Below are 113,783 nucleotides of genomic sequence, written 5' to 3'. Positions count from 1 at the left end.
GACAGCCAAAGCTGTTGAGCGTGAACGTGAGCTCCTGGTCGAGAACGCCGAACTCAAGAAGAAGCTGTCAGACGAACGCGAGACCCGTCGCGTCCAGGTGAAGGGTGCCAAGGCCCGAGTCACTGTCGCATCCTCGAGCGTCCCGTCGTATCGACCTGAGCTGTTTCCCGATCTGAGTGCCGCAGCGACTTTCGCCATCCAGAGCGAGTGGGTCGAATGGGTACCAGCCTCGGAGAAGCCAGCACATCCGCTCCCGGAGTACCTACTCGGCGAGCGATTCGCCCAGACACTAGACGATCTCGACCCCGCGTTCCAGAGCAAGTCATTGCGCGCCGTGGTGTCTGTGCTCACGGGGCTAGCCATCGAGAAACGCCAGGTGCATCCCCTGCGCGTCAGCTCGTCGTCACCAGCGATAACCCGCGACGACGGTTCGACTTGCTACCGCGCATACATCGAGGAGAACGTCCCGTCGGCTCGACGCCTTCACTATTGGAAGCTCCCGGACGGAACCATTGAGCTGAGTCGGATCGTCGTGCACGACGACTACCAGCCATGATCCGCCATGTCCATCTGCGCTGATATGGCGAACAAACTGTCAGCGGCGCTCGAAAACTGGACTGTAGCGGCGCCAAGCTCTCGTCGCGCTTGCCCAAAAGGGGCGAGACCGGCTCGCCTCCGACCGGGGGCGGCGTGAGCGGTTGGGCTGCCGGTTCCAGCAGACTATAGTCCGAGGCATTCGAGAGGGGCGGTGCATGGCACACAGGGTTCCGCTAAAACCGCCGACGATAGCGGGATTTGACTACGTGCGCCTGCTGGGGTCTGGGGCGATGTCAGATGTCTATCTCTACCATCAGCAGTTGCCGCGCCGTGTCGTCGCGGTGAAGGCGATCACGCCAGACCTCAGCGCCTCGGATCAGGGCGTTGTAGAGGCGCTCGTTCGTGAGGCGAACGCAATAGCACCGCTGTCATCCCACCCATCGATTGTAACGATATATCAGGCCGGTGTGTCACGTGATGGGCGCGGGCTCATCGTCATGGAGTACTGTCCCACTTCGCTGGGGTTACGGACGCGTCAGGGGCCCTGCTCGCAGGAAGAGACGCTCCGGATCGGCGTTCAGCTGTCCGGGGCGATCGAAACAGCCCATCGCGCTGGCATCCTGCACCTGGACATCAAACCTGCGAACGTACTAACTACGGCTTATGGACGCCCAGCTCTGACCGATTTCGGCACGGCGGTTCCCGCGGGCGGTGGGTTGCGAGGCTTCAGCATTCCTTGGGCCGCGCCTGAACTTTTCGACGAGAAGCCTCGTCTCAGCCCGCTGTCAGATGTGTTCTCCTTCGCTGCCACGCTCTATACGCTGCTCGCCGGACGGACTCCGTTCGAGGTGCCTCGGGAACGGAACAGCGCTAGCGACCTGATCGAACGGATCACGAGCTCCCGGTTGACCCCGATGGATCGAGACGACCTGCATCCGGGCCTCCTCTCCGCCCTTGAGCGGGCCATGTCCCTCGACCCCAGTGAACGACCGTCTCACGCTGTTGAGCTCGGTCGCGCTCTTCAACGCATCCAGATCGAGCTCGGCTTGCAAGTAACGTCGCTTGACCTGCTGGATTCGGCAGAGTGGGACGCGTCTGGGACAGCGCCGCCTGGGAGCGCAGACCCCTACGAAACCAGGCCGCGACGAGTGTTCGGCGGCGACGCATCCGCGCCTCGCGAAGTTGCGACGGACTTCGACGGCGAGACGATCATTGTCCGCCGCGTCGTTCCATCACCTCGCGATCTCGGACTCACGATCCGGCCGTTGAGCGCGGGTGACTCCCCGTATGAGGTCGTCGTTGATGAGTTGGCAACGAGGCGGCCGTTCGCGCGGCAGGTCGACTACACGACGCTCTTCGCCCACGGCGGGGGTTTCGCCCAACGTCCGGACTCACATGTGGCGAGAAACGATTCCAACCGGAAAGGTGACGAGAGTGTCTAGCGGGAAATGGCTGATTTTGGGTGAGATCCTAGTTGCTTTGGGCGGTGCCTTCGTCGTCGCTGCGCTCACGATTGCTTTGCAAAGCGGCGACGCGGGCCAATTCTGGACCTGGCCGGGTATCACCGGCCTCACGATCGGCTTCGGGGGTGCCATCTGTGTCGTGGTCGGCCTGGTCCGTCGCGACGATTCACGTGGCCGGGAACTCACACAGCGCCAGAAGTCGGGCACCCAGTCGACCAATCTGCAGGCGGGGCGCGACATCCGCACAGGAGACAGATGATCCGGCGCAAGGATCAGCAGCAACACGGCGGAGATGCATCGACCAACTATCAAGCGGGGCGAGACATCACCATCAACGGCGCAACCCTGGCCGAGGTACGGCAGATCGCCATCGATGTGTATTTTGCGAATGCCACCGAACTTCGAGGCGTGGCGGAGGCTATCGCCCGAAGCCGCGCAGAAAGCATTACGAATGCCTATCTAGGAAAGCTTCACGCAGAATCCCCATCCCACCTGGAAGAACTTACCAGGCCCGACATCCAGCTAGTGCTTTCTGAGGCACAGAAGAGTTTTGTGCGGTCAGGCGAAGAGAACCTTGAGCGGGTCCTGGTTGATCTGCTGCTGCACCGCACTACGGAAGCGCAATGGACTTTACAGTCCCTGGCCCTCGATGCTGCGATTGAATGCGTTGCCAAACTCTCTGAACCGCAGCGTCGCGTCGTCGCGCTGATCTTTTCGCTCCGCTACGCCCGGCCGGCTAGGGTCACATCACTGGACGAGTTCTACGCCTACCTCGAGCGCTACGTCGAGCCCCTCGTAAGCGATCTCCCGACTCGATCCACTCATTATCAGCACATTGTGTTCGTCGGCGTGGGAAGCGTTTCCGGCCATGAGACTCCACTTGGCAGCCTCATTCGCAGTGGTGCCGAAGGGCTGTTTACCCGCGGCTTTGCCCAAGACGCTGCACTACCCGCGGTCTTTGACCTCGCACACGCCGCGAACATGCTGATGCCATGTTTGCGGCGCCCCGATGACGCATTCCAGGTTGATGCACTCGCGTTTGCTGACGTGGAACGCATTGCACGTGCGCGAGGCCTGGCCAATGAGGTTCCTGTTCTTCAGCAGCTGGCACTGCAGGGATGGATGGAGGACCTCGAAGTCGAACGCGAAGCCATTGAACGCGTGCCTGGACTCGCGGCGCTGCAGCGCGCATGGCGAGACACGGAACTTTCTAGCCTCGTGCTAACCACTGCGGGCATCGCCATCGGTCATGCATACTGGGCGCAAGCAACGGGAGGCACGACTCCACTGTCCGAATGGCTTGGCTAGCTTAGAGCGCGCGTCAGTAGGAGGACATCAATGCCCCAGGCCCGACTTACCGTTCACACGACCTGTTCAGGCGGAGATTGGGTGTGGACGACCTGCTATTGCTATTGGCCCGAGGCAGCCTCATGGTGTCCGCTGCCATCCGCGGGCCACTGCGGCGGGGAGGAGCTTCTACAATGGCACCACTAGTACTTCCGCACGGGCATGCTCGGCAACTCGCTCTATGACCGGCCCGGCTCAAGCTCAGCATGATGAATACCGCCCCGGAAGGATTAGCAGCCGATGTCCGACGTGCCGCGCGAGGAGCGCCACGACCCGGAACCGGAGATGGAACCCGACCGGTTCGATCCGGTGATCATGGCTCGTGCGATCAGCGAGCAGCAGGGCAACACGATCCGGGCGCTCGCGGATCGGTAGGACCTCAACCGCTACCGGGCGGCATCTTCGTGAGTAGAGGCCCCCTATTGACGCGCGCTCTTTGGTAATCGGCAAGGTTGGAGCACGGATGCTCGCCTCGTTGGACGAACCCGAATCGCGAACCTCGTTCCGGCATCTTCCGCATGGATCAGGATCAGCGCAGGCCAACCTAACCGCGTAGCCTGACCCTTTTGTGGCGGCCGGACCCGTAAGTTCGGCAGGCCCGAGCTACGCCGCACCACCAGCGAGCGTCGCCCAGATTAGCCCTCCAGTGCATAGGACCAGTCCGATCGTTGCCCCTACGAGCGCCCACGATGCGACTCGAACACGCTCCGACATTTGCTGGTCCAGCCGGGCACGCTGCTCGACTACCCAAATGTTGAGCAGATCGATGGGCCCCCAAACCACATTCGGGCCTCCGACCTCGCTCAGAACCTTCGCGATTCTCTGCAAGTCTGCGGCGGTTGGCGTCGGAACATGGTGAGAGGCTTCTACACGCGTCGTCTTGTGCATCTTCACAGCGTCGCACAGCCGACTCGTAGCCGCTCGAAAGTGAAGTCACCCGAGGGGCTTAGCCGAGAGTGGCGGCGGATCGCTTGTTAGTAGTCACGCGGTAGACCGTCGCAACGCTGACGCCCAGCGTTTTGGCGATGTCAGGGACGCTCTCGCCTGAGTCGCGCAGCGCCTGCGCTTGCCGATGCTTCTTGTCGTTGACCTGTCTCGGCCTCCCACCGACTCGCCCTTGAGCACGTGCCGATGCCAGGCCGGCCATCGTTCGCTCCCGGATGAAGCACCGTTCCATTTCAGCGAAGATCGCCAAGACGCTAAGCATGGCCTTGCCCATCGTCGTGGTGGTATCGAGTCCATCGCTGATACTCCGAATGTGCACACCTCGCGCCGTCAGGTCGTGGATCAGCGAGATGACGTGCGCGGTCGAGCGCCCAATCCGGTCGAGCTTCCACACGATGATCGTGTCACCCGCCTGAACGTCAGCGAGCATTGCATCGAGCCCAGGACGACTCAGTTTCGCGCCACTCACACCTCGGTCAACGTACCGATTGCGCTTGAGCACCTTCTCCCGGTCGAGGGCGTCATGCTGGAGTTGTTCATCCTGTCGGCCCGTGGAGACACGAACGTAGCCAACGAGAGTTCCGTTTGATGTAATTGGCTTCACATCTAATTCTACTCGCATCAACTCGTGCGTTTTTGAGTCGCAAGAATCGTGCGAGTTTTAAGACACGACGACACGGGCATCTGGCTGGGGCTTACGATCACCTGCTGACTCTCAAGAAGCATTCGTTTTTGAGAACTCCGAAATCGGATTCCTGCTCAGTCGCCGAGCCAGTTGACACCGAAGTCCGCAGCAGTCAGGTCAAGCGTCAGAGCGTTTCCCGCCGACTCGTCCATGTCCAGCGACAGCACCCGCGCACCGCCAGGGATCTGCTCATCCCCGGATCGGTGATAGTGGCCGTGCGCCAACAGCTTGGGACGAACGCCTTCGTAGGCGATGCTGAGACGACGGCGCCCTTCGGCCACGTAGTGCAGGGCCGGAGCCGGCCAGGCCCCTACCACGCTCACCCTTGGCGCCAGCGTGTCCCTGAGCACCGCCGCATCGAGATCGGGCATGTCGTGGGCAAGCATGATCTCGGCGTGACCAGCAGCAGCGATCTCATTGGCCTTCTCCTCTGGGAGCTGCTCGTTCGGCCACCAGTCCACTCCGCGCTCACGGAACTGATAGTCGATGCTCGGCGCGCCACCTGCAGAGACAAACGATCGCCCGGCATGGTGCCAGCGATAGCCCCGAGGTAGAACATGAATGTGATCGGATTGGAAACCGTGGGCGTTGCGCGGTACGAGGTACTGAGGCTCCGCTCCTCCGTCGACCCTGAATAGCGCGTCCAAGTAGTCCCAGTCTTCATGATTGCCGGGCGTGATCCACAGATGGATGTCGTTGAACGCGCAATGACGTTCGATCTCCATGATGTAGCCGAGCTGGGCTGCGCCAATGAAGATGCCGAAGTCTCCGAGCTGATGCACCGTCCGTACGCCTGCCCTCGCGAATTGTCGAAGCTTGCGCCGGGTCCATCCCCCGTTGCCATGCCAGTCGCCTGCCAACCCGATCGTCGTGTCGCCTCGATCAATCTGCATCGCAGTCCCTCTACGCCTTTGCCTGAGGGTTGAACACTCGCGGCGCATACCGATAGTGGAGAGACGACTCTGGAACGCCAACCAGCGCCGCCGCCTGCGCCCAAGTCATGCGAGAGTTGCGTGGAGGCATGACCAGCATGCTCAGTTCCCTGACGACGAACTCCTCGACGATGCCCCGCAACGCGTAGGCCACTTCGAATCGGTGACCAGGGTCGATAGCGCCGTACCCATTGATGATGCCACGCACGATCTCCGTGGCGACGGACATGCCCGGCTCGCGCCCGGCGTACGCGTACTGAGTGAGTGCTTCCTTGGTGAGATCGGCCGCGACCTGCGCGATGGACCTCTGCTTGTTGTTCTGCATGGTTCGAGCATCGAGACCGAAATGTCGCTCAATTTGGCTGTCCGGAATCCCGGATGGGACGTCTACAAAGCCCCAGTTCTCGTTATGCCAGAGCGTGTCATCATCGTCACTCTCCATCGCCCAAACCTCCCCGTCGTGGGGTGACCACCTGAATCTCACCAGGCTTCCCTGACAACGGACGAAACTCAATGGCCAGTCCGCTCTCCGCCCAGAGTTGCGCCGCATACTCGAACTGCCACGGATCGAGGCGCACACCGTTGCGTCTACCGTAGCTCTCGTCAGTCTTGGGCTTCACCTCAGCGCGCTGCGCTATTTCGGCCAGCTCTTCAAGGAAAGCCTTACGCATCAGAGCGCCGCGATTATCGAACATGGTCGGCATCCGGCGTGAATAGTTATGTCTTGGCTTCACGCGATCACTCCATCGCCAAGACTCGGCGTTCACCAGGTGTGCGATCAGATCAGCTTCGTCTGCGCCACCGAGATAGGCAACCACGGCCTCGAGGTATAGCGGCGTAAGACCGGTGAGGAAGTCGGGCTCCAGCGTGAGCATGTCGGACAGCGCTGCGAGCTGCTCGTCGGCGCTCGCCTCGTCGTCATCTAGCCACACGACTCGCTCTCGGTTTGCCCGGAGGAGTTCGATCTTCAGGGAGCGGCGCTTACCTCCATGACGATCGTCCGTGACGGGCAGAGTCCGAAAGTCCACGTCGAGAGATCGATTGAGCTGTGCGACCTGATGACGTGACCACCACGAGAGCCAAACGACTTCGGTGTCATCGCGCTGATTGAGCTGGGCGAGCTGATCGACCACTCCTCGATGGATGTGCACCCGAGGTCCGCTCAAGCCTCCAATGCGCTCGATCACGTCATCGTCCCACCCAGGCTCTGGACTTGGGGATGCTTCGGAGCGCAGGCGATTCACCGTTCCGTCGATATCAACAACGACCAGATTGGGCTTGACGGGCATTCGTGATCCTTCCGTACGAGTCGCTAGTACGAGAGTTTCGCAGGCACCGAGAAGATGTCAAAGCTTTGACTGAATACTCGTATCGCGTATATGTCGCAATCTCTTGTGATGCCGCCTTCTATCTTCGAAATAGAGAACTTCGAACTGGATGAGGCAAAGGGGCAAGATGTGGGACTGGGCAGATTTGTAGGAAGAATCGCCAAGCGCGAAATGGTCCGTGCAGGCGAACGGGCTATCGACAAGTACGTCATCGGGAACGCTCGACCGAGGAAATCATTACGCAGCGCCCAGCCGCATGAGCGTATAGATGATATTCGGCCCGATGTCCACCCGATTGGTGTCTGGCTACGGGCGGTCGTGGTTGCTCTAGGGGGTTTTGGCGTCTGGATTCTTCAGGACATCGCTATGTCCGCATCACCCGGATGGATCATCGCGGTGGTCGTTTCCCTTCTGGCGTTCCATCGCGCGGTGTTCAAGTGGAGACTCATCGGTCGCCGGGCCGCCTACACGCACGGGTTCTTCTACCCAACGAATCAACTCTTCCGAGATGCGATCGGCTGGTTTGGGCCGTCTCGTGTCACGGTCATCGCTCTAGTTGGGCTGGTGCTGCTCGAACTGCTGACTCAGCTGGCCGGCCCTTCGTCGTTCTTCGCCGTCCTCGCGTTTGCCGCCTTTGTGATTGCTCTCGTCGGCGCTGTGGTGTCGGCAATCATGCTCGGGAACGCTTACGCCAAAGATGAGCGGGATCAGTACGAGCTGCTGTGGGCGTATCAGGTGAAGCGGATCGAGGACCTCCCCCGTGATGGCGAGAGCAGCCTTCCGCTGAAGGTTGCGCATCTGGCCGAGACTTTCACCGGTTCCGACCTAGCAAATCTCCAGCAGTACGCCGCGTCGCTGGGATACACGATCACGGACTACGACCTCGTCGGCCGCGTGCGTACTGCGCAACTCACCCCGGTCAGCCCAATCGAGATGAAGATCTACGAGGATGCGGCCAGGAACCTTGGCAAGCCTGCGCACGACTTCACATTCAGGATCATCTGGGTGGAGAATGATGAGCCTGACCGTAACGTATATCCACAACGCATCGAGACCCTGATCATCGATCGAGCGCCCATTGCTGGCCTCACTCCCGAAAAGCGTGAGGCCTTCCTGCTCGCACTCCGTGACTCTCTTCCCAAGGGGTCGAACGGCTGGAAGATCATCGACAAGCAGGACGATCCGGTCAAGGTGCTTCAGTATGGCAAGCCGATCGCGTTGCCTACCTTGGTGCCGATGCGCGACCTGCTGATGAACATCGACCGTAGGGAGTGGAACCGAATCAACATTGGCCTCGATCATCGAGGAGACCCGCAAGGCATTGACCTCAAGGATGGTCCTCACTCGCTCGTCGTCGGCCCGACTGGATCCGGCAAGACCATCGTGTTGCGAATGATCGCAGTTCAAGCGCTGGCGAGGGGCCATGAAGTCATCGTCATCGACCCTCTGAAGGCTGCCGTTGACTTCGCGCGGCTCCGAGATCGGCTCAAGCAGTGTGCAATCACCGAGATTGATGCCGGGAAACAAATCAAGCGCGTCTACGACGAATTTGTCCGTCGTAAGCACGTACTCATCCAGCACGAGCGGGGGTTCTGGGCTGACCTGGATCCAGAAGTGCGCGAGGGTGAGCAGATCCGCCCGCTCACGGTCATCATCGATGAGTTCACCAGTCTCGTGTTGCCCATCGTCCTGGACAAGAACATCGCAAAGACTATCGAGCCGGAAGAGGTTGAGCAGACGGAGCTGATCAACGGGGCGAAAGCAACCCTGCAGTTCTATGTGGCCAAGATCGCGCGCGAGGCCCGGTTCGTGGGGATTCACCTGGCCGTTGCCACACAGCGACCCGATGCCAAGATCATCGACGGCGAGTTCCGGTCTCAGCTCACATCGGGCGTGCTAGCGGTGAAGCCGAAGTCGCCGCCAGAGGGCGCAACGTTGCGCATGGTGTTCCCGAGCGCCGACTCCAGCGCGGCCGCCGGCATCGTGAACGCTCTTGATAACGGCAGCAGGGGTCTAGCGCTCATCGGAGCCGAGGGTGGCGAGGTCCAGGGCATCAAGATCGGCTATGCGCCGGAAGATGACATCCCCGCGCTACTCAATGAGCTCAACATTCCTCCGGGACAGCCGGGATTCCCGGCCTCAGCTCAGGGAACGGAGAACATCGCCATGCCGGAGCTCCAAGCGAGTCTCCCATCTGAAGACGCCAGCAAGGACGTGAGCGACATCTTCGACTCCGACAGATGGAAGAAGGACTGAGCTCGCGGCGGCGACCTGAGAGCCCGAAGTAGATCGACGCGATCTCGTGTCGCGCGAGACAGCGCTTTCTCTCCACGGCGCGTTGAATGCCTCGGGTGCGTACTGACGATCGAATCGAGCGCATATCAAGTCGCAGAAAGCCGACAAGGCGCGTGATCAACTAGACGTAAGAGTTCGAGATAGTCCGCTCGACTACTCCAGAGCTGTCACGGAGCGAACCGCGACTCGACTGCAGCGGTGAGAAGGTCGGCTTCTAGCCTGGCTCGCCTTCTCCGGCTCCGTGACCATCGCCCGACCTAATCCAGCGGGCGATTTGCCGGACTGGTCCCATCAACGCCACATATTCGACCTTTGGTGGCGGGGCCAGTCCGGCATTCCATTCAAAGTCGCGCTCGCGTTCATGATCAAGAAATTCCGCGGAGCACCTAGTCAAATACTAGAAAGAGCTTTTCGAACAAGGGATTGAAATGAAGAGCATCAAAGCACCGGGAATAGCGCTCATAGTTGTCGCGCTCATTACCGTCTGCGCTCCGGCCCACGCTGCGACTCCACGTTTTCCCGACATCCCCGGCGCTCCATCTTGGTACAACACCGCTCCGAGCGCGCCGTACGCAAAGTCTGGAAGCACCTCAACGGATCAACACTCCGCTCAGGATCAGAAGCAGTGGTACGCCTCGGCATGGTGGTACTCCCCCGATGGCAGCGCGCCAGATCCTGCCGAGGGAGACATCACCGTTGAGACGATGAAGCGCGAAAGCTGGGAGCCCGGTAGCACCGACCCAAACCTCGTCACTCTCTCGCTCAACGCAGCCTTCCCGAAGCTGATCGACTCAATCGGCACCAAGTTGACAACGGGCGTAGAGATTCCTCCCGACGCACCGGGCGCTGGGCCCACGCTGACCTTCCCAGGCGACGGCATCATCGTCGCTCAACGTCCTGCTCGCGATTGCCTCGTCACCAACAACATCAAGGATCAGGATCGTTTCAGGGCTGGTATCGCAATGCTCGGAGCGAATCTCCACAAGTACCTCGTAACTCTGACGGTCCAGTTCGGCGCCCGCTCGTGGCAGGACGCATGCGCGAACGCTGTTGCGGCGAAGCCCGCAGAGGAGAAGCCGCCGTCGAAGTCGGTGAAGGACAAGAAGCCCGACGAGATCAAGAAGTCAGCCGCGCCTGGCCCAGCGGCACCCGAGGAGTCAGGCGGTGTGCAGGACGTGCAGGGGCAGGCGCTCGGCGCAATCGCGCTCGTGATCGCGATACTTGTGACCGCACTCGTCGGCATGTTCGTGTGGGGTCGATTCCGGTCCAAGCACAAACCCAAGTACGAGAACGACGGCACACCTATCCGGGCGATTCAGCAATTCTCGGACGAACACACGGCCAAGTCGTCAGATCGTAGCCGTCACGGAGACAGGTGGTGAGGACAGCCATGGCAGAATTCAATCTTTTCCCGAAAATCACGCCAAGCGAGGCATTCGGAAGAGTCCTAGTTGCGAGTCTCCCCGTCGGGGCGATGATCGCCCTAGGAGCGATGCTGATTGAGGGCTCACTGCTTACGTGGTTCTCAACCATGATCGTCATGACCGCGCAGGCGCTTCTCGGCAGTCCATTTCGTGGAGTCCAGATCATGAGGCGCGTTCAGGAGCTTGAAGCAAACCCTTCGCGTTTCGGGGAGTTGCTTGATGCTCTGTCAGCGTTCCTCGCGTCGTATCCAATCCTGCGCTTGATGAACGCGAACTTCCTATTCCTCCTTGCCCGCGCGGTCCTTTTCGGCATCGTCATTGCGACTTTCGAGCAGGGCGTCTCGGGCGTTTTGTTTGGGCCCTCCGGCTTGTTTGGGTCCTCCGGCTTGTCGCCACTCATCACCGGGCTCGTGACCCTGCCACTCGTCTTGTTCCCCACCTACCTCACGCTCAACTATCTACGTGAGAAGCGCACTTCCAGCGCATCACCGGAGGTAGCCGTCCTCTGGGCCGCAATCGAGAAAGCCCGCGGGGCGAGTCTGACTCCAGGGAAACGGGCTGCGCTGGCTGCTTTCGTCTCAGTATCAGGTGCCGTAATCATCCGTGCCACCGCAATCGCGATCTTCCCGTTTATCTTCGCGAGCCTGCCCGGAAAGATCTTCCTCGTCCTGATCGCACTGTGGTTCGTCGTCAATCCTGAGATGCCGCTCTCACTACTGCGAATGCTCGTCACTGCTGCCTCCAGGGCCGAGGCACATCCGAATGATCCTCCGGCCCCCAACGAGAGGGAAGCAAGATGAAGAGTCACTCCGTGCGTCTGGCCACAGCGGTGTTGATCGCCCTCGCCCTGTTACCGCTCGCAGCCTGCACCGATAGTGGCGCTCTGGGAGCAATCCCCAGCGATTCCCCAGGCGCCACTATCGACACGCCATCGCCGACACCCAGCTCCGACACTTGGTTCTCCAATCCGGTCGCCGAGAAGCCGGACTGGGGCGGTATGTACCTGGGCGACCTCAAGATCAACGGCGACCAGTACAGCTATCTAGATGTCGCCGGGGACAAGCCGCGCTACAGGAACGTGGCTGAGGTGCCTTTGGAAGTCGGCAGCCCCGAACCTCGGATCGATCCCGCGAAGCCACTCGTCGTGGAGTTCCAGTCGAAGTGCAGGTCGGAGTGGCTTGAACCCCCGAAGAAGCAGAACGGCAAGGCTGATCGCCCCGCTGTGCCGGAGCTCTTGATGTTCATCGCCAAGTCCGAAGACGCCGTCGACGGAGTCCCGGTGTTCTGCACGACGGACAACCTGAACTACGAAGGCATGGCCAACAGCTGGGCATGGTTCATCGACACGAACTATGGCGATGGCAACTACTTCATCGTCACCACTGTCAAAGGCTCGCGCTGGCGGCAAGTGGTGCCGCTGACGATCTCAACCGGCATCCTGAACAGGCAAGGGGCTGGGCTCGGGAAGAACGGCATCTGGGACGATCCCCGCGCCAACGCTCTTCCAGGGGAGCAAGGAGTGATCGACGCATGGCCGCTCGTCACGAAGTCTGCACCGACAGCCAAAGCTCACTGGTGGGTTGCACCCCAAGAGGAGAACTTCTTCTCGGCGTCAGACATCAAGATCACCGGATCTGGTACGAACAGCGATCCGATCACGGGATCCTTCGCCGTGACGCTATCAGGCGAGCACAGGTCTGCAAGGACGAATACGTGGGTACTCGGCCGTGACAAGGATGCGACTCATGGTCCCGAGCTGAGCTGCGCGTCGGAATCGAACGGCAAGGGATCGAGTCCCGAAACCCATTTCAAGTGCGATATCAGGCCCTTCGTGGATGCCCGCGGAAAGACCGACGCCTACTACCTGATCCTCACAAGCCAACCGGGTGGCGTGCGTCAGGTGATCAAACTTCCGATGAAGTAGCCATCCGAATGTGCGAACGACCGAGGGGGTTGAGTCTTCTCGGGCGTTTGTCGGATCTGAACCTCAGCGCGCCGCCTCGTAGGCTGCGAGGACATCAGCAGGGATGCGGCCCCGGTCGCTCACCTTGTGCCCGTTTTCCTTTGCCCACTCGCGAACCCCCGTGAGGTTCGCGTTCCCACGGCGGGAACGCGGCGTACGGCTCTGAGGCGCGCCGTTCTTCGGGACCCTTCTTGCCACCTCCAGCCATGGGGCGAACACCGCGCGGAGCTTTTCGGCGTTCGCGTCGTTGAGATCGATCTCGTAGTTGCTTCCATCGAGGCCGAAGGTGATCGAGCTAGTCGCCTGCCCACCGTCGATGTCATCAAAGAGTTCCTCGATCGTGCGCTTACCCATGTTGCTCCGATTCTCCAGTACGGCGTTCAGTGCTCCGATTCATCGTAAGTGAAGTTGATACGAACACCGATATACCGACATGATCGGATCGTGATCAATGGTGACCCGACCTCTTGTCGAAGCCGAGCCTCGTTTCCCCGAGCGGCTGCCCTCGCTGGGGCGATGCTTGCGATAATGACTCTGGCAGCCTGCGCTCCTAGCACCGACAATGCAGGTCCTGAGCCCCAGCCGAGGTCGAGCAACACCCCTTTCGGGAGCCCTGCACCAAAGTCGGCAGATCCCGTTGCCAGCGCCAAGGTCGGTGACACTGTCAACGAAGCAGATGCTGCAAAGATCAACGAGTCCTTCCGGAGAGGTAATGATCCCAAGGCATATCATCTTCCATCGGGTGAATGGGTCGTCGTCAAGGGAACCGAACCTCTTCCTCCCAAGGTAACTGAGGCAGTAACGAACGTCATTACTCCGCTGGGTGCAGGAATCGTACAGTCCTCGGAAGTGAATGTGCCGGCTAAGAACGCATACAGAGCGGGAATTGCAGCTCAAGAAGCAGCGACCGGTAAAAGTATCATCGTTGTACTTCACGGCATGAGCTATATAGGTAATGGAGATGCACCGCGCTGGATGGTTGGAGTTCCGTCTCCGGAGAGGTACGAGGGAGAGTCCAAGGAAGAGGCCATTGCCGTTGCACAGAAGTGGGTGGACAGTAGCCCCACCACTCGTGTCATGCTCGTCGTGGACGCTTTGGGGTAACTAGCATCAAGCTCTGTCGAAGCGCTCGGCGAATGCTCAACCACAGGGTCCCTCGTCATGCGCACCGAATCGCATCAGCGTCGCTCCGACGCCCTACCTATGGACAGTCTCGACGAGCTGGGTCTTGGACCTGTCGAGGCGGCCAGACCAGGCAGTTATTTTCTCAACGATCTCTGTGTGATTTTTAGCCGTGTTCGCATCCGTGCAGTCGGAGACCTGCAACTTGGCAGTGCATTTGAGCGCTAGCCACATGCTCTGCTGACCGCTTCGCATTTCCGTCAGCAGGGTCGCGATCTTAGGATCGTCCGTTGCCATCATCGCGGTCAGATAGTAGGACTCGAGAGATGCCTGCTCCTGGCGAGCGGCAGCCCAGAAGGAGTCGGAATCGGCACCTCCGCTGATGGGCGCGGCGCTGGGCGCACCTGTGCCCGCCCAAGCTGAGATCGACCACGCAGTTTCATTGAAGGCGGCCAGTGCCCCGAGGTATGCCCCGTACGTCTCGGCTCGGTGTGTCGCGGTGGCTTGGTCATGGCTCAGCGAGTTTCCGATGAGAACACCAGCCACACCCGTGAACGCTGCGACAAGGGCGGCACCCGCCGCGATCCATGCAGCGATCAGAGTGGCTCGATCTCGCTTGGGCGCAGCCTCACGGGCGCTCCCAATTTTGACTGTCATCCGCTTCTGCTTCAGGCCCACACACGAAAGCTAGCAAGCGCACACCAGCCGCGAGAGAGGGCACGCTCAAGAAAAGATCACTCGTCTCGCGCGCCAGTAAGACTTGAGAAGCCCGCTGGGACGAGCTGAGCGACTTTGACGCTCGCGACGTAGCGAGATCGCTTCTCTCGATATCAGGCGCTCAGAACGCGTTCAAACGCTAGACGCTATTCGCGTACATCCGTCCGGGAATGTCATTTCGGGCCTCGTACGCTTCTAGTAGATCGCGAGAAGAGATCCGATCCGGGCAATAGGGAGGTGCGAAATGGGTGGATCCAAGGCCGAGGGCGGCGCTGCGAAGGGCGTCGGAAAGGGCACCAAGGCGTAAGCATCACGCAAAGCCCCTCCTTTTGGATGATTCACCCATTAGGAGGGGCTTTCGTTTCGCGCGCGTACGTGCTCACAAGATTGCTCTTTTCGCCGTATCAGATAGAAGCGAGAGCGAGAACGTCTCGCTCCGAGGCGAAAGGATCAACATGATGGTCAGAAAGGCAATCGCGGTTGCGGCGAGCTTGCTCGTTATTGTCTCAACACTTTTTGGAGGGACCGCGGGAGCTGTCGCTGGGGAATGGACAGACAGGAACCACGAACACATTCCGGGCACTCCTGAGGGCGTAAGCCTGTGGGCAGAGAACTGCTACGTCCAAGACGTCGAGCCCCAACCTGGCCATTGGAACGGCGAGATCACACACCCTGGTCGCTTCTATGGCTGCAACTTTGCCATTGAGGTTACTTCACAGTACGAACGGGAGCACGGCCCTTACGTTGTTCCCATGAGCCTCCTGGTGGCTACGTCGACCTTCCGGGAACTCGGCGCACCCTACGCCGGTGTCGACCCACCCGAGTGCGAACCGGGTGAGACACCCCATTACGTTGGCATCGCGAGCGCCGGGGAAGCTGGTGCATACGGCGCGGACACGGGGGGCTTCCACGTCAACTTCTTCGACGCGGCCTGCATGGCAACTAACCAGTACCCTCCGGATCCAGAGCCGCCTATCAAGCCGAAGCCCCAGCCCGAGCCGAAGCCAACCACTCCCCCCGCAGTGGTCGCTGAGGTCCCTGTACCCGAGACCTTGCCTTCTGCTCCCATCCCCTCCGAATCACCGATTGCAACGCGTGCCGTACCCGAGCTTGTTCGGACCGGCGTCGGTCCTGACATCGCGATCGTCGGAACTTCAGTCGCCCCGACGATCAAGGCCCCTCTGGCCATGCGTCGTCATGAGTATCGGTGGACCGAACCAGTCGCTCAGCCAACGTCCGAGGTGCCTCCTACGCTGGCGCTCCCCGCTCCTCGAGCTATGCCGTTCTCCGAGGAACTGGAGCCCGCGACCTTCGAGGATCTCTGGGTGATCGACGACCCGGCGAACGGCTACGCCGCGAACGGCCCGCGCTACTTCCTAGCGCACACGCACACGCAGGGCGGCGCAATCGGTAACGCAGTCAACGAGGCCGGCCTCTCCCGTGGTGCTGCCGTGGAGATTGCCAACGTTCGCTACAACGTGACCGCCGTGTCCACCATTGCCAAGCCGGACATCGGCTCGCTTCCAATCTGGCAGTCCAACGACCCTGATGATGCGTTCCTGATCGTGTGCCTCTGGAACAACGGTTCGCTGGCGACACACAACCTCGTCATCGAGATGCATCGAGCCTGATCACTACGCAAGAGAAACGCCCACCCGGCCGTCGAACCCGGGTGGGCGTTTCCTGTTCCGCTCGTTGGCCCATGCAGTTCGACTCTGCATGCCGAGCGGAAGACTCCGTCGTCGCGCCTAATCCATGACCTCCGACGACGGAGCCAATCTCAGAGGCTCTGCCAACCCGGAACGCTGTTGCGCAATCCCTCATCGTCGGTGAGCTGCGTGAGGCATTCGTAGTTGTAGCTCTCGCAAGTCACGGGCAGTCTCACGGTGTCGCTGACCGCGAGCACCGAACCATCCCGGAGCTGCCTTGCAAGGACGTAGTGCGTGCGCCCCGCACTCAATGCATAGGACACCGCAAAGTCGTTCAGCGGCACGACGCCGAGAAGGTTGCGGCCACGATCGTCGCAGCCTGCTCCGAATGTATCGACGAGGTCGGCCGCACAGAACGTGTTCTCAAGCGAGCCAAACCGATCCGGGTATGTACCGTCGCTGGCAACGCCCATCTGCTGGATCTGAGCGAGCTGCACGAGATCATTGGCTACGGCGGCTTGAGCGACGTTTGGGAAGATCGTGGCAGCTGTGATCACTGGAGCTGTTGCGATAATGACGCGAGTTACAAACCCAAAGCTGAACATTTCTGAATACCTTTCGACGGTGACCGGCTATTCGTTCGCTCGATCTAATACGAGAATAAATCGTCTACTCGTGAATGTACAGCTCAACGTACGCGCTCGAAATTCCGCGCCAACTCATCCATCGAAGCCCCTTTCGTTGGCGGCTATTTCGTCGAAGCAGTATCGAGGCCATCCAAGTCGAGGATGCGATATGTCGCATCGATGACTCGGCCGTTGTTGGTTGGGACAAGGGCAAACCACTCGTCGTTTGGGTTCGCACGGATCTTGCTATAGACCGTCGACGGCGAAAGGCCAAGTCGCTGCGCCGCATCAGCAATCGAAAGGCCATGCTTGGCTCGCCGTGGCTTTGCCGCACTCATGAACTTCGCTCGCGCAGCGTCTGGATTCTTGCCCAGAGCGTCGCCGATCTCTGACCATTTGCCACGCTCATCCACCGGAAGCTCCCGGAGCTCATGCACCAGGTCTGCGATCTGCTTCTGTGCGATCCGAATGATGTGGTCGAGTACAGCGAGGCGTCGGAGTGAGAAGGCGCGTGCAAGCTGATCACCAGAGCCAGTCTCTGCAGATGCCACAAGCGCAGAGAGCTTCATCAGCTCAGCACCGAGATCCAAGGGCATCCCCTTCACGTCTTTTCCCAAAGCAGTCTCCTTCCAAGAGAACGTCTACTTTGATTGTGAACGGCCAGAGCACAACAAGAACTGCCGCATCACGCGAGAGCAGTATTGCCAACGCATCCCATCAGCCAAGTCGGTCTCACCCGAACGATCAATCGTCATCCGATGGATGACTGAATGAGGAGGGATAGGTCTTGCCACAAGACCTATCCCGACCCGCTCCCGAGCTACAGCCCGGCCACCAACTGACCCCAGCCCGTCCCTCAACTAGGCAGGCGCTCTGCATCCCCAAAGGCTCAGCCCCGTAAGGCGCCCTGCTGCGCAGTGCCCCTTACTCATATCGGTTCATGCCGTCGCCCGAATGCACATCGGAGTCATGCCGAACAGAAGGACCATCGACGCAGCGACTCATACCCATCCGACGTATTGCCATAACGGCAGAGGCACCGCCCGATCTGATGCCCTACTTTCAGTAGGGCTACATCAGCACGGACTCATAGGCAAGAATCCGCATGGAAGTCATGCCAAGCATCCGAATACCGATTCTAGTGTCCGCATCGTTCGAGGAGCATACTTCCGTCAAGAGCTATGGCCTGCCAGATTGGTCTCTTTTCGTATAGCTACGCGCATCTATCAGTAAATCCTCCTCAGCCCCGTATTTACTGATAGATAGCGATATACGAAAAGAGACCATCATGTCAGATACCTCTTCCGAATTAGCCCTCTCCGAGTTGGACTCTATCCTCGGTCCCGTGCTGGCATATTCCAGCGGCTCAGCCGAACGCCGTGTCCTAGCCCTGCTGACCAAAGGCATCGACCGAGAGGTGCCTCTGCCGTCAGAGGCAATACGCCTATGGATCCTGAGCCGCTGCGTCGATGGGTACATGTTCGGCAGTGTCTCCGATGCAATCGGGGGACGGCATGATCCCAATGAGCATCAGGGCCACTCTCGCAGCAGGCGCTCTCGGGACATCGCCTATGAGATGCGGAGCCTTGCCAACTCAGAGGGCTGGGGTCAGTTGGTGGCAAGCGCTCGGGAGCGGGTCATCAGCTCTTCTGGAGATGGGCGCGACGTTCGCGCTGACTCGGTCGATCTGGCTCGTCGGATTTTGGCTGGCGTGCTGATGGAACTGCCTGGCGATCCTGTTCAGGTCAGGACCAACGTTGGGGCTCGGGCGGCGTTCGCTCTCATCGGGATGGCCATGCTGGACGACGAACGTGGGTGGGACTCGGTGATCATGTCGTTTGCCAGGGTGGGGGCTGAACTCGGAGTGGAGCGGCGAGCTGCATCGAGCTGGGTCAAGGTGCTGGAAGATCGGGGCCTGGTGACACGACCTCGAGCACAAGCCTTCGTCGCTTCCCGATTCCGAGTGCGGAAGCCGAGCGGCAAGAGACTGAAGCGCGCCCAGGAGTGGGACGGCATCGCAGTGGCGTTTGGTGATGACGCCGTGGAACCTGTCGCATTGGTGCTGCGCTCTGTGACGCATCCTGCTTGGACATACAGCGACAAGCTCGGGCTAATGCACTGGGCTTTGCTGCTGGCAACGACTGCGAACGTGGACCCAGCGGTCTTCGGGATCAAACCCAAGGTGCAGAAGCGACTACACGCCGAGCTGAAATCGGAGTACGAAATGGTGCCGGGTGTGGTGGTCCCTTACCTCGGTGAGATCCTTGACCGGTTAGCTGACGACTTCGCGTACGGGACCAAGGACAAGGCGACCGGCGAGCGGATCACTGCGCGGGTCGCAAAGGAACGAGCGATGACGGCATACGCCGAACAGGCGGCGATGAACAAGGCGGCGGCAGAAGCAGCAACCGAGATGAAGAAGGAGGGATACGCGACGGTGACGAAGCTGCTAGAACAGTTCCCGATCCCCCGGACGCCGTTCGAGGGCAAGATCTCCACAAGGGATGGCCGGCAGCGAGAGTCATTGGCCTGGGGCGAAGCACTGCACCGGCTCATTTTGGATGGGAGTCCGAGTGCCGAGTGGCGGCAGATGGTCGCTCGTCCGTTGACGGGACGCCTGGTGAAGGCGAGGTACCCCCGGCCGTTCGCGGAAGCTGTGGTCTCCTACATCATGAGCACCGAAGCAGCGGTCACCCTTGATACGTGGCTGTCCCAGGCGTCCGCTGACGACGATCCTTCCATGCCTTCACGGCAACGGCGGCCAGCCGCACAAAGCGACTGAATAGCAGAGCGCGTGGAGCGGCTTATGCTGTGTGCCCTCCGCGAGTTCCAGCGCTTTTGACTGTACCTACTCGCTCTCCTCGTCCTCTTCAGGATCATCATCGACCTCACCGGATGGACCGCGCTCGGACTCAGATGGTGCCGGGAAATCGGCAGCCGTGAATAGGTCGGACTCCATGACCTCGTCCAGGAATGCACGGCTCTCGGCCTCGGCATCGACAGTCCATTCGAGAACCCACAGAAGACGCAGAAGCTGTTCTCCCGTAGGGTCGGGCCAGCTCTCAGGGCGGATGTTGTCCAGGTCGCTACCCGCCTTGCCCGCGCGATGCTCCATGCGATAGGAGAGCCAGGATCTAACGACCTGCAAACCAGAGATGGAGTAGTTCCAGACGTCCTCAGGCACATCCCCGTACTCGCCGTCGCCAATGATGAGCGTGCCTGTAGAGGCGTCGTACGAGAATGCCTCCGGATAACGGGTCGCCGGGATCGCTTTCCTGAAACTAGATGAGCCAGGTGACGTCTGCGCGAGATCCAACTCATGCAGATCGACCGTGTGCAAATCAAGAAGTCGCTGTCCGTGTGCAGCAACCTTCGCGAACAGATCAATGTCCCGCGTGATCGGAAGACGAGCACCCGGCACCGTCAACGCATCCCAAAATCGGGCGGTGTATGCACGGCACGACAGAAGGCCATATGCGTATGCGAACAGTTCCTCTGCGCCGACGGGCCGCTTGTAGGAGCCCGTGAGCACAGCGAGCAAGCCCTGCGTGACGTTGGCATCTATACATTCGGCGTCACGCCAAAGCGGGATGACATGACGCCCACCGAACGACCCCCTGAAGTGATGCAGATCTGGCACGTCTCTCGCCGCGACCACGGCTGGTCCCTCGCCAAGGACCTCAGTGAGCATGCTTGTTAGGTATCGCTGATTGTCGCTGTGAGCATTCCATAGTGACGGCCGCAAGTAGTCGCCAACCCGTGAATCCGCGATTACATACTGGCGATCGAACGAACGGAAGGCATAAGGACGCACTACTACAGGGGCGCCGGGCTCAAGGTCCGCGATGTCAGTAAGCGCTTTGCCCGTGAACAGGTCGGGGTAACCGGTGGGAGCGCCCTTCCTGGAACTCCGTGGCGGCTGGACCTTTCGGTCTCTGGTCTCCTTGAACATCTCCGCGCGCTGCTTGGTGCGTGCTGCTTTGTCAACGGCGGCCTTACCCGTGGCCTTATCCAAGGGCAAGTCCGCAACAAGCGTGCTCCAGCGCTTCTTCAAGACCTCACGTGTTTCGCCGATCGGCCAGCTGCGCTTGACTTGCGCGCCGCTGGACTGCCAGGGAAAGAGATCGGTCAGTGCAGGCCAGGAGAGATACTCCTGGTCAGCCGCAGGAAGCAGCGGATCCTGCCATCCCGTCATCCCATCGTGCCATGCAAGGTTTGGGTCAGAGTAGCCTGCCAGCTTTGCCAATTGAGCCAGCTTGTCTTCTGCCTCAAGGTCCGCCAGCGAGGTGTAGTGAACAGTCGCCGGCGTGTCGGGCCTCGGGTCTCCGTAACGCACGCCCGTCAGGATTGCCACCGGCGTCTCGATAGCAAAGACATTCTCGGTTCGCCTACCACCCTTGTTGTCCCCGCCAAGATCGATAATCCAGATCTCGTCCAGCAGACTGCGCATGTGCTGGCGCATACCTGCGAACCCTGGTCCTCGTAGGTATGACGATGCCGTGATGAAGCTCACGATGCCTGGCTGTGCAGGATTGCCGGTGACCTCGTCCTGGTGCTCTTGCTCGAAAACCTTCCAGAGAGCCCAGCGCCAGAAGTAGACGTAGGCGTTGTACAGGTTCTTCAGATCGCCACCGCGTCCAGCTTGGATAACGGGCTCCGTGAAGTCTTTAATGATGCCGGGCTCGCCGGTATCCTGCACCATTCGCCGTGTAAGGGGGTCCCGAACCTTTTGGCCTTTGATAGCTGGGCGACGCATCGTTACCCATCCACCGAGTGATGCACCAGCTTCGGCCTTCTTGCCTCGAAGATATGGCGGATTGCCGATGCACACGACAACCCGCGTGTCAGCCTTTAGCGTGCGTGCAGCGGCGCGCTCGCGTTCGATTTCCTCGTATCCGAACATGGGGAGCGTGGCATTGCCGGCGTCCTCGTGTGAAGCAAGAGTATCCGCTAGAAGGATCTGCAATGGCTGGTCGTCGGTGGTCTCGACGCCGTGCTCGGCCAAGAAGCGGGACAGGCGAAGGTGGGCGACAGAGTAAGGGCCAATCAGATACTCGATGCCGTAGAGATTTGCAGCCACTCGGCGGAGCTTCTCTGGTATAGAGCCAGCGAGATGCTTTGGTACGGCGGCTGCGACGGCTTCCATCACGCCCAGCGGATAAGTCCCAGTGCCGACCGCCGGATCGAGCGTGACGACGTCCTCATCAGCAAGCCCGCTCGGCTTACCCAACTTGGTGGCGAGCAACTCCTGAACGATGGCGACTTGGGCATGAACGACCGGTGCTGGCGTGTAGTAGGCGCCGACCTTCTTGCGGAGCGCAGGATCGTATGCGGCGAGGAACTCCTCATAGAAGTACAGCCAGGGGTTGCCGTCGTCTCGCTTGACGATGGCTCCCGGCACTACCTGCGCGATGACTCGGAGCAGCATGTCCGTGGAGGTTTCGACCTCCTTGCGAGCTTTCGGGTTGTCGAGAAGCCCGAGCACCTCGCTGAGTAGACCGTGACCATCGGCCAGTGTGGTTTCAGCCCGCTCGAACGTTAGAGGGTCGGCGCCCTCGAAGCGCGCGATCAGCAATGCATACGTGAACGTCTGAGCATAGGCATCGGCTACGACGTCGTTGCTGGCACCGGGGAAAAGGTACTTCCGCATCTGCGCGGCGAGCTTCGTCAGAGCTGAATCCGGCCGTTTCAAAGCCTCGAGCGCTTCCGTGCGTAGCAGGTTGCAAAGTGGGGCGAGGAGTTCTGCAATCTGGCGCGAGGTCTTGGGGACGATCGGGTCCCACGCGAGAAAGTTTGCGACAAGCGCCTCGAATCTCGCCGCATCCTCTTTGCTTACTGCCGCAGCTCCTTGCGTGACAGGATCGCCAATGAACCTTACGAGTTTGCCTACCTGGACGCCGGTGCGCTGAAGGGTCCATTCGCGCCCGTTGGTGTAGATGAGGTTGGGCAAACTTTGGAACTTCTTCCACTGAGCTTTGTCGGCTTTCCCTTTCAGCTTTCGAGGATCTCCGGTTTTGGACGGTGCCTTCAACTCAACGTGACCTGTCGGTACAACCGTTGCGAGCGTAGGACCGATGCTGACCACTGCATCGACGCGGCTACCGCCGTCCTCTTCCTGGTCCGCTGCTCGTGGCGCCTCCGTGTTGACGACGCCGCTCTTTCCGTATATCTGCGCAAGCGATTGAAAGAGCGCGGAGATCGGTGCCTTGAGCTGGTCCTCTGGCCAAACGCTCGGTGAGCCAGGAAGGCCGAGTTTGGCGTGGACGTCGTCCGCGAATATCTGAAGTGCGCGATAGATCGCGTCCGTCGTACCTGCCGCCATGCCCTCTCCCTTGCCCTTAGGGCCCATGCTATTGGCAGGGACGTGCGTCGGCGTATTCCGAGTGACGGGCGAGGCGTCGGTGTCGATCACCTACTTGTAATCGGCCAGACGCCTGCCGGCCTAGAGAGGTCCGACCTCGCACACCCAACACACTCACAGCTGGCCTCGTCGGCTCCAGGCGACAAGCCACTTGAGGCAGCAGGAATCCGGTCGACCTCCGAACTCAGTAAGCATTCGACAAGGTCCATTTGTCCGATGCGCCGATCGATCCGCCGTCACTGTTCTGAGGACTACATAGGCTGATGGCATGCAGACGCAGATCCAGCACGATCGCCTTGGAGATTTGGTCTGCCCCGAGTGCCTGATCTTGCTTCGGCCTGAGCGGGACGGGTTCGTGTGCCCAGAGCACGGTCTGATCATCCCGGCACCTGACGTTGAGATGCCGCCCGAGTTCGAGGGGCCAGACTTCCACCAGCGGTGATGTCCCCGGCCGCACCTACGCTCGTTGGAGTGGGAACCAGTCAGCGTGAGGCCGAGGCTTCCGTGGATCTGCTCCTACTGAAGATCGCACGGGAGCAGCCGCTACAGACGCTCACTGAAAAAGAGCTCCAGCTCGACATCGCACCGCTGACGATCTACCCGAAGCCGGTGCGGGCAAAGGCATGGATCAGGTTCGGGGCAATCCCAATGCACGTGGACTGCTGGATCCATCGCTCGACGTCCGACGCTGCGGGGATCACGTTCACGATCCGCGACAAGACCTTCAGGTGTTGGGTATGGGGCAATGCCGTGACGGCGTCCTCCAAAAAGGCATAGCCAAAGCCGCCAGACGAAGCGCTACAGAGTCCCAGTCGATCTCATCCTGGGGTGCGCTGTCATGCCGGGTGCCGCAGAGCCGGTGCTCCAGGGCGGCGATCCTTGACGAGTCGCCAGCACCAGTAGCATTCCGGATCCCCGCAGTGCCACTCGACCTTGAGGCGCCGCGCAAGGTTCGTTCGCGCCTCGTACGCGTGCCAGCTGCAAAGTCCGATCAGGATGAACGGCTCGGCGAGGAGATGGAAGGGTACTTCGTTCACAGCGGCGCATTCCAAGGCGGCGCAGATCGTGTCGCCGTTGGTCCACTCGCGCCATTGCTCCGGGAGACCATTGTTCTCCTCGAACTCAGCGAAGCCGCGTGGCAGAACCCACGGATCAGGCTCGGTCATGAGTAGCCGCCCTCTTGCCCTGAGAGCGAGAACCGGATGCATTCGATGTCTGCAGGCGTAATCCCTCTACCCTTATCGGCAGGCGGCGTGATCAACAGGAGTTGTCGCCCCTCCTCTTTGCATCGCGCCCAGAGTTGGCGTCGGTCGCCGGTGCGCACAGAATCGTCGATCCAGATGATGTCCGCGCCGGGGTGATCAGTCATGTCGTCGAGGATCCGGTCGAGCTTCCAGGTAGGAGGCTGATAGCCGCTGATCTTGATCATCGGTGGCGCGACCTTGCGGAGACCTTGCAGCGCTCCAAGTTGCGCGGTGAGCCGGTCCAAGTAGAGCGGGTGCGCTACCCAGGTGCTGTTCCAGACGATCTCGAGGAACCGGAAGTCGATGAGAAGCTGTTCCAGGGCAGCAATGAGCTGCGGAGCGTACCGAATCCACCCGTTCCAGAGCGGCGTGTCCCTGGGCCGGTCGACAAGCTGGACGTCAACGGCGTGATCCCAGCCCTTCGGACCGGTTGGGTTTGGCGCGTTCAGAACGCCGTCGATGTCGAGGTACAGGATTACGGACCTTCGCGCGTCGGGCATGCTCTTCCCAGTCGTCGCATCGTCTCGGAACGGCCCGTCAGCGTTCATCAGCGTCTTTCTGAGCGCCCTCCGGTGCGTTGTCGTCTCGACGTTCGTTCGCGTCGCGATTGGGCGTCCAATGAACGCAGAGCGAATCGGGACTGTCGCCTTCATCTCGGAAGTAGGCCCGGGCCTCGTCCGTCAGGATCGGCAGGTGCTCCATGAGATCGGCGTACTCCGCCGCGACTTGGGCGGCGTGCTGCTCACAGAACGGGATGACGATGGTCGGCGCGTTCAACATGACGAAGACGACGTCTGCGGGCTCGCTACAGATCAATACAGAGCAGTCGTCTCCGTATCGATCGCGGAAGAGTACCGATAGACCTGTGGCTACTTCGCCTGGCCCGCGGGTGGCGGCCAGGTACCTTTCAACGCTTGTGAGGACCGCAACGACCTTGTCAGGGCAGTCGCGCCGTCGATGAGGTTTCATTGGGCAATACCGTTCAACGCTTGCCACCCTCAGTTGGTGTCTCATCGTAAAGGTCGCCCTCAACGAATCGGATGCGCGCTCGCGTTCGGGGATGCGTTGCCGTCCAAAGGTAGTCAGCCTGCCAACTGACGTACCAGCCTGCGTCATGCAGCGCCTCCCCCAAGATGTCGTCGGCGCCATCCGGGAAGAAGGCATCACCCGTGCAGGTCGGCTGCTGGAATCGGTTCAGGATCGCAGCGACCTCAAGGAAGGTGTCCGGCTTGTCCTCTCTGATCGTGCGTAGCGTGAGATCGTACATGTGCCAGTAGTCGTCCAGCAGGTTCACAATGCCTCCACACGCGTCGAAATCGGCAACCCACGCGGACGACCGAAGCTACCCGGGTCAGGTAGCGCGGGACGTCCGTCGTACAGAGTGATCTGAATGACACGGGGCGTGCGCCGCCGCCTGCCGAGATATGCGGGATCCCAGTCATGGACCCCAGATCGGGTGAACAAGAACGATGCCTCCTCGCCCACCCGGATCTCGTTGTACTCGATTGGCAGCCAGTCGCAATCACCGACGAACTCGGAGTTGGCCTGTGGCCGGACTCGGCGCACGGCTGACTCACCTGCCGAATCATTGACCACGATGTGCATCGTGCCGGTGATCGTGTGCACCAGAAAGGTGCCGGGCATCGACGGATCAATTGCGGCGAACGTGTAGACAGGGCCGGCCATACTTCGAGCGTCGGTCATGGCCTCTTTCCAATCACGCCCTGCATGAATTCTCGGATGGCCTCAACCTCGTCGAGGGTGAGGCCAGTGGCTGGACTGGTCGTGATGAGCAGTCGCTGACTGGGGCCGACGTTGCCGTCTCGGAAGGCTCGGGACACCCGAAAGGCGAACTCGATGGCCTTGTCGTCTGCCCATACAAACGGCGGATCTCCTGCTGAGCGCAGATACCGGAGCAACTGAGTCATCTTCCAGTTGCTCGCCCTGCTTCGGTCGGTGACGACCACACCACTGGCGAGTCGGCCCCCGAACGCAAGCTCTATCGCTCGGGGCAGGGTCCACGGAGCGTCCGACGAAACCCAGACGAGTTGAACCCCCGGTTTGCGCACAATCTCGTCCAACTCAACGATGACGGCCGGGGCAGTGTGCAGGAGCCGGGTCTGCCCACGATGATCCTCGACCCATACCGCACCGAATGGGAGGTCCGCGTAGTCGTTGGGCATCTGGCGAAGCTCAACGTCATCGAGGTGGCGGGCAAGCACGCCGTCGATGTCGAGGGCGATAACCAGTCGAGGTCCCTCATTCTGGTCGGCCGAGTCCAGATCGTACTTCCGAGCCGTTGGCTCTGTGCGCGAAGGGGTTGGCAGGTCGTCATTGGGCGGCGTGGGGGGCACGTCATCGGTCCTCTCCGGGTTGGCTAGCAGTACGAGATCGTCGCGTAATTAATTATTCGCAGAATTAATGTTCAAAGGAAAGACTGACGCGTACAATCGCCTCGAAGCTCGCGGGATCACGCGCGGAATACCAGATCATGGAGCAAAAATGAACCAGAGGCACGTCCACATCTGCCACGAAATCGAGCACACGGGAACCTTCAATGGGCTTGGCCCGATGTCTGAACGACTGCTGCTCGATACGGACAGTGCGCTCAGCATCGTGCGAGGGCTTCGGTTCCATGACGAGGAGCCAGCTGCAGCCGTCATTCGTGATTATCAGGCTCGCCTCGGCATGACGGATCGATCGCCCGCGACCCTTCTACGCCAGATCGACCAGTGGCTGCGGCTGACTCATCGCTACATCTCAGGCGAGGTCATCATCCTTCCCCACGACACCGCGCAGGCGTGGGGTGGTCCCGTCGAGTCCGAAGAGGCGTTCGTGTTCGTGGCGCAAGGCGTGCTCGCGATCGCCGCGAACGTCATCCGTGCGTACGAGAGCAAGTATCCTCCAGAGGTCGCCGTAAAGCTCCTGGACTCCACGGCGTCACAGCCCCCTCGAGGAGAGGAGCTCGCTTGGCCGTGGGACGACAGTGAGGACATGGTCGCCCGGATCGTGGAAGCGCCCATGCCGCGACTGAATCAGGAGCGCGAGCGTCCACGTGCTACCGATGAGGAACGTGGGTCTTTGCGAGCACACTTCGCGCTCGGCTTTGACCTGACCGAGATCCGCGACCATCTTGACCTCGCTCAGGAGATCGTCTTCGACGAACACATGAGCTGGTGGCACGATCTGGAGCGGACTGGGCAGCTCGACGGTCCGGACGGGGACGCGGCATGAACCGGTATCGATCCCTTCAGGAGACCTTCGGTGCACAAGGACGAGTCGGTCAGCTCGGGGAGAGGTACTTCTCCAGAGGTATCAAGAAATCCGGCCTGGACAAGTTCCAGGTGTTCTACTCGTTGAGCATCCCTGACGTGCCAAACCGACCGCATCTGGGCGGCGACATTGACTGTGTTCTCGTAAACGGCAACCGAGTCGTGCTTATCGATGTGAAGCGTTGGGCCGGTTCCCGGTTCTGGTCGTTTCCTCTCTTGGGAGAGGTCCGACCGATGAAAGGGCTCGGGTGGTATCGCCCGAACGGCGACTGGAAGCTGAGCAGGAATATGGAGGCAGCGATGGAACGCATCCGATTCAAGCTGCCCGGAGCTGACGTATCAGCGATTGTCGTGTTCGTGCCAACCCAGGACGGCGATCTCAACTCGGTCCCCGGGAGCGTAGATCTGCTCATTTGGCCCGGAGCGATCCGGAGCTTCATCTCCGGTCACGCGTTCGCTGAGCTCTACGATCGCCTGGGACGCGAGGTTGTCGAGCCTGCCGCGCACATCTTGCAGACCCTTGCCCGGCTTGAGCGCCGCGGCTGAACCGAACGGAACCGGACATGAAGACCACTCGACAGTTGGCTGTGGCGCACTGATGGCTCGAAGGAACGAAGCACGAATCGGGAAACTGCGAAGCAAGAAGCGCACGCGCTCCAAGGCCGGAGGACGAACCGGTGGCAGCCACACCGCGAAACCGGACGATCTGCGCACTGAAGCACCCAGCAGCGAGGTTGTAATCCGACGTATGACCGACGAAGACCGTGCTCGCTTCGAAGCACGTCGGAGCGGCCGAGTCTGACAAAGGAACCCCGATCGCGACCAGTCGATGCCACGTGGTCGCGATCGGGGCCGCTACCCTCAAGGGATGGCGAGGGCAGAGCGGGGACATGGCGAGGCGGCGCGGCCGAAGCAGCCTGTTGGCCGGCCTCGGGTATACGAGGATGACGCCGAGCGCCCGATCTCAGTCACATTGCGTCTTAGTCCACAAGCTCGTGCCCATCTGCGCGAAATGGCGGAGGCAACGAGCACCCTTCCGGGCGAGATTGTCACTGAGGCCATCGAGCAGTACTTCCAGCGCAAGTTCCCCCATGGCGTGCCCAGCCGCGAGGTCAAGGCTTGAAGCGATATGCGCCGATTCAAGCGCCCGTATGTCTCATTAGCGACGACGAGTCGAACTCGCGATCAATTCGCGTCCACGAAGCACTCAGCGCTTCGGACGGGCGATTGACGGGCAGGGTTCGATCGCCCCTCGTAGAACGATGCCCGCAAGCGCCTGATGCACGGCACCGAACTCCGCACTGTCCAGTAGCTTGTCGATCATCACAACCAGGTCGTCATAGCGGCAATCATCCGCGCAGTCATCGATCCAGAAGAGCGCGGACTGGTGGTGGGCGAACGCCGCGTGAGGGATCGGGCAGGCAGCGTCATGTCCGGAGCATCCGCTCCCCCATCCGAGCAGATCGAGAGTCGAGTTTGCTTGGCAAAGGTCGACCATGATGCTCAGGTACACCTCGGGGTTCGCTCCGTTGGGCCCTGCTGTGAGCGGCTCATCGGTCGCGTGATCGAAGGGCACGGCCACTTCCGGATCCGGATCCAGTCGCAGGAGCACCGCTCGGTCGAGTAGGGCCAATGCACGCCCGGGCGTGTCGGTGATCTGCATGTTCGTTCTCCTTCTGGTCGTCGTAGCGAGTCGAGCGAGCGAACTGTACTCGGCGTTTCGACGCCAGCGGAAGTTTCCGGAGAACCGCGAATTCTCGCGGAAAAACGAACGGGGCCCCCGACCAGAAAGCCGGGGGCCCAAGACTGAGATCAGAGGGTTGCTAAGGCCCTCGGGCGCGATCTACGTTCTTGATTCTAGCGCCCGTTGCGACATTTTGAACCTACATCTGGGATCTCGGATGGGGTCAATTCTGCTCATCGCAAGTTCTACGCGAACTACCTGATACAAATCGTCTTAAGCGACGAGTCCGATCAGCCCGCTAAGCCGATCATTCAAAGACCCGCGCTCGAACGAAGACTGAGATCAGGTGCCCTATCGACAGGTCGCGCCTGACTCCTAATCCGACAGGAGCACGCGCATGGCCGACACGATCATCGCTGGGCAAGATAGCCCGCCCCATCAACCTGACGCATCACCGACCGTCTCCGAGGCTGGCCAAGATGCCTTCACAATCTTCGATGCAAAGATCCATGGCGCTCGCTTTGCTGAGCTGATCGGCGCGTACTGGTGCGAGGTCGCCGTCGACCTCGATGATGTCGAGAATCCAAAGTACCCGAATCGCCGGAAGATCAACCCTCGGCAGGAGTGGAAACGCCTCCACGAATATGAGTACATTCGTTTCAACACGCCGAAGTTCGCTGACATGATCGTGCTCGACGTTGACGCCAAGGACTCCGGCGCGCTGGCTCCGGGCAGCATTAAGGCGCGCATGAAGCAGGTCCTCGAGATTGCCAACGCCATGCCTGTGAAGCCCATGATGGTCGGCTTGAATCCCGCACCCGGCAAGCGCTCTTTCCAGATGATCTGGCACATGGACAAACCTGCCTACGAGTCGGGCTGGGAGCGAGATCTGTTCAACGTACTCCAAGATGCCATTACAAGACTCTTTGGCGGTGACCCGAATTTCAACGGCTCACTATCCCGAAACCCGCTGAGCCTCACCAACCAGAGCGACGGCTACATATGGTGGTACTCGGACTGGGAGCCGCGCACCTGGTACGAAATGAACCTCCACTATGCGCTCGAGGCCTTCGATGACTTCGAGCAAGTCCACGAAGACATTCTTGAGCAGGAAGTCCGCATCGCAACGGCCGAGAAACTGTTCGAGCCAGATCGCGACGGACGCAAGGCCAAGAAGAGAGCGGTCGTGCTGACCTTCGACGCAGACGGCAAAGTCAATCGCCGGACCTACATCTTCAAGAAGAGCGCCGCTGATGCGGGCAGTCTCATGTTCACCGGACAGCCTGTCACTGCTGAAACGGTCTATCCGCTCGTGGTCGCTGCCTCTGAGGATGCTTACGCCGTCGATCCTCGGATAGACCGCCCGGACGAACGCTACCTGCGGCGCACCGCGAAGTATGTGGCCGAGTGGGTCAACGACAAGATGATCCCCGGTGGAGGGCGCGAACTGCGCTATCGATCCAACTCCAAATACACGAGGTCGCAGGCGAGCTTGGGCGGACAGCGCGTTGCTGTGACGAACATGGCAAGCGGCCGGTTTCTGGAAGAGACAGCGCCGAAGGGTCGCGCGAAGATCAGCTCGAACAAAGCAGAGCGTTACATCGCAATTCAGCAGGCGTATCTGGGTTTGTCGCCGGAGATCAGAGCAGCCAACGCCATTGCGCTACTGGTCGATCAGTTTGAAGTATCCCCCGCGACCATCCGCAATGCGCTCGATGACGCAGGTCTCCGCGAAACGAAGCAGGGCGCTGGTGCTCACGGTCGCCGTAGCACCCAAACCCGATTCAAGTCCCAGGAGCTCGAAGCCGATGCGCCCTATTCGGAAGAGGAGTATTTTCCTGAGCGCCCTTCCCGCCGTCGCCGGCCTCGACGCGAGCATGAGGCAGAAGCGCGCACGTCCATCCGTACTGACTGACGCTTGAGTGTTGCCCGCTCGCGTGAAGCCGTAGATGGGAGTCCGGAAGTCGTCAACGACGATCTGAGAGCCCGCAAAGAGAGTAGACGAAGCGAGAGCGCTAGACGATCATCTGGGACGTCCACGACCCCCTCAAGCGCTTCTGATGACTACATCCGCGCTTTTGCTCGCTCGAAGAATACGAGGAGCCGTTGGCCAAATCTCGGATTATTGAATGCAGTAAGTGCGTGTTGAGGAACAACTGCATGGGGGTTTAAAACTAGAGCCTATTCAGAATAGCCCCGGCTCACCGGGGCTGACTCCTCTCCTCAGCTCCCTCGATTGAAGTCATCATGGGTCAATTGGGTTGACGATCCGCACAACAGCAGCCTGACCCGTGGATATCCAAATCCATCGGAAGTCGTCAACGACGATCTGAGAGCCCGCAAAGAGAGTAGACGAAGCGAGAGCGCTAGACGATCATCTGGGACGTCCACGACCCCCTCAAGCGCTTCTGATGACTACATCCGCTCTTTTGCTCGCTCGAAGAATACGAGAATTACCAGATATCGCCTTCGATGGGCTTCCGTTTGCCGCTGATGCGCGCCACCTCTGCCTTCTTCGAACGCCGCATGTGGCTGCTGCTGAATCGGATCCTCTTGAAGTCCTCGTCCTCCAGCGCTGATCGCCACTCCGAGGCACTACTTGACGCCCGAGAGCTCTGCCACGTCGGCTTCCCTGGAAATGCCGTGGCATATTCCACGAACCAGGGATCATCGATCGATGCCTCGTCTGGCCGCCAGGCGCGTTCTCCAACGTCGTGAGCTTCGATGATTCGCGCCCCCAGCCGAATGTCGCGCTCCTTTGCGTGGCCAAGTTCGTATCGCGTGACCCCGGCGGCTACGCGAGCGATGATCTCGGCTTGGCGATCACCCCGAACCCGCGCCCATCCGGAGAAGGAGCCACTCCCACCCTGTCCTGCTGCGCGCCGCTTCCAGTCGAGCTTGATTCGCTGTGACCAACGCTGTGTGTCTTTGGCTGCGCCCTCGCCTCTCACGCCGACGAAAACCCAGCGCCGGACAATCCAGCGCCCCTGTCGCCGGAACGCTCCAAGGTGCCAGAGGTAGCCCGCCACGGTCTCTGTCTCGACGTGCCGCCGCCAGTTGCCCTTATCGGACGCCTTGAGCTTGTCGAAGTCTGAACTCGCTCTGCCCATAATTGATGCAAGAGGCTCGCCTGGGCCTCCACGAGTGTCGAACACTCCGTAGAAGGCCCTTGCCCCGTCGTTGTTCAGCCAGCGCGTCAGAACAAAAGTGCTCTGCTTCGCCTTCAAGCGAGCGTTGGCTGCCGCACACCCCATGGGATCTCCCGGTCGGCAAGAGAACGACTCGCATCGAAAGTTGTTGCTCGGCTTCTCAACCTCTCCTCGCGTGATCGGGAGGCCCGACAGCCATCGCCTCTCGGCTTCCCTTTTGTCCTTGAGGCTGCACGCTCTGTGAGCCGGAAGCACGCCTCGCGCCCACTGCTCCTCGAGACGCACGAGACTGCGCCGCAGGAGAGATACGTAGTCGTAGGCGCCAGGAGGCTCTGACTTTGGTCGAGTCAAGACGCCGAAATCGCGCTCGCGTCTCGATTGCACGACTGAGTTGGACAACGCCTGCTTCATAGCATTCTCATAGAGATCGATCTTCGGAACCCTTTAATTGTCTGTAGGAGGCGAATCACCCAGAAGAGTCGTTGGCGCACCGCGATCTGTCGCCTGCTAGCGTGCTCGTACTAGGCGAGCGTACTGTCGGCTTCTCACTTTGCCAGCATCTGACTTCACACAGCTCGTTGGCCGACTTCGGGCAGCTCTTCCATCTGCTCAAGAAGAACGCTTTCGGTCTGGTACAACGCTCGTCGTGACGACGAACTTGACTCCCGACGACGCCAGTATCGACCAGAAAAACACCTGGTCATCTGGCGATTCGGTCGCGGCCACTCATGTGGTAATGCCGCGCCTGCTGTCGATCGAAGAAGTCTCTGCCCATACGGGCATCGCCGTCGCGACCCTGCACACCTGGAGGTCGCTCGGCAAGGGCCCGCAGGCCGGGAAGCTTGGCAAACGCCTTCGCTATCGAGCTGACCTCCTTCAGCACTGGATTGAAGAGGAGATGGCACGTGGCTAGGAAGAGGGTCTCGAACATCGAGCGCACCGTGGCGGCGAAGCAGCTCACATCTGGCATGTGGGAAGCCTTCGTTCGACACGAGGACACCGACGGCAAGGTGCGCCCCGTGACAGCGCGCGGTGAGACGAAGTACGACGCAATCGCCTCGCTCAGCAAGAAGATCGCGAATCGCGTGCCCCCGACGCCGCGAGTCAAGGTTCTCGATGACATCTGCGCCGATCACACCGTGGCTGAGGCAGCCGCAATCTGGCTGGCAAAGGAGGAAGCCGCCCGCGATCTCGGCAAGGCATCACTGGACTACTACCGGCGCACCGTGAACAGCACGATCAAGAACCGTAGGGGCGTCCGATCTCTGAAGATCGGTGCAGTCACGGCCGGACAGATCGAGAAGCACATGGTCGGCATCCGGAACGGGACCATCACGCTCCCGAGCAAACTCCTCAAGCGAGCCGGCCGCAGTAACCAGGCTTCGCCGAGCCAGGCTCAGAACTTCCGCAAGGCGATGTCGCTGATCATCAAGCAGGCCATTCGGGACGGCGCACGGATCGACAACCCGATCCCGAACCTCAAGCGCGCCAAGAAAAAGGTCGCTGAGCCCGTGGCGCTGACCAACGAACAGATCGAGACGACACGGAGCGCCATTGCCCTATGGCGTGACGGCGCGGACCTTGACCGCAAGAAGGGCGGCCGTCCACGCGACCCGGACGGCGTGATGCCCGATCTGGTGAGCCTTCTCCTGGGCACCGGAATCCGCATCTCGGAAGCGCTGGCGCTCCGCCCTCAGGACTGCGTGCTCGATGCGCCGACACCATACATCCGGATTCGGGGAACCGTGAAGGTCGTCTCCGGAGAGGGGCTGATCCGCGAGGACATGGTGAAGACCGACGCATCTAACCGCGACCTCGCCGTGCCGAAGTTCGTCATTGAGAGCCTGCGCCGTCAGCTCGGGCTCCATGCCGACCATGGCTTCGTCTTCACGACGAGCAAGGGGACGCTGGTAAGCCCGAACAACGTTCGCCGGAACCTCCGTACGGCGCTGAAGCTCGCAGGTGTGACCAACGCCGAGTTCAAGCGGGACGGCCTCTCCCCGGTGACGCCGCATGCCTTCCGTCGAACGCTGGCGACGGGACTGGCTGAAGCTGTGGACGACGAGGCGGCGAGGGACTACCTGGGGCACGCCAGCGTCTCGATCACGAAGCAGTCCTACATCCAGAAGCAGCGCGAGGTCATCGGTGACGCCGCGCTGATCCAAGACCTCTTTGGCCGACCGACCGAAGACGACGCCGCATAAGCGGTAGTCACCATCAAGAGAGGAATCGTTTTGGGCAAGAGCATCCCCGAGACTGGCCAGCATCAGGGCGACGCAGAGTTGACCGAGTCCACCCGGAATCCAAGCGCGACGTTCCGCCACTTCAAACGGACGGAGGAGACGATTGGCGCGGGCTTCCACGAGCTGGGCTATGCAGCGACGTTCAAGCAGGACCCCACGAGCATCCCGACCGATGCCGAGGCGCTTCACAAGGCATTGCGTGAGGACTTCGCCTTCGCGTGGGGCGGCCATCCGGCCGCATGCGTCAGCGCACCCGAGACGTGCCCCGATGTCGACGAGCTCAGCACGTACGCCGCGTGGTTCGCATTCGAGTTCGCCGTGCTCGGCGCATCAATCGCCGAAACCGTGAAGATGACCCTGGATCTGCACGACGCCCTAGACCGCGAGTATCACTTGGTCGAGGAGCCCGCTGACCTCGCTCGGCGACACTTCGCGGCGGTTCATCCAGACCGAATTGCTGTCGACCGAATCTGTCGAGTCTGACTCGGATCAAAAGGTTGAGGCCCCGAGATCGCTGTGATCTCGGGGCCTCTCTTGTTGCGGGGACAGGATTTGAACCTGCGACCTCCGGGTTATGAGCCCGGCGAGCTACCGAACTGCTCCACCCCGCGGCACAAGAAGTTAGCCTAGCACGGGTTTCGACGACGCGCGAATCGAGGCGATCCCGGACGCGGAAAACCCTGCCCCACTCCCCCGTTTCGGTGGGAAAATAGGTGCACTGGCTCGCGGCACGTCACCGGCGCCAGAGGAGGCGGTTCCCATGATCCCGCTCACGATTCTGATCATCGCCGTGATCCTGGCGATCATCGTGTTCTTCATGTCCGCACGCATCGTCCGGCAGTACGAGCGCGGCGTCGTCCTCCGCTTCGGCCGCCTGCACAACGTGCGCGAACCGGGGATCCGGTTCATCTTCCCGATCGTCGACGTGATGATCAAGGTGTCGCTGCGGATCGTCACGATGCCGATCCAGTCGCAGGGCATCATCACAAAGGACAACGTCACCGTCGGGGTCTCCGCCGTCGCGTACTTCCGGATCATGGATCCGGTGAAGTCGGTGATCGCGATCGAGAACGTCCGCGCGGCCATCGATCAGATCGCGCAGACGACGCTGCGCCGGGTCGTGGGCCAGCACCACCTCGACGAGATCCTCTCCGACACCGCGTCCCTGAACACGAACATCCGGGAGATCCTCGACGTGACCACCGCGGAGTGGGGCGTCGAAGTGACCCTGGTCGAGCTCAAGGACATCCTGCTGCCCGACTCGATGAAGCGCGCCATGGCCAAGCAGGCGGAGGCGGAGCGCGAGAAGAGGGCGAAGATCATCGCCGCCGAGGGCGAGGCCCTCGCCGCCACCCAGCTGGGCACCGCGTCCGACACGATGATGTCGCACCCGCTCGCGCTCCAGCTGCGGACGCTGCAGACCCTCGTCGAGATCGGCGTCGACAAGAACACCCTCGTCATCGCCCCGGCGCCGCTGGTCAACTCGATCGGCGACGTGATGAACATGATCGACCGGGAGGCCGCGGTCGCGCACATGCGCGCCCACTGAGCAGCCCCCCGGGACGGAGGAGAAGGAGGGCCCGCACGTCGGATGCGGACCCTCCCGATCACCGGCTGACGCCGGTCACTTCGTCGTCGTGCTCCCGGCGCCCTCGAGCTGGATGAGCGTGTTCACCGCGTCGGTGAGCTGCTTGTCCGCGGCCGCGAAGCCGGCCAGGTCGCCCGCCTTGAGCGCGGTGTCACGCGCGAGCATCGCGTCCTTGGCCTGCTGCAGCGCCGCCTGGATCGCGGCGTTGCCGGTGGGCGGCGTCGTGCCAGGGGTGGGGGTCGGGGTCGGCGTCGGCGTGATGTTGCCGTCGCCGCCGGTCGCGCCCGAGTTGCCGCCGAAGAGCTGGTCGAGTGCCTCGGTCAGCGTGTCCGCGAACGCGATCTTGTCGCCGAACGCGACGAGGATCTTCTGCAGCTTCGGGACCTTGGTGCCCGAAGTGGACTGCACGAACACCGGCTGCACGTAGAGGAACCCGCCGCCGACCGGAAGCGTCAGCAGGTTGCCGTGCAGCACCTGCGACTGCCCGATCTTGAGCACGTTGAGCTGCTGCGAGACGGTCGGGTCGGAGACGAAGCTGTTGTTCACCTGCCCCGGACCCGGCACACTCGTGTCCGCGTCGATCTCGAGCATGCGCAGCTTGCCGTACCCGGCGGCCTTCTTGCCCGCCGTCGCGCCGGCGTCGGCGTCGACCGCCAGGTAGCCCAGGAGCACGTTCCGGCTGGACGGGCCGCCCTGCGACGCCGGGATGAACGTCGTGAACATCGAGAACTGCGCGGCCGACTGCCCCGGCATCTTCATGCTGAGGTAGTAGGGCGGCTGCAGCTCGGGGTTGCTCGCGTCGCTCTGCGGATCGTTCGGGGTCTCCCACTGGTTGTCCTGGCGGGCGAACGAGGCCGAATCGTTGACGTGGTAGGTGCCGAGCATCGCCCGCTGCACCTTGAACAGGTCGGTCGGATAGCGCACGTGGCTCATCAGCTGCGCCGACATGTCGCTGATCGGCTTGAGCGTCGACGGGTAGATCTTCTGCCAGGTCTTCAGGACCGGGTCGGCCGGATCCCACGCGTACAGGGTGACCTTGCCGTCGTAGGCGTCCACCGTGGCCTTGACCGAGTTGCGGATGTAGTTGACGTCGTCGGTGACGAAGCCGGGGGCCGTGTTCACCGAGTCGCTGATGGCCTTCGTCAGGTTCACGGTCGAGGAGTACGGGTAGCTGGAGCTCGTCGTGTAACCGTCCACGATCCACACGATCCGGCCGTCCACGATGCTCGGGTACGGGTCGCTGTCGAGCGTCAGGTACGGCGCGGCCTTCGCGACACGGGTCGCGGGATCCCGGTCGTACAGGATCTGCGAGTCCGCGTTCACGCTCTCCGAGAAGAGGATCTGCTCGGACTGGAACTTCAGCGCGTAGAGCATCTTCGTGAAGAGGTTGCCGATGCGCGGCCCGCCGTCGCCCGTGAAGGTCGTCTTGGTCTGGCTGTCGCTGGAGTCCTTGCCGCGCGGGTAGTCGATCTCGACGGGAGCGGTACCCTTGGGCGCGCCGACGATCGAGTACTGCGGGGAGGACTCGCCGAAGTAGACGCGCGGCTCGAACTTGTCGGCGTTCGTCAGCGCTCCGGAGGTCGGGATGCCGCGCTCGAGGAAGACCGGCTCGCCGTCGTCCGTGCGCTGGTTGCCGGCTGCGGCGACGAGGCCGTAGCCGTGCGTGTAGACGAGGGTGTTGTTGTTCCAGGTCTGGCTGCCGGTCCGGCTCGTGTCGATCTCGCGGACCGCGACGACCGCGTCCTGCGTCTTGCCGTCGATCGTGTAGCGGTCGACGTCGAGCTTCTCCGGGAACTTGTAGTAGCTGCGGTACTGCTCGAGCTGCTGGAACGTCGGCGGGATGACATTCGGATCCATGATGCGGATCGACGCGGTGGTGTCGGCGTCGCTGCGCAGCTGCCCGGCCTGGGCCGTGGTCTGCGCCTTGAACGGCGTCGTCTCCACGTTGTCGATGCCGTACGCGGCCTTCGTGGCCTTGATGTTGCGCTCGTAGTACTGCGCCTGCAGCTGGTTCTGGTTCGGCTTGACCTGGAAGGTGTTCACCGCCCACGGGTAGCCGATGCCGAGCACGAGCGCGGCCACGATCAGCAGCGCGGTCGCCGCGAGCGGGAAGCGCCAGCGGCCGATGATCGCGGTGACGAAGAACAGCACGGCCACGAGGGCCGCGACGATCGCGAGGATCGACAGGCCCGGGATCACCGCGTTGACGCCGGTGAAGGCCGCGCCGGTGATCCGGTCCTCGGGGGTGATCAGCGTCTTGTAGCGGTCCAGCCAGAGGCTGATCGCCTGGACGGCGAGGTACACGCCGGCGATCACGGCCAGCTGCACGCGCGCCGCCTTGGAGATCCGCAGCTCGCCCTGGCCGATCCGCACCGACCCGTACAGGTACAGCACGACCGCGGTGACGATCAGGCACAGGATCAGCACGGCGGAGATGAAGCCGAGCAGCGCCTCGTAGAACGGCAGGTCGAAGACGTAGAAGCCCTTGTCCATCTGGAACTGCGGATCCGTCGACCCGAACGGGGTGCTGTTGGCCCACATCCACACGGTCTGCCATTGGCCGCCCGCGGCGAATCCGGCGAACAGGCCGAAGAAGACGGGCATGCCCCACATGGCCAGGCGCCGCAGCGGCTCCACGACCTCCTGGTAGCGGTCCAGCTGCGAGCTGAGCCGCACGTAGACGGGCCGCATCCGGTAGGCGAGCTGGATCGTGATGAACATCGGCACGGCCATGCCGAGGAAGCCGACGGCGAACATGACCGCCGTCGCGATCCAGCGGGTGGTGAGCACCTCGGCGAACTTCAGCTGGTCGTACCAGAGGAAGTCGGTGTACATCGACGAGAAGACGAAGAAGACCGCGATGAGCACGGCGAGGATCACCACCGTCGACAGGACGATGCGTCGGGTGGTGCGGGGCGCGGCCGGTCTCGGCTCCGAAGAGGTGGTCACGGTCCCATCCTAGGTCGGCACCTCGACGGGATCCCGTCTCGCCGTCGGCCCGGCTTCGCCCGTCGCGAACGGGCCCCACCGGCGTCGCGAACGGAGCTCCGGCGGGCCGGCGGCTACTTCTTCAGGTCGGCGGCGGTGCAGGTCGGCAGGGCCTTGACGTCTCCCCCGGCGGCGATCACCCGGAGCGCCTTGAGCGAGTCGCCGAGGCTGTCCGTGCGGACCACCGTGAGGCCGGACGGCACATGCCCGTACACCTCATTGCAGTTCGAGCCGGGGGCGAGGAAGTAGTCCGCCCCCGCCGAGCGCGCGCCGTACAGCTTCTGCCGGATGCCGCCGATCGGGCCGACCGTGCCGTCCGCGGCGATCGTCCCGGTGCCGGCGATCTGCTTTCCGCCGTTCAGCTCGCCCGGGGTGAGCGTGTCGATGATCCCGAGCGCGAACATCATGCCGGCGCTCGGCCCGCCGACGTTGTCGAGCTGCAGCTTCACAGTGATGGGGAACGTGTACTGGTGCTGCAGCGTGACGCCGAGGAGCCAGGTCGTGGTGCCGTTCGACTCCTGCTTGCGCGGGGTGACGGACACGTCCTGCTGCGTCCCGTCCCGTTCGATCGTGAGGGCCACGGGAGCGCCGGCGGACTTCTGGATCTGCGCGCGCAGCGCGTCCACGTCCGAGGGCTTCTGCCCGTTCACCGCGACGACGGTGTCCTTCGGCTTGAGGATCCCGGACGCGGCCCCGTCGCCGAGGATGGACGCGACCTGGATCGTGACCGGGACGTCGTGGCCGAGCTCGCGCAGCGCCGCGGCGGTCGCCTCCTGCTGCGAGTCGACCATCATCAGCTGGTTCTGCTGATCGCGCTGGGACGTGCTGACGCCCTGCGGGAACACCGCGTCGATCGGGACGACGGCCCGGGACGGGTCGAACCACGCCATCATCAGCTGGATCCAGGACGGGGGCTGCTCACGGTTGCCGACGACCTGCACCGTGGTCAGGTCGAGCGCGCCCTTGGTCGGATAGGTCGTGGCGTCGGCGACGGCGATGAGCGGAACGGTCTTCCCCTGCGCATCCTTCACCTCGCCGAGCGTGTTGAACACCGGGCCGGGCTGCTCGATCACGTACGGCAGCGGCAGGAACGTGAGCACCAGCAGCGAGGCCAGCGAGACGACGAACGCGACGAGGCCGATCCGGGTGGCGCGCTGCGCACGCGTGGTCGTCACGTTGTCCTCCAAAGATGGCTCCCGAACCGGTGCCGGACATCGGTCCCGGCGGGTCCGCGGATGCTCGTTCGCGAGCGGCGTACAGCGAAGCGGCCTCGATCCGGGCCGTCCTGAAGTTCGTGCGTCTAGCGTAGTCAGCACGGGCTATACACGTGCTGAGAGGGACTGGCGATGGCTGAGAACGACCCGAACTCGGAGGACTTCCTCCAGTTCCTGCGCCGGATCCTCGGCGACGCCGCGGAGGGGCTCGACCTGAGCGCGCTGCAGGGCATGGAGGGGCTGCCGATGGACCCCGCGATGATGCAGCAGATGATGCACCAGATGCAGCAGGCCATGAACGGCGACCCGTGGGAGACCACGCTGCGCCAGGCGCTGCACATCGCCAACCGGGACGGACTCGGCATCGACGCGGGCTCGCGCACCTCGATCGCCGACGCGTTCGCGCTCGCCGACCTGTGGGTGGGCGAGGCGACCACGATCTCCGAGCTGTCCTCCTCGCCGCGCGCACTCACCCGCGGCGAGTGGGTGGAGCAGACCCTCGCGGTGTGGAAGGAGGTCGCCACTCCGGTGTCGACGAGCATCGCGGACGCGCTGATGGCCGCCCTCGAGAGCCGTGCCCCGGAGGAGATGCGCGGCGTCGTGGCCGGCGCCGGCAAGCTCATGCGCGGGATCGGCAGTTCGGTGTTCGCGATGCAGTTCGGCCAGGTGCTCGGCAACCTGTCGCTCGAGGTCGTCTCGGGCGGCGACGTCGGGATCCCGGTGCTGCCGGCCGGCACCGCCGCGGTGATCCCGCAGAACCTGTCCGCCTTCGGCGAGGGGCTGGAGATCCCCGAGGATCAGATCTCGCTGTACCTCGCCGCCCGCGAGCTCGCCTACGCCCGGCTGTACCGGCACGCGCGCTGGCTGCACCTGCACGTGATGACGCAGATCACCGAGTTCGCGAAGGGCGTCACGGTCGATGTCGAGGCGCTCGAGGACCTCGCCGGCCGGCTCGACCCGAACGACCCCGAGGAGCTGCGCGCCGCGATCGAGGGCGGCGCACTCCTGCCCGCCCTGTCCGACGTGCAGCGCGAGGCGCTGGAGCGGCTGGAGAACCTCATCGCGACGATCGACGGCTGGGTGGACGTGGTCACGAGCCACGCCACGTCCCGCCTGCCGGACAGCGTCCGGATCGCGGAGGCGGCCCGCCGCCGCCGCGCCGCCGGCGGCCCCGCCGAGGACGCCCTGGGCGCGCTGGTCGGGCTGCAGATCCGCCCGCGCCGGCTGCGCGAGGCCGCCGCGATGTGGCAGGCGGTCACCGACGCCGTCGGCATCGAGGCGCGCGACGCGCTCTGGGACTACCCGGACCTGATGCCGGACGCCGCGGACATCGACGACCCGGCCGCGCTCGTGGGGCGGCTGCAGGCGCGCGCCCGCGGCGAGCAGCCGCAGCAGGACGAGATGGACGAGGCGCTCGAGCGGCTGCTGAACGGCGAGGACTTCGGCGGGCCGAGCGAGGACGAGAACGGCGGCGCGAACGAGGAAGGATCCGGCGAGAAGCCGGTCTGAGCGGGTTATCCACCGATCCCGCATCCCCGCCCCGCCGGGCGGTCCGCTCCGGTGAGGATCGTGGCATGGCCACGCTGCGACTCGACCCCGCCCTTCCCGTGCTGTGGCGCGACGCCGACACGGTGCAGCTCGGCATCGACGCGGTGCTGACGCTGCCGGTGGACGGGCCGTGGCTGCCGCGGATGCTGCACGAGCTCGGCCGCGGCGTGCCGGAGCGCGCCTTCGAGGTGGTCGCGCACGGGTTCGGAGCGCCGCTGCCCGCGGCACGCCGCCTCCGGGCCGTACTCGATCCGGTGCTCGTCGCGGACGTGCCGCGTCTCCCCGCCCGCCTGGTCCCGGCCGCCACGGTCGGCGTGCGCACCGTGCTCCGGCTGGAGGAGGCGCTGCAGGACGCGGGCGTGGATCCGGGGGACGACGCGGAGGCTCCTGCGGTGCTGATCCGGCACGGCGCGGCGGCCGCGCGCGATGCGGCGGCGCTGCTCGCGGACGACCGGATCCACCTGCCGGTCGCGTTCGACGCCGGCGGCTCGACCGTCGGCCCTCTCGTCGTGCCGGGGCGGACGCCGTGCCTGTCCTGCCGGGACGCGCACGACCGCGACCGGGATCCGGCGTGGGCGGCGCTGCACGTGCAGCTGCTCGAGCGGGATCCGGGCAGGGTGCCGCTGGCCGGGATCGCCGCCGCGGCGGACGCGATCGCCGCCCTGCTCGCGGAGCACGCCGACGCGACGCGTGCCGGATCCGGCCGGTCGATCCGGATCAGCCGCGACGGGCGCCGGTCATCGCGGACGGTGACGTTTCACGCAGAGTGCCGGTGCCGATCTCCCCGAGGAACCGTGACGGACGTCGTCCCGCGCGATGCACGTCCCGCGACCAGCTCAGCGTCAGCGTTCGCGCGGCCCGCGTGACGCCGACGTAGGCGAGCCGGCGCTCCTCGTCGATCGCGTCGAAGCCGTTCGCGTACGAGATCGGCAGCAGCCCCTCGGACATCCCGACGAGGTACACGTGCGGCCACTCCAGGCCCTTCGCGGCGTGCAGAGTCGACAGCGTCACGGTGCGCAGCACGGGCTCGTGCTGATCCTTCGCCCGCGCGAACAGGTCGTCCGCGAAGGTCCGCATGGTGGTCCCGGCCGGGGCGTCCTCGGCGAGGAGCATGACCGCGCGGCGGGCCTCCCAGGCGTCCCGGAGCGCCCCTCCGGCCTCGGGCGGCTCGTCCGTGTAGCCGAGACCGCGGAGCACGTCGCGCACCGCGGGCAGGAAGGCGTGCTGCTGCGGTGCCACAGCGGCGGCGCGCAGCGCCTGCACGGCCTGGCGCACCTCCGGCATGTCGAAGAACCGCTTGCCGCCGAGGACGGTGGCGGCCACGCCGGCGGCGGCGAGGGCCTGCAGCAGGCCCGCGGACTGCGAGTGCGCCCGGTACAGCACCGCGATCTCCTCGGCAGGCACGCCCTCGGCGATCCGGCCCGCGATCGAGGCGGCGACGGATCGGGCCTCCTCGGCGTCGTCGTCGAAGGCGACGACCGTGGCGGGCTCCGCGGTCGGGTGGGCCTGCGCGGGGACGAGCTCGAGCGCGCCGGGACGGCCGTGCATGAGGGCGTTCGCGACGTCGAGCACGGGCGCGACCGAGCGGTAGTTCGTCTCGAGCCGCACCACCGTCGCACCGGGGTGGCGGCGGGCGAACTCGAGCAGGTAGCGCTGATCGGCGCCCGCGAAGGAGTAGATGGTCTGCGAGGCGTCGCCCACGACGCACAGGTCGCCGCGGTCGCCGAGCCAGAGCTCGAGCAGGCGGTGCTGCAGCGGGGAGACGTCCTGGAACTCGTCCACCGTGAAGTGCCGGTACTGCTCGTGCACGGCCGCCGCGACCCGCGGCTCGGCCTCCAGCATCCCGGCGCAGGCGAGCAGCACGTCCTCGAAGTCGAGCTGGTGGCGGTCGTCCTTGAGGGTCTCGTAGGCACGGGAGATGTCCGCGACCTGCGTCTCGTCCAGACGTCCGATCGTCCGGCCGCGCCGGGCGACCTCCTCGATCGAGAGCATCGAGACCTTGCGCCATTCGATCGCCGAGGCGAGATCGCGCAGGGTCGCGGTGTCCAGCCGCATCCGGACCAGGTCGGCCGCCTGCGCGAGCAGGCGCACCTTGTTGTCGACGATCGCCGGCGCCGGGGATCCCGCGAGCGACGGCCAGAAGAAGCCCAGCTGGGCGAGGGCGGCGGCGTGGAAGGTGCGGGCGGCGACGCCGTCGACCCCGAGCCCGCGGAGCCGTCCGCGCAGCTCCCCCGCCGCCTTCGCCGTGAACGTCACCGCCATCACCCTGCTCGGCGTGTAGGCGCCGGTCTCGACGCCGTGCGCGATGCGGTGGGTGATCACCCTGGTCTTGCCGGTGCCGGCCCCGGCGAGCACGGCGACCGGGCCGCGCAGGACCGAGGCGGCCTCGCGCTGACGCTCGTCGAGGCCGTCGAGCGCGCTCACCGCCGCAGCCAGTCGAGGATCAGCCGGTTCGCGATCGACGCGGAGCTGGGCAGGCCGACCGGGCCTTCGCCGGCGAGGGAGGAGCGGATCTCCGCGCGGGTGAGCCAGCGCACGTCGATGATCTCCTCGCCGTCGCCGTGAACGGAGTCCTCCTCGACCGCGGTCGCGTGGAAGCCGACCATGAGCGACCGCGGGAACGGCCAGGGCTGCGAGGCGAAGTAGGCGATGTCGCGCAGGCGCACGCCGGCCTCCTCGAACAGCTCGCGCTGCACGGTGGTCTCGAGGGATTCGCCGGCCTCGACGAACCCGGCGAAGCAGGAGTACATCCGGCCCTTCCACTGCGCGTTCGCGCCCAGCAGCAATCGCTCGCCGTCCGCGCTCTGCACCGCGACGATGACGGCGGGATCCGTCCGGGGGAAGTGCTCGCGCCCGCAGGAGGTGCAGCGGCGGGACCAGCCGGCGTGGCGCAGCTCGGCCGTGCCGCCGCAGACCGGGCAGAAGCCCGCGTCGCGCAGCCAACCGGCGAGGGCGATGGCGGAGACGACGAACTCGGCGTCGAACTCGCCGAGCCCGGGGAGCGCCTCGCGCAGATCGTTCCAGTGCGCGGCCCAGGATCCGTCCGCGTCGGTGTCCTCGTCCGGGTCCTGCAGCGCCAGCAGCAGCCCCGAACCGTCCGGGCGGCGGCCCAGCAGCGCCCACTCGCGGGTGCGGCCGAGGACCGGGTCCGTGGCGTCGAGGAGGATCAGGCCGCTCTCCGGTCCGTCGCCCATCGGCACGCGGCGGTCGCGGACGACGAGCACCCCGGTGCGCGGATCGGCGCGGAGCCGCTCGATGACGGCGGGATCCTCGCGCCACTCCGCGGCCCGGTCGAGGGCTGCGCCCTCCAGCGAGCCCTCGTCGGGGGCGACGCTCTCCGCGGCGGCCCGGTCGAGGTCGGCGTGTTCGGGGACGGTCTCCGGCTGGGTCATCGACTCCCCTTCTCCAGGCGTGCCAGAGGTCGGTGTCCCGGCGACAGGCGTCCTGTCATCGACTCCCCTTCTCCAGGCGTGGCGGGCCCGGCGTGGACGAGGCTCGACCTACCCTGGTGACATGGCTCGCTCACCTTTCACTCTAGCCGCGGCTGTCACGGCGGCGGTGCCGGGAGCCGATGTCGTCGGCGCCCGTGCGCTGTCCGCGGGGGGCGACGCCCGCTTCGACTCGGCGGTCGCGACGCTCGCCGACGGCAGCGAGGTGGCGATCCGCGTCGCGGGCGACGACGACACCGCGGCCGAACTCGCCCGGGAGGGCCTCGCGCTGCGGGCGCTGACCCCGGGGGCGCGCGCGATGCTGCGCTTCGAGGTCCCCGAGCACCTCGGCGACGGCCGGGTCGGCGACTCCCGCGCGCTCGTCACGACGCTCGTCCCGGGCTTCCAGATCGATGCGGCCGAGATCCCGGCGGGCGCGGGTGCGGCCGTCGCGATCGGCAAGGCGATCGCCGGAGTGCACGCCCTGCCCGCCTCCGTCGTGCGCGGCGCCGGGCTCGCCGAGCGCACGCCGGAGCAGGCGCGCACCGAGGTGCGCACGCTCATCGACCGCGCGGCCGCGACCGGCCGCGTCTCCGCACGGCTGACCGTGCGCTGGCGCGAGGCCGTCGATGCCGACGATCTGTGGCGCTTCGAGTCGGCGGTCACCCTCGGCGGCGCGCACGCCCAGTCCTTCCTCTTCGCGGACGACGACGAGCGCGGCCCCCGCGTGATCGGCGTCATCGGCTGGCATGCGCTGTGCATCAGCGATCCCGCGGTGGACCTCGCCTGGCTGACCATGGCGACCGAGGCCCGGACGGATGTGCTGGACGCGTACGCCGGATCCACGCTGCGCGCCCCCGACGCCGGTCTCGGCGTGCGGGCGCGCCTGCTCGCCGAGCTCGAACTCGCGCGCTGGCTCATGCACGGGCACGACGCGCGCCGCCCCGACGTCATGGACGACGCCGCGCAGCTGCTCGACGCCCTCGCGGACGGCATCCACGACGACCTCGCCCCGCGGCGCACGGCGGGTGCCGGCGTCGACGAGGCGATGTCGGCGCTGGACCGGGTCCCGGCCCGCGAGCAGAGCGACGTCGACACGTCGATGCGGACCGACACCTACGACGCGGGCGCCTTCACCGGAGTCCCCTCCGACGACACCTCGGCGTTCGGGCCGCGCGGTTCCGGGGAGGAGGACCTCCTCGACGACGCATTCGATCCCCGCGACGCCGCATCCGACGCGGACGCCACCGGCGCGCTGGAGCCGCTCGACCCGAACGCGACCGCCGAGCTCGGCGCCTTCGGCGCGGAGGACGACGAGGACCGCCCGCCCCGGCCGACAACCCTGCTGCCCAGCGAGGGCGGGATCTCTGGCGAGGAGACGGACGTCGCCGAGGCTCACCGCGCGGCGCGGGCCGCGTTCCAGCGCTGGACCAGCGCCTCCTCCGAATAGACGCCGGTGGCGGGGTCGTCGCGGATCACGAGGTCGTCCGCGACGTAGAACAGCGCGACGTCGATCTCGTCCATGGGCACGCCGAACCGCCGGTGGTAGGCGAGACGGTACAGCGCCAGCTGCAGCAGCCGCTCCTCGCGCTCCGCGGCGGTCGCCGGGGGGCGGCCGGTCTTCCAGTCCACGATCTCGATCCGCCCGCCGCGGTCCTCGCGCCGGTAGACGGCGTCGAGCTTGCAGATCACGATCCGCGGCGGCTCGCCGTCCCCGACCGGCAGGGCGAAGTCGATCTCGGTCTCCACGGCGATCGGCTTGAGCGGTGCCCACTCGCTGCGCTCGAAGATCTCCCGCAGCCGGGCGAGATCCTCGGCGTCGGCGCGGGCGATCTCGTCGCCGGCGTTCGCGTCGTGCGCGAGGTCGAGGTCGTCGAGGTCCCAGAGCGCGTCGTCGAGCGAGGTGCCGACGCCGACGGATCCCGAGCGGTGCTCCACCCAGGCGTGGAAGAGCGTGCCGAGCCGGGTCTGTCGGTACGGACGCTCCGGCATCGGCCGGGTGAGCGAGCGGATCGTGCCGCCGTAGTCGGTGACGTAGTCCTTGAACCGGGAGGCGGGCACCCGCATGGGCGCGTCGGCGAGGACGCCGCGCTGCCGCGCCTCGCGCTCGGCGAGCAGTCGCTCGAGCTCCTCGGAGGGGGCGGGCGCGATCGGCGAGGCCGATGCCTGCCGCACCGCGTCGGCGGCGGCCTGCACGCGGGCGCGCCGCCCGCCGAGCGGATCCATCGGCCACACGCTCGTGCGGGAGGCGCCCTCGTAGGGGTTCTCGTCGGAGTCGAGTGCGGGGATCGGATCCAGTCCGAGCACGTCGATCGCGTCGAGCAGGTACGGGCTCGGCTTGCGCGGCGACTTCTGACCCGACCAGTGCGAACCGGTCAGCAGCAGGTCGGTGCGGGCGCGCGTCGTCGCGACGTAGGCGAGACGCCGCTCCTCGGCGCGCTGGTAGTCGCGGTAGTCGTTCTTGAAGCGGTGCAGCGCCCCGCCGCGCGGGCGGGCCTTGGTCGCGCCGGCGGCGAGCGCCTCCAGCGCCGCCTTGTGCCGCCGGGCCGGGTCCTCCCCCGCGGCGTCCATCTCGGCCTGCGGATCCCAGTCGAAGCGCGGGAGGGCGTCGCGGTCGCCGCGCAGCGGGAAGGGCACGACGCCGAACCCGAACCAGCCCTGCGCGTCGGTGATCCGCCCGGGCAGCTCCTCCTCGACGAGGCGCACGACCGCCACGGCGTCCCACTCCAGGCCTTTGGATCCATGGATCGTGAGCAGCTGCACGACTCCGGGCTCGGGCGGCTCGGCGCGCGGCATGAGCTCGTCGGTGGTCTCGGCCTTGTCCAGCCACGCGAGCAGGCTCCCGATCGTGCCGCGGTCGTCGGCGACGAGGAACGCGCGCACCTCGTCGCCGAAAGCGCGCAACTGGGTCGCGGCGACCCGGGCGGGGCCGCGGGTCTCGTTCACGGCCAGCTCGATGTCGAGCCGCAGCTCGGCCTCGATCATCCGGATGAGCTCGAGGATCGGCTGCCCGGACGCCCGGCGCAGCCGCTCGAGCATCTCCCCCGCCGAGCGCAGCCGGGCCCGTCCCTCGGCGCTGATCCGCGCGAGCAGACGGTAGTCGTCCCTGGCGGTGCGCACGAAGTCGACCGCGTCGATGATCGAGACGGCCTCGTCCGCACCGCGCGAGGAGCGCAGCCGGTCCTTGAGCTCGTCGGCGAGCGGGATGAGCGCGCCGTCCCGGGCGGCGAGCTCGCGGGCGAGGTCGTAGAGCGCCGCCATGTCGGCCACGCCCACGGCGAACCGCGGTCCGACGAGCAGCCGGATGAGCGCGGATCCCGCCGTCGGGTCGTGCACGACGCGCAGCGCCGAGACGACGTCGACCACCTCGGGGGTGGCGAGCAGGCCGCCGAGGCCGAGGATCCGGTGCGGGATCCCCCGCGCCGCGAGGGCGCCGGCGAAGGTCTGCATGTGCCGCTTGGAGCGGAACAGGATCGCCCCGGTGTGCGGCCTCCCTGCGGCCCGCTCGTCATGCACGGCGCGGAGATCCTCGAACCAGCCGGCGACCTCGGCCGCCTCGTCGTCGACGGTCTCGCCGTAGCGGACCTCGACCCGGCCGGCCCCGGATCCGGGGCGCGGCTCAAGCGCCGGCACGTCGAGCCCCGGCCGCTGCAGCGGCTCGAGCACCCGGTTCGCCACATCGAGGATCCGCTCGTCGTTGCGCCAGCTCGTCATCAGGCTGTAGGTCTCGGCGGACTGCTCGTGCGCGAACGTGCGCCCGAACGCGTACAGGTTGTCCGCGCTCGCCCCGCGCCAGCCGTAGATGGACTGGTGCGGGTCGCCGACCGCCATCACGGCACCGTCGCGGAACAGCACCGCGAGGAACCGGGTCTGGATGACCGAGGTGTCCTGGTACTCGTCCAGGAGCACGACGCGGTGCTGCTCGCGCAGCTCGGCGCGGACGTCGGGCGCGGCCTCGACGATGTCGAAGGCGCCGCCGACCTGGTCGGCGAAGTCGAGCACGCCGCGACGGCTCTTCTCCGCGATGTACTCGCGGACGAGGTCGGCGAGGATCGGCATCGTCCGCAGGTTCGCGAACGCCTGCTCGACGGGCGCGCTCGATCGGTACGACTCGAACGCGTCGGCCTGGGTGCCGGCGATCCGGACCATCGCGTCGATGTCGACCCGGTGGTCGAGCACGTCGCCCGCGAGGCGCTGCACGGCGTCGATCACGCCGTTCAGGGACCGGTCCACCTCATCCAGCCCCGGGATCTCTGCGCGCAGCACCACCGCGCGGGCGATGAGCCACGATGCGGACTGGCTCAGCATCGCGGCGTCCGGGTCGCGGCCGATATGCGCGGCGTGCTCGCGGACGATCCCGTCGGCGAAGGCGTTGTACGTCGACACGCGGGGCCGGATGATGAGGTCCGCGGCGTCGCGCGGGGCGGTCGGATCCCACCCGGTGCCGAAGCGCTCGGCGAGGCCGTCGAGCACCTCCCGCTGCACGGCCGCGCGCTGCGGGGCGGATCCGGCGGCGGCGATGCGGTCGAGGGCGCCGGTCGCGACGATCTCGGGCAGGTGCGGGAGCAGGCCGCGCCGGCCGTACTCGTCGATCCGGTCGAGGCGCAGGGCGATCCGCTCGGCGAGTTCGCCTGCGGCCTTGCGGGTGAAGGTGAGGCCGAGGATCTCGTCGCGCTGGACGAGTCCGTTCGCGACGAGCCAGACCACCCGGCCCGACATGGTCTCGGTCTTGCCGCTGCCCGCGCCGGCCACGACAAGGGCCGGGGTCGGCGGGGCCTCGATCACGCGCTGCTGCGCGAGGGTCGGCGTCGGCAGCCCGAGCGCTGTGGCGATGTCGGTGGCGGAGACGCCGTGACCGCCGTCCCAGGTGCTCGCGACGGACGTCGGGGCCAGGCCGGTCGCCGCGCTCATGCACTCACCGCCGGGATCGTGTGGATCCGGCACGGGCTGACCCGCACCTGGGTGTCGGCGCAGTGCGCCTCGACCTGCGCGGTGAAGCTCGAGGCGGCCATGCCGCGGCCGGCCTCGGCGACGCGCTCGAGGAACGCGGTGCGGGCCTCGTCGCCGAGCCGGTGCTGGTGCGCGACGCGGTAGGGGCTCGCGCCGATCGTCTGCGCGACGAGCACGAGCCGCGCCCCGGCGAGCGCGGCCGGATCCGCCCCTTCGACGAGCCCCTGCTCGACCGCGAGCTGATAGGCCGCCAGCTGGGCGTGCTCCACGACTTTCGCCTCCGTCTCCGGCTCGTACTTGCCGGTCTTCAGATCCACCACGACCACCCGCTCGCCGTCCGCCCCGTCCACCATCGTGTTCCAGGTACGTCCGCGGGCGGGCCCGTGCTCGCCGCCGCCCGTGGGATACACCTCGACACGGTCGATGTACCCGTTCACGACCGCCTGTTGCGCCGTGCGCTCGGGGTCGACCGGGTGCGCGGTGCGCGGCTCCCCCTCCGCGACATCGACCGCGAACCGGAACGCCGCCTCGGATCCGACCACCCGGCCGTGATCCCGCTGCACCGCATCGAGATAGGCGTGCAGGCGCTGCAGGTAGAGGTCGGCGCGGCGGCGCTCCTTGCTGTCGATCCACGGCGTCTCGAAGTCGAGCTCGCCCCAGCGCTCGTCGAGGATCCGCCGCATCGCGTCGAGGTCGCCGTCCGGCACGTGCTCCATCGCGGCGTGCACGATCGTGCCGATCCCCGCCGAGGGCGGCGCCACGGTGTCCCCGCCGAGCGCGGACACCGCCCAGTTCACTCCGCACTCCTCGAACGCCTCCAGCCGGGACGGCGAGACGGATACGGATCCCTCATCGAGGTCCCGCAGCGGGCGCGCATCGGAGGGGGCGCGCACGCCGAACCAGCCGTCCGGATCCGCCCCGGGCACCTCCGCCTCCGCGAGCAGGCGCAGCTGCCCGGCGGCCTCGGCCCGGGCGGCCGGATCCGTCGACGTTGTGAGCACGCGGCGGTGCCGGGCGACGAGCCCGCGCAGGGTCAGCGGGTGCGCGTGGCGCTCGTCGACCGGGAGCGGATCGGGCAGGAACCCGAAGAAGGCGCTCGGGCTCTGATCGTCGTCGTCGACGGCTGTCACGAGCAGCCGGTGCCGGGCGCGCGAGATCGCCCGCACGAACAGGCGCAGCTCGTCGTGCAGCGCCGCACGTCGCCGGTCCAGGGTCGAGTGCACGTGCTCGGGCTCGCCGGAGCGGGCCGCGGCGACCGCCTCGCCGAGCCGCCAGGTCTCCAGCAGGCCGCCGCGCAGCCGCACGTTGGGCCACAGCCCGTCCTGCACGCCCGCGATCACCACGGCGTCGAACTCGGTGCCGAGCGCGGTCGCCGGGGTCATCAGGGTGACCGTGCCGGGCCGATCGGGCGCGGACAGCGAGTCCTCCGGAACCTCGGTGTCGAGGATGTCGTGGATGAACGCCTCCGGCCCCTTCTCCGGGGCCCGTTCAACGGAGCGCTTGGCGGCGTCGAACAGCGCGACGAGGGCGTCCAGGGCCCGGGCGGTCTCCGCACCGCCGGGCGCGGAAGCGATGTCCTGCCAGGCGATGGCGAGCCGGCGCCCGTCCGGCGCGCGTGATCCGTCCCACACCCGCCAGAGCAGCTCGTGGATCGTCTCTCCGCGCTCCCGGCCCTCGCGGACCTCGCGCAGCACCCGGCCGAACCGGTCGGCGATGCGCGCCTCGGCCGTGTCCACCCGGGTGAGCATCGCCGGCTCGGCGAGCGCGTCGCGCAGCAGCAGCCGGGCGGGCGCGGATCCGCCGTCCTCGAGCTCGAGATGCCGCAGCCGGGCGCGCAGCCGCCGCAGCCCGACGCCGTCGAGCCCGCCGAACGGCGTGCGCAGGGCCTCGGCGAGCAGGAGCGGATCCCGTTCCGCGGGTTCGGCGAGGGCGAGCCGCACGATCCCGACGATGTCGCGCACGATCGTCTCGCTGCCGAGCGGCCGCTGCACGCCGGCGGCCCTGGTGGGCACCTCGCGGGCGGCGAGCTCGGCCTCGAGCGCGGCGACCTGGCGGGTGTCGTGCGCGATCACGGCCAGCCTGTCCCAGCCGATCCCGTGCAGCAGGTGCCACTCGCGCAGCGCGGTCGCGATCCGGTCGTGCTCCTCGTGCGGCGAGGGCGCGACGAACGCCTCGACGACGCCGGCGGCCGTGTCCTCCCCGGTGCCGGGCGCCCGGCGGTGCTCGACCCGCCCCGACACCCCGATCGTCTGCACGACGGTGCGGGTGAGGGCGGTGAGCCGCGGATCCTGCCGATGCGCGTGATCGAGCACGTGCACGTCGCCGAGCAGGGACGCGAGCCGGGCGAACAGCTCGGGCCCCGCTCCCCGGAACGCACCCGAGGAGATGTCGGGATCGCCGAAGGCCGTCACCGCGACGCCCCGTGCGCGCAGCGCGTCGACGAGGGCGACACCGCCCGCCGTGAGCTCCTGCGCGTCGTCGATGAGCACGGCCTTCAGCCGCCCGAGCGGGCCGAGCAGGTCCGCGTCCGCCGTGCGCAGGATCGCCGCCGCCTCCGCGAGCAGGTCGGCGGCGTCGCGGTGCGCGGAGCGGGCGCGGTCCAGCACCGTCCGGTACGACTCCGCGAACGCTCCGACGGCCCGCCATGCGGGGCGCTCCGACTGCGCGAGCTCGGCCGCGGTGACGCCGAGCTCGGTGCACTCGGCGAGGAACGCCCGCAGCTCCGACCGGAACGCGCGCGACGACCGCACGGTCGCGCCGAGTTCCCCGGGCCAGCGGCTCGGGCTCCCCTCGGCCTCGTCCTCGGCGTCGCCCGCGAGCAGGTCGGCGATGATCCTGTCCTGGTCGGCGCCGGTCAGCAGCGCGGGGGGCTCCTGGCCGCCGTGCACCATCGCTCCGCGCACGATCTGGAACGCGAAGGACCCCAGTGACCGGGCCAGCGGTCCCGGGGTCGCGATCCGCACGCGCACCCCGATCCGATCGCGCAGCGCGGTGGCCGCCTGCCGGCTCGGCGTGAGCGCGAGCACCTCCTCCGCGACAAGGCCGCCGTCGCCCACGAGGTGAGCGATGCGCTCCACCAGGACGTGCGTCTTGCCGGTGCCGGGACCGCCGATCACGGTGCCGGTCGCGGCTCGCGCGGCGCCGATCACGGCGGCCTGCGCGGGGGTCGGGACGGGGCTGAACGGCATGCCCTCCACGCTATCTCCCGCGGCCGACATCGCCCTCGGCGAACAGCACCCCGCCCGCAGTCCTCGCGCGATCCGCCCGCGATAGAGTGACGGGACCTCAACCTTTCAAGGAGCATTCCCGTGGAGATCCGCATCGGCATCATCAACACCGGCCGCGAGCTCAGCTTCGAGACCTCGGCCTCCGCCGACGAGGTGCGCACGCAGATCGGTGAGGCCCTCGACAAGGGCGCGAGCCACGTGACGCTGTCCGACACCAAGGGCGCCTCCTACATCGTTCCGACCGCGAGCCTCGGCTACGTCGAGCTCGGGACCGAGGAGTCCCGCCGCGTCGGCTTCGTCGCCTGAGCCGATGTACATCCTGCTCGCGCTGATCGGCGCCTGCCTGCTCGGCATCGCCGTGCACTACGCCCTGCCGCACCGCGGCGTGCGCGGCGTCGCCCTCGCCCCGGCGCTGGCCACCGCGGTCGCCGCGGCGGCCTACGCGGTCGGGCAGTGGGCGGGCCTCGCCGAGTCGAACGTGTGGCTCTGGGTGATCTCGCTCGGCGGCGCCGTCGTGATCACCGTCGCCGCGACGCTGATCCTGAGCCAGGGCCGGGTGCACGGCGACGCCCGCCGACGGTCCGCCCTCGGCATCTGAGCCGGATCCCGGCGGGAGCGGCGTCTAGGACGCCAGGCCCATCGCGTCCATCCGGCGGGCGTGCGCGGCCATGAGCTCGGTGAACACCGGCTCGAGCTTGTCGTCCTCCGCACCGGGAAGATGCGGCCGGAGCGCCGCCCGGGCGACGAGGATCGTGTCGCCCACGAGCCGACGGCCCCACAGAGACAGCAGCGAGCGCCACTGCTCGTCGCTCGCGATCGTGGCCTGCACGATCCCGACGATCTCCTGGCGGTCGTCCGCCTCGGCGAGGATCTTCGCGACCTTCGCGCCGGTGTCGCCGTAGCTCGAGGCGAGCGCGAGATAGAAGTCGTCCAGCATGCCCGCGGTCAGGTACACGGCGAGCATCGTCTCGGCGATGCGCGGGCCGAGGGTCTTCCGGCGGAATCCGTCGAGCTGCTCGCGGAACGGCAGCATCACCCGGGTCGGATCGTCGCCCTTCGCGGCGATGATCGCCACGATGCCGTGGTGCTTGACGAGGGCGGCCCCGGCGGCGCGGGTCAGGATCTCCTTCTCGCCCAGGTCGGTCGTCGCGCGGATCAGCCGGGTGAGCGTCTCGAAGTAGCCGAGCTGCAGATAGGCGGCCTGGCCGAGGAACGTGGTCAGCTCCGGCGCGAGCTCGGCGAAGTCGACCCTGGTCGCATCGCCCTGATCGCCGCGCGAGCGCAGGACGAGGGTGCGCCGGGGCGCCTTGTCGCGCTGCCAGAACCACCTCACCACGCGGCCAGCCTAATGGAGCTCGAACGTTCTCCTCAGCAGCGCGCACCCGCTCCGGTAGGCTGGTCGTGCTCCGGCGACGGATCGGAGCCCCGCGCCTGTGCATTCGGATCCGGCGTGGACCTCTCAATCGAGGCGGCGCCTCGCCAGGCCCGCCGGACAGGCAAGAACAGACTGTGACGACTTTCGCCGATCTCGGCATCGATCAGGACATCGTGGACGCCCTCGCGGCGAAGGGCATCGTCGACGCCTTCCCGATCCAGGAGCAGACCATCCCCCTCGGCCTTCCGGGCCAGGACATCATCGGCCAGGCGAAGACGGGCACCGGCAAGACCTTCGGCTTCGGCATCCCCGTGGTGCAGCGCCTCGGCCTCGACCCGGAGCCGGGCGTCAAGGCGCTCATCGTGGTGCCCACGCGCGAGCTCGCCGTGCAGGTCTACGAGGACATCGACCTGCTCACCTCCGGCCGCTCCACCAGCGTGGTCGCGATCTACGGCGGCAAGGCGTACGAGGGCCAGATCGAGCAGCTGAAGGCCGGCGCGCAGATCGTCGTCGGCACCCCCGGTCGCCTCATCGACCTCGCGAACCAGCGCCTGCTCGACCTGTCGAACGCCGCCGAGGTGGTGCTCGACGAGGCCGACAAGATGCTCGACCTCGGCTTCCTCGCCGACATCGAGAAGATCTTCTCGAAGGTCCCGGCCATGCGGCACACCCAGCTGTTCTCGGCGACCATGCCCGGCCCGATCGTGGCCCTCGCGCGGCGGTTCATGAGCAACCCGATCCACATCCGCGCGAACGACCCCGACGAGGGCCTCACCCAGGCGAACATCCGCCACCTCGTCTACCGCGCGCACTCGCTGGACAAGGACGAGGTCATCGCCCGCATCCTGCAGGCCGAGGGCCGCGGCAAGACCGTCATCTTCACGCGCACCAAGCGCGCCGCGCAGCGCCTCGTCGACGAGCTGGGCGACCGCGGCTTCAACGTCGGCGGCGTGCACGGGGACATGGGCCAGGATCAGCGCGAGCGCTCGATGGCCGCGTTCAAGGCGGGCAAGCGGGACGTGCTCGTGGCGACCGACGTCGCCGCCCGCGGCATCGACGTCGACGACGTCACGCACGTGATCAACCACACGATCCCGGACGAGGACAAGACGTACCTGCACCGCGCCGGCCGCACCGGCCGCGCGGGCCGCACCGGCATCGCGGTCACGTTCGTGGACTGGGAGGACCTGCACAAGTGGGCCCTCATCAACCGCGCCCTCGAGTTCGGCCAGCCCGAGCCGGTGGAGACCTACTCGTCGAGCCCGCACCTCTACGAGGACCTGAACATCCCGGCCGGCACCAAGGGCCGCCTGGTCACCGCCCCCGTGTCGGAGAAGCCGGCGCGCAAGCCGCGCGAGCCCCAGCGCGCCGCGGACGCGGCCGCCGAGGGCACGGCCGAGGCCGGCACCCGTCGCCGCCGTCGCCGTCGTCGTGCCGAGAACGGCATCGGATCCACGTTCGCCGAGGGTGCGGAGGCTCCCGCCGGCAAGGCGGCCGCGGCCCCCGAGGCCGACCGCAGCACCGACGGCGCCGGCACGCACGACGGCCAGGGCGCGGAGCACCACGACGGCCGTCCCGCCGCGCAGCGCCGTCGTCGTCGCCGCCGTCCGGCCGGCGGTGCCGCGAGCGGCGGCGCCCCGCAGACCGGGGCCTGATCGACGCCGGACAGCGCTGAGGGGACCGATCCTGTCGCAGGGTCGGTCCCTTCTCGTCTCAGCCCCCGACTGGATAGACCGGGGACGAACCCGACCCGCGGTCGATGATGCGCTGCAGCATCTCCGGGGCCGTCGTGTTCTCCCCCGGGACGTTCGGCTTGCCCGCGCCGTGGTAGTCGCTGGATCCGGTCACGATGAGATCGTGCTCGGCCGCGATGCGGCGCAGCCAGGCCTTCCCGTCTGCGGTGTTCTCGCGGTGGTCGAGTTCGAGGCCGCCGAGCCCGGCGTCGATGAGCCGGCGCAGGGTCTGGTCGGTCATCCGCTCGCGCCCGGCCGGGTGCGCGATCACCGGCACCCCGCCCGCGCCGACGACGAGTTCGACCGCGGTGAGCGGATCCGGCGCGTAGTGCGCCTCGTAGTACCCCTCGCGCGGGTGCAGGATCGTCGCGAACGCCTCGCCGCGGTCCCGCACGATCCCCCGGGTGACGAGGGCGTCGGCGATGTGCGGGCGGCCGACCGTGGCGTCCCCCGAGGTCTCCGCGAGCACGTGCTCCCAGCGCAGCGGGTAGTCCCGGCCGATGTTGCGCACGATGCGCTCGGCGCGGCCGATCCGGTCGTCGCGGATCCGGGCGGTCTCGGCGTCGAGGTCGGCGTCGTCCGGGTCGAACAGGTACGCGAGCACGTGGACGCTTCGCCAGCCGTCCTTCGAGGAGAGCTCCATCCCGGGGATGAAGGTCAGCCCGTGCGCGGTCGCCGCGGCCGCGGCCTCGGCCCATCCCGCGGTCGTGTCGTGGTCGGTCAGCGCGAGCGTGCGCACGCCCTCGTGCCGGGCGCGCTCGACGACGGCCGCCGGATCCTCGGTGCCGTCCGAGCGGTTCGAGTGCAGATGCAGGTCGATCGGCCCGTGGAACAGGGACGGGCGCGCGGTCGGATCGGCATCGACGGTCATCCTCCGAGCGTAGCGATCCCTCCGGCCGACGCCGGCAGCAACGGATCCCGTCGATCCTCATGATCCGTTCGGCGGATCCCGAGGCGGGCACCAGAAGGCTCCCAGATCCGCTCGCCTAGGCTCGAAAGCGATGCTTCGCCTGTTCGGAATCCTGATCACCGTGCTCTTCGCGATCGCCACCGCGATCGTGACGTGGCCCCAGTTCTTCCACCTCGAGCAGACCTTCCCGATCACCCAGGTGGTCGCCTCGCGCGGGGTCCTCGTCATCGCCTTCGCGGCGATCGTGGTCCTCGGCCTGCTGCTCGCGCCCGCCCGCCCGCTGCGCGGATTCGCGGCGTCGCTCATCATCGTCGCGCTGATCGGCGGCGGCGCCTCCGCGGCGATCGGCGCGCTGCGCGGACTCGACCCGAGTGCGCTGCCCGAGAAGACGCCGACGAGCGTGCGGGTGCTGGCCTGGAACACGGCGGGCGAGGCCGTGTCCGCCGCAGACATCGCGAAGACCGTCGTGACGCAGAAGGCCGACATCGTCGCCCTTCCGGAGACCACCGAGTCCGCCGGCGAGGACATCGCGCTGCGGCTGCGTGCCGCCGGGCATCCGATGTGGGTGCACCACGTGCAGTTCCGCCCCGACGTGAAGCGCGGCCCGGACTCCTGGCAGACCACCGTGCTGATCTCCCCCTCCCTGGGCGACTACTCCGTGATCGATTCGTCGGCGGACGGGACGAGCAACACCGGATCCGTGCCCAGCGCCGTCGTCATGCCGGTGGACGGCAAGGGCCCGACCGTGGTGGCCGTGCACACGGTCGCACCGCGTCAGGACGCCATGGCCGGCTGGGCGCAGGATCTGCGCTGGGTCGCCGACCAGTGCCCCGCGGGCAGGAACGTGATCCTCGCCGGCGACTTCAACGCGACCCTCGACCACATGGCCGGCCTCGGCACCGACGGCGGCGACATGGGCGCCTGCCGCGACGCCGCGTCGCGCTCCGGGTCGGGCGGGCTCGGCACCTGGCCGAGCTCGGTGACCTCGCTCGTGGGCGCGCCGATCGACCACGTCATGGCGACCGCGCAGTGGCGCGCGACCGGATCCGAGGTCCTCCCGTCGGGCCCGGGCGGAAGCGACCACCGGGCGCTGGTGACCCAGCTGGAGCGCATCGCCCGATAGCGACGGGAGCACACGGACGCCACCCATAACCTGAATGCGACCTATCAGCAACCATTGAAATAGCTGGGAACGGGCACTAGAAACGAGGGAGGGCATTCGCCCGAGCCGGCCAAGAGCCGGCCTCTTCCCGCACGAGAGGACCCTCACCCATGAGGTTGCTAACCCGTCATCGGTCGCTCCGCCCGGTCGTCTGCACTGTCGCAGCGCTGGGAATGATCCTGGCCGGAACCGTCAGCGCCAACGCCGCGACGTCCGAGGCCTCGACCCCGGTTCCCGTCACGCCGCCGGACGGCACCGTGATGAGCTACGTCGTCAACACGGGCCAGGCCAACCCGGGCCAGACCCGCAAGGCAGAGAAGGCCGTCACGGACGCCGGCGGCGTCGTCGTGCAGAGCTGGCCGGAGATCGGCGTCGTGATCGCGCAGTCCGACCGGGCCGCGTTCCGCGACACGATCAAGGTCACCGGCAGGAACGTCGTCGCCTCGGTCGGCGCGACCCGCACCGCCGAGGTCAAGGACAAGGTCACCGGCGCCCAGGCGCCGTGGGGCCCCGGATCGTCCGGCTGGAACCAGGGCAAGAACAAGCCCGTCAACGGCGACGAGCCCACCACGCCGGTCCCGGCCGACGGCACCGACGCCCGCGAGTCCGAGCAGTGGGACATGACGCTGATCCACTCCGACCAGGCGAACCGGATCACGGACGGCAGCCGCGCCGTGCTCGTCGGCGTGCTGGACTCGGGCATCGACCCGAACCACCCCGATCTGAAGGCGAACATCGACGTCGCCGACTCCGTCAACTGCACCGCCGGCGGACGCCCCGATCAGGCCGAGGGCGGCTGGTACCCGACCACGTCGGACCACGGCACGCACGTCGCGGGCACGATCGCAGCCGCGCGCAACGGTGTCGGCATCGTGGGGGTTGCGCCGAACGTGCGCCTGGCCTCGGTCAAGGTCGTGAACGACGACGGCTTCATCTACCCCGAGTACGCGATCTGCGGCTTCATGTGGGCGGCGAACCGCGGCATGGACGTGACGAACAACAGCTACTACATCGACCCGTTCGAGTTCTGGTGCGACGACCAGCCCGACCAGGCCGCCGTGCGCGAGGCCATCGCCCGCGCCGTGAACTGGTCCAGCGGCAAGGGCGTCGTGAGCGCCGCCGCCGCGGGCAACTCCGGCATCGACTTCACGATGAACACGACGGATGCGGGCAGCCCGAACGACGCGCCTGCGCCGACGGTCCGCACGATCAACGAGGGCTGCAAGGACATCCCGGCACAGGTCCCCGGTGTCGTCACCGTGTCGGCCATCACCCAGACCGGACAGCTGGCGTACTTCTCGAACCGCGGCCTCGGCCACATCGACGTCGCCGCGCCCGGATACCGGATCCTGTCGACGATCCCGAACGCCAAGTACGGGCTGAAGAGCGGCACCTCGATGGCCTCCCCGCACGTCGCCGGCGTGCTGGCGCTGATGAAGTCCGCGCACCCCGAGCTGACCCCCGCCCAGATGGTGGAGAAGCTGCGCGCCGACGCCACCAAGACGCCGTGCTCGGCGCCGCAGCTGAACAGGGGCCCGGCGTGCGTGGGCACGACCGAGCTGAACAGCTACTACGGCTACGGCATCGTGGACGCGCTCAAGGCCGTCCAGTGAGCTGAGCCCGGCCTCGGCGAAAGGGGCCCGGGATCGCCTGCGCGGCGGTCCCGGGCCCTCTCACGTCTCAGCGGCGGGAGCGGGCGATCAGGACCGCGATCCCCCGCCAGCCGAGCAGGAAGACGAGAAGCGTCACCGTGGCGACGATGATGAAAGCGAACGCGGTGCCCGCGCCGGTGACGACGCGGAGGATCATCCCGACAGCGACCGTGATCACCACCAGCGGCAGCCCCGTGCGCAGGATCGCGGTCGGGGCGCGCCAGGCGCGCAGCACCGTCCAGCCCACGGCGAGCCCGGCGAGGAAGGGCCAGGCGGTCTCCAGCACACCCAGCACGTCCACGCTGTGCTCGTGGCTCGCGCGGCCGATCGCCGCGAACACGACGACCAGCACCGCGTCGATGCCTCCGGCCGCGGGCCAGGGCAGGACGGAACGGGCGGGGCGGGCGGCGTCGGTCATGCTCCCCACGGTAGCCGTGCCGGCTATGCGCTCCGCCCCGGAGCGGCGAGCGCTCACCGCGGAGGCCTCGGCCCGGCGAGCCATGCGGATCCGATGAGAGGATGGAGGCATGACCTCCGAGCACGACACGATCGAGCAGAACGCCGGCGCCCCCGCGTCCGAGACCACGACCGGCACCGCCGCCGGCTCCCCCGGCAACACGAACCGCCGGCAGCCCTTCCCGCAGGGCTTCCTGACCGCCATCTCCACCGGCTGGGCGGAGCGACCCGAGTCGCTTCCCGCGGCCCGTACGCAGGCCCCGTACGCCGCCGCCCGGCGCGCCGCCGTGTCGGCCGCGTTCCCGGGCAAGCGGCTGGTGATCCCCGCCGGATCCCTCAAGCAGCGCAGCAACGACACCGACTACCCGTTCCGCGCCCATTCGGCCTTCGCGCACCTCACCGGCTGGGCGACGGACTCCGAGCCCGACTCGAAGCTCGTCTTCGAGCCCACCGCGGACGGGCATGACGTGACCCTGTACTTCCGCGAGCGCGCCGACCGCACCACGAGCGAGTTCTACTCCGACGCCACGATCGGCGAGTTCTGGATCGGTCCGCGCCCGGCGCTCGCCGGCGTCGCCGCCGACCTCGGCCTCGCCACCGCGCACCTGGACGAGTTCGCCGCCGGATCCGACGACCTCGTCGTCGACGAGGACGGCGAGCTCACCCAGTTCGTCTCCGAGCTGCGCCTCGTCAAGGACGACTACGAGATCGCCGAGATGCGCCGCGCAGTGGAGATCACCGCGCACGGCTTCGACGACATCATCCGCGACCTCCCCCGCGCGATCGCGCACCCCCGCGGCGAGCGCATCGTCGAGGGCGTCTTCCACCAGCGCGCCCGCAGCGACGGCAACTGGGAGGGCTACGACACGATCGCCGCGTCCGGCCCGCACGCCTGCTACCTGCACTGGACCCGCAACGACGGCGCGGTCGTCGAGGGCGACCTGATCCTCGTCGACGCCGGCGCCGAGGCCGACAGCCTCTACACCGCCGACATCACCCGCACGCTGCCGGTGAACGGCACGTTCAGCGACGTGCAGCGCCGCATCTACGACACGGTCGTGGAGGCCGCGGACGCCGCCTTCGCCGCCGTCGAGATCGGCGTGCCGTTCCGCACCGTGCACCAGGCCGCGATGGACGTCATCGCCCGCCGCACCGCCGAGTGGGGCCTGCTCCCCGTGACCGCCGAGGAGGCGCTCGACGCCGACAACGGCGGGCAGCACCGCCGCTACATGGTGCACGGCACGAGCCACCACCTGGGCATCGACGTGCACGACTGCGCGCAGGCCCGCCGCGAGATGTACTACGACGGCCTGATCGAGCAGGGCTCGGTGTTCACGATCGAGCCCGGTCTGTACTTCCAGATCGACGACGTCACGGTCCCCGAGGAGTACCGCGGGATCGGCGTGCGCATCGAGGACGACATCCTGGTCACCGCCGACGGCCCGGTCAACCTCTCCGCCGCGATCCCGCGCACCTCGGCCGAGGTCGAGGCGTGGATCGCCCGCGTGCAGGGCGCCGCGTCCTGACCGCACCGGCACGACCACGCTGAGGGGTCGGCGATCCTCGGATCGGCCCCCTCCCAGCGTCGAGGCCCCCTCCCAGCGTCGCCGCTCCGAGGGGGCCTCGGCGCTCAGAGGGGGCGTCGACGACCGCGCTCAGCCCGCCGCGCGATCGCGCGCGACCGCCGAGGGCGAGTCGGCCCCCACCGCGACCGGGGCGTCGTTCTCGGGCATCGTGGCGCCGGCCGTGATGGCCCGGCCGCCGAACCCCACGAGCACGAGCAGCACGAGGAACGCCATCGCGTTCACGGCGACGAAGCCGCCGAGCGCCAGCACCGGCCCGGCGAGGGCCGCGAGCACGGCCGCGCCGAGGCTCATCATCGAGTCGCTCGCGCCCTGCAGCGGCACGCGCACGTGCACCGGAGCGGAGGCGACGAGCAGCGCCGATCCGCCGATCAGGCAGGCCGACCAGCCCAGGCCGATCAGGCAGAGGGCGACCATGAGCGGCCCCATCGAGCTGTGCCCGAACGAGGCGTCCCAGGCGCCGAGCCCGAGGGCGAACAGGAAGATCACGACGCCGATCCAGACGACGCGGAACGCGCCGATCCGGTCGGCGAGCCAGCCGAACACCGGGCTGAGCGCGTACATGCCGACGATGTGCACACTGATCACGATGCCCACGAACTCGAGCGACATGCCCTCGTTGTTCATGCTCACCGGGGTCATCACCATGACCGAGGTCATCATCATCTGGCCGGTCACGATCGCGACCATCGCGAACAGCGCCCGGGGATACGTCACGGCCGCCCGCAGCGCCGCGAGCGTGCCGAGCCTCGGCGCCCCGGACCGCGCCTCCTCGTCGGCCGCGCCCGCGGCACCGCGCACGGGACGGATCGTGGAGACGACGGCCGCCGACAGCAGGAATCCGACGAGGGAGAACAGGTACGGTCCGCTGAGCGGATCCAGCCCGAGCGCCCTGCCCAGCGCCGCACCGGGAGCCGACAGGTTCGGGCCCGCGATCGAGCCGACCGTCGTCGCCCACAGCACGATCGACATCGACCGGGCCTGCGCGCCCTCCGCGGAGTACTCCATCGCCGCGTACCGGGACTGCAGGTTCGTCGCGGTCCCGGAGCCGAACATCAGCATCGCGATCATGAAGAGCCAGAACTGCTTCGTCGTCACCGCGACCAGGATCAGCAGAGCGCCCACCGCCGCGGTGGCGAAGCCGAGCGTGAGCGACCAGCGGCGACCGCGGCGCGTCGCGAGGCGCGCCAGCGGGATCGCCATGAGCCCCGCACCGGCCACCGAGGCGGTCTGCGCGAAACCCGCGACGCCCATGGCCCCGCTGAGCTCCTCGGCGAGCAGTCCGCCCACCGCCACGCCCGTGGCGATGCCGCAGCCGCAGAGCAGCTGCGCGACGATCAGCCGGATCCGATTGCCGCGCGCCGCACGGCGATCCGCCGACGAGGCGACGACCGTCGGCGATCCGGCGCTCACGAGCGGCCGTCGAGCGCCGCGGCCATCTGCCGGACGGCCTGCTCGATGACCGGCCGGGGCGTCGCGAGGATGAACCGCAGGAAGCCCTCCCCCGCCTTGCCGCAGGCGATTCCGTCGGTGAGCGCGACGCCGGCCTTCTCCCGGAAGAACTCGGCGGGCGATCCCTCGATGCCCAGGCCCCGCGCGTCCAGCCAGGCGATGTACGTGCCCTCGGGCGCCGTGTAGCCCATGCCCGGGATGTGCTCGGCGAGCAGCTCGGTCAGCAGCGCACGGTTGCCGTCGAGGTACTCGAGCGTCTCGTCGAGCCACTCCCGGCCGTCGTCGAAGGCGGCGGTGGCCGCGATCACGCCCATGTTGCTCGCGCCGTGCTCGGCCCACGCGACCACGGGCCGCTTCCACGCCTCGGCGTCCGCGTCGTTGCTCAGGATCACCTGCGCCGCCTTGAGACCGGGCAGGTTCCAGGCCTTCGAGGCGCTCGCCGCGGTGATCGTGTGCGCAGCCGCGACCTCGCTGATGCTCGCGTACGGCACGTGCCGGTGCGGGGCGAAGACCAGCGGGGCGTGGATCTCGTCCGAGAACACCCGCCCGCCGTGCCGCGCGACGACCTCCGACACCGCCTCCAGCTCGGCGCGGGTGAACACCCGGCCGAGGGGGTTGTACGGGTTGCACAGGATCAGCAGCCCGCCGCCGTCCGCGAACGCGCGGTCGATGCCCTCGAGGTCGTACACGTGGCGGCCGTCCTCGAGCAGCATCGGGACCTCGATGATCTCGCGGTCGTGCATCGCCGGGATCGTGAGGAACGGCATGTACGCGGGCGTCGGCAGGACGATCTTCGACCCGGGCTCGGTGAAGAAGTCGATCGTGGCACGGAGGGCCGTGAGCACGTCCGGCACCGGACGGATCCGCTCGACGGGGACCTCCCAGCCGTAGCGGTCGTCCTGCCAGCGGGCGCACGCCTCGGCCATCGCGGTCGAGACCGCGGACGGCAGGTAGGCGAGCAGCCCGTCATCGACGGCCTTGTTCAGCGCCGTCTTGATCGGGGGCGCGACGCCGAAGTCCATCTCGGCCACGAACGCGCCGATCGTGCCCGGGAAGGCGCTCCACTTCACGCTGCCGATCTCCCGCATCCGGTCGATGCCGATCGCGTCCAGCTCCTGCGCCGTGCTCATGCCTTGTCCTTCCCCGCCTCAGCGCGGTCCTCCGACGCGGACTCCTCGTCCGCGATCTCGTTCAGATAGTTGTAGATCGTGAATCGGGTCACCCCGAGCGCCGCCGCGACCATGTCGACGGCGTCGCGGAGGTGGAACATGCCGCGTGCCTTGAGGTCGCGCACCACCTCGACCTTGTGCCGCTTCTGCATGAGCTCGACCGGGGCGTCGACCTTCGACACGGCGCGCCGGATCAGGTGCGCGGCGAGCTGATCGACGTCGGTGACGAAGATCTCGGACTCATCGTCGTCCACAGGGCGGGCCGACTCGATCGGCACGGGGCGGCCCGGCGCCGAGGCCCCGGCGCCCTGGGCGACGCCCAGCATCGAGGAGATCACGTCCTGCACCGACTCCCACACCGACAGGTCGGAGTTGAGGCAGAGCGCGGCGACGGGCTGCCCCGTCACGTCGCGGATGATCATCGTGGACGAGCGGATCCTGCGGCCGTCGGGCAGGCGCGTCTCGTAGCCGACCTCGTGGTCCGCGGACAGCTCCTGCAGCTTCTTCAGCAGCAGATCCGTCGTGGGATCGCCGACCTGGCGCCCGGTGACCGTGCCGTGGATCGCGACGATCGAGTTCGGCAGCTTGCTGAGGTCGTGCAGCACCACCTCCGTCGAGGCGGGCAGCGAGCGCCCGAGCGGCTCGACGAGGCTGGAGAACACCGCGATGAGGCGCTCCCCGTCCACGGTGGGACGGATCACGGCGTCCAGGATCCCGGCGGCCCCGGCTCTTCCCTGTGTCTCGACCATGCGCGTCCTCCTCTTCCCGGAGCGCGGCTCCGGACGATGTCAGCTGTCCCCCGGCGCGGCGACGGCGCCGTCCCTCCTCGAGCATGATCGATCCCGTCGAACTTGTCAACAGTCCATCAATCATCTCAACAACCTATTGACACGAGGGAAGATCCGTGGCGCAATTGCATCAGATGTTGAAGTCTCGGCCGAGACATCTGCCGCGCACGCAACGCCGCGAGCGCGCACCCGACACCAGGGAGATCACCCATGGAAACGTCCACCCCCACACAGGCGAGCGCCGCGGAGCCTGCGACGGCGCCTCCCGACACCCTCACCGCCGCGATCATCGACGACGAGGATCGCCATTTCAAGCGCCGCATCGGATGGTTCACCCTGGCCGCACTGACCTTCACGGGCATGATCGGCTCGGGCTGGCTGTTCGCCTCGTACTACGCGGCGGGCATGGCGGGACCGGCCGCCCTCGGATCCTGGATCATCGCCGCGATCGCGACGGCTCTCGTCGGCCTCACCTTCATCGAACTCGGCGTCACCCGCCCGATCGCCGGCGGCAGCACCCGCTGGCCGTCGATCCTGTCCGGTCCGTTCGTCGGCATCATGATCGGCTGGGTGCTGCTGCTGCAGACCGCCTTCGGCACCCCGAGCGAGGCCTCCGGCCTGCTGCAGTACGCGAGCAACTGGTGGCCGGCGCTCGTCGACCACGGCAAGCTCAGCGTGCTGGGCCTGGTCCTCGCCGCCGTCGTCCTGGTGCTGTTCACCGGGCTGAACTGGTTCGGCGTGCTCGTGATGACCCGCATCAGCAACGTCATCACGATCTTCAAGCTGATCGTGCCGCTCATCACGATCGTGCTCCTGTTCGCCTCGGGCTTCGACGCCACCAACGTGCAGACCGGCGGCGGCTTCGCGCCCTACGGCGGCGGCGGGATGCTCACCGCGGTCATCGGCGCCGGCCTCATCTACTCCTTCGGCGGCATCCAGACGCCCGCGGTCATGGCCGGCGAGGCCCGCAACCCGCGCCGGAACATCCCGCTGGGCACCTTCGTCGGCTTCGCCGCCGCCTTCGTGGTCTACATCCTGCTGCAGTCGTCCTACATCTGGACCATCCCGAACGACCTGCTCGCCAAGGGCGGCTGGCACGGGCTCAACTTCGACTCGCCGTTCGCCCAGCTCGCCGGCCTGCTGAATCTCGCCTGGCTCACCCAGCTGCTGCTCGTCGACGCCGTCGTCTCCCCCGCGGGGAGCCTGCTGCTCGGCATCGGCACGAACGGTCGCGTCACCTACGGCGTGGCCCAGGGCCGGATCCTGCCCCGCTGGGTGATCCGCGTGAACGAGAAGACCGGCATCCCGCACAACGCTCTCATCGTGAACCTCGTGATCTCGATCGTCTTCCTGCTCGTGTTCCAGTCCTGGCAGGGCCTGGTCGCCTCGCTCGGATTCTTCTTCGCGGTCGGCTACTCAGTGATCGCCGTCGCGGCCGGCGTGAACTCCCGGGACCCGCGCCTGATCGCCCGCCCGTGGATGAAGAAGGGCATGGGCGTCGTCGCCCCGGTCTCGTTCGTGATCTCCGGCCTGATCCTGTACTGGTCCGGCTGGCAGCAGATCTGGATCTCGGTGCTGCTGTTCGCGATCTCGCTGCCGATCGCGGTGATCGTGAAGATGCGCGACAAGGAGATCTTCACGACCAAGGTCCTACTGCAGGGCGCCTGGTTCTTCGTCTACATGCTGTTCATCCTCGGCGCCTCGGCGCTGGGCAGCTTCGGCGGCGCGAACCTGGTCGCCGGCCCGTGGGACTCGATCCTCGTCGCCGTCATCACGGCCGGGTTCTACGTCTGGGGCTATCGCTCCTCGATCGCCTGGCTGTACTCGAAGGCCGCCGCCGACGCGGTCGGCGTCTACTACTGACCCGCCCCGGGTGCCGTCGTCCCGCGGACGACGGCGCCCTCTTCCTCACGAAGGAGCCTCATGGCCGAGCACTACCACGACCCGTCCGACAAGCAGTACGCGCGCCGGATCCGGCACAGCGCCCCCGAGGCCTTCGCGGCGCTGCAGGCGTTCGACCACGCGGCCCTGCGCCGGGAGGGGATGGCGATCCCGCGCAAGCAGGTCGAGCTCATCGCCCTCGCCGTCGCCCTCACGACGCAGTGCGCCTACTGCATCGAGGCGCACACGGCGGCGGCCACGGCCGAGGGCGCGAGCGAGGCGGAGCTCGCCGAGACGATCCTCATCACGGCGGCGCTGCGGGCCGGGGGCGCGGTCGCGCACGGCTTCCAGCTCATGAAGCACCACGCCCGCGAGATGGTGGTCTGAGGATCATGTGGATCGTGTCGATGCGGTTCGCCACCGACCTCGCGGAGGAGGAGCTGCTGCGCCTGAGCCGGGAGAGCTTCCCGCGCTTCCATACCCAGCCGGGGCTGCAGCAGAAGTACTACGTGCGGGACGCGGCGACCGGTCTCGTGGGCGGCGTCTACCTCTTCGACGACGAGCAGGCCGCGCGGGACTACGTCGCGGGCCCCATCGTGGCCGCCGTGCCGCATCGCTTCCAGGTGGTCGGCGACGTGTCCGTCGAAGTGCTCGAGGTCACGCTGACGCTCAACTGAGGGCGGCGGCGAACTCCGCGACGATCGGCGCCAGGGCGGCGCCGATCTCGTCCGCCGCTCTCCTGCGGCCCTTCACCTCGAAGGAGTGCCCGCCGCCGTCGATCCACGCGATCCGGGCGCTCCGGCACGCGGCCACCGCCTCCTCGAGCTGCGCGAGCGGCTGCACGAACGGGTCGTTGGTGCCCTCCACGAACAGCTGCGGCGGGACCACGGCGGGGAGGTGCTCCACGCGCGGCTTCTCCGGCTTGCCGGGCTGGTGGAGGGGGTAGCCGAGGTAGACGAGGCCCGCGACGTCCAGCCCCTCCGCGGATCCGTCCGCGGACGCAGCGGCCATCGACGCCATCCGCCCGCCGTACGACTTCCCGCACGCGATCACGGCTCCGCCGGAGCGCTCCCCGGCCGCCGCGACGACCGCGCGCCAGGTGAGCATCGCGTGCGCCGCGGGCCCCGGCATGCGCCGGCCCGCCTCGACGTACGGGAAGTTGAACCGGAGGGTGTGCAGGCCCTCCGCGCGGAGCGCGGTGGAGAAGCCGACGAGGAACGGGTGGTCCATTCCCGCCCCGGCGCCGTGCGCGATCGCGACGACGGGGGCGTCGGCGGACCCGCCGGAGCCGAACGCGGCGGTGACCCCGACCTCGCCCGCGGGCAGCGGCACCGCGATCCGGAAGCGCTGCTCCGGTGCGTCGGTCATCGGCCGGAGCCGTCGCCCTCGGGGCGCTCCTCGGGGGTGTCCGACGCAGCGGCGCTCTGCTCGGACTCGGCCGGCGGCTGCGGGGCGGCCGGCGGTGCCGGCGGAAGCGGCGGGCGCTCCGGGGCGATCCGCTCGCCGAAGCGCGGCGGCTCCTCCTCCGAGGCGGCGGGCGCGGCCGGCGCGGCGGGGGGCGCCGGCGTGGGCGGCGTGTGCCCGTAGGGGTCCACCCGCTCGCCGTAGCGCGGCGGCTCGGCGGGCGCGGGGAATCCCGGTGCGCCGCCCGGGCGCGCGGCGGGGGATGTCGTGGCCGAGCGGCCGAGCACCTGGCGCGCCTTGCCCACGGAGGCGGCCAGCACGGTGACCTCGTAGTGCTCGGCGTTCAGCTGCATGACGCTCGCGTAGTCGCGGCGGCGGCGCACGATCGCGTAAGCGATGAGACTCAGGATCATGCCGATCGCGACGCCGACGAAGATCACGCCGAGGAACGCCTGGATCGGCACCGCCGGGTTGCCGAGCACGAAGAACGCGGAGAGGAACAGTCCGATGAGCACGCCGTTGACCGCGCCGGAGCGCGCCGCATTCGCGTAGCCCAGACGCCCGGTCACCCGCTCCACGGTGCGCACGCCGACTCCGACGATCGCGATCGCGCGGGCGGGCACCTCCCCCGCGATCAGCTGGGAGACGAGCTTCTGCGCGGCGTCGTAGTCGGCGACCGAGGCGACGGTCTCGCCGATCTCGCCGGCACCGCCCGAACTGTTCAGCATGCTCATCCGGCCATTCTTCCATGCGCCTCCGACGGGGTCCTCCTGCCCGCCCGAGGAGCCTTCCGAAAACCGCGCCGAGATAAGGGAACACCGGCGTCACGGGCCCCGACCGGGAGCACCCGGGACAGTACGCTGGAAACATGAGCACACAGCGGGTTTTCGTCGCGCGCCTGGCCGGGTGCGCCGTGTTCGACCCCGCCGGCGATCGGATCGGCAAAGTCCGGGATGTCGTCGTCGTGTACCGAAGTTCGGCCTCCCCCCGCGTGATCGGTCTCGTGTGCGAGATCCCCGGCCGGCGTCAGGTGTTCCTCTCGATCGGGCGGGTCAGCTCGATCAGCACGGGACAGGTGATCACCTCCGGCCTGATGAACGTGCGCCGGTTCAAGCCGCGCAACGGCGAGGTGCGGATCATGGCCGAGCTCATCGGCCGCCGCGTGGACTTCGCGGACGGATCCGGCGCAGCCGTGATCGAGGACGTCGCGATCGGCCCGAACCGGCTCGGCGAGTGGTCGATCGGCCAGCTGTTCCTGCGCAAGCCGAAGACGAGCGCCTCGCCGTTCGCGAAGGGGCCGACCGCGTTCGCCGACTGGAGCGAGGTGCGCGAGCAGCGCCTGCCCGGCGAGGCGCAGTCCGCCGAGCAGCTCGTCGCGACGTTCTCCGAGATGCACCCCGCCGACCTCGCGAACACGCTGCTCGACCTGCCCCAGCAGCGCCGCATCGAGGTCGCCGAGGAGCTCCCCGACGAGCGTCTCGCCGACGCCCTCGAGGAGATGCCCGAGGACGACCAGATGGACATCCTGGATCGCCTGGGCGACGAGCGCGCCGCCGACATCCTCGACCAGATGGAGCCGGACGACGCCGCCGACCTGCTCGCGCAGCTGCCGCAGGGCCGCCTGGAGCACTTGCTCGAGCTGATGGAGCCGGAGGAGGCGGAGGACGTCCGCATGCTGCTCCGGTACAGCCCCGACACGGCGGGCGGTCTGATGACCCCCGAGCCGATCATCCTGTCCGCCGACGCCACCGTCGCCGAGGCGCTCGCGCTGATCCGCCGGCACGAGCTGCACCCCGCGCTGGCCGCGGCGGTGTTCGTGACGCTGCCGCCGTTCGAGACCCCGACCGGGCGCCTGCTCGGCATGGTGCACTTCCAGCGGATGCTGCGCTACCCGCCGCACGAGAGGCTCGGCGCGATCGTCGACGACACCCTCGAGCCGGTGCCGGTGACGGCGTCGGCGGCCGAGGTCGCCCGCATGCTCGCGAGCTACGACCTGGTCTCGCTGCCGGTGGTGGATCAGGCGCACCGCCTCGTCGGCGCGATCAGCGTCGACGACGTGCTCGACTACCTGCTGCCCGACGACTGGCGCTCGCACGACACGGATCAGCAGAACACCCCCGCGAAGGGCGCGGCAGGATGATGGCGCGGTCGGATCGGCGGCGCAGCGGTCTGGACGCTCCCCGGGGTCGGGGCGGCATGCTCGCCCGGAGCGGCCCGCAGACGCCTCGCGACACGTTCGGGCGCTTCTCCGAGGCGTTCGCCCGCGCGATGGGCACCTCCGGGTTCCTCATCGGCATGACCGTGTTCGTCACGGTCTGGCTGTGGTGGAACATCGCCCTGCCCCGGGCGTGGCAGTTCGACCCCGCGGCGACGAACTTCACCCTGCTCACCCTGATCCTGTCGCTGCAGGCGTCGTACGCCGCTCCCCTGATCCTGCTCGCGCAGAACCGCCAGGACGACCGGGATCGCGTGCAGATCGAGCAGGACCGGCAGCGCGCAGAGCGCAACCTCGCGGACACCGAGTACCTCGCGCGCGAGATCGTGGCGCTGCGCATGGCGATCGAGGAGAGCGGCGCCGGCTCCCCGCACACCCAGCCCGTCACCCGCGAGGTGCTGCGCACCGAGCTCAGGGCGCTGCTCGCCGAGCTGCGCGAGGAGGATCCGGAGCCGACGCCGTGACCGCCGATCTCGCCGATGCCGTCCGCCGCGCCGTCGGCGCCGTCACCGACCCCGAGCTGCGCCGGCCGCTCGCCGACCTCGACATGCTCCGCGACATCACGGTCGACGGATCCGTCGCGCACGTCGGCATCGCGCTGACGATCGTGGGCTGCCCCGCCGCGACCCGGATCGAGGCGGACGTGCGCGCTGCGGCGTCCGCCGTGCCGGGGATCGACGCGGTCGACCTGTCCGTCGGCGTGATGACGCCGGACGAGCGCCGCGCGCTCACCGAGCGGCTGAGGGACGGCAGGGCCCCGCGGCAGATGCCGTTCGGCCCCGACTCGCTGACCCGGGTGATCGCCGTCACGAGCGGCAAGGGCGGGGTCGGCAAGTCCTCGATCACCGCCAACCTCGCCGTGGCCCTGGCCGCCCGCGGCCGCCGCGTCGGGCTCATCGACGCGGACGTGCACGGCTTCTCCATCCCCGGCCTGCTCGGGATCGTGCCCGGCACGCAGCCGACCCGCATCGACGACCTCATGCTGCCGCCGGTCGCGCACGATGTGAAGGCGATCTCGATCGGGATGTTCCTGCGCGAGGGCGAGTCCGTCGTCGCCTGGCGCGGCCCGATGCTGCACCGCACCGTGCAGCAGTTCCTCACCGACGTGTTCTTCGGCGATCTCGACGTCCTGCTGATCGACATGCCGCCCGGCACGGGAGACATCGCGATCACACTCGGGCAGCTGCTGCCGCACGCGGAGGTGCTCGTGGTGACCACCCCGCAGGAGGCCGCATCGGACGTCGCGATCCGCAGCGGCCTCGTCGCCCGGCAGACCGGTCAGCGGGTGATCGGCGTGGTCGAGAACATGGCCGCGATGGCCCTGCCCGACGGCACCCTGCTCGACCTGTTCGGCTCGGGCGGCGGCGAGGCGGTCGCGGCCGCGCTCTCGGCCGGGGCGGATCCGGTGCCGCTGCTCGCCTCGGTGCCGCTGAGCCCGGCGCTGCGCACGGGCGGCGACGCCGGCGCCCCGATCGTGCTCGCGGATCCGGCCGACCCGGCGGCGCGCGCGATCATCGCGCTCGCCGACGCGATCGAGGGATCGGGCCGGCGGCTCGCAGGACGGCCGCTGCCGTTCTCGCCGCGCTAGACGCGGGGGCTCTCAGGTCGCTTCGCTGTCGTACGGCGGCAGCGAGTCCGCGGAGAACACCCGCGGGCCCTTCGGCGCGGCCCCGTCCGCCTCGGCGGACGCCGCGTTCATCGCCGTCGCGGTCGCCAGCACCGCCGCCGCGGACCCCGGGGCGGGGGCGGCCTCGTCCGACGCGACCGGCGCCGGGACCGAGGCCGACGACGCCCGCGGTGCGGCGGGGCTGTCGTCCAGCAGCGCGTCCCGGATGATCCGGCGCGGGTCGTACTGCCGCGGGTCCAGCTTGCGCCAGTCCAGCTCGTCGATCTCCGGACCGACCTCCTCGCGCATCCGGTCCCTCGCGCCGCGGAGGTAGGAACCCGCGCTCCGGGTGAAGCGCGCGAGAGCCTCCGCATAGCGCGGAAGACGCTCAGGACCGACGAGAAGGGCGGCGATCACGCCGATCACCAGCAACTTCTCGACCGTGATGCCGAAGAACATGTCTCCAGGCTACCGCCGCGCCTGACCTCCCCGCGCACGGAGGACGCCTACGCTGGTTCGAGAACATGCGGTGCACTGAGCGACCGCTAGGGAGTCGAAGTGAGCGAGCAGGATTCGAACGCGCGGTACGTGCGCGAAGCCATCGTCGAACCGGATGAGATCGTCCGGGCCCGTGCGCACGCGGTCGAACTGGGCGCGCAGCCGATCAGCGCCGCCGTCGGCGCACAGTCCGCGGTGATCGCCGCGGCGACCGGAGCGCGCTCGATCGTCGAGATCGGCACCGGCGCGGGCGTCTCCGGGCTGTGGCTGCTGCGCGGCGCCCCGAAGGCCGTGCTCACCTCGATCGACAACGAGCCGGAGCACCTCGCCGCCGCGCGCTCGGCGTTCCAGGACGCCCGGATCGCCCCCACCCGCGCCCGCTTCATCGCCGGTCGCGCCGCCGACGTGCTGCCGCGCATGAACGAGGCGGCCTACGACATCGTCTTCGTCGACGCGGATCCCGAGAACGTGATCGAGTACGTCGAGCACGGGCTGCGCCTCGTGCGCGCGGGCGGCACCGTTCTCGTGCCGCGGGTGCTCGGCGGCGGCAGGGTGGCGGATCCGGTCCAGCGCGACGACGTGACGGTCGCCTACCGCTCGCTCATCCAGGAGACGCAGCAGTCGCCGGCCGTGCTCGCGGCCCTGTCCACCGTGGGCGAGGGGCTGCTGCAGCTCACCAGCATCGCCGACTGACAAGACGAAAGGCCCGCCGAAGCGGGCCTTTCGAAGATCGGAACGTGTCCGTGTCGGCGCCCTGGGGCACCGACCATACGGAACTAGGCCGCTGCCACGACGGCGCTCAGCACGTCGTGAAGCTCCTTCGCCTCGGCGTCGTTCACGGAGACGACCAGACGCCCGCCGCCCTCGAGCGGCACGCGCACGATGATCAGCCGGCCCTCCTTCACGGCCTCCATGGGTCCGTCGCCGGTCCTCGGCTTCATCGCTGCCATCGCGGTGCTCCCTTTCCTCGGTGGTCTACGACTTCCATATTAGTGGGTCCCGGGACACCGCTTACCGCGCGGGACGGCCCGCGCCGCGCGATCGATCGCGCCCGCCGTGCGACGAGGACGAGGTCAGGGCACCCGCCAGAACGTGTTGGCCATGCCGTACACGTTGTAGATCCACAGCCACTGCAGCCCGATGCAGGCGACCAGGACGATCCCGCGGAACCACCAGGACCGCCGCCACCCGACGGCTCCCCACAGCGGGCTGATCGGGAGCAGCAGGCGCAGCGTGCTGGACTGCGGGAAGAACACCGCGAGCAGGTACAGCGCGTAGCTCGCGCTGAACAGCCGGATCTCGGGGCCGAGCCGGCGCACGCCGCGCCCTGCCAGCAGCACCCAGGCGAACAGCGCGATGACGGCGACGAGCACGGCGATCCCGACCCATCCCGGGATCCCCAACAGCCGCGCCCAGTACGGCATCGCGGTCAGCCAGCCGTCGAACGGGACGAACGCCGCGTCTCCCGCGCCGGGCATCCAGATCCCGCGCCAGGAGAGCTCGGTCTCCATGTACGCGTTCGGATCCCCGGTGACGAGCCCCGCGATGACCTGCCAGGCGAAGCCGACCACGATCCCGAGCGCACCCAGGGCGAGATAGTGCACGATCTCCCGCGGCCGCAGCGGATCCGTCCGGCGCCTGATCCAGCGCAGCACGAGCATGAGCCCGAGCATCATCGCGAACGCCAGGACGCCGGGGCGGGTGAAGCCCATCACCAGGATGAGCGGATACAGCCGCACGTATCTTCGGCGCGCCAGCCCGTCCAGTGCGAGCAGCAGGAACAGCAGGTTCAGGACCTCGGCGTAGCCGACCTGGAACAGCGCGCCCAGGGGGCCAGCGGCGAAGAACACCACCGTCCAGACCGCCGCCATCCGGCCGATCCGCCCGCGCATCATCCGGAACAGCACAAGACAGCACAGGTAGCCGGAGACCAGCGACACCACGAGCGCGCCGAGAGGCCAGCTGTCGAACGGGAGGCCGACCACCTGCGACACCCACGGGTACACCGGCAGGAACGCCCACGAGTTCTGCGTGATGTTCCCGTCGGCGCCGAGCGGGAGCACACGCGGGTAGCCGTACACGGCGATGTACCAGTACCACTGCGCGTCCCAGCCGGTGAGGAACGAGCCGAGGCTCGCGTTCGGGCCGAACCGGGACCGCGCGCCGGACACCTCGGTCGCGGCGAGGAGCAGGCCCGTCGTGATCAGACGGGTGACGACGTAGACGGCGAGGATCCCGGCCCACGCCGGCACCCGGGCGTACGCCCTGGCCGCCCAGCGCGGTGCGGGGGCGAGGCGCCGCGGCGCGGCGCTGAGCTGCGCCTCAGACACCGGAGAGCCAGGAACGAAGTCCCTGCTCCGTGTCGGCGATCTGTGCGACCGGCACCCTCTCCTCGTCGTGATGCGCGAGATGCGGGTCCCCCGGGCCGTAGTTGACGGCGGGGATGCCCAGGGCGGAGAACCGGGCGACGTCGGTCCACCCGTACTTCGGCTGCGGGACGGCGCCGACCGCGGCGACGAACTGCTGCGCGATCGGGGCGTCGAGCCCCGGGCGGGCGCCCGCGGACAGGTCGGTGATCTCGACGGCGAACCCGTCGAAGACGCGGCGGACGTGCTCCTCCGCGTCGGCGGCGGACTTGCTCGGCGCGAAGCGGTAGTTCACCTCGACCTCGCAGGCGTCGGGGATCACGTTTCCGGCGATGCCGCCGCTGATCCGGACCGCGTTCAGGCCCTCCCGGTAGACGAGCCCCTCGACCGGGACCTCGCGCGGGCGGTACTCGGCAAGGCGGGCGAGGATCGGCGCCGCGCGGTGGATCGCGTTCTCGCCGACCCAGGCCCTGGCGCTGTGCGCACGCACCCCGGTGGTGCGCACGACCGCGCGCAGCGTGCCGTTGCAGCCGCCCTCCACCTGGCCGTTCGAGGGCTCGCCGAGGATCGCGAAGTCGGCGGCGAACAGGTCGGGACGGCTGTCCGCGAGCAGTTTCAGGCCGTTGCGGGCGGCGTCGACCTCCTCGTTGTCGTACCACATCCAGGTGATGTCCACCGCGGGCTCGACGAGCTCGGCGGCGAGCTTCAGCTGCACGGCGACGCCGGCCTTCATATCGACCGTCCCGCGGCCCCAGAGGTACGGCTCCCCGTCGATCTCGATGTCGCGGGTGGGCACGTTCGCGTTGATCGGCACGGTGTCGATGTGCCCGGCGATCACGACGCGCTGGGCGCGACCCAGATCCGTGCGCGCGACGATCGTGTTGCCGGAGCGGATCACCTCGAGATGGCCGAGGGACCGCATCGCGTCCTCGATGAGGTCGGCGAGGGTCGCCTCGTCACCGGAGACGCTCGGGATGTCGCAGATCGTGCGGGTGATCTCGAGGGACGAAGCGGTCAGATCGAGCGGCATGCCCCCACCCTAGCGCCGCGTCACACGCAGGAACCTGGGGGTCCGGTTCGGTACCGTGGAGGCATGAGCGACGCCCGCACGATCTTCGGTTCCGGCCTGACCACCATCGCCTCCGACGGCACCGTCCTGGACGCCTGGTTCCCGGAGATCGGCACCTCCGAGCCCTCCGCGGGGGACCTCGCCGCCTCGATCGCGACCTGGGAGGCGTTCGCCGGGCCGGACCCTCGCCGTGCCGTCACCGTCGAGACCGTCCAGCTGCGGATCGACCTCGACGAGGCTCCGGCCTCGACCGCCGACGCGTACCTCCGCCTGCAGGCGCTGTCGCACCTGCTCGTGCGCCCGAACGAGCTGAACCTGGACGGCATCTTCGCCCACCTGCCGAACATCGCATGGACGAGTGCCGGCCCGATGCTCCCCGCCGACGCCGTGCGGCTGCGCCCCGCGCTGCAGCGCGCCGGGATCCAGGTCTCCGGGGTCGACAAGTTCCCCCGGCTCACCGACTACGTGCTGCCCGCCGGCGTGCGCATCGCCGACGCCTCGCGGGTCCGCCTGGGCGCGCACCTCGCCCCGGGCACGACCGTCATGCACGAGGGCTTCGTGAACTTCAACGCGGGCACCCTGGGCGCCTCGATGGTCGAGGGGCGGATCTCGCAGGGCGTCGTCGTCGGCGACGGATCGGACATCGGCGGCGGCGCCTCGATCATGGGCACGCTCTCCGGCGGCGGCACGCACCGCGTGTCGATCGGCGCGCGCACCCTGCTCGGCGCGAACGCCGGCATCGGCATCTCGCTCGGCGACGACTGCATCGTCGAGGCGGGCCTGTACGTGACGGCCGGCACGAAGATCGTGCTCGCCGACGCGGCCCCGCTCGTCGACGGCGGCCGCCCGGTCGTCAAGGGTGGAGAGCTGAGCGGCCAGAACGGGATCCTGTTCCGCCGCAACTCGCTCACCGGCGCCGTCGAGGCCACCCGCCGCGCGGGCGTCGGGGTGACCCTGAACGAGGCGCTGCACGCCTGACGCGTGACGTCCCTTCGGGGTCGTTGAGCGAGCTCGACCGCGCAGCGGGCGACCGAGACGAAACGCGCCGGCCGCTCGTCAGGCCCGGATCGAGCCGATCGCGAGGCCGAGCACCCTGCGGCGCTGCGCCTCGTCGTCGTACGCGACCGCGCTGACGCCCGCGACGAGCTTGACGATGTCGGAGATGTCGAGGTCGGCCTTGACGCTGCCGTCCGCCTGCGCGCGCCTCAGCAGCGGCTCCCCCGCCCCGAGCATGACGCCCCGGCACTCGGCGAACACCGACGACTCCCCGTTCAGGCCGTCCAGCAGCACGTGCTTGGTGCCGACGTACTCGACGAAGCGGTCCAGCCACGCCTCGAGCGCCGGCCACGGCGCGAGGCCCGCCACCTCGTCGGCGGAATCGGCGAGGGCCGCGACCTCGCGCAGGTAGAGCGTCTCGATGAGGTCGTCCCGCGTCGGGAAGTTCCGGTAGAGCGTGCCGATGCCGACGCCGGCCCGGCGCGCGATGTCCTCCAGCGACGCGTCGGATCCGTCCTCGGCGAACGCCTCGCGCCCTGCCGCGACGAGCGCGTCGAAGTTCCGCGCCGCATCCGCGCGCCGCGGACGCCGCGCCTCCAGCGTCGTCGCCGCCCGGTTCTGGCCGCTCATCCCGTTCCTTCCGAAGATCGTCGGATCATCCCTTGCAAAACGGAGGGACCCTCCGGTAATGTCTATCCGGAGGCGTCCTCCGTTCGGAGGTCTCCTCCCACTTTACTCCGCTTCTCCAGGCTCCGGAAGGGAACTCATGTCCCGCTCATCCACCTCGATCCTGGTCGCCATCGCCGTGGCGGTCTCATCCATCGCGCTTCTGCAGAACCTCGTCATCCCCCTCGTCCCGCTCGTGCAGGCCGAGTTCGGCGTCACCGCCGACGCGGCCAGCTGGACCATGACCGCATGGCTCATCGCCGCCGCGGTCGCGACGCCCACCCTCGGCCGGATCGGCGACCTCCGCGGGCGCCGCACCACCTTCCTCCTCACGATCGGCGTCACTGCGCTGGGCGACGTGCTCGCGGCGGTCGCACCGGACCTCGCCGTGCTCATCGTCGCCCGGGTGCTGCAGGGCATCGGCGGGGCGCTGTTCCCGCTCGCCTACGGCCTGCTCCGCGACGCGCTCCCCCGCGAACGCGTGACCGGCGCGATCGGCGTCGTGAGCGCCGTGATCGGCATCGGCGGCGCCGCGGGCACGGTCCTGGCCGGGCCCCTCGCCGACCTGGTCGGCTGGCGCGGCACGTTCGCGATCCCGTTCGTCGTCGCCGCGATCGGCGCGTTCCTCACCGTGGTGTCGGTCCGCGACAGCGGGACTCGCGCGCGCGGCCGGGTGAACGCCCGCTCCTCCGTGCTGCTGTCGGCGTGGCTCGTGGCGCTCCTCGTCCCGCTCAGCGCCGGTGCGCGCTGGGGCTGGAGCTCGCCGGCCACGCTGGCCTTCTTCGGGGCCGCGCTCCTCGCCTTCGCCGCGTGGATCGTGAGCGAGCTGCGCTCGGCCGAGCCGCTCGTCGACCTGCGCCTGATGACGTCACCCGCGATCTGGCCGGCCAACGCCGCCTCGCTCCTGATCGGCGCCGGGGTGTTCGCGTTCTGGGGCTACCTGCCGCAGTTCCTCGAGCTCTCCGCGACGGCCGGAGGCGGTGGGCTCTCGGTCCAGGGCGCCGGGCTCGTCCTGGTCCCCATGCTGATCGGCATGAGCGGGATCGGCTTCGCCGCGGGCGCGATCAGCCGGATCGTGTCGCTGCGCGCGATGCTCGCGATCGGCGCCGTGCTGATGGGCGCCTCGGCGGCGTCCGCCGCGCTCGCGCACTCCGCGCCCTGGCAGCTCGCGCTCGCCGGCGCCGGATTCGGCATCGGCTGCGGGCTGGCGTACGCCGCCTCCGCGAGCATCGTGGTGCAGGGCGTGCCCGCGGCGGTGACCGGCGTGGCGACCGGCGTGAACGCCAACCTGCGCACGATCGGATCCGCGATCGGATCCGCCGCCACCGGCGCGATCGTCTTCGGATCGGCTCCGCACGGCTCCGCGGCGGGGTTCGCCGTGGCCTGGGGGCTCGTGGCCGCCAGCACGCTCACGGCAGGGGCCATCGTGTGGGCCGTGCGGACGCGCCCCGCCGCGACGACCGTCCCTGGACGCGTGCCGGAGTTCGCAGACGCCGCATGAGGTAGGATCGACGGGTTGTCGGATCATCCGGCAACTCGTCGCCTCCCTGGTTCTTCCCCGGGACACCGTCCCGGGGCGCGGAGCACGCTCGTGAGAGCCTTCTCCCCCTCGTGATCCGGTTCTGAGCGGCGACCTCGCGCGTCGACCACGACGCCCCTACGCGGCCGGGCATCCGGCCCAGGAGATATCCATGCCTTCCTTCCTCGACCTCGGCGTGCCCGCGCCGCTGGCCGCCGTCCTCGCCTCCACCGGCAAGAGCGAGCCGTTCCCGATCCAGCGCGACACGCTGCCCGACGCACTCGCCGGCCGCGACCTGCTCGGCCGCGGCCGCACCGGCAGCGGCAAGACGCTCGCCTTCTCGCTCCCCCTCGTCGCACGCCTCACCGGCGCGAAGGCCCGCCCGCAGCACCCCCGCGGGCTCGTGCTCGCTCCGACGCGCGAACTCGCCTCGCAGATCGCGGCGACCATCGCCCCGCTCGCCAAGGCCGCCGGGCTGCGCGTCACCACCGTCTTCGGCGGCGTCAGCCAGCGCCCCCAGGAGGAGGCGCTGCGCCGCGGCGTCGACATCGTCGTGGCCTGCCCCGGCCGCCTCGAGGACCTCATGAAGCAGAGCGTCGTGCGGCTCGACCAGGTCGAGATCGCCGTCCTCGACGAGGCCGACCACATGGCCGACCTCGGCTTCCTGCCCGGTGTCACCCGGATCCTCGCGGCGACCCCCGCGGACGGCCAGCGCCTGCTGTTCAGCGCCACGCTCGACAACGGCATCGACAAGCTCGCCCGCCGGTTCCTCGCGAACCCGGTCAGCCACGAGGTCGACGAGGCCAGCGTGCCGGTCGGCGAGATGACCCACCGGGTGCTGCTCACCGCCGACGGGGACGCCAAGAAGCAGCTCGTGCAGGACCTCGCGTCGGGCACCGGCCGCCGCATCCTGTTCACCCGCACCAAGCACCACGCGAAGAAGCTCGCCAAGGTGCTGACGACCGCCGGGATCCCCGCGGTCGACCTGCACGGCAACCTCGGCCAGAACGCCCGCGAGCGCAACCTCGCCGCGTTCTCCGCCGACCCGGCCGACGGCGGCGTGCGCGTGCTCGTCGCCACCGACGTGGCCGCCCGCGGTGTGCACGTCGACGACGTCGAGCTCGTCGTGCACGTGGACCCGCCGGTCGAGCACAAGGCGTACCTGCACCGCTCCGGGCGCACCGCCCGCGCGGGGGCCGCCGGCACCGTCGTCACCGTCGTGCTGCCCGAGCAGCGTCGCGACGTGAAGGATCTGCTGCGCAAGGCCGGCATCACGGCCGATCTCGAGCCCGTCTCGGCGGCGATCGTCGAGGAGCTCGTCGGAGAGCGCGCCCCGCACGTGAAGCCGGCCCCCAAGCCGGTCCCGCAGCAGGGCGCCCAGAAGCCGGGCGGCGCGAGGAACGCGCAGGCCGGTCAGCGTGCGCACGCGCCGAAGCCGCACGGCCAGCGCGGGCAGCAGGGCCGCACCGGATCCGGATCCCCGCAGCCGCACCAGCCGCGCACGCCGCATGCCGCGCCGCACTCCGGCACCACCGCCGAGGCCCCGGCCCGCCGGCGCCGTCGCCGGTCGTCGCGGCCCCAGGGCACCCCGACCGCGCGCTGACACGAGCCGTCTCCGGCGTGAGCCGCGACCCCCGCGGGCCGTGGCTCACGCCGGTTTGGCGTACCCCTTGACCCCGGTGTCGAGGAAGACGCAGGCCTCGTCGCCGACCGTCCAGGCGTCGTGACCGGGGCTCAGATCGACCACGTCGCCCGGCCCCATGTCGATCTCGGTGCCGTCGTCGAACCGCACCGTCATCCGCCCCTCGAGGCAGATCCCGGTGTGGTGCGTCTGGCAGGACTCCGTGCCCGCGATCGGCTTGACGTCCTCCGACCAGCGCCAGCCCGGCTCGAAGACCCCTCGACCGAGCGTGAAGTCGCCCAGGGTCACCACATCCATGTGACCGTGGGCGTGGAAGGGGCGCCGCTCGTGCGGCGTCTCGATGTTGTGCTTGTCCGACATGAGAACCTCCCGCGGGTGATCGAGAAGGCGGCATCGACAGCGCTCACCCGGGACGCTCCTGGCACCGCGCCGGACGTGGTCGGGCGCGCCCGCGCCGCCTGAACCCATCGTCGTTGCGGCGATCGCGGACCGTGGCCGAACCACGTCCCCGACCGTCTCGCGGCGTCACCAGGCCGAACCCGACCGTCCCTGCCGCCCCCAGTCACCCTGAGTGGTACACCTGCCGCTGACCGCTTGTCAATAGCCGTGAACGAAGGGAGGGAGGACCCGATCCGGATCCTCCCTCCCTTTCGTGCGCGGGCTCAGGGTCGCTGGAACCGACGCTCCGGCGATCCCGTGTACAGCTGCTGCGGGCGGCCGATCTTGGTCTGCGGGTCGAGGTTCAGCTCGCGCCACTGCGCGAGCCAGCCGGGCAGCCGGCCGATCGCGAAGAGCACCGTGAACATGCGGGTAGGGAAGCCCATCGCCTTGTAGATCACGCCGGTGTAGAAGTCGACGTTCGGGTACAGCCGGCGCTCGCGGAAGTAGTCATCGGCGAGCGCGATCTCCTCAAGCTCCTTCGCGAGATCGAGCAGCGGATCCGTCACGCCGAGCTGGGCGAGGACCTCGTCCGCTGCCTCCTTGACGAGCTTCGCGCGCGGGTCGTAGTTCTTGTAGACCCGGTGCCCGAAGCCCATCAGCTTGACGCCGTCCTCCTTGTTCTTCACCCGCTCGACGAAGCGCTGCATGCTCTGGCCGGAGTCGCGGATCTGCGCGAGCATCGTCAGCACGGCCTCGTTCGCGCCGCCGTGCAGCGGGCCGGAGAGGGCCTGGATGCCGGCCGAGATCGAGGCGAACTGGTTGGCCCCGGTCGAGCCGACCAGGCGCACCGTCGAGGTGGAGGCGTTCTGCTCGTGGTCCTCGTGCAGGATGAGCAGGAGCTCGAGAGCGCGGGACATGACCGGGTTGATCTCGTACTTCTCGCTGTGCACGCCGAAGTTGAGCTTGAGGAAGTTGTCCACGAAGCTCAGCGAGTTGTCCGGGTAGAGGAACGCCTGACCGACGCTCTTCTTGTGCGCGTACGCGGCGATCACGGGCAGCTTCGCGAGCATGCGGATCTGGTTGAGCTCGACGTGCTCCGGGTTGTGCGGGTCGGTGTCGCCCTCGTAGTAGGTCGAGAGCGCGGCCACCGCGGACGACAGCACCGACATCGGGTGGGCCGTGTGCGGCAGGGCGGAGAAGAAGTGCTTCAGGTCCTCGTGCAGCAGCGTGTGCCGGCGGATCTTCTCGTCGAACTCGGCGAGCTCGGACGCGCTGGGCAGCTCGCCGTAGATGAGCAGCCAGGCGACCTCGAGGTAGGAGCACGTGTTCGCGATCTGCTCGATCGGGTAGCCGCGGTAGCGCAGGATGCCCTCGTCGCCGTCGATGAACGTGATCGCCGACTTCGTCGACGCCGTGTTCACGAAACCGTAGTCCAGGCCGGTGTGGCCGGTCTTCTTCGTGAGGGTGGAGAAGTCGATGCTGTCGTGCCCGTCGGCGCCGTGCAGCACGGGGAACTCCGCGGTCGTCTCGCCTACTGTCAGCGTCGCCTTCGTAGGCCGCTCGCCCGCTGCGCTCACGCAGACCTCCTATGCGTCTGTCTCGTGTGGGGGATGCACGGTCGGCGCCGATGAGTACCGGACCGCGTCGCGTGTACAGCCTAGCCCGCTCGGATGCCCACTGTGGAACCGACCAAGACTCCGAGCAATGTTCTGCGCGAAAGCTACGAACGTGCGGCGCCGAGGCCGCGGAGCCGGGCGGCGGCCGCCTCGATGCGCTCCAGCGGGGCCGTCAGCGAGAGCCGCACGTGCTCCGCGGAGAAGTCTCCGTAGAACGGCCCGGGACCGGCGAGGATCCCGAGATCCGCGAGGACGCCCATCGACTCCCAGGCGTCGCGACCCTGAGTGGCCCACAGGTACAGGCCCGCCTCCGAGCCGTCGATCCGGAAGCCCGCCTCGAGGAGCGCCGGCTTGAGCAGCTCACGCCGCCGGCGGTAGCGCTCCTTCTGCACGGCGACGTGCTCGTCGTCGCGCAGCGCGACCGCCATCGCGTGCTGCACGGGCGCGGGCGGCATGAGCCCGAGGTGTTTGCGCGCGGTGAGGATCTCCCCCACGATGCGCGCGCAGCCGGCGATGAACGCGGCGCGGTAGCCGGCCAGGTTGGACTGCTTGCTCAGCGAGTAGACGCTGAGCAGCCCGGCGCGCGTGCCGCCGGTGACACGGGGGTCCAGCACCGAGGGCACCGGCTCCGTCGCCCAGGGGCCCTCCCAGCCGAGCTCGGCGTAGCACTCGTCGCTCGCCAGGGTCGCGCCGAGCTCCCGCGCGCGGCGCACGGCCGCGGCGAGCTCGTCGACGGTCCAGGTGCGGCCGTCCGGGTTGCCCGGGGTGTTGATCCAGATGAGCTTCGCGCCCTCGGGCCAGAGCGCCGGGTCGTCCTCCGAGACGACGGTCGCGCCGGCCACGGTCGCGCCCACGGCGTAGGTCGGGTAGGCGACCTTCGGCTGCACGACGATGTCGCCCGCGCCGAGTCCGAGCAGGGTCGGCAGCAGCGCGACGAGCTCCTTGGATCCGATCGTCGGCATGACGTTGTCGACGCGCAGGTCGGGCACCCCGCGACGGCGGGCGTACCACTCCACGATCGCCTCGCGCAGGGTCGGCGTGCCGACGGTCTGCGGGTAGGAGTGCGCGTCGGTCGCCTCGGCGAGCGCGCGCCGGATGATCTCGGGCGTGGGATCGACGGGCGATCCGATCGCCAGGTCGACGATGCCGTCCGGGTGGGCGGCCGCCCGCTCGCGGTACGGGACGACCGCGTCCCAGGGGTAGTCGGCGAGGTCGCGGACGCTCATGCGCGGTTCACTCGCCCTGAGGCGGGAGCGCGGCGATGATCGGGTGGTCGTGGTGGATCACGCCGATCTTGGCGGCGCCGCCGGGCGAGCCCACCTCGTCGAAGAACTCGACGTTGGCCTTGTAGTAGTCGGACCACTCCTCGGGCAGGTCGTCCTCGTAGTAGATCGCCTCGACCGGGCAGACCGGCTCGCAGGCGCCGCAGTCGACGCACTCGTCCGGGTGGATGTACAACGACCGCTCGCCCTCATAGATGCAGTCCACGGGGCACTCGTCGATGCAGGCACGGTCCTTCACATCGACACACGGAAGAGCGATCACATACGTCACAGCCCCAGTCTACGACCCGTCCCCCGGTGCCGAGACGCGTGCGGCATGCTCCTGCTGCAGCGTGCGGATCCGGGAGAAGTCCGGCCACGCGACGACGAGCAGGGCCATGCCTGCGACGGTCCAGGTCCACACGATGCCGAGCAGGTCGCCCGGCACGATCACGGAGCCGCCGGGCCCCGTCCCGGAGATCACGACCATGCCGGCGAGCATGCCGAGGCCGGTTGCGAGAGCCGCCCAGCGATCGTGCAGCAGCAGCCGCACCGCGAGCAGGATCCCACCGCAGGCGAGCACGCCGAGGACGATCCCGACCGCCCCGGAGGAGAGGATCGTGCCGAGCACCGGGATCCGCGCGATCGCGGGCACCACCGCCAGGGACGAGGCGTGGGTGATCGTCGTCGCCAGCCCGAACACGGCTCCCACCGCGCACAGGGCGACCCACGACAGCAGCCGGGTCAACATGCTCATCCGATCTCCGTCCCACGCACGGCCCGAGCCTACCGGCGGGGGCTGTGGGCCCGCTGGCGCGGGCCGTTCGGACGGTCGGTGTGCGCCGCTCGGGCCGACCCGGTCAGACGGCCCAGCCGACGAGCCGCAGCAGCGCCGCCACCGCGGCCGCGGCGATCACCACGACGAGGAAGGACTGGCGCAATCGGAGCAGCCCCGCGGCCACGAGTACCGCCGGTACCCGCGCGTCGAGCACGACGTGCTGTCCGGACGCGAGCGCCTGCACCGCCACGAGCGCCGCGAGCAGCGCGACGGTGAGCAGGTCCGTGATCCGGGCGGGGCGCGGCGCCTCGAGCACCGACGCCGGCACGAGATAGCCGATCCCCTTGAGCGCCACGCAGCCGATCGCGGCGAGCAGGACCGCATTCCACAGGGTCATCCGGATCCCTCCTCCGCCGCGGCCCGCACCCCGGCGGCCGGTGTCGCGGCTGCGGCGCCCTCCCGCGGCGCAAGCCAGTTGAACCAGCCGACGACGACCGCGACCAGCGCGGCCACGAGCACCGGGAGCCCCGGGATCAGGACCGGTGTGAGCACGGTCGCCACGGCGGCGGCCGCGATCCCGACCGCGATCGCCTGGCGGGACCGCAGCCGCGGCCACAGCAGCGCGATGAACGCCGCGGCGGCGGCCGCGTCCAGGCCGTAGGCCTTGGGGTCCCCCAGCACGTCGCCGAGCAGGGCGCCGAGCAGCGTGGCCAGGTTCCAGCCGACGAACAGCCCGATCCCGGTGAACCAGAAGCCGACCGTGCGGGCGCGCGGGGATCGCTGCGCCAGCGAGACGGCGGTCGTCTCGTCGATCGTGATCTGCACGGCGGCGAGCCGCCGGAGCGGGGTGCGCCCGATCACCGGCGCCATCCTGATGCCGTAGGCGAGGTTGCGCACGCCCAGGAGCACCGCGGACGCGATCGCCGCCGGGGCGGCCGCGAGTCCGCCCGCCGCGATCACGCCGATGAAGGCGAACTGCGAGCCGCCGGTGAACATGAGCAGGCTGAGGACGCAGGTCTGCCAGACGTCGAAGCCGCTGACGACGGCGAGGGCGCCGAACGAGATGCCGTACGCGCTGCTCGCGAGCACCACGCCTATGGCCTCGCGCCGGACCGCGCGGACCTCGGCGGCGACGTCGACCTCGCCGGGATCCATCGTTCGCTCTACTGAACGCATGACTATCATTCTGAACACCTCCGATTCGTCTGTCAAGATGAACGATCGTTTGGGATACTGACCGTATGGATGATCTCCGCGAGCGCATCTCCCGCTCCCTCCGACGCGAGCGCGAGGCGGCCGGTCTCTCGGTGTCCGAGCTGGCCCGTCGCGCCGGGGTCTCCAAGGCCACCGTGTCGCAGCTGGAGAGCGGATCCACCGGCCCGAGCGTGGAGACCCTCTGGGCGATCGCCGACGCGCTGGGGCTGCCGTTCGCGGCCTTCGTCGAGGAGCGCGCGAACGTGCCGACCCTCATCCGCGCCGACGCGCACGCCGGCGTCCCGTCCGCCGCGGCGCCCTATGTCGCGACCCTCGTGGCGGCATGCCCGCCCGGAGCACGGCGCGACATCTACATCATCCAGGCCGAGCCCGGCGAGCCGCGACGCTCCCTCCCCCACCACGCCGGCACGACCGAGCACGTCGTGCTGATCAGCGGCCGCGCCCGGATCGGCCCCTCCGAGACTCCGGAGCAGCTTCACCCGGGCGACTACATCTCCTATCCGGGCGACGCCCCGCACGTGTTCGAGGCCGAGGTCCCGGGCACGTCCGCGGTGCTCATCTCCGAGCTGCGCTGACCGGGCGCGCGCCGCGAAGACAGCGCGGCGAAGACATCGAGGCCCCCTCACATCACCGAGGCCCCCTCACCGCGACGTCGCTCCGAGGGGGCGACGACGACGGGAGGGGGCCTCGATGCAGGACGGCGTCCGGGTCAGGCGTTCGCGTCCTGGCGCTTCAGGCGCGAGGCCTCGCGGCCGCGGATCGTGGCGTCCAGGATGACCTTGCGGATCCGCACGGTCTCCGGGGTGACCTCGACGCATTCGTCGTCGCGGGCGAACTCGAGGCTCTCCTCGAGGGAGAGGGTGCGCGGCGGGGTCATCGACTCGAACGTGTCGGCCGTGGAGGAGCGCATGTTGGTGAGCTTCTTCTCCTTGGTGATGTTCACGTCCATGTCGTCGCTGCGCGAGTTCTCGCCGATGACCATGCCCTCGTAGACCTCCTGCGTGGGCTGCACGAAGAAGGACATGCGCTCCTGCAGGGCGATGATCGCGAACGGGGTGACGACGCCGGAGCGGTCGGCCACGATGGATCCGTTCTGACGGGTCACGATCTGCCCGGCCCAGGGCTCGTAGCCGTGCGAGATCGCGTTCGCGATGCCGGTGCCGCGGGTGGTGGTGAGGAACTCGGTGCGGAAGCCGATGAGGCCGCGCGACGGGACGACGAACTCCATGCGCACCCAGCCGGTGCCGTGGTTGGTCATGCCCTCCATCCGGCCCTTGCGGGTCGCGAGCAGCTGGGTGATCGCGCCGAGGTACTCCTCGGGGGCGTCGATCGTGAGGTGCTCGAACGGCTCGTGGGTCTTGCCGTCGACCTTCTTCGTGACCACCTGGGGCTTGCCGACGGTGAGCTCGAAGCCCTCGCGGCGCATGTTCTCGACGAGGATCGCGAGGGCCAGCTCGCCGCGGCCCTGCACCTCCCACGCGTCGGGGCGGCCGATCTCGACGACCTTGAGCGACACGTTTCCGATGAGCTCGCGGTCGAGGCGGTCCTTCACCATCCGGGCGGTGAGCTTGTGGCCCTTGACCTTGCCGACGAGCGGCGAGGTGTTCGTGCCGATGGTCATCGAGATCGCCGGGTCGTCGACCGTGATGGCCGGCAGCGGACGGACGTCCTCGGGATCCGCGATGGTCTCGCCGATCGTGATCTCCTCGATGCCGGCGATCGCGACGATGTCACCGGGGCCCGCGGACTCGGCCGGGTAGCGCTCGAGCGCCTTCGTCTTCAGCAGCTCGGTGATGCGGGCGTTGGTGTGAGAGCCGTCGTGGCGCACCCAGGCGACCGTCTGGCCCTTCTTCAGCGTGCCGTTGAAGACGCGCAGCAGCGCGAGGCGGCCGAGGAACGGGCTGGAGTCGAGGTTGGTGACCCACGCCTGCAGCGGGGCCTCGTCGTCGTAGTGCGGGGCCGGGACGTGCTCGAGGATCGCCTCGAACAGCGGCTCGAGGTCCTCGTTGTCCGGCAGGTCGCCGTTCGCGGGGCGGGTGCGCGAGGCGGCGCCGGCGCGGCCCGAGGCGTACACGACCGGCACGTCGAGCAGGGCGTCGACGTCGAGGTCCGGCACGTCGTCGACGAGGTCGGACGCGAGACCCAGCAGCAGGTCGTGGGCCTCCTCCTCGACCTCGGCGATGCGGGCGTCGGGACGGTCCGTCTTGTTCACCAGCAGGATCACCGGCAGCTTCGCCTCGAGCGCCTTGCGCAGCACGAAGCGGGTCTGCGGCAGCGGGCCCTCGCTCGCGTCGACGAGCAGCACGACGCCGTCGACCATGGACAGGCCGCGCTCGACCTCACCGCCGAAGTCGGCGTGGCCCGGGGTGTCGATCACGTTGATCGTGACCGGGGTCTCGGTGTGCTTGCCGCTGTAGGTGATCGCCGTGTTCTTGGCGAGGATCGTGATGCCCTTCTCGCGCTCGAGGTCGTTCGAGTCCATCGCGCGCTCTTCGACGTGCGCGTGCTCGCCGAACGAGCCGGTCTGACGGAGCATGGCGTCGACGAGCGTGGTCTTGCCGTGGTCGACGTGCGCGACGATGGCGACGTTGCGGAGATCGGAGCGGAGGGCGTGCGCCATGAAGGTGTGTCCTATGCAGGTGGGGTTCGCCCGGGATTCCGGACTCTTCAGGATACAACATCGCACCTGTTCCGCTTCTGCGGGGTCGGATCCGCACCGGATCCAGCGCCGCCGGGCCGTACGCTCTTCGCATGAGGATCGCCCTGCCGCTGGACCCGCCGGACGTCGCCCTCGGGGCGCCCCTCTCCCGGGCCAGGATCGGCGGGGAGATCGCGATCGTGCTGGCGCTGGGGCTCGGCCAGTCCGCGGTGTACGCGATCGTGCAGCTGCTGGACCGGCTGACCGTCAGCACGCCGCTCGCCGATCAGACCGCGGCGCTGAACCCGGCGCAGTCCCGCCGCGAGGTGTTCGACTTCGTCTATCAGCTGCTCGGGGTCGGCTTCTCGGTCGTGCCCGTGCTGCTCGTGTGCTTCCTGCTCTGGCGTTCGTCCGGGCCGCACCTCGGCGCGCTGGGCCTCGACGGCACGCGGATCTGGCGCGACGCGGGCTGGGGTGCGGGTCTGGTGCTCGCGATCGGGATCCCCGGTCTCGCGCTCTACATCGCCGGACGGCTGCTCGGGCTGTTCGTGGCGGTGGATCCGGGTGCGCAGAGCCACTACTGGTGGACGATGCCGATGCTCCTGCTGTCCGCCGCCCGCGCGGCCGTGCAGGAGGAGTTCGTCGTGCTCGGCTACCTGTTCGTGCGGCTGCGTCAGCTCGGCTGGGGCCCGTGGACGATCGTCCTGACGACCTCGGCGCTGCGCGCGACCTATCACCTGTACCAGGGCCCCGGCGCTTTCGTCGGCAATCTCGGCATGGGCCTGCTGTTCGGCTTCCTGTTCCTGCGCAGCGGCCGCCTGCTGCCGTTCCTCGTCGCCCATTTCCTCATCGACGCCGCGGCCTTCGTGGGCTACCCCCTGGTCTTCCCGCTCTGGCCAGGACTGTTCGGCGTCGCCGGGCACTGACCGCGTCACCCCCGCCCCGGCCCGGACCGGGTTTTGGCCGCGAGACCGAACCTGCGGCTCGAGACCGACGATTTCGCGCATGGTCTCGCGACGCCGTTTCGGTTTCGCGGTCATGGGCGTTGGTCCTGCACAGGCGCGAGAGACGACGGACGGTGCACGGGATTCGTGGCAGTAGGCGCAGGGGCCGATCCGCGGGGCGAGGATCGGGGCCATGCCGACCACACGCCTCGCATCCGGCCTTCACCCCGCGCCGGCCGTTCTGCTCCGGACCGGTGCCGCGAACTCCGCGAGTCTGCTGAATCGGGCCTGGCGACGGGGAGAGCTCACCCGGGTGCTGCCAGGGGTGTACACGCCCACGACGGACTGGCGGGGGCTGCCGACCTGGGACCGATACCTCGCCCGAGTCCACGCCGTCGCGCTGCGCAATCCGAACGCGGTGTTCTGCGGGGTGTCGGCCGCGGCGCTCCGCGGCGTCTACCTCGGCCGTGCTGACGAGAACGTGCACGTCCTGGAACTGCGGGGGTCCAGCCGCGCGGCGGGGGCGGTCCGGATCCACACGGGTGGAGCCGAGCGAGAAGTCGAAGAGGTCGACGGGATCCTGCTCACCTCGGTCCCGGACACGATCGTGGACGTCGTGCGCTCCGTGCCGCCGATCGAGGGCCTCGCCTATGCGGACGCCTTGCTGCGTCGCACGCCGCATCCGAACCCGGAGCAGCTCCGCGCGATCAATGAATGCCGCGAGTCGTCGCGCGGCCGCCGGAACGCCCGCTGGGCCTTGGCCCGCGCGACCGGAGTGCCGGAGAGCGTCCTGGAGTCGCTGAGCCTCGGTGTGATCGAACTCGCCGGATTCGAGCTACCGGAATTGCAGGTCACGTTCCGCTTCGAAGGTTTCGCAGATCGGGCGGACTTCTTCTGGCCGAGCCGGCAGCTGATCGGCGAAGCCGACGGACGTGTGAAGTATGACGACACCCCGGACGCTGCTGCCGATGCCATCATGCAGGAGAAGCAGCGCGAATCGCGTCTGCGAAGGCAGTCGTCCGGCCTGTTCCGCTGGGGCTGGACGGAGATCCGGCAGCCTCGTCTGCTGACCGGGATCCTGTCCCATGCCGGTGTCCCCCGTCCGCACCGCAACGACACGGCAGTGCTTGCGACGCTCCGTGATCTCGCCTGATCCCGAGCGGCGAACGAGCGTGACAACGAGACCGAAGCCACGACGCGAGACCGACGAAATCAGATGCGGTCTCGCGATGCAGTTTCGGTCTCGCGGTCAGGAAGAGCCGAGGGACGCGGAACGCCCCGGCGCCGTCGGGAGACGGGCCGGGGCGTTCGGGAAAGGGCTCAGCGGGTGACGGCGATCGCGATGCCCGCCCAGACCACGATCACGACGATCGCGAACGCGGCGCGCCAGTCCCACGTCCGCCGGATCGGGGCGTCCACGCCCTCCCCGGGCGCGAACTCCTCGCGAGCGGCCGCGAGATCACGGCGGTCGCTGATCTCGGTGAGCGCGCGCAGGCTCTGCGGCACCTTCGGGTCCTCCCCCTTGCGGCCGGGCCGCGGGGACTGGGCGCGGCCGGGGCCGCCCCAGCAGGACAGCTTCCTGCCGTCGTCGAGCTGGAAGTCGAGCTGCCAGCGCAGGTCCATGTCGGCGACCCGGCGCCAGCCGAACGTGGTGCGGCGGAGCAGGTTCTGCACCACCACGCCGTCGTCGTCGACGCGGACCATCGAGGCCACGCTGATCTCGTAGATCAGCCACAGCACGAGCAGGATCCAGGGCGCGTACAGGAGCATGAGCCCGAAGCTGCCGCGGTTCACCGCGTCGACGAGCAGGAACACCGACACCGCGCTGCAGATCACCAGCGTCGCGATCCCCGTGGACGAGCGGTACGTCCGCACGCCCACGGGGCCAAGCTCCGGAGAACTCACGCGCTGCGACCGCCCAGGGCGATCGAGGCACCCGGGATCGCCTGCAGCAGACGATCCGTGTACTCCTGCTGCGGGTTGGCGAAGATCTCGTCGACCGTGCCCTGCTCGACGAGCTTGCCCTTCTCCATCACGCAGACCAGGTCGGCCGCGACGCGCACGACCGCGAGGTCGTGCGTGATGAACAGGTAGGTCAGGTCGAGCTCGCTCTGCAGCTCCGCGAGGAGCTTGAGGATCTGGTCCTGCACGAGCACGTCCAGGGCCGAGACCGCCTCGTCGAGCACGACGATGTCGGGCTTGAGCGCCAGCGCGCGGGCGATCGCCACGCGCTGCCGCTGTCCGCCGGACAGCTCGTTCGGGTAGCGCGTCGCCAGCTCCCGCGGCAGCGAGACCTGGTCGAGCAGCTCGAGCACGCGGGCGCGGCGCGAGGCCTGGTCTCCGACGCTGTGGATGTCCAGCGGCTCCGCGATCGTGTTGCCGATGTTGCGCAGCGGATCCATGGATCCGTACGGGTCCTGGAACACGGGCTGCATGCGCCGGCGGAGGGCCATCGTGTCGCGGCCGGAGAGCTTCGACACGTCGGCGCCGTCGATCTCGATCACCCCGGAGGTGGGCTGCTCGAGCTTCAGCACCATCTTGGCGACGGTCGACTTGCCGGAACCCGACTCGCCCACGAGCGCCAGGGTCTTGCCCTTCGGGATGTCGAACGACACGGCGTCCACGGCCCGGAACGGCACGCTGCGGAACGAGCCCTGACGGATCCTGTAGTCCTTGGTCAGGTCGCGCACGCTGATCGCCGGCGGGATGTTCGCGATGTCCTCGCTCGTCTCGATGCCGCGCTTCTCGGCGACCGCCTGGATCCGCTGCGACGCGATGCTGGGCGCCGCGGCGACCAGCTTCTTCGTGTACGGGTGCAGCGGGTTCTCCAGGATCTCCCGGCTCGGGCCCGCCTCGACGATCTCGCCGTTCTGCATGACGATGATCTTCTCGGCGCGCTCGGCCGCGAGGCCCAGGTCGTGCGTGATCAGCAGCACCGAGGTGCCCTTCTCCTGCGTGAGCTTCGCCAGGTGGTCGAGGATCACGCGCTGCACGGTCACGTCGAGCGCCGAGGTGGGCTCGTCCGCGATGAGCAGCTTCGGATCGGCCGCGAGGCCGATGCCGATCAGGGCGCGCTGGCGCATGCCGCCGGAGAACTGGTGCGGGTACTGGTGCAGTCGCTTGGCGGCGTCCGCGAGGCCCGCCTGCTGCAGCACCTCGACGGCCCGCGCCTCGATCTCCTTGCGCCCGGTGGCGAGCCCGTTCGCACGGATCGCCTCCTTCACCTGGAAGCCGATGGACCAGACCGGGTTGAGGTTCGACATCGGGTCCTGCGGCACGTAGCCGATGTCCCGTCCGCGCAGGCGCTCCATCTGACCCGTGGTCAGGTCGGTGAGCTCCTTGCCGTCGAGCATGATGCTGCCGCCGGTCACGTGACCCGTGCCGGGCAGCAGCCCGATGATCGCGGAAGCCGTCGTGGACTTGCCCGAACCGGACTCGCCCACGATGGCGAGGGTCTCACCGGCGTAGAGCTCGACGTCGACGCCGTGCAGCACCTCCCGCGAGCCCTTCTGGGTGTCGAACGCGACCTTGAGATCGCGGATCCGCAGCAGCGGGGTGTCGGTCTTGGCACTCATCGGCGCGCCCTCGCCCTCGGGTCGAGGGCGTCTCGCACGAGCTCGCCCAGCATGATGAACGCGAGCACCGTGACGGTCAGCGCGATCGACGGGTAGATGAGCGCCATCGGCGCCACGCGCAGAGATCCCTGAGCCTGGCTGATGTCGTTGCCCCAGCTCATCGTGTCACTGCCGAGCCCGACGCCGAGGAACGAGAGCGTCGCCTCCGCGACGATCGCGCCCGCGAGGCTCAGCGTGGTCACGACCAGCAGCGGCGCGATCGCATTCGGGATGACGTGCCCGATCATCGTGCCGAACCGGGACTTGCCGAGCGCCCGGGAGGCCATGACGAAGTCGGCCTGGCGCACTCTCAGCACCTCGGCCCGCACCACACGGGCGGTCGAGGCCCAGGCGAACCCGCCGATCGCGAGTGCCAGCGTGAAGACGTTGCGGAACTGGGAGAACACGCTCATCACGACGACGGCCGCGAGGATGTAGGGGATGGAGAAGAAGATGTCGCCGATGCGCGACAGCACACCATCCAGCCAACCGCCGTAGAAGCCCGCGAGCGAACCCATGATCAGTCCGATGGTGGATCCGATCGCGGTCGCGAGCAGGCCGACCGACACCGACGTGCGGGCGCCCCACACGGTGCGCGCGAAGATGTCACAGCCCTGGAAGGTGAAGCCGAGCGGGTGCCCCGCCGACGGTCCTCCGTTGGAGCTCGACAGCTGGCAGTTGCTGTTCGGTGGGGTCTGCGTGAACAGCGTCGGCCAGACCGCCATGAGCAGGATGATCAGGACGATGATCACCGAGATCCAGAACATCGGACGACGGCGGATGTCGGCCCAGGCGTCGCGCCACAGGTTCGACGGCTTCTCGGCGACCTTGACCGCGTCGACGGCGATCGTGCCGTCCTTGATGGGAGCGACGTAGTGCGTCGCGCTGGTGTCAGGCATAACGGATCCTCGGGTCCAGCAGGCCGTAGAGCAGATCGACGACCAGGTTGACGAGCACGTAGATGAGGACGAACACGGTCACGAAGGAGACGATCGTCGGTCCCTCGTGCTGCAGCGTCGCATGGAACAGCGTGTTGCCGACGCCGGGGATGTTGAAGATGCCCTCGGTGACGGTCGCGCCGACCAGCAGCACGCCGAAGTTCGTCGCGGAGTTCGTGATCACAGGGATCAGCGAGTTGCGCAGCACGTGCACGGGGATGACCCGGCGGCGCGGCAGGCCCTTGCTGTACGCGGTGCGCACCCAGTCCTGATTGAGCGTGTCGATGACGGATCCGCGCATCAGGCGCATACTGGTCGCGTACAGGCTGACGCCGAGCACGATCGCGGGGAGCCACATGTCGCCCCAGTCGTTGTCCGCGCCCACCGTCGGGCTGAACCATTGCAGCTTGACCGCGAGGAAGTACTGCGCCAGGAAGCAGATCACGAAGATCGGCAGCGAGATGAAGATCAGGGACATCACCAGCATGGCGTTGTCGAAGATCTTGCCCTTGCGCAGCGCCGAGAGGGTGCCGATGATGACCGCCAGCACGAACTCGAGCCCGATCGCCATGACCGCGAGGCGGCCCGTGACGGGCAGGGTGGCGGCGAGCACGTCGTTCACGGACCGACCGGAGAACGTGGTGCCCATGTCACCGCGGAAGATCCCGGTCAGGTAGAACCAGTACTGCACGAGGAACGGCTGGTCCAGGTGATACTGCGCGACGAGCGCGTCGTGCAGCGCCTTGCTGGGCTGCTTGTCGCCGAAGAGCGCAGCGATCGGGTCGCCAGGCATGGCGAAGACGAGAAAGTAGATGAGCAGGGTGGCCCCGACGAACACGGGGATCACCTGCAAGAGGCGTTTGAGGATATAACCGAACATTCGCCCTCCCTCCAGATGAGGTGGCGCCAGACGCTGCCGCACGGTCTGCGCGGGTCGCGGCGCCTCATGAAAGCATCGTGCCACGTGTTCGACGTGGGCACGATGCGAATATCGGACAGACCGCGAGGCGGTGACGTGATCGTCACCGCCTCGCGGTTGTGATCCCTCGGGCGGTCAGCCCTTGGTGATGTTGTAGTACAGCGGAACCGAGTTCCACCCGAACTGGACGTTGCTCACGCCCTTGGCGAAGCCGCCGTCGACGTTCGAGTACCAGAGCGGGATGGCCGGGAGGTCCTTGAGCAGGATCTCCTGAGCCTTCTTGTAGTCGGCCGTCGCCTTGGAGGCGTCGGACTCCGAGGCACCCTGCGCGACGAGCTTGTCGAAGTCGGCGTTCGAGTAGTCGGTGTCGTTCGACGCGGCCTTGGTCGCGTACAGCGGCGCGAGGAAGTTGTACTGCGCCGGGTAGTCGGCCTGCCAGCCGGTGCGGAACGCCGTCTTGATGGTGCGGCCGTTCACGTCCTTGCGGAGCGAGGCGAAGTCGACGTACGGCTTGCCCGCCGCGTCGATTCCGAGGTTGTTCTTCAGCTGGTTGGCCACCGCGTCGACCCACACCTGGTGCGGAGCGTTCGAGTTGTACGCGAGTTCGAACTTGCCGCTCCACGGCGAGATCTTGTCGGCCTGGGCCCACAGGTCCTTCGCCTTCTTGGCGTCGAACTTCAGCACGCCGGCGCCCGTGAGGGAGTCGGACCAGCCCGAGATGACCGGCGAGGTGAAGTCGCTGGCCGGGGTGCGGGTGCCGTTGAAGACGGTCTTCGTGATCGCCGCACGGTCGATCGCCATGGACAGCGCCTGGCGGCGCAGCTTGCCCTCGTCGCCCGTGAAGTGCTCGAGGTTGCCCGGGATCGAGAACGACTGGAAGATCGCGGCCGGCTGGTTGACGGCGCGGTCGCCCAGGTCGGACTGGAACGTCTGCAGGGCGGTGCCCGGGATCTGGTCGATCACGTCCACCTTGTTGGCCTGCAGGTCGGCGTACGCGGCGTCGGCCGTCGCGTAGAAGATGAAGGTCACGCCGCCGTTCTTCGGAGCACGACCACCCTTGTAGCTGTCGTTCTTGACCAGGTCGATCTGGACCGAGTGCTGCCACGCCTTGTCGTTGGCCAGCTTGTACGGGCCGTTGCCGATCGGGGCCTCGCCGAAGGCCTTGATGTCCTTGAAGGCGGCCTCGGGCAGCGGGTAGTAGGCCGAGTAGCCCAGGCGCTGCGCGAAGTCACCGGCGACGGGCTTCGAGAGCTTGATCTTGAAGGTGTTGTCGTCGACCTTCTTCAGACCGGTCAGCGGGGAGTCGGCCGTGTCGCTGTAGCCCTCGATGTCCTCGAACCAGGACTGGTTCTGCTGCTTGTTCGAGAACAGCGCGCCGTACTGCCACGCCTTGATGAAGCTGTCGGCGGTGACCTTCTCGCCGTTGGAGAAGGTGTTGCCCTGCTTCAGCTTGACGGTCAGGTCGGTGGGGTCGTCGACCTTGATCGAGTCCGCCATGTCGTCGACGAGCTTGCCCTTGGCGTCGTAGTACGCGAGGCCCGCGAACACCGAGTCGACGATGTTGCCGCCGCCGGTCTCGTTGGTGTTGGTCGGGATGAGCGGGTGCTCCGGCTCGGAGCCGCTGACCTTGATGATGGCCTTCGAGTTGCCACCTGCGGACGGGGTGGGGCTTCCACCGCTCTTGCTGGAGCAGCCGGCGAGGGCCAGTGCGCCCACGGCGAGCAGCCCGATACCCGCGAGGGCGATCTTGTTGCGCTTCACGTTGTGTCCTCCTGTGGACAGTTGACAGCAATCTGCACACTCGTCGTCGAGTGTCCAGGGATATTCGAGCGTAACCGCCGGGCGCCCCTCGCCGTCAGCCAAAAGGGTTAACCGTTACTCACTGGTGACCTGATTGTGACCGCACTGTACAAATAGCGAGGCGCCCCGGGACTCCAGTCCCGGGGCGCCTCGGCGATCCTGTCGCGGATCAGAGCGCGAACGCCTCCACCGGCGGGCAGGCGCAGACCAGATTGCGGTCTCCGTAGGCGTTGTCGATGCGGCGCACCGGCGGCCAGTACTTGCCCGCGATGAGCGCGTGCGCGGGGTACGCGGCCTTCTCCCGGGTGTAGGCGTGGTCCCACTCCCCCACCAGCAGCGCGGCGGCGGTGTGCGGGGCGTTGACGAGCGGGTTGTCGTCGGCCGGCCAGACGCCGGCGGCGATCTCGTCGGCCTCGGCCTTGATCTGGATCATCGCCTCGACGAAGCGCTCCAGCTCGCCCAGGTCCTCGGACTCCGTGGGCTCCACCATGAGCGTGCCCGCGACCGGGAACGACATGGTCGGCGCGTGGAAGCCGTAGTCGATGAGGCGCTTGGCCACGTCGTCCACGGTCACCCCGGTCGCCTCCTTGAGCGGACGCAGGTCGAGGATGCACTCGTGCGCGACCCGGCCGTTCTCGCCCGTGTAGAGCACCGGGTAGTGCTCGCCCAGGCGCGCGGCGACGTAGTTCGCCGCGAGGACCGCGGCCGCGGTGGCGTCGCGCAGGCCATCCGCGCCCATCATCCGGACGTACGCCCAGGAGATCGGCAGCACGCCGGCGGATCCGTACGGGGCCGCGGAGACCGGGCCCCCGTCGAAGACGTAGCCGCCCGCGTGCTCGGCGCGCTGCGCCTGCGGGTGACCCGGCAGGTACGGCGCAAGGTGCGCCTTCGCCGCCACCGGGCCGACGCCCGGGCCGCCGCCGCCGTGCGGGATCGCGAACGTCTTGTGCAGGTTGAGGTGCGAGACGTCGCCGCCGAGGTCGCCGAAGCGCGAGTAGCCGAGCAGCGCGTTCAGGTTCGCACCGTCGATGTACACCTGGCCGCCGGCGGCGTGCACCGCCGCGGTGATGTCGAGCACGTCGTGCTCGTACACCCCGTGCGTGGACGGGTACGTGATCATCAGCGCCGCGATCTCGTCGGCGTGCTGCGCGATCTTCGCGCGCAGGTCGTCGAGGTCGACGTTGCCGAGCTCGTCCGTGGCCACGACGACGACCTTCATGCCCGCCAGCACCGCGCTCGCGGCGTTCGTGCCGTGTGCGGAGGACGGGATGAGGCACACCGTGCGGTGCTGGTCGCCGTTGGCATGGTGGTAGCCGCGGATCGCGAGCAGGCCCGCGAGCTCGCCCTGCGATCCGGCGTTCGGCTGCAGCGACACCGCGTCGTAGCCGGTGACGTCGGCGAGCCAGGCCTCGAGCTGATCGATGAGCGCGAGCGTGCCGCGCACGTCCGCCTCAGGGGCGAACGGGTGCAGCTGCGCGAACTCCGGCCAGGTGATCGCTGCCATCTCGGTCGCCGCGTTGAGCTTCATCGTGCAGGATCCGAGCGGGATCATGCCGCGATCGAGCGCGTAGTCGCGGTCCGCGAGCGACTTCAGGTACCGCATCATGGCGGTCTCCGAGCGGTGCGCGTGGAACACCGGGTGGGTGAGGTACTCGTCCTGACGGGCGAGACCGGCCGGAACGCTGGTCACCGGGATGTAGGCGAAGGATCCCTCGCCCGCGCCGAAGACCGTGGCGACCGCGAGGATGTCCTCGTAGGTGGTCGTCTCGTCCGTCGAGATGCTCACGGTGTCGGCGTCGACGCGGTTCAGCAGGACCCCCGCCTCGTGCGCCTTCGCGACGATCGCGTCGGCCTGGCCGGCCGCGCGCACCGTGATGGTGTCGAAGTAGTCGGCGTGCACGATCTCGGCGCCCGCCTTCTCCAACTGGGTGGCCAGGAACCGGGCGCGCGAGGCGACGCCGGTGGCGATCTCCTTGAGACCTTCGGGACCGTGGTACACCGCGTACATCGAGGCCATCACGGCCAGCAGCACCTGGGCGGTGCAGATGTTCGAGGTGGCCTTCTCGCGGCGGATGTGCTGCTCGCGGGTCTGCAGGGCGAGGCGGTAGGCCGGGTGGCCGTCCGCGTCCTGCGAGACGCCGACGAGCCGGCCGGGGAGCTGACGCTCGAGGCCCGAGCGAACGGCCATGTAGCCGGCGTGCGGACCCCCGAAGCCCATCGGCACGCCGAAGCGCTGCGTGGTGCCCACCGCGACGTCCGCGCCGAGCGAGCCCGGCGAGGCGATCAGGGTGAGCGCGAGCAGGTCGGCCGCGACGATCGCGAGACCGCCGGCGAGGTGCGCGGCGTCGATCACGGCGGAAGGGTCCCAGATCCGGCCGGAGGCGCCCGGGTACTGCAGGAACACGCCGAACAGCTCTTCCGGCAGCGTCTCGCCCGCGGCGAAGTCGCGCTCGACGAGCTCGATCCCGACGGCCTCGGCGCGGGTGGCCAGCAGCGCCTTGGTCTGCGGCAGCGCGTCGGCGTCGACCACGAACACGTGCGACGCGGACTTCGAACCGCGACGCGCGAGCAGCATGCCCTCGGCGACGGCGGTGGACTCGTCCAGCATCGAGGCGTTGGCCGTGTCGAGGCCGGTGAGCTCGGAGACCATGGTCTGGAAGTTGATCAGCGCCTCCAGGCGGCCCTGGGAGATCTCCGGCTGGTACGGCGTGTACGCCGTGTACCAGGACGGGTTCTCCAGGACGTTGCGCTGGATCACACTCGGGGTGATCGTGCCGTAGTAGCCGAGGCCGATCATCGGGCGGTTCACCGTGTTGCGGTTCGCGAGGGCGCGCAGCTCGGCGAGCGCCTCGGCCTCGCCGGCGGCGGCCGGGAGAACGCTGACGCGGTCGGCGCGCGAGCGGATCGACGCGGGCACCGCCTCGCGCATGAGCGCGTCGACGGGACGCTCGTCGGCGCCGTAGGCGATGCCGATCGCGTCGAGCATCATCCGCTGGGCGTCGGCGGTGGTGCCGATGTGGCGGTCGAGGAACGCGGTCACTCTCAGCCCTCCGTGATCGCGACGTAACCGTCGCGGTCGAGGAGGCCGTCGGCGGCGCCCTCGGCGATCGAGATCTTGATCAGCCAGCCGCCCTCGAAGGGGGCGGAGTTGACCAGGGAGGGGTCGTCCACGACGGCGTCGTTGACCTCGACGACCGTGCCGTCGACCGGGGCGTAGAGCTCGCCGACGGACTTCGTCGACTCGATCTCGCCGACCACGGAGTTCGCCGAGATGACGGCGCCCACCGCGGGGAGCTCGACGAAGACGACGTCACCGAGCTTCTCGGCGGCGTAGTCGGTGATCCCGACCGTGGCGGTGTCGCCGTCGACGGCGACCCACTCGTGCTCTTCGCTGTAGCGCAGGGTGTTCAGATCGGTCATTTCTTCCTCCGGTAGAAAGGCAGGGCGGTGATCGTAGCGGGGATCTTGGTTCCGCGGACGTCGAGGAACAGCGGGACGGAGCCGTCTGCGACGGCGGGGTCGACGAACGCCATGGCCACGGGGTGGCCGAGCGTCGGGCTGAGCGCACCGCTGGTGATCTCGCCGACGGCGGCGCCGTCCTCGGTCACGACGGCGTACTCGGCGCGGCCGGCGCGACGGCCCTCGGCGACCAGTCCGACGAGCACGCGCGCGCCCTCGGCGGGCTCCACGCCCTCCTTGCCGACGAAGCGCTCCTTGTCGGCGACGACGACCCGGCCGAGGCCCGCCTGAGCAGGCTTGGTGTCGCGGCTGAGCTCGTGGCCGTACAGGGGCATGCCCGCCTCGAGGCGCAGTGTGTCGCGCGCGGCGAGGCCGGCCGGGACGAGGCCCTGGTCGGCGCCCGCGGCGAGGACCGCGTCCCAGAGCGCGGTGGCGTCGGCGGCGGAGACGAGCAGCTCGAAGCCGTCCTCGCCGGTGTAGCCCGTGCGGGCGAGCAGCAGCGGCTTGCCGGCGTAGCTGGCGCTCGCCCAGGCGTAATACTTCTGCTCGGACCACGGGATCGAGACCGCGTCGATGCCGGGGGTGCCGGTGAGGATCGCCTCGGCATTCGGGCCCTGCACGGCGATCAGCGCGTAGTCGTCGGACACGTCGGCGACGGTCACGTCGATGCCGGCGGTGCGGGCGGTCAGCGCCTCGCGCACGGCGTCGCGGTTGCCGGCGTTGGAGATGATCAGGAAGTCGTCGTCGCCGAGGCGGTAGACGATGACGTCGTCGATGATGCCGCCGTCCTCGGCGAGCAGCAGCGAGTACTTCGCCTTGCCCACGGCGAGCGCGGAGAGCCGGCCGGCGAGCGCGTAGTCGAGGTAGTCGGCGGCGCCAGCTCCGACGATCGTGAACTCGGCCATGTGCGAGATGTCGAAGATGCCCGCGGACTGGCGGACGGCGTGGTGCTCGGCCAGGTCGGACGTGTAGCGGACGGGCATCTGCCATCCGCCGAAGTCCGTGAAGGAGGCTCCGAGCGCCTCGTGGCGCTCTCGGAGCGGGGTGTACCGGGGGTCGGTCATGGGTTCTCCCGTGCGATCGGCGAGGATCCGTGCGGCGCGCGGATCCGAGAACTCCCCCTCTGTCATGGGCCTGAGAGCTTCACCCGGATCCGCGTCGCGGAGGGGGCTTTCACCGTCGGCGGATTCTGAGCGAAGAAGAGGTGGAGGCCCGCGAGGGTCAGGTCACCAGGGTTTCGACTCGGTCGCGCTTCGCGCGTCCTCGCTCCACCCGATTTTCTTGCTTCGCTCGAAAATCGCTTTCCAGAGCGGCCGGTTCTGCGCGGTGCGGTTACCTGAGAGATTGGCGGGGAGGCTTGCTCCTTCGGTGCCCGGCTGCGATCACCGGACTCTCCCGCGCGGACCATGTGGCCACGTGTTCACTTTTCCTCGGTCATCCTACCGTGCGCGGGGCCGTGGATCGTCATGGGATTTCCCTTCTGGTCAGGGTGACTATAAGATCGGTTCCGGAGGTTAGAGTCACCATGACCAGAAGCGGGCAGCCAGAGGAAGGGATCCGGGTCGCCGTGTCGACCGCGATCCTGACGCTCCGTCGCGACGGCGCCCAGGCGCCGCGGATCGCGCTGCCGCTCGTGCGGCGCACCCGCGACCCGCACGCCGGCGCCTGGGCGCTGCCCGGCGGCTGGCTCGACACCCGGGAGGGCCTGGCCACGGCCGCCGCGCGCACGCTCGCCGAGACCACGGGGCTCGCGCCCAGCTACCTCGAGCAGCTGTACGCCTTCGGCGCTGTGGACCGTTCCCCCAGCCGGGTCGTGTCGGTCGTGTACTGGGCGCTGCTGCGCGAGGAGGACGCGCTCGGGGCCGCCGCGCAGGAGAACGTGCACTGGTTCGACGCCACGGATCTGCCCGAGCTCGCCTTCGACCACGCGCGCATCATCGAATACGCGCTCTGGCGCCTGCGCAACAAGGTCGGATACAGCCGCGTCGCACAGGGCTTCCTCCCGCCCGAGTTCACGCTCGCCGACCTCCGCGAGGCGTACGAGACGATCCTCGGCCGCAAGCTCGACCCGGCGAACTTCCGCCGCCAGGTCGACGCGACCCGGACCCTCATCCCGACCAACGCGTTCCGCACCGGGAACCACCGCCCGGCACGGCTCTACCGCGATGCCACCGACGTCGAGCTCGCCGACCGCGGCCCGCTCTCCCCCGAAGAGACGAGAACCTCATGAGCACCACCCCGCTGCACGCTCCGGTCGATCCCTCCGTCGACCACGCGCTGCGCCTCATCGTCACCGGCGCCTCCACCGAGTCCACCTGCACGACCGACCTCGCCGCCGGCCCGTGGAACTTCGACACGATCCCCGGCTATGGCCCGGGGTCGTCCATGGGCGACGTCATCCCGACCGGATCCCCTCGGCAGGGCGAGCTGCCCGCCGCGTACCGCGAGGCCGAGGAGGCGGAGCTGCACGACCGGATCCGCGCCGCCAAGCAGACCCTCGGCGACCGCGTCGTCATCCTCGGCCACTTCTACCAGCGCGAAGAGGTCGTGCAGCACGCGGACTACGTCGGCGACTCGTTCCAGCTCGCGACGGCCGCCAAGGAGCACCCCGACGCCAAGGCGATCGTGTTCTGCGGCGTGCACTTCATGGCGGAGACCGCCGACCTGCTCTCCGGGCCGGATCAGGCCGTGATCCTGCCGAACCTCGCCGCGGGCTGCTCGATGGCCGACATGGCCGACATCGACCAGGTCGAGGAGTGCTGGGAGCAGCTCGCCGAGGTGTACGGACCGATGGACGTCGCCGACGACGAGGGTCTCGTGCCGGTGATCCCCGTCACCTACATGAACTCCTCGGCCGCGATCAAGGGGTTCGTGGGGCGGCACGGCGGCATCGTCTGCACCTCGTCGAATGCGCGCACGGTGCTCGAGTGGGCGTTCGCCCGCGGCCGCCGTGTGCTGTTCTTCCCGGACCAGCACCTGGGCCGCAACACCGCGAAGGCGATGGGCGTGCCGCTGGAGCAGATGCCGATGTGGAACCCGCGGCGCCCGCTGGGCGGATCCTCCACCGCCGACCTGCAGGACGCGCGCGTCATCCTCTGGCACGGCTTCTGCTCGGTGCACCGCCGGTTCACGGTCGCGCAGATCGACCAGGCCCGCGCCGAGCACCCCGGCGTGCGGGTGATCGTGCACCCGGAGTGCCCGATGGAGGTCGTGGACGCCGCCGACGAGGCCGGATCCACCGACTACATCCGCAAGGCGATCGCCGCGGCGACCGAGCCCACGACCTTCGCCGTCGGCACCGAGATCAACCTCGTGCGACGCCTCGCCGCGCAGTACCCGCAGCACGAGATCTTCTGCCTGGACCCGGTGGTCTGCCCGTGCTCCACCATGTACCGGATCCACCCGGGCTACCTCGCCTGGGTGCTCGAGGAGCTGGTCGCCGGTCGCACGCCGAACCGGATCACGGTGACCGCCGACGTCGCCGATCCCGCCCGGGTCGCCCTGGAGCGCATGCTCGCGGCGAAGCCCCCGGTGACGGTGCCCTGATGGACGCCCGCGGCGGGGCGCGCGTCCTCGTGATCGGGGGCGGGATCGCGGGGCTCACCGCGGCCCTGCACGCGCACGAGGCGGGGCACCGGGTCGAGCTCGTCGTCAAGGACGCGCTCGGCGACGGAGCCACCGGGCTCGCCCAGGGCGGCATCGCCGGAGTCTACGGTGCGGGCGACTCCCCCGCCGCGCACGCCGAGGACACCCTCGCGGCCGGCGCCGGGCTGTCGGATCCCTCCGCGGTCGACGTCCTCGTCGGCGACACCCCGTCCCGGATCGCGGAGCTGGTCGCACGCGGCGTGCCCTTCGATCGCGACCCCGAGGGGCGGCTGCTGCGCGGGCTCGAGGCCGCGCACTCCGCGGCCCGGATCGCGCACGCCGGCGGCGATGCGACGGGTGCGGCGATCTCGCGGGCCCTGTCCGTCGCGGTGCGGGACGCCGGGATCCCGGTCCGCGCGCACACCGCGCTCGTCGACCTCCTGGTCGAGGCGGGGGCCGTGCGCGGCGCACGGCTGCTCGCCGCAGGGCGGATCGAGGACGTGCGCGCCGATGCGGTGATCCTCGCGACCGGCGGGGCCGGGCAACTGTTCCGATACACGACGGCTCCCGCGGTGTGCACGGGCGACGGGATCGCCGCTGCGCTGCGGGCCGGGGCCGCGGTCGCCGATCTGGAGTTCGTGCAGTTCCATCCGACGATCCTGGCCGCGCCCGGACCCTCCTTCCTCATCTCCGAGGCCGTCCGCGGAGAGGACGCGACCCTCATCGACGATGACGGCCGGCGCTTCGCGTTCGACGTGCACCGCGACGGCGAGCTCGCCCCGCGGGACGTCGTCGCGCGGGCCATCGTCCGCCGCGCGCAGGAGCAGGGCGGGCCGGTCCGGCTGGACGCCACCGCGCTCGACGCCGACTTCCTCGCGCGGCGCTTCCCCACGATCGACCGGGTCACCCGCGAGCGCGGCTTCGACTGGGCGCGCGAGCCGATCCCGGTGACACCTGCCGCGCACTATCTCATGGGCGGCGTCGTGACGGATTCCGACGGGCGCACCACGCTGCCGGGCCTGTTCGCGGTCGGTGAGGTCGCCCGCACCGGCGTGCACGGCGCGAACCGCCTCGCCTCGAACTCGCTGCTCGAGGGCGCCGTGTTCGGCGCCAGGGCCGCGGCCGCGATCGGGACGGCGCCGTGCCGGACGTTGAGCGAGGACGCCGCAGGCGACCGGGACGAAACGCGGCCCGCCCACTTCCGGACGTTCAGCGAGGACGCCGCAGGCGACCGAGACGAAACGCGGTTGCTCGCGGCGGACGGCGTTTCGTCTCGCTTCGCTCGCTCAACGACCCCGAGTGAAACGTCCCGCTTCGCTCGCTCAACGACCCCAAGTGAAACGTCCCGCTTCGCTCGCTCAACGACCCCGAGTGAAACGTCCCGCTTCGCTCGCTCAACGACCCCGATCCTGGATCCGTTCTCCCGCCCCGCGCTGCAGGTGCTCATGTGGGACCGCGTCGGGCCGCTCCGCACCGCCGAGGGCCTCACGGAAGCCCTCGCGACCGTCCGCGCCTGGCGGACTTCCCCGCCGGCGGGGAACGATCCCGCCGCGCTCGAGGACCGCAACCTGCTCGAGGTCGCGGAGGCCATGGTCCGCGCCACCCTCGCCCGCCCGGTGTCGGTCGGCGCGCACCAGCTGGAACCCTCCCCCGCCCTGATCGGAGTCTGATGCTCACCCCCGCCCTCATCACCCGCGTCGTCGGCGCCGCCCTCGAGGAGGACGCGCCCTGGGGCGATCTGACCAGTACCGCGCTGCTGCCCGCCGACGCGACGGCGACCGCCGATCTCGTCGCCCGCGAGCCGGGGGTGCTCGCCGGCGGTGACGTGTTCGCCGCGGCGTTCGCGCTGACGGATCCGTCGACGTCCGTCGACCTGCATTTCGCCGACGGCGACGCCTTCGCGGCCGGCGACGTGCTGGCGACGGCGACCGGATCCGCGCGCAGCCTGCTCACCGCGGAGCGCGTCGCGCTGAACTTCGCGCAGCGGCTGAGCGGGATCGCCACGCTGACCGCCGCCTACGTCGCGGCCGTCGACGGCACCGGCGTCCGCATCGCCGACACCCGCAAGACGACCCCGGGTCTGCGCGCCTTCGAGCGGCACGCGGTCACGGCGGGCGGCGGCCGCAACCACCGCTTCTCGCTGTCCGATGCGGTCATGGCGAAGGACAATCACCTCGCCGTGCTCAGCCGGGGCGGGAAGGATCTCGCGTCCGCGCTGCGCGAGGCCATCGCGACGCTGCCGCACACGACCCACGTCGTGGTCGAGGTGGACCGCCTCGACCAGATCCCCGCCGTCCTCGCCGGCGGCGCGCACACGGTGCTGCTCGACAACTTCACCCTCGACGACCTGCGCGCGGGCGTCGCCCTGATCGACGGCGCCGCGACCGCCGAGGCCTCCGGCGGCGTGAACCTCGACACCGTCCGCGGCATCGCCGAGACCGGCGTCGACGTCATCTCGGTGGGCGCGCTCACGCACTCCGCGCGCGCCCTCGACCTCGGCCTGGACGTGCGGATCGACTGAGACCGTCATGCTCTACCTCGACCACGCCGCCACCTCCCCGATCCGCCCCGAGGTGCTCGAGGCGATGGCACCGTTCCTCACCCGCGCGTTCGGCAACCCGTCCAGCCATCACACGATCGGCGAGGCCGCGGCCGAGGCGCTCGAGGGCGCCCGCTCCCGGGTGGCCCACGTGCTCGGGATGCGCACGGGCGACGTGGTGTTCACGGCGGGCGGCACCGAGGCGAACAACCTCGCTGTGAAGGGCATCGTGCTGGCAGCGCTCGGTCAGGGCCGGCGGCACGTCATCACGACCCCGATCGAGCACGAGTCGATCCTGGAGTCGGTCGCGTACCTCGGCCGGTTCCACGGCGTCGAGACGACGTTCCTCCCCGTCGACGGGACGGGACGGGTGGACCCCGCCGACGTCGCGACCGCGATCCGGCCCGACACCGCACTCGTCGCGATCGGGCACGCGAACAACGAGATCGGCACCATCCAGGACGTCGCGGCGATCGTCGCGGCGGCCGGATCCGCAGGACCCGTCCCGGTGCACGTGGATGCGGTCCAGTCCGCCGGCTGGCTGCCGCTCGCGGGCCTCGGCGCCGATGCGATCGCGATCGCCGGGCACAAGCTCGGCGCGCCCAAGGGCATCGGCGCGCTGGCGGTGCGCGGACGCGTGCCGCTCGAGCCGCTCGTCCACGGCGGCGGCCAGGAGCGCGGCCGGCGCTCGGGCACCGAGAACGTCGCCGGTGCCGTCGCCCTCGCCACGGCGCTCGAACTGGCCGAGGCCGAGCGGGAGGCGACCGCCCCGCGCGTCGGCGCGGAATCCGCCCGGTTCATCGCGGGCGTGCTCGCGGCGGTGCCGTCGGCCCGGCTCACCGGCGATCCCGTGCACCGGCTCCCCGGGACCGTGAGCTTCACGTTCGCCGATGTGTCTGGCGAGGCGGTGCTGCTCGAGCTGGAGCGCCGCGGGGTCGTGTCGTCGAGCGGTTCGGCGTGCGCGGCGGGCAGCGACGACCCCTCGCACGTGCTGCTCGCGTGCGGGATCGCCCCCGCGGTCGCGCAGACGTCGGTGCGGTTCACGCTCGGCCGGGAGGGCCTGCCCGGCGACGGTCCGGAGCGGCTGGCCGCGCTCGTCGCGGAGTCCGTGGCGGCCGTCGCGGGCTGACTCCGACCGAAGACGACGTTCCGTCTCGCTCCTCGCTGGCGCTCGGTGCTCGGTGCTCGCTCAACGACCCCGTCGAAGGACCCGTCCTCATAGACTGGCCGGGTGAGTGCCCCGATCGTGACCATGATCGTTCCCGGTCGCGACATCGCGGCGTTCGTCCCGCACGCGCTCGACTCCCTGCGCGCGCAGACGATGCCCGCCTGGCGCGCGATCCTCGTCGACGACGGATCCGTCGACGCCACTGGAGAGATCTTCGACGCCGCGGCAGCCGCGGATCCGCGTTTCACGGTCGTCCGCCACGAGCCCTCCCGCGGCCTCGGCGCCGCCCGCAACACGGCCCTGGAACTCGTCGACACCCCGTACCTCGGCTTCCTGGACGGCGACGACGAGCTCGGTCCCGGCGCCCTGGAGCGGATGACCGGCACGCTCGCCGAGACCGGGAGCGATTTCGTCGCCGCGGCCTACGTCCGCTCCCGCTGGAACGGGCACCGCTACGCCCCCGGCAGGGTGCAGCCGTGGGTCGCCGCGGCGACCGATCCGGAGCGCCTCGGCACGACGGTCTTCGAGCACCCGGCGGCCGTCTCGAACATCGTGGCCTGGTCGAAGGTCAGCCGCACCGACTTCTGGCACGATCTGCGCTTCCCCGAGGGCGTCGCCTACGAGGACCAGGTCGTCGCGCAGCGGATGTACACGACCGCGCGGGCGTTCGACGTGATCCCCGACGCCGTGGTGCAGTGGCGGCTGCGCGCTGACGGATCCTCGATCACGCAGGGCAAGGACCGCCTGCCGGTGCTGCGCGACTACCTCGAGGCGCTGCGAGGCGGGATCCGCGTGCTGCACGCGGCCGGGGCGTCCGACGCCGTCGTGGCGCGCCTCGACCTCATCCTCGCGATGGATCTCGCGCCGCTGGAGCGCATCGCCGCGAGCCACAGGAACCCCGCCTACCGCGAGGCACTGGACGCCTTCCTCGACGAGCTGCGCGCCCTGCCCGAGTTCGCCCGGGCCACGCCGGATCCGACCCTCGCCGCGGCTCTGGCATGGTGAGAGGATGACCGACCGCCTGTCCTCGATGTTCTCCCTCGCCGGCCTCACCGCGATCGTCACCGGCGGATCCAGCGGCATCGGCCGCGGGATCGCGACCGGGCTCGCGCACGCCGGCGCCTCGGTCGTGATCGTCGCCCGCGGGCAGGACCGGATCGACGAGACGATCGCGGCCCTGGACGGCTGTGCGGTCGCGGGCGTCATCGGCGACCTCGGCTCCCGGGACGGCATCCGCGCCGCCGCCGAGGCCGCGGCCCGGCCCTTCGGCGAGCCGGACATCGTCGTGAACTCCGCGGGCATCAACATCCGCCCGCCGTTCGACGAGATCACGATCGACGACTGGGACGCCACGATGACCGTCAACCTGGAGGCGCCGTTCCTGCTCGGCCAGCGCTTCGGGCCCGGCATGGCCGAACGCGGCTACGGCCGGATGATCCACGTCAGCTCGCAGCAGGCGCACCGCGCGTTCGTCACGAGCGGGATCTACGGCGTCTCGAAGGGCGGGCTGGAGTCCCTCATGCGTTCACAGGCCGAGGCGTGGTCGTCGCGCGGCGTCACGAGCAACACCCTCGTGCCCGGCTTCGTGCTGACCCCGCTGAACGCGCGACTGCAGGAGGACCCGGCGCGGATCGCCGAGCTCGCGGCCCGTACGATGGTCGGCCGCAACGGCCTGCCCGAGGACTTCGCCGGCCCCGCGGTGTTCCTCGCCGGCCGCTCCTCGGGCTACGTCACCGGCCAGTCGATCTTCGTCGACGGCGGGCTCTCGGTGCACTGAACGCGGTGCAATACCGGTCGTTGAGCGAGGACGGCGAAGCCGACCGAGACGACACGCGCCGGATCCCGGGACGCTACGCCGACGCCAGGTCGTCCCCGATCTTCGCCGCGGCGACCTGCTGCGCCGCGAGATCCGCGTAGAGGCCGCCGAGCGCGAGCAGCTCGGCGTGCGTACCGGACTCGATGATCCGCCCCTCCTCCACGACGTGGATGACGTCCGCGCCGATCACGGTCGACAGCCGGTGCGCGATCGTGAGCGTGGTGCGCCCCTTCGCCGCCTCGTCCAACGCCTCCTGCACGACCCGCTCCGAGACGGTGTCGAGCGCGGACGTCGCCTCGTCCAGGAGCAGGACGGGCGGATCCTTCAGCAGCACCCGCGCGATCGCGATCCGCTGCTTCTCGCCGCCGGAGAGGCGGTAGCCGCGCTCCCCCACCACCGTGTCGTAGCCGTCCTCGAAGCTCATGATCACGTGGTGGATGTTCGCCGCCGTGCACGCGGCGACGAGCTCGTCGTCGGTCGCGTCCGGCTTGGCGTAGACCAGGTTCTCCCGGATCGAGGCGTGGAACAGGTACGTCTCCTGCGACACGATCCCGATCTCGTCGACGATCGACTCCTGGGTGAGCGCGCGCACGTCGGCGCCGTCGAAGAGCACCGCCCCGCCCGTCGCCTCGTACAGCCGCGGCGCGAGATAGAGGATCGTCGTCTTGCCCGCGCCGGAGGGCCCGACGAACGCGACGTGCTGGCCCGGGTCGGCCGTGAACGAGATGCCTTGCAGGATGTCGCGGGACGAGGGCGCGGAGTCCGGGTAGCGGAACCGCACGTCGCGGAACTCCAGCCGGCCGCGCGGCCCGGGCGCCGCCGAGGCCGGCTGCGCATCCGGGGCGTCCTGGATGTGCGGGACGAGGTCGAGGTACTCGAAGATGCGGGCGAACAGCGCCTGCGACGTCTGCACGTCGAGCGCGACGCGCATGAGCCCCATGAGCGGCATCAGCAGCCGGGCCTGCACGGTGGTGAACGCGACGATCGCGCCGGCGGTGATGGATCCGGTCCCACCCGCGACCAGCACGCCGGCGACGAGGTAGATGATCGCCGGGATGCTCGACATCAGCACCATCACGACCGCGAAGAAGCCCTGGCCGCTCATCGCCGTGCGCACCTGCAGCCGGATCTGGGTGCGGTTCTGCGCCTGATACCGCGCCGACTCGGAGCGCTGCCGGTTGAACGACTTGGACAGCAGGATCCCGGACACGCTCAGCGTCTCCTGGGTGATCGCGGTCAGCTCGGAGAGCGACTCCTGCGTCTGCGCGGCAATCCGCGCCCGCACCTGGCCGACGCGGCGCTGCACGAGCACGAGGATCGGCATGACGCAGACCGCGATGATGGTCAGCCGCCAGTCCAGCACGATCATCGCGACGAGGGAGGCGATCACGGTGACGACATTGCCGAGAATGCTCGTCACGGTGCTCGTGAGCACCCCGGACACCCCGCCGACGTCGTTCTGCAGCCGGGATTGGATGACCCCGGTCTTGGTGCGGGTGAAGAAGCCGAGCTCCATCGACTGCAGGTGCTCGAACAGGCGCACGCGGAGGTCGCCGGTCACGCTGTTGCCCACGGTCGAGGTGAGCCAGGTCTGCACGACGCCGATCCCCGCGGAGAGCAGGTAGAGCGAGATCATCGCGATCACCAGGCTCACCAGCAGGCCCAGCTGGGGGCCGATCCCGCTCTTCGGGAAGAGCGCGTCGTCGAACACCTTCTGCACGAGCAGCGGCGGCACGACGCCGAGCGCGGCGGCGAGGATCACGAGCAGGCCGGTGAGCAGGATCCGGCCGCGATAGGGCCGGAACAGCGCGACGACGCGGCGGCCGAGGTTCTCGATCTTCGGCGCCTCGGCGTTCTGCCTGCGCAGCGACGCCTCGTCGACCGGGCGGAACCCGCCGCGCGGACCACCGCCCATCCGGGCCATCATGCTCATCCGCTCAACCCCTGCCCGTGCCACCCGGCACCTCGCAAGCGTACGTCCGCCCGCCGACGTCGAGGGGCCGCAGCGAGCCGAGTCCGCTCAAGGCGCAACGGCGATCGGACCCCGATCCGTTCCGGCGGGGAATGCGATGTCGGACCCTGTGGTTACGCTGAGAGATCCGAGCAGCACCCCCGCTCGTCACCCCCGAGATCCCCCGCCGGAGGAACGCATGTCCCACGCCGAACCCACCCCGACCACGGCGCCGTCGGCGACCCCCGGAACGGGAGCGCGCCCCGCCGGCCTGATCCCCCGTCACGACATGGCCGTGATCTGGGTGCTCCTCGCCGCCGCCTTCGTCGCGATCCTCAACGAGACGACGATGAACATGGCGATCCCGCACCTCATCGACGATCTGCACATCACTCCGCTCATGGCGCAGTGGGTCACCAGCGCGTTCATGCTGACCATGGCCGTCGTGATCCCGACCACGGGCTTCCTGCTGCGGCGCTTCACCACGCGGCAGATGTTCCTCGCCGCGCTCGCGCTCTTCTCCGGCGGCACGCTGATGGCCGCACTCGCGATCGGATTCCCGATGCTGCTGGGCGCCCGGATCGTGCAGGCCTCCGGCACCGCGATCATGATGCCCCTGCTCATGACGACCGTGATGAACCTCGTGCCGCCGGCCTCCCGCGGGCGGATGATGGGCCGCGTCAGCATCGTCATCTCGCTCGCCCCGGCGATCGGGCCGACGCTCGCGGGCGTCCTGCTCGACCACTTCACCTGGCGTGCCATCTTCGTGGTCGTGCTGCCGATCGCGCTCGTCGCGATGGCCATCGGCTGGCGCTGGCTGACGAACGTGGGCGAGCAGACGCACGCGCCGCTGGACGTGCTGTCGGTGGTGCTGTCGGCGTTCGGCTTCGGCGGGCTGGTGTTCGGCCTCAGCCAGATCGGCGCGCTGGCCGGCGGCTCCGGATCGGCCCTGCCGATGATGATCGCGCTGGGCGTCGGCGTCGTCGGGCTGGCGGTGTTCCTGTGGCGCCAGGTCCTGCTGCAGCGCAAGGACGACGCGCTGCTGGACCTGCGCGTCTTCGCCTCCCGCGACTTCTCGCTGTCGATGGT

General features: G+C 68.3%; 104 protein-coding genes, 1 tRNA gene and 1 riboswitch (2 of these 106 running past the window's edge). Of the genes, 51 read left to right on the top strand and 54 right to left on the bottom strand.

Annotation, left to right across the window (positions count from 1 at the left end; genetic code table 11):
* The 5 genes from RBR11_RS09120 to RBR11_RS09100 form a co-directional block, all read left to right on the top strand.
* On the top strand, positions 1-556 hold the end of the coding sequence (locus RBR11_RS09120; protein WP_308489011.1) for a hypothetical protein. Its footprint begins 725 nt before the window's first position; only the last 556 of its 1,281 coding nucleotides appear in the window; the start codon falls outside the window, past its left edge; the stop codon is at positions 554-556.
* A gap of 196 nt (positions 557-752) precedes the next feature.
* Positions 753-1,979, top strand: a complete 1,227-nt coding sequence (locus RBR11_RS09115) for a serine/threonine-protein kinase (protein ID WP_308489010.1) — start codon at positions 753-755, stop codon at positions 1,977-1,979.
* The gene (locus RBR11_RS09110; RefSeq protein WP_308489009.1) at positions 1,972-2,259 is read left to right on the top strand and encodes a hypothetical protein; all 288 of its coding nucleotides are present in this window, start codon (positions 1,972-1,974) and stop codon (positions 2,257-2,259) included. Before RBR11_RS09115 ends, RBR11_RS09110 begins: the two co-directional genes overlap by 8 nt.
* Entirely contained in the window at positions 2,256-3,308 is a 1,053-nt protein-coding gene (locus RBR11_RS09105) for an LPO_1073/Vpar_1526 family protein (RefSeq protein ID WP_308489008.1), read from the top strand. Before RBR11_RS09110 ends, RBR11_RS09105 begins: the two co-directional genes overlap by 4 nt.
* A 279-nt stretch (positions 3,309-3,587) precedes the next feature.
* Entirely contained in the window at positions 3,588-3,722 is a 135-nt protein-coding gene (locus RBR11_RS09100) for a hypothetical protein (protein WP_308489007.1), read from the top strand.
* A gap of 571 nt (positions 3,723-4,293) precedes the next feature.
* Here the strand turns inward: RBR11_RS09100 and RBR11_RS09095 are convergent.
* The 4 genes from RBR11_RS09095 to RBR11_RS09080 all read right to left on the bottom strand — a co-directional run bounded on the left by RBR11_RS09095 (position 4,294) and on the right by RBR11_RS09080 (position 7,198).
* Positions 4,294-4,914: a recombinase family protein gene (locus RBR11_RS09095; RefSeq protein ID WP_308489100.1), complete on the bottom strand. Its 621-nt coding sequence runs from the start codon at positions 4,912-4,914 to the stop codon at positions 4,294-4,296.
* Positions 4,915-5,051: 137 nt separating this feature from the next.
* Positions 5,052-5,870: a metallophosphoesterase gene (locus RBR11_RS09090; protein WP_308489006.1), complete on the bottom strand. Its 819-nt coding sequence runs from the start codon at positions 5,868-5,870 to the stop codon at positions 5,052-5,054.
* Positions 5,871-5,880: 10 nt separating this feature from the next.
* Complete coding sequence (locus RBR11_RS09085; RefSeq protein ID WP_308489005.1) at positions 5,881-6,351, bottom strand: hypothetical protein; 471 nt, start codon at positions 6,349-6,351, stop codon at positions 5,881-5,883.
* Complete coding sequence (locus RBR11_RS09080; RefSeq protein WP_308489004.1) at positions 6,341-7,198, bottom strand: HAD domain-containing protein; 858 nt, start codon at positions 7,196-7,198, stop codon at positions 6,341-6,343. Before RBR11_RS09080 ends, RBR11_RS09085 begins: the two co-directional genes overlap by 11 nt.
* A 90-nt stretch (positions 7,199-7,288) precedes the next feature.
* Here RBR11_RS09080 and RBR11_RS09075 point away from each other — a divergent pair, with 90 nt between their 5' ends.
* From RBR11_RS09075 to RBR11_RS09060, 4 genes are all read left to right on the top strand, one after another.
* A complete protein-coding gene (locus RBR11_RS09075; RefSeq protein ID WP_308489003.1) occupies positions 7,289-9,493 on the top strand; it encodes an FtsK/SpoIIIE domain-containing protein in 2,205 nt (734 codons plus the stop codon).
* A gap of 467 nt (positions 9,494-9,960) precedes the next feature.
* Positions 9,961-10,914 carry a hypothetical protein gene (locus tag RBR11_RS09070; RefSeq protein WP_308489002.1) on the top strand — a complete coding sequence of 318 codons (954 nt, stop codon included), beginning with the start codon at positions 9,961-9,963 and terminating at the stop codon, positions 10,912-10,914.
* Positions 10,915-10,922: 8 nt separating this feature from the next.
* Positions 10,923-11,756, top strand: coding sequence for a hypothetical protein (locus tag RBR11_RS09065; protein WP_308489001.1), 834 nt, complete (start codon positions 10,923-10,925; stop codon positions 11,754-11,756).
* A gap of 11 nt (positions 11,757-11,767) precedes the next feature.
* Positions 11,768-12,880, top strand: a complete 1,113-nt coding sequence (locus tag RBR11_RS09060) for a hypothetical protein (RefSeq protein WP_308489000.1) — start codon at positions 11,768-11,770, stop codon at positions 12,878-12,880.
* 63 nt (positions 12,881-12,943) lie between these two features.
* Here the strand turns inward: RBR11_RS09060 and RBR11_RS09055 are convergent, their stop codons facing one another.
* Positions 12,944-13,273 carry a histone-like nucleoid-structuring protein Lsr2 gene (locus tag RBR11_RS09055; RefSeq protein ID WP_308488999.1) on the bottom strand — a complete coding sequence of 110 codons (330 nt, stop codon included), beginning with the start codon at positions 13,271-13,273 and terminating at the stop codon, positions 12,944-12,946.
* A 174-nt stretch (positions 13,274-13,447) separates the two neighbouring features.
* Between RBR11_RS09055 and RBR11_RS09050 the strand changes: the two genes are divergently transcribed.
* Complete coding sequence (locus tag RBR11_RS09050) at positions 13,448-14,023, top strand: hypothetical protein (RefSeq protein WP_308488998.1); 576 nt, start codon at positions 13,448-13,450, stop codon at positions 14,021-14,023.
* A 93-nt stretch (positions 14,024-14,116) separates the two neighbouring features.
* Here the strand turns inward: RBR11_RS09050 and RBR11_RS09045 are convergent, their stop codons facing one another.
* A complete protein-coding gene (locus RBR11_RS09045; RefSeq protein ID WP_308488997.1) occupies positions 14,117-14,719 on the bottom strand; it encodes a hypothetical protein in 603 nt (200 codons plus the stop codon).
* A 494-nt stretch (positions 14,720-15,213) separates the two neighbouring features.
* Here RBR11_RS09045 and RBR11_RS09040 point away from each other — a divergent pair, with 494 nt between their 5' ends.
* Entirely contained in the window at positions 15,214-16,389 is a 1,176-nt protein-coding gene (locus RBR11_RS09040) for a hypothetical protein (protein ID WP_308488996.1), read from the top strand.
* A 149-nt stretch (positions 16,390-16,538) separates the two neighbouring features.
* Here the strand turns inward: RBR11_RS09040 and RBR11_RS09035 are convergent, their stop codons facing one another.
* Together RBR11_RS09035 and RBR11_RS09030 are read right to left on the bottom strand one after the other, a co-directional pair.
* Complete coding sequence (locus RBR11_RS09035; protein WP_308488995.1) at positions 16,539-17,012, bottom strand: hypothetical protein; 474 nt, start codon at positions 17,010-17,012, stop codon at positions 16,539-16,541.
* Between the two features lie 143 nt (positions 17,013-17,155).
* The gene (locus RBR11_RS09030; protein WP_308488994.1) at positions 17,156-17,650 is read right to left on the bottom strand and encodes a hypothetical protein; all 495 of its coding nucleotides are present in this window, start codon (positions 17,648-17,650) and stop codon (positions 17,156-17,158) included.
* A 728-nt stretch (positions 17,651-18,378) separates the two neighbouring features.
* Here RBR11_RS09030 and RBR11_RS09025 point away from each other — a divergent pair.
* On the top strand, positions 18,379-19,815 hold the full coding sequence (locus tag RBR11_RS09025; RefSeq protein ID WP_308488993.1) for a hypothetical protein: 1,437 nt from the start codon (positions 18,379-18,381) through the stop codon (positions 19,813-19,815).
* 66 nt (positions 19,816-19,881) lie between these two features.
* On the opposite strand, the gene RBR11_RS09020 is transcribed toward RBR11_RS09025, so the two are convergent.
* On the bottom strand, positions 19,882-23,445 hold the full coding sequence (locus RBR11_RS09020) for a type ISP restriction/modification enzyme (RefSeq protein WP_308488992.1): 3,564 nt from the start codon (positions 23,443-23,445) through the stop codon (positions 19,882-19,884).
* 217 nt (positions 23,446-23,662) lie between these two features.
* Here RBR11_RS09020 and RBR11_RS09015 point away from each other — a divergent pair, with 217 nt between their 5' ends.
* Both RBR11_RS09015 and RBR11_RS09010 read left to right on the top strand, forming a co-directional pair.
* Positions 23,663-23,836 (top strand): hypothetical protein, encoded by a 174-nt coding sequence (locus RBR11_RS09015; RefSeq protein ID WP_308488991.1) that lies wholly within the window; start codon positions 23,663-23,665, stop codon positions 23,834-23,836.
* Positions 23,837-23,865: 29 nt separating this feature from the next.
* Positions 23,866-24,171, top strand: a complete 306-nt coding sequence (locus tag RBR11_RS09010) for a hypothetical protein (protein WP_308488990.1) — start codon at positions 23,866-23,868, stop codon at positions 24,169-24,171.
* A gap of 59 nt (positions 24,172-24,230) precedes the next feature.
* Here RBR11_RS09010 and RBR11_RS09005 read toward each other — a convergent pair whose 3' ends face one another.
* The 6 genes from RBR11_RS09005 to RBR11_RS08980 form a co-directional block, all read right to left on the bottom strand.
* Entirely contained in the window at positions 24,231-24,560 is a 330-nt protein-coding gene (locus RBR11_RS09005; RefSeq protein WP_308488989.1) for a hypothetical protein, read from the bottom strand.
* Positions 24,557-25,186: an HAD domain-containing protein gene (locus tag RBR11_RS09000; protein ID WP_308488988.1), complete on the bottom strand. Its 630-nt coding sequence runs from the start codon at positions 25,184-25,186 to the stop codon at positions 24,557-24,559. The genes RBR11_RS09005 and RBR11_RS09000 overlap by 4 nt, the downstream gene beginning before the upstream one ends.
* Positions 25,176-25,418 carry a hypothetical protein gene (locus RBR11_RS08995; RefSeq protein ID WP_308488987.1) on the bottom strand — a complete coding sequence of 81 codons (243 nt, stop codon included), beginning with the start codon at positions 25,416-25,418 and terminating at the stop codon, positions 25,176-25,178. Before RBR11_RS08995 ends, RBR11_RS09000 begins: the two co-directional genes overlap by 11 nt.
* 202 nt (positions 25,419-25,620) lie before the next feature.
* Complete coding sequence (locus RBR11_RS08990) at positions 25,621-25,932, bottom strand: hypothetical protein (protein WP_308488986.1); 312 nt, start codon at positions 25,930-25,932, stop codon at positions 25,621-25,623.
* Positions 25,929-26,342 carry a hypothetical protein gene (locus RBR11_RS08985; protein ID WP_308488985.1) on the bottom strand — a complete coding sequence of 138 codons (414 nt, stop codon included), beginning with the start codon at positions 26,340-26,342 and terminating at the stop codon, positions 25,929-25,931. The genes RBR11_RS08990 and RBR11_RS08985 overlap by 4 nt, the downstream gene beginning before the upstream one ends.
* A complete protein-coding gene (locus RBR11_RS08980) occupies positions 26,339-26,992 on the bottom strand; it encodes an HAD domain-containing protein (protein ID WP_308488984.1) in 654 nt (217 codons plus the stop codon). The genes RBR11_RS08985 and RBR11_RS08980 overlap by 4 nt, the downstream gene beginning before the upstream one ends.
* A gap of 148 nt (positions 26,993-27,140) precedes the next feature.
* On the opposite strand from RBR11_RS08980, the gene RBR11_RS08975 reads away from it, so the two are divergent.
* The 3 genes from RBR11_RS08975 (at position 27,141) to RBR11_RS08965 (ending at position 29,033) form a co-directional block, all read left to right on the top strand.
* Entirely contained in the window at positions 27,141-27,872 is a 732-nt protein-coding gene (locus tag RBR11_RS08975) for a hypothetical protein (protein ID WP_308488983.1), read from the top strand.
* The gene (locus tag RBR11_RS08970; protein ID WP_308488982.1) at positions 27,869-28,456 is read left to right on the top strand and encodes a nuclease-related domain-containing protein; all 588 of its coding nucleotides are present in this window, start codon (positions 27,869-27,871) and stop codon (positions 28,454-28,456) included. Before RBR11_RS08975 ends, RBR11_RS08970 begins: the two co-directional genes overlap by 4 nt.
* A gap of 322 nt (positions 28,457-28,778) precedes the next feature.
* Positions 28,779-29,033 (top strand): hypothetical protein, encoded by a 255-nt coding sequence (locus RBR11_RS08965; RefSeq protein WP_308488981.1) that lies wholly within the window; start codon positions 28,779-28,781, stop codon positions 29,031-29,033.
* 84 nt (positions 29,034-29,117) lie between these two features.
* Here RBR11_RS08965 and RBR11_RS08960 read toward each other — a convergent pair whose 3' ends face one another.
* Entirely contained in the window at positions 29,118-29,573 is a 456-nt protein-coding gene (locus RBR11_RS08960) for a hypothetical protein (protein ID WP_308488980.1), read from the bottom strand.
* Between the two features lie 418 nt (positions 29,574-29,991).
* Here RBR11_RS08960 and RBR11_RS08955 point away from each other — a divergent pair, with 418 nt between their 5' ends.
* The gene (locus RBR11_RS08955; RefSeq protein WP_308488979.1) at positions 29,992-31,509 is read left to right on the top strand and encodes a replication initiation protein; all 1,518 of its coding nucleotides are present in this window, start codon (positions 29,992-29,994) and stop codon (positions 31,507-31,509) included.
* A 538-nt stretch (positions 31,510-32,047) separates the two neighbouring features.
* On the opposite strand, the gene RBR11_RS08950 is transcribed toward RBR11_RS08955, so the two are convergent.
* A complete protein-coding gene (locus RBR11_RS08950; protein ID WP_308488978.1) occupies positions 32,048-32,821 on the bottom strand; it encodes a hypothetical protein in 774 nt (257 codons plus the stop codon).
* A gap of 568 nt (positions 32,822-33,389) precedes the next feature.
* Here RBR11_RS08950 and RBR11_RS08945 point away from each other — a divergent pair.
* Genes RBR11_RS08945 through RBR11_RS08935 form a run of 3 tightly spaced genes read left to right on the top strand, consistent with a single transcriptional unit; the run spans position 33,390 to position 35,469 of the window.
* Positions 33,390-33,656, top strand: a complete 267-nt coding sequence (locus RBR11_RS08945; RefSeq protein WP_308488977.1) for a helix-turn-helix transcriptional regulator — start codon at positions 33,390-33,392, stop codon at positions 33,654-33,656.
* Positions 33,649-34,947, top strand: coding sequence for a tyrosine-type recombinase/integrase (locus RBR11_RS08940; protein WP_308488976.1), 1,299 nt, complete (start codon positions 33,649-33,651; stop codon positions 34,945-34,947). The genes RBR11_RS08945 and RBR11_RS08940 overlap by 8 nt, the downstream gene beginning before the upstream one ends.
* Positions 34,948-34,977: 30 nt before the next feature.
* Entirely contained in the window at positions 34,978-35,469 is a 492-nt protein-coding gene (locus tag RBR11_RS08935; protein ID WP_308488975.1) for a hypothetical protein, read from the top strand.
* A gap of 54 nt (positions 35,470-35,523) precedes the next feature.
* On the opposite strand, the gene RBR11_RS08930 is transcribed toward RBR11_RS08935, so the two are convergent.
* A tRNA-Met gene (locus RBR11_RS08930) sits at positions 35,524-35,597 on the bottom strand.
* A gap of 149 nt (positions 35,598-35,746) precedes the next feature.
* Between RBR11_RS08930 and RBR11_RS08925 the strand changes: the two genes are divergently transcribed.
* Positions 35,747-36,535, top strand: coding sequence for a slipin family protein (locus RBR11_RS08925; protein ID WP_308488974.1), 789 nt, complete (start codon positions 35,747-35,749; stop codon positions 36,533-36,535).
* A gap of 75 nt (positions 36,536-36,610) precedes the next feature.
* On the opposite strand, the gene RBR11_RS08920 is transcribed toward RBR11_RS08925, so the two are convergent.
* Complete coding sequence (locus tag RBR11_RS08920; protein ID WP_308488973.1) at positions 36,611-39,523, bottom strand: UPF0182 family membrane protein; 2,913 nt, start codon at positions 39,521-39,523, stop codon at positions 36,611-36,613.
* Between the two features lie 113 nt (positions 39,524-39,636).
* Positions 39,637-40,737: a YlbL family protein gene (locus RBR11_RS08915; RefSeq protein ID WP_308488972.1), complete on the bottom strand. Its 1,101-nt coding sequence runs from the start codon at positions 40,735-40,737 to the stop codon at positions 39,637-39,639.
* 171 nt (positions 40,738-40,908) lie between these two features.
* Here RBR11_RS08915 and RBR11_RS08910 point away from each other — a divergent pair, with 171 nt between their 5' ends.
* The gene (locus tag RBR11_RS08910) at positions 40,909-42,285 is read left to right on the top strand and encodes a zinc-dependent metalloprotease (protein WP_308488971.1); all 1,377 of its coding nucleotides are present in this window, start codon (positions 40,909-40,911) and stop codon (positions 42,283-42,285) included.
* A 756-nt stretch (positions 42,286-43,041) separates the two neighbouring features.
* Here the strand turns inward: RBR11_RS08910 and RBR11_RS08905 are convergent.
* Together RBR11_RS08905 and nudC are read right to left on the bottom strand one after the other, a co-directional pair.
* A complete protein-coding gene (locus RBR11_RS08905; RefSeq protein ID WP_308488970.1) occupies positions 43,042-44,748 on the bottom strand; it encodes an ATP-dependent helicase in 1,707 nt (568 codons plus the stop codon).
* Positions 44,745-45,716: an NAD(+) diphosphatase gene (nudC, locus tag RBR11_RS08900; protein WP_308488969.1), complete on the bottom strand. Its 972-nt coding sequence runs from the start codon at positions 45,714-45,716 to the stop codon at positions 44,745-44,747. The genes RBR11_RS08905 and nudC overlap by 4 nt, the downstream gene beginning before the upstream one ends.
* A 121-nt stretch (positions 45,717-45,837) precedes the next feature.
* Between nudC and RBR11_RS08895 the strand changes: the two genes are divergently transcribed.
* Positions 45,838-47,202 (top strand): phosphotransferase, encoded by a 1,365-nt coding sequence (locus RBR11_RS08895; RefSeq protein ID WP_308488968.1) that lies wholly within the window; start codon positions 45,838-45,840, stop codon positions 47,200-47,202.
* On the opposite strand, the gene RBR11_RS08890 is transcribed toward RBR11_RS08895, so the two are convergent.
* On the bottom strand, positions 47,148-50,663 hold the full coding sequence (locus RBR11_RS08890) for an ATP-dependent DNA helicase (RefSeq protein ID WP_308488967.1): 3,516 nt from the start codon (positions 50,661-50,663) through the stop codon (positions 47,148-47,150). The genes RBR11_RS08895 and RBR11_RS08890 overlap by 55 nt on opposite strands.
* The gene (locus tag RBR11_RS08885) at positions 50,660-53,890 is read right to left on the bottom strand and encodes an ATP-dependent helicase (RefSeq protein ID WP_308488966.1); all 3,231 of its coding nucleotides are present in this window, start codon (positions 53,888-53,890) and stop codon (positions 50,660-50,662) included. The genes RBR11_RS08890 and RBR11_RS08885 overlap by 4 nt, the downstream gene beginning before the upstream one ends.
* Positions 53,891-54,010: 120 nt before the next feature.
* Between RBR11_RS08885 and RBR11_RS08880 the strand changes: the two genes are divergently transcribed.
* Positions 54,011-54,235: a DUF3107 domain-containing protein gene (locus RBR11_RS08880; protein ID WP_308488965.1), complete on the top strand. Its 225-nt coding sequence runs from the start codon at positions 54,011-54,013 to the stop codon at positions 54,233-54,235.
* 4 nt (positions 54,236-54,239) lie between these two features.
* The gene (locus RBR11_RS08875; protein WP_308488964.1) at positions 54,240-54,527 is read left to right on the top strand and encodes a hypothetical protein; all 288 of its coding nucleotides are present in this window, start codon (positions 54,240-54,242) and stop codon (positions 54,525-54,527) included.
* A gap of 24 nt (positions 54,528-54,551) precedes the next feature.
* Here the strand turns inward: RBR11_RS08875 and RBR11_RS08870 are convergent, their stop codons facing one another.
* Positions 54,552-55,265 carry a ferritin-like fold-containing protein gene (locus RBR11_RS08870; RefSeq protein ID WP_308488963.1) on the bottom strand — a complete coding sequence of 238 codons (714 nt, stop codon included), beginning with the start codon at positions 55,263-55,265 and terminating at the stop codon, positions 54,552-54,554.
* Between the two features lie 173 nt (positions 55,266-55,438).
* Here RBR11_RS08870 and RBR11_RS08865 point away from each other — a divergent pair, with 173 nt between their 5' ends.
* Complete coding sequence (locus RBR11_RS08865) at positions 55,439-56,959, top strand: DEAD/DEAH box helicase (protein WP_308488962.1); 1,521 nt, start codon at positions 55,439-55,441, stop codon at positions 56,957-56,959.
* Positions 56,960-57,017: 58 nt separating this feature from the next.
* Here the strand turns inward: RBR11_RS08865 and RBR11_RS08860 are convergent, their stop codons facing one another.
* Complete coding sequence (locus RBR11_RS08860; protein WP_308488961.1) at positions 57,018-57,908, bottom strand: PHP domain-containing protein; 891 nt, start codon at positions 57,906-57,908, stop codon at positions 57,018-57,020.
* A 130-nt stretch (positions 57,909-58,038) separates the two neighbouring features.
* Between RBR11_RS08860 and RBR11_RS08855 the strand changes: the two genes are divergently transcribed.
* Positions 58,039-59,070, top strand: coding sequence for an endonuclease/exonuclease/phosphatase family protein (locus RBR11_RS08855; RefSeq protein WP_308488960.1), 1,032 nt, complete (start codon positions 58,039-58,041; stop codon positions 59,068-59,070).
* A gap of 212 nt (positions 59,071-59,282) precedes the next feature.
* Positions 59,283-60,722 (top strand): S8 family serine peptidase, encoded by a 1,440-nt coding sequence (locus RBR11_RS08850; protein ID WP_308488959.1) that lies wholly within the window; start codon positions 59,283-59,285, stop codon positions 60,720-60,722.
* Between the two features lie 67 nt (positions 60,723-60,789).
* Here RBR11_RS08850 and RBR11_RS08845 read toward each other — a convergent pair whose 3' ends face one another.
* Positions 60,790-61,179: a DUF3054 domain-containing protein gene (locus tag RBR11_RS08845; protein ID WP_308488958.1), complete on the bottom strand. Its 390-nt coding sequence runs from the start codon at positions 61,177-61,179 to the stop codon at positions 60,790-60,792.
* A gap of 109 nt (positions 61,180-61,288) precedes the next feature.
* On the opposite strand from RBR11_RS08845, the gene RBR11_RS08840 reads away from it, so the two are divergent.
* On the top strand, positions 61,289-62,743 hold the full coding sequence (locus tag RBR11_RS08840; RefSeq protein ID WP_308488957.1) for an aminopeptidase P family protein: 1,455 nt from the start codon (positions 61,289-61,291) through the stop codon (positions 62,741-62,743).
* Between the two features lie 129 nt (positions 62,744-62,872).
* On the opposite strand, the gene RBR11_RS08835 is transcribed toward RBR11_RS08840, so the two are convergent.
* The 3 genes from RBR11_RS08835 to RBR11_RS08825 are packed head-to-tail and all read right to left on the bottom strand — an operon-like array spanning position 62,873 to position 66,170.
* On the bottom strand, positions 62,873-64,213 hold the full coding sequence (locus tag RBR11_RS08835) for an MFS transporter (protein WP_308488956.1): 1,341 nt from the start codon (positions 64,211-64,213) through the stop codon (positions 62,873-62,875).
* Complete coding sequence (locus RBR11_RS08830) at positions 64,210-65,382, bottom strand: MalY/PatB family protein (RefSeq protein WP_308488955.1); 1,173 nt, start codon at positions 65,380-65,382, stop codon at positions 64,210-64,212. Before RBR11_RS08830 ends, RBR11_RS08835 begins: the two co-directional genes overlap by 4 nt.
* On the bottom strand, positions 65,379-66,170 hold the full coding sequence (locus RBR11_RS08825) for a helix-turn-helix transcriptional regulator (protein ID WP_308488954.1): 792 nt from the start codon (positions 66,168-66,170) through the stop codon (positions 65,379-65,381). The genes RBR11_RS08830 and RBR11_RS08825 overlap by 4 nt, the downstream gene beginning before the upstream one ends.
* Before the next feature lie 249 nt (positions 66,171-66,419).
* Between RBR11_RS08825 and RBR11_RS08820 the strand changes: the two genes are divergently transcribed.
* The 3 genes from RBR11_RS08820 to RBR11_RS08810 are packed head-to-tail and all read left to right on the top strand — an operon-like array spanning position 66,420 to position 68,767.
* On the top strand, positions 66,420-68,072 hold the full coding sequence (locus tag RBR11_RS08820) for an APC family permease (RefSeq protein ID WP_308488953.1): 1,653 nt from the start codon (positions 66,420-66,422) through the stop codon (positions 68,070-68,072).
* Between the two features lie 60 nt (positions 68,073-68,132).
* Positions 68,133-68,477 carry a carboxymuconolactone decarboxylase family protein gene (locus RBR11_RS08815; RefSeq protein WP_308488952.1) on the top strand — a complete coding sequence of 115 codons (345 nt, stop codon included), beginning with the start codon at positions 68,133-68,135 and terminating at the stop codon, positions 68,475-68,477.
* 20 nt (positions 68,478-68,497) lie between these two features.
* Positions 68,498-68,767 carry a YdhR family protein gene (locus RBR11_RS08810; RefSeq protein WP_308488951.1) on the top strand — a complete coding sequence of 90 codons (270 nt, stop codon included), beginning with the start codon at positions 68,498-68,500 and terminating at the stop codon, positions 68,765-68,767.
* Here the strand turns inward: RBR11_RS08810 and RBR11_RS08805 are convergent.
* Both RBR11_RS08805 and RBR11_RS08800 read right to left on the bottom strand, forming a co-directional pair.
* Positions 68,760-69,458: an alpha/beta hydrolase family protein gene (locus RBR11_RS08805; RefSeq protein WP_308488950.1), complete on the bottom strand. Its 699-nt coding sequence runs from the start codon at positions 69,456-69,458 to the stop codon at positions 68,760-68,762. The genes RBR11_RS08810 and RBR11_RS08805 overlap by 8 nt on opposite strands.
* Complete coding sequence (locus tag RBR11_RS08800) at positions 69,455-70,228, bottom strand: YflT domain-containing protein (protein WP_308488949.1); 774 nt, start codon at positions 70,226-70,228, stop codon at positions 69,455-69,457. The genes RBR11_RS08805 and RBR11_RS08800 overlap by 4 nt, the downstream gene beginning before the upstream one ends.
* Before the next feature lie 134 nt (positions 70,229-70,362).
* On the opposite strand from RBR11_RS08800, the gene RBR11_RS08795 reads away from it, so the two are divergent.
* From RBR11_RS08795 to RBR11_RS08785, 3 genes are read left to right on the top strand one after another with little or no spacing between them, the layout of a single operon-like run.
* Positions 70,363-71,634, top strand: a complete 1,272-nt coding sequence (locus RBR11_RS08795; RefSeq protein ID WP_308488948.1) for a magnesium transporter — start codon at positions 70,363-70,365, stop codon at positions 71,632-71,634.
* Entirely contained in the window at positions 71,634-72,173 is a 540-nt protein-coding gene (locus tag RBR11_RS08790) for a DUF1003 domain-containing protein (RefSeq protein ID WP_308489099.1), read from the top strand. Before RBR11_RS08795 ends, RBR11_RS08790 begins: the two co-directional genes overlap by 1 nt.
* Complete coding sequence (locus RBR11_RS08785; protein ID WP_308488947.1) at positions 72,170-73,297, top strand: Mrp/NBP35 family ATP-binding protein; 1,128 nt, start codon at positions 72,170-72,172, stop codon at positions 73,295-73,297. The genes RBR11_RS08790 and RBR11_RS08785 overlap by 4 nt, the downstream gene beginning before the upstream one ends.
* 12 nt (positions 73,298-73,309) lie before the next feature.
* On the opposite strand, the gene RBR11_RS08780 is transcribed toward RBR11_RS08785, so the two are convergent.
* Positions 73,310-73,774 (bottom strand): twin-arginine translocase TatA/TatE family subunit, encoded by a 465-nt coding sequence (locus RBR11_RS08780; RefSeq protein ID WP_308488946.1) that lies wholly within the window; start codon positions 73,772-73,774, stop codon positions 73,310-73,312.
* Between the two features lie 99 nt (positions 73,775-73,873).
* Here RBR11_RS08780 and RBR11_RS08775 point away from each other — a divergent pair, with 99 nt between their 5' ends.
* Positions 73,874-74,506, top strand: coding sequence for an O-methyltransferase (locus RBR11_RS08775; protein WP_308488945.1), 633 nt, complete (start codon positions 73,874-73,876; stop codon positions 74,504-74,506).
* 83 nt (positions 74,507-74,589) lie between these two features.
* On the opposite strand, the gene RBR11_RS08770 is transcribed toward RBR11_RS08775, so the two are convergent.
* The 3 genes from RBR11_RS08770 to dapE form a co-directional block, all read right to left on the bottom strand.
* Positions 74,590-74,763 (bottom strand): DUF3117 domain-containing protein, encoded by a 174-nt coding sequence (locus tag RBR11_RS08770; RefSeq protein WP_295013107.1) that lies wholly within the window; start codon positions 74,761-74,763, stop codon positions 74,590-74,592.
* A 123-nt stretch (positions 74,764-74,886) separates the two neighbouring features.
* Entirely contained in the window at positions 74,887-76,143 is a 1,257-nt protein-coding gene (locus RBR11_RS08765) for a hypothetical protein (RefSeq protein WP_308488944.1), read from the bottom strand.
* Entirely contained in the window at positions 76,136-77,209 is a 1,074-nt protein-coding gene (dapE, locus tag RBR11_RS08760) for a succinyl-diaminopimelate desuccinylase (RefSeq protein WP_308488943.1), read from the bottom strand. The genes RBR11_RS08765 and dapE overlap by 8 nt, the downstream gene beginning before the upstream one ends.
* Before the next feature lie 63 nt (positions 77,210-77,272).
* Here dapE and dapD point away from each other — a divergent pair, with 63 nt between their 5' ends.
* The gene (gene dapD, locus RBR11_RS08755) at positions 77,273-78,226 is read left to right on the top strand and encodes a 2,3,4,5-tetrahydropyridine-2,6-dicarboxylate N-succinyltransferase (RefSeq protein WP_308488942.1); all 954 of its coding nucleotides are present in this window, start codon (positions 77,273-77,275) and stop codon (positions 78,224-78,226) included.
* Positions 78,227-78,304: 78 nt separating this feature from the next.
* On the opposite strand, the gene RBR11_RS08750 is transcribed toward dapD, so the two are convergent.
* Complete coding sequence (locus RBR11_RS08750) at positions 78,305-78,874, bottom strand: TetR/AcrR family transcriptional regulator (protein WP_308488941.1); 570 nt, start codon at positions 78,872-78,874, stop codon at positions 78,305-78,307.
* Between the two features lie 136 nt (positions 78,875-79,010).
* Here RBR11_RS08750 and RBR11_RS08745 point away from each other — a divergent pair, with 136 nt between their 5' ends.
* Together RBR11_RS08745 and RBR11_RS08740 are read left to right on the top strand one after the other, a co-directional pair.
* Entirely contained in the window at positions 79,011-80,411 is a 1,401-nt protein-coding gene (locus RBR11_RS08745; RefSeq protein WP_308488940.1) for an MFS transporter, read from the top strand.
* Positions 80,412-80,601: 190 nt separating this feature from the next.
* Complete coding sequence (locus tag RBR11_RS08740; RefSeq protein WP_308488939.1) at positions 80,602-82,032, top strand: DEAD/DEAH box helicase; 1,431 nt, start codon at positions 80,602-80,604, stop codon at positions 82,030-82,032.
* A 45-nt stretch (positions 82,033-82,077) separates the two neighbouring features.
* On the opposite strand, the gene RBR11_RS08735 is transcribed toward RBR11_RS08740, so the two are convergent.
* The 7 genes from RBR11_RS08735 to RBR11_RS08705 all read right to left on the bottom strand — a co-directional run bounded on the left by RBR11_RS08735 (position 82,078) and on the right by RBR11_RS08705 (position 87,284).
* Positions 82,078-82,431 carry a cupin domain-containing protein gene (locus tag RBR11_RS08735; RefSeq protein ID WP_308488938.1) on the bottom strand — a complete coding sequence of 118 codons (354 nt, stop codon included), beginning with the start codon at positions 82,429-82,431 and terminating at the stop codon, positions 82,078-82,080.
* 302 nt (positions 82,432-82,733) lie between these two features.
* The gene (locus tag RBR11_RS08730) at positions 82,734-84,029 is read right to left on the bottom strand and encodes a citrate synthase (protein ID WP_308488937.1); all 1,296 of its coding nucleotides are present in this window, start codon (positions 84,027-84,029) and stop codon (positions 82,734-82,736) included.
* 143 nt (positions 84,030-84,172) lie between these two features.
* Positions 84,173-85,294: a succinyldiaminopimelate transaminase gene (gene dapC, locus RBR11_RS08725; RefSeq protein WP_308488936.1), complete on the bottom strand. Its 1,122-nt coding sequence runs from the start codon at positions 85,292-85,294 to the stop codon at positions 84,173-84,175.
* 7 nt (positions 85,295-85,301) lie between these two features.
* Entirely contained in the window at positions 85,302-85,622 is a 321-nt protein-coding gene (gene fdxA, locus RBR11_RS08720) for a ferredoxin (protein WP_308488935.1), read from the bottom strand.
* Between the two features lie 9 nt (positions 85,623-85,631).
* Positions 85,632-86,087, bottom strand: coding sequence for a histidinol dehydrogenase (locus tag RBR11_RS08715; RefSeq protein ID WP_308488934.1), 456 nt, complete (start codon positions 86,085-86,087; stop codon positions 85,632-85,634).
* Between the two features lie 103 nt (positions 86,088-86,190).
* Complete coding sequence (locus tag RBR11_RS08710) at positions 86,191-86,505, bottom strand: AzlD domain-containing protein (protein WP_308488933.1); 315 nt, start codon at positions 86,503-86,505, stop codon at positions 86,191-86,193.
* The gene (locus RBR11_RS08705) at positions 86,502-87,284 is read right to left on the bottom strand and encodes an AzlC family ABC transporter permease (protein ID WP_373889784.1); all 783 of its coding nucleotides are present in this window, start codon (positions 87,282-87,284) and stop codon (positions 86,502-86,504) included. The genes RBR11_RS08710 and RBR11_RS08705 overlap by 4 nt, the downstream gene beginning before the upstream one ends.
* A 65-nt stretch (positions 87,285-87,349) precedes the next feature.
* On the opposite strand from RBR11_RS08705, the gene RBR11_RS08700 reads away from it, so the two are divergent.
* Complete coding sequence (locus RBR11_RS08700; RefSeq protein ID WP_308488932.1) at positions 87,350-87,898, top strand: helix-turn-helix domain-containing protein; 549 nt, start codon at positions 87,350-87,352, stop codon at positions 87,896-87,898.
* 134 nt (positions 87,899-88,032) lie between these two features.
* On the opposite strand, the gene typA is transcribed toward RBR11_RS08700, so the two are convergent.
* Positions 88,033-89,943, bottom strand: coding sequence for a translational GTPase TypA (gene typA / locus RBR11_RS08695; protein WP_308488931.1), 1,911 nt, complete (start codon positions 89,941-89,943; stop codon positions 88,033-88,035).
* A 131-nt stretch (positions 89,944-90,074) separates the two neighbouring features.
* Here typA and RBR11_RS08690 point away from each other — a divergent pair, with 131 nt between their 5' ends.
* Together RBR11_RS08690 and RBR11_RS08685 are read left to right on the top strand one after the other, a co-directional pair.
* A complete protein-coding gene (locus RBR11_RS08690) occupies positions 90,075-90,887 on the top strand; it encodes a CPBP family intramembrane glutamic endopeptidase (protein ID WP_308488930.1) in 813 nt (270 codons plus the stop codon).
* A 211-nt stretch (positions 90,888-91,098) separates the two neighbouring features.
* Positions 91,099-92,058 carry a hypothetical protein gene (locus RBR11_RS08685; protein WP_308488929.1) on the top strand — a complete coding sequence of 320 codons (960 nt, stop codon included), beginning with the start codon at positions 91,099-91,101 and terminating at the stop codon, positions 92,056-92,058.
* Positions 92,059-92,225: 167 nt separating this feature from the next.
* On the opposite strand, the gene RBR11_RS08680 is transcribed toward RBR11_RS08685, so the two are convergent.
* The 8 genes from RBR11_RS08680 to gcvT form a co-directional block, all read right to left on the bottom strand.
* Positions 92,226-92,786: a PH domain-containing protein gene (locus RBR11_RS08680; RefSeq protein WP_308488928.1), complete on the bottom strand. Its 561-nt coding sequence runs from the start codon at positions 92,784-92,786 to the stop codon at positions 92,226-92,228.
* A 20-nt stretch (positions 92,787-92,806) separates the two neighbouring features.
* Positions 92,807-94,480, bottom strand: a complete 1,674-nt coding sequence (locus RBR11_RS08675) for an ABC transporter ATP-binding protein (RefSeq protein ID WP_308488927.1) — start codon at positions 94,478-94,480, stop codon at positions 92,807-92,809.
* Positions 94,477-95,418, bottom strand: a complete 942-nt coding sequence (locus RBR11_RS08670; protein WP_308488926.1) for an ABC transporter permease — start codon at positions 95,416-95,418, stop codon at positions 94,477-94,479. The genes RBR11_RS08675 and RBR11_RS08670 overlap by 4 nt, the downstream gene beginning before the upstream one ends.
* Positions 95,411-96,337: an ABC transporter permease gene (locus RBR11_RS08665; protein ID WP_308488925.1), complete on the bottom strand. Its 927-nt coding sequence runs from the start codon at positions 96,335-96,337 to the stop codon at positions 95,411-95,413. The genes RBR11_RS08670 and RBR11_RS08665 overlap by 8 nt, the downstream gene beginning before the upstream one ends.
* A gap of 174 nt (positions 96,338-96,511) precedes the next feature.
* Positions 96,512-98,137, bottom strand: a complete 1,626-nt coding sequence (locus RBR11_RS08660) for a peptide ABC transporter substrate-binding protein (RefSeq protein WP_308488924.1) — start codon at positions 98,135-98,137, stop codon at positions 96,512-96,514.
* Between the two features lie 208 nt (positions 98,138-98,345).
* A complete protein-coding gene (gene gcvP / locus RBR11_RS08655) occupies positions 98,346-101,165 on the bottom strand; it encodes an aminomethyl-transferring glycine dehydrogenase (protein WP_373889788.1) in 2,820 nt (939 codons plus the stop codon).
* A gap of 53 nt (positions 101,166-101,218) precedes the next feature.
* Positions 101,219-101,596 (bottom strand): glycine cleavage system protein GcvH, encoded by a 378-nt coding sequence (gene gcvH, locus RBR11_RS08650; RefSeq protein ID WP_308488922.1) that lies wholly within the window; start codon positions 101,594-101,596, stop codon positions 101,219-101,221.
* Complete coding sequence (gcvT, locus tag RBR11_RS08645) at positions 101,593-102,699, bottom strand: glycine cleavage system aminomethyltransferase GcvT (protein WP_308488921.1); 1,107 nt, start codon at positions 102,697-102,699, stop codon at positions 101,593-101,595. The genes gcvH and gcvT overlap by 4 nt, the downstream gene beginning before the upstream one ends.
* A gap of 250 nt (positions 102,700-102,949) precedes the next feature.
* Positions 102,950-103,043: riboswitch (glycine riboswitch) on the bottom strand.
* Positions 103,044-103,160: 117 nt separating this feature from the next.
* Between gcvT and RBR11_RS08640 the strand changes: the two genes are divergently transcribed.
* The 7 genes from RBR11_RS08640 to RBR11_RS08610 all read left to right on the top strand — a co-directional run bounded on the left by RBR11_RS08640 (position 103,161) and on the right by RBR11_RS08610 (position 110,704).
* Positions 103,161-103,865, top strand: a complete 705-nt coding sequence (locus tag RBR11_RS08640; protein WP_308488920.1) for an NUDIX hydrolase — start codon at positions 103,161-103,163, stop codon at positions 103,863-103,865.
* The gene (gene nadA, locus RBR11_RS08635; protein WP_308488919.1) at positions 103,862-105,181 is read left to right on the top strand and encodes a quinolinate synthase NadA; all 1,320 of its coding nucleotides are present in this window, start codon (positions 103,862-103,864) and stop codon (positions 105,179-105,181) included. The genes RBR11_RS08640 and nadA overlap by 4 nt, the downstream gene beginning before the upstream one ends.
* Positions 105,181-106,890 carry an L-aspartate oxidase gene (gene nadB / locus RBR11_RS08630; protein ID WP_308488918.1) on the top strand — a complete coding sequence of 570 codons (1,710 nt, stop codon included), beginning with the start codon at positions 105,181-105,183 and terminating at the stop codon, positions 106,888-106,890. The genes nadA and nadB overlap by 1 nt, the downstream gene beginning before the upstream one ends.
* Entirely contained in the window at positions 106,890-107,741 is an 852-nt protein-coding gene (gene nadC, locus RBR11_RS08625; RefSeq protein ID WP_308488917.1) for a carboxylating nicotinate-nucleotide diphosphorylase, read from the top strand. Before nadB ends, nadC begins: the two co-directional genes overlap by 1 nt.
* Positions 107,742-107,748: 7 nt before the next feature.
* Complete coding sequence (locus tag RBR11_RS08620; RefSeq protein ID WP_308488916.1) at positions 107,749-108,888, top strand: cysteine desulfurase family protein; 1,140 nt, start codon at positions 107,749-107,751, stop codon at positions 108,886-108,888.
* A 102-nt stretch (positions 108,889-108,990) separates the two neighbouring features.
* Positions 108,991-109,932 carry a glycosyltransferase family 2 protein gene (locus tag RBR11_RS08615; RefSeq protein ID WP_308488915.1) on the top strand — a complete coding sequence of 314 codons (942 nt, stop codon included), beginning with the start codon at positions 108,991-108,993 and terminating at the stop codon, positions 109,930-109,932.
* Between the two features lie 4 nt (positions 109,933-109,936).
* Positions 109,937-110,704 carry an SDR family NAD(P)-dependent oxidoreductase gene (locus RBR11_RS08610; protein ID WP_308488914.1) on the top strand — a complete coding sequence of 256 codons (768 nt, stop codon included), beginning with the start codon at positions 109,937-109,939 and terminating at the stop codon, positions 110,702-110,704.
* Positions 110,705-110,777: 73 nt separating this feature from the next.
* Here the strand turns inward: RBR11_RS08610 and RBR11_RS08605 are convergent, their stop codons facing one another.
* Entirely contained in the window at positions 110,778-112,667 is a 1,890-nt protein-coding gene (locus tag RBR11_RS08605) for an ABC transporter ATP-binding protein (RefSeq protein WP_308489097.1), read from the bottom strand.
* A gap of 226 nt (positions 112,668-112,893) precedes the next feature.
* Here RBR11_RS08605 and RBR11_RS08600 point away from each other — a divergent pair, with 226 nt between their 5' ends.
* Positions 112,894-113,783: the 5' portion of an MDR family MFS transporter gene (locus RBR11_RS08600; RefSeq protein ID WP_308488913.1), read on the top strand. The gene runs 622 nt beyond the window's last position; 890 of the gene's 1,512 nt are visible here — the first part of the coding sequence; its start codon is at positions 112,894-112,896; the stop codon falls past the right edge of the window.

Source organism: Microbacterium capsulatum (assembly GCF_030865425.1).
GTDB classification, from domain to species: Bacteria; Actinomycetota; Actinomycetes; order Actinomycetales; family Microbacteriaceae; genus Microbacterium; species Microbacterium capsulatum.
The sequence above is the reverse complement of the archived record's forward strand: the minus strand, read 5'-3'. Positions and strand labels throughout refer to the sequence as shown.

What these genes read in the sequence shown, in the direction of transcription:
- RBR11_RS09115 (WP_308489010.1), top strand. Translation starts at nt 753, where the DNA reads ATGGCACACAGGGTTCCGCTAAAACCGCCGACGATAGCGGGATTTGAC.
- nudC (WP_308488969.1), bottom strand. Translation starts at nt 45,716, where the DNA reads ATGACCCAGCCGGAGACCGTCCCCGAACACGCCGACCTCGACCGGGCC.
- RBR11_RS09005 (WP_308488989.1), bottom strand. Translation starts at nt 24,560, where the DNA reads ATGACCGAGCCTGATCCGTGGGTTCTGCCACGCGGCTTCGCTGAGTTC.
- RBR11_RS08875 (WP_308488964.1), top strand. Translation starts at nt 54,240, where the DNA reads ATGTACATCCTGCTCGCGCTGATCGGCGCCTGCCTGCTCGGCATCGCC.
- RBR11_RS08965 (WP_308488981.1), top strand. Translation starts at nt 28,779, where the DNA reads ATGGCGAGGGCAGAGCGGGGACATGGCGAGGCGGCGCGGCCGAAGCAG.
- RBR11_RS08895 (WP_308488968.1), top strand. Translation starts at nt 45,838, where the DNA reads ATGGCTCGCTCACCTTTCACTCTAGCCGCGGCTGTCACGGCGGCGGTG.
- RBR11_RS09040 (WP_308488996.1), top strand. Translation starts at nt 15,214, where the DNA reads ATGATGGTCAGAAAGGCAATCGCGGTTGCGGCGAGCTTGCTCGTTATT.
- RBR11_RS08830 (WP_308488955.1), bottom strand. Translation starts at nt 65,382, where the DNA reads ATGAGCACGGCGCAGGAGCTGGACGCGATCGGCATCGACCGGATGCGG.
- RBR11_RS09070 (WP_308489002.1), top strand. Translation starts at nt 9,961, where the DNA reads ATGAAGAGCATCAAAGCACCGGGAATAGCGCTCATAGTTGTCGCGCTC.
- RBR11_RS08885 (WP_308488966.1), bottom strand. Translation starts at nt 53,890, where the DNA reads ATGCCGTTCAGCCCCGTCCCGACCCCCGCGCAGGCCGCCGTGATCGGC.
- RBR11_RS09065 (WP_308489001.1), top strand. Translation starts at nt 10,923, where the DNA reads ATGGCAGAATTCAATCTTTTCCCGAAAATCACGCCAAGCGAGGCATTC.
- RBR11_RS09085 (WP_308489005.1), bottom strand. Translation starts at nt 6,351, where the DNA reads ATGGAGAGTGACGATGATGACACGCTCTGGCATAACGAGAACTGGGGC.
- RBR11_RS09035 (WP_308488995.1), bottom strand. Translation starts at nt 17,012, where the DNA reads ATGTTCAGCTTTGGGTTTGTAACTCGCGTCATTATCGCAACAGCTCCA.
- RBR11_RS09100 (WP_308489007.1), top strand. Translation starts at nt 3,588, where the DNA reads ATGTCCGACGTGCCGCGCGAGGAGCGCCACGACCCGGAACCGGAGATG.
- RBR11_RS08770 (WP_295013107.1), bottom strand. Translation starts at nt 74,763, where the DNA reads ATGGCAGCGATGAAGCCGAGGACCGGCGACGGACCCATGGAGGCCGTG.
- RBR11_RS08675 (WP_308488927.1), bottom strand. Translation starts at nt 94,480, where the DNA reads ATGAGTGCCAAGACCGACACCCCGCTGCTGCGGATCCGCGATCTCAAG.
- dapC (WP_308488936.1), bottom strand. Translation starts at nt 85,294, where the DNA reads ATGAGCGTCCGCGACCTCGCCGACTACCCCTGGGACGCGGTCGTCCCG.
- RBR11_RS08800 (WP_308488949.1), bottom strand. Translation starts at nt 70,228, where the DNA reads ATGAGCATGCTGAACAGTTCGGGCGGTGCCGGCGAGATCGGCGAGACC.
- RBR11_RS08705 (WP_373889784.1), bottom strand. Translation starts at nt 87,284, where the DNA reads ATGCGTTCAGTAGAGCGAACGATGGATCCCGGCGAGGTCGACGTCGCC.
- RBR11_RS09105 (WP_308489008.1), top strand. Translation starts at nt 2,256, where the DNA reads ATGATCCGGCGCAAGGATCAGCAGCAACACGGCGGAGATGCATCGACC.
- RBR11_RS08685 (WP_308488929.1), top strand. Translation starts at nt 91,099, where the DNA reads ATGCCGACCACACGCCTCGCATCCGGCCTTCACCCCGCGCCGGCCGTT.
- RBR11_RS08810 (WP_308488951.1), top strand. Translation starts at nt 68,498, where the DNA reads ATGCGGTTCGCCACCGACCTCGCGGAGGAGGAGCTGCTGCGCCTGAGC.
- dapE (WP_308488943.1), bottom strand. Translation starts at nt 77,209, where the DNA reads ATGCCGCTCGATCTGACCGCTTCGTCCCTCGAGATCACCCGCACGATC.
- RBR11_RS08815 (WP_308488952.1), top strand. Translation starts at nt 68,133, where the DNA reads ATGGCCGAGCACTACCACGACCCGTCCGACAAGCAGTACGCGCGCCGG.
- nadB (WP_308488918.1), top strand. Translation starts at nt 105,181, where the DNA reads ATGGACGCCCGCGGCGGGGCGCGCGTCCTCGTGATCGGGGGCGGGATC.
- gcvP (WP_373889788.1), bottom strand. Translation starts at nt 101,165, where the DNA reads ATGATGCTCGACGCGATCGGCATCGCCTACGGCGCCGACGAGCGTCCC.
- RBR11_RS08855 (WP_308488960.1), top strand. Translation starts at nt 58,039, where the DNA reads ATGCTTCGCCTGTTCGGAATCCTGATCACCGTGCTCTTCGCGATCGCC.
- RBR11_RS08700 (WP_308488932.1), top strand. Translation starts at nt 87,350, where the DNA reads ATGGATGATCTCCGCGAGCGCATCTCCCGCTCCCTCCGACGCGAGCGC.
- RBR11_RS09000 (WP_308488988.1), bottom strand. Translation starts at nt 25,186, where the DNA reads ATGAACGCTGACGGGCCGTTCCGAGACGATGCGACGACTGGGAAGAGC.
- RBR11_RS08605 (WP_308489097.1), bottom strand. Translation starts at nt 112,667, where the DNA reads ATGGCCCGGATGGGCGGTGGTCCGCGCGGCGGGTTCCGCCCGGTCGAC.
- RBR11_RS08850 (WP_308488959.1), top strand. Translation starts at nt 59,283, where the DNA reads ATGATCCTGGCCGGAACCGTCAGCGCCAACGCCGCGACGTCCGAGGCC.
- RBR11_RS08790 (WP_308489099.1), top strand. Translation starts at nt 71,634, where the DNA reads ATGGCGCGGTCGGATCGGCGGCGCAGCGGTCTGGACGCTCCCCGGGGT.
- RBR11_RS09055 (WP_308488999.1), bottom strand. Translation starts at nt 13,273, where the DNA reads ATGGGTAAGCGCACGATCGAGGAACTCTTTGATGACATCGACGGTGGG.
- RBR11_RS08860 (WP_308488961.1), bottom strand. Translation starts at nt 57,908, where the DNA reads ATGACCGTCGATGCCGATCCGACCGCGCGCCCGTCCCTGTTCCACGGG.
- RBR11_RS09095 (WP_308489100.1), bottom strand. Translation starts at nt 4,914, where the DNA reads ATGCGAGTAGAATTAGATGTGAAGCCAATTACATCAAACGGAACTCTC.
- RBR11_RS08970 (WP_308488982.1), top strand. Translation starts at nt 27,869, where the DNA reads ATGAACCGGTATCGATCCCTTCAGGAGACCTTCGGTGCACAAGGACGA.
- RBR11_RS08740 (WP_308488939.1), top strand. Translation starts at nt 80,602, where the DNA reads ATGCCTTCCTTCCTCGACCTCGGCGTGCCCGCGCCGCTGGCCGCCGTC.
- RBR11_RS09075 (WP_308489003.1), top strand. Translation starts at nt 7,289, where the DNA reads ATGTCGCAATCTCTTGTGATGCCGCCTTCTATCTTCGAAATAGAGAAC.
- typA (WP_308488931.1), bottom strand. Translation starts at nt 89,943, where the DNA reads ATGGCGCACGCCCTCCGCTCCGATCTCCGCAACGTCGCCATCGTCGCG.
- RBR11_RS08745 (WP_308488940.1), top strand. Translation starts at nt 79,011, where the DNA reads ATGTCCCGCTCATCCACCTCGATCCTGGTCGCCATCGCCGTGGCGGTC.
- RBR11_RS08690 (WP_308488930.1), top strand. Translation starts at nt 90,075, where the DNA reads ATGAGGATCGCCCTGCCGCTGGACCCGCCGGACGTCGCCCTCGGGGCG.
- RBR11_RS09090 (WP_308489006.1), bottom strand. Translation starts at nt 5,870, where the DNA reads ATGCAGATTGATCGAGGCGACACGACGATCGGGTTGGCAGGCGACTGG.
- nadA (WP_308488919.1), top strand. Translation starts at nt 103,862, where the DNA reads ATGAGCACCACCCCGCTGCACGCTCCGGTCGATCCCTCCGTCGACCAC.
- RBR11_RS08665 (WP_308488925.1), bottom strand. Translation starts at nt 96,337, where the DNA reads ATGTTCGGTTATATCCTCAAACGCCTCTTGCAGGTGATCCCCGTGTTC.
- gcvH (WP_308488922.1), bottom strand. Translation starts at nt 101,596, where the DNA reads ATGACCGATCTGAACACCCTGCGCTACAGCGAAGAGCACGAGTGGGTC.
- RBR11_RS08820 (WP_308488953.1), top strand. Translation starts at nt 66,420, where the DNA reads ATGGAAACGTCCACCCCCACACAGGCGAGCGCCGCGGAGCCTGCGACG.
- RBR11_RS08795 (WP_308488948.1), top strand. Translation starts at nt 70,363, where the DNA reads ATGAGCACACAGCGGGTTTTCGTCGCGCGCCTGGCCGGGTGCGCCGTG.
- RBR11_RS08845 (WP_308488958.1), bottom strand. Translation starts at nt 61,179, where the DNA reads ATGACCGACGCCGCCCGCCCCGCCCGTTCCGTCCTGCCCTGGCCCGCG.
- dapD (WP_308488942.1), top strand. Translation starts at nt 77,273, where the DNA reads ATGAGCGACGCCCGCACGATCTTCGGTTCCGGCCTGACCACCATCGCC.
- RBR11_RS08925 (WP_308488974.1), top strand. Translation starts at nt 35,747, where the DNA reads ATGATCCCGCTCACGATTCTGATCATCGCCGTGATCCTGGCGATCATC.
- RBR11_RS09015 (WP_308488991.1), top strand. Translation starts at nt 23,663, where the DNA reads ATGCAGACGCAGATCCAGCACGATCGCCTTGGAGATTTGGTCTGCCCC.
- RBR11_RS08710 (WP_308488933.1), bottom strand. Translation starts at nt 86,505, where the DNA reads ATGACCCTGTGGAATGCGGTCCTGCTCGCCGCGATCGGCTGCGTGGCG.
- RBR11_RS08890 (WP_308488967.1), bottom strand. Translation starts at nt 50,663, where the DNA reads ATGAGCGCGGCGACCGGCCTGGCCCCGACGTCCGTCGCGAGCACCTGG.
- RBR11_RS08670 (WP_308488926.1), bottom strand. Translation starts at nt 95,418, where the DNA reads ATGCCTGACACCAGCGCGACGCACTACGTCGCTCCCATCAAGGACGGC.
- RBR11_RS08805 (WP_308488950.1), bottom strand. Translation starts at nt 69,458, where the DNA reads ATGACCGACGCACCGGAGCAGCGCTTCCGGATCGCGGTGCCGCTGCCC.
- RBR11_RS09050 (WP_308488998.1), top strand. Translation starts at nt 13,448, where the DNA reads ATGACTCTGGCAGCCTGCGCTCCTAGCACCGACAATGCAGGTCCTGAG.
- RBR11_RS08620 (WP_308488916.1), top strand. Translation starts at nt 107,749, where the DNA reads ATGCTCTACCTCGACCACGCCGCCACCTCCCCGATCCGCCCCGAGGTG.
- RBR11_RS08975 (WP_308488983.1), top strand. Translation starts at nt 27,141, where the DNA reads ATGAACCAGAGGCACGTCCACATCTGCCACGAAATCGAGCACACGGGA.
- RBR11_RS08840 (WP_308488957.1), top strand. Translation starts at nt 61,289, where the DNA reads ATGACCTCCGAGCACGACACGATCGAGCAGAACGCCGGCGCCCCCGCG.
- RBR11_RS08780 (WP_308488946.1), bottom strand. Translation starts at nt 73,774, where the DNA reads ATGTTCTTCGGCATCACGGTCGAGAAGTTGCTGGTGATCGGCGTGATC.
- RBR11_RS08955 (WP_308488979.1), top strand. Translation starts at nt 29,992, where the DNA reads ATGGCCGACACGATCATCGCTGGGCAAGATAGCCCGCCCCATCAACCT.
- RBR11_RS08735 (WP_308488938.1), bottom strand. Translation starts at nt 82,431, where the DNA reads ATGTCGGACAAGCACAACATCGAGACGCCGCACGAGCGGCGCCCCTTC.
- RBR11_RS08825 (WP_308488954.1), bottom strand. Translation starts at nt 66,170, where the DNA reads ATGGTCGAGACACAGGGAAGAGCCGGGGCCGCCGGGATCCTGGACGCC.
- gcvT (WP_308488921.1), bottom strand. Translation starts at nt 102,699, where the DNA reads ATGACCGACCCCCGGTACACCCCGCTCCGAGAGCGCCACGAGGCGCTC.
- RBR11_RS08985 (WP_308488985.1), bottom strand. Translation starts at nt 26,342, where the DNA reads ATGACCGACGCTCGAAGTATGGCCGGCCCTGTCTACACGTTCGCCGCA.
- RBR11_RS08910 (WP_308488971.1), top strand. Translation starts at nt 40,909, where the DNA reads ATGGCTGAGAACGACCCGAACTCGGAGGACTTCCTCCAGTTCCTGCGC.
- RBR11_RS09080 (WP_308489004.1), bottom strand. Translation starts at nt 7,198, where the DNA reads ATGCCCGTCAAGCCCAATCTGGTCGTTGTTGATATCGACGGAACGGTG.
- RBR11_RS08715 (WP_308488934.1), bottom strand. Translation starts at nt 86,087, where the DNA reads ATGAGCATGTTGACCCGGCTGCTGTCGTGGGTCGCCCTGTGCGCGGTG.
- RBR11_RS08640 (WP_308488920.1), top strand. Translation starts at nt 103,161, where the DNA reads ATGACCAGAAGCGGGCAGCCAGAGGAAGGGATCCGGGTCGCCGTGTCG.
- RBR11_RS08750 (WP_308488941.1), bottom strand. Translation starts at nt 78,874, where the DNA reads ATGAGCGGCCAGAACCGGGCGGCGACGACGCTGGAGGCGCGGCGTCCG.
- RBR11_RS08995 (WP_308488987.1), bottom strand. Translation starts at nt 25,418, where the DNA reads ATGTTGAACGCGCCGACCATCGTCATCCCGTTCTGTGAGCAGCACGCC.
- nadC (WP_308488917.1), top strand. Translation starts at nt 106,890, where the DNA reads ATGCTCACCCCCGCCCTCATCACCCGCGTCGTCGGCGCCGCCCTCGAG.
- RBR11_RS08610 (WP_308488914.1), top strand. Translation starts at nt 109,937, where the DNA reads ATGACCGACCGCCTGTCCTCGATGTTCTCCCTCGCCGGCCTCACCGCG.
- RBR11_RS08960 (WP_308488980.1), bottom strand. Translation starts at nt 29,573, where the DNA reads ATGCAGATCACCGACACGCCCGGGCGTGCATTGGCCCTACTCGACCGA.